This is a genomic window from Novosphingobium sp. AAP1, assembly GCF_001295765.1.
In the GTDB taxonomy this organism is placed as follows: Bacteria; Pseudomonadota; Alphaproteobacteria; order Sphingomonadales; family Sphingomonadaceae; genus Novosphingobium; species Novosphingobium capsulatum.
In genome coordinates this window covers 1-115,343 of sequence record NZ_LJHO01000004.1, presented here as the reverse complement: position 1 = coordinate 115,343, position 115,343 = coordinate 1, and the positions used below count along the sequence as shown (strand labels likewise).

The following is a 115,343-nucleotide window of genomic DNA, read 5'->3' as shown; positions in this document are numbered from 1 at the left end:
GGCCTGCCGTTCACCACGCTGCCCGAAGGCGTAGGGCCGGCGATCATGGCCGCCACGCAGCGGGTGCTGCGTCCGGGTGGGGCTTTCCTGGTCTATCAATACACGGCCCGCGCGCGGGCACTGATGAGCCGCTATTTCCACCGCATCGACAAGGGTTTCGAGCCGATCAACGTGCCGCCCTGCGTGATCTCGTGGGGCTGGAAAGACTGATCGCCCGGCGCGCCCTTTCCACAATGGAACGGGCGCGTTTCATTTTCTGAGTTACAGAAACGGGCGGGGCAGATCGGCAGTCAGCTGCCCGTGAATGCCAGCCAGCATGGCCACGAAATAGGTATAGCCCACCGAATAGAGCAGCGCGGAGATCGCTTCGTTGATCAGGCGCGCGCTTTCGTTTTCGGCGCCGAGCAGCTGCGTGGTGATCAGGCCCACCACCATCATCACCACGCTCATCGCCACCAGGAACACCACCATGGCCAGGCCCAGAAACGCCAGGATGCGCGCAGTATTGCCCCGCGTCAGTGCCACGCTGGCGCGGATCGCCATGATCGGGTTGTGGGTGCGCCCCACGCCCAGCACCGGGCCGACCATGATCGTGCGCAGCAGCGGATAGACCACTGCCGCCAGCCCGGCGCCAGCCGCCAGCGGCGCCGGCACGCGCAGGCCCAACAGCACGCCGCTGACCACCATCATCAGCAAGAGCGCGAAGAGGCCGATCAGCACTTGCGCCAGAAAATAGGCCGGCACTCGCGCCGCGCAGTTGCGCAGCGCCTGGCCCACCGTGGGCCGCGAGCGATCGAGCACGCAGACCAGCATGGTGATGAAACCGACGATCTGGAACAGCGAGAGCGGCAGCAGGTAGGGCAGGTTGCGCGTGTAATAATCCTGCATCACCTGCGCGAGCTGCTGCTGCGTCACCTGCGGGGGAATCACCGGCGGCGCGATGAACACCGCGCCGACCAGCAGCGGCAGCAGGAAAAACACCCCGGCAATCGCGATCAGCAGATCGGCATTGGCCGAAACGATGCGCGTGGCGCCCTGCCAGGCGGCCATGCTGTCCAATGGGGCGATCAACGGTTTGGTCACGTAGTATCCTCGGGGCTCGTTTCGGTTTGGTCCTAGCAAAGCCTGCGGCTCGGCGCACCTCCCTTCCCGGTGTCTTGCCCCCTTGCTTCGGGCGGCATTCGGGGCCAAGTCGCAAGGCATCATGACTGCGCCCGATACCATCGAGATCGTCCGTGAAACCGCCCCGGTGCCCTATCGCCCCGCGTTGGAGGCGATGGCCGCCCGCAACGCCGCGATCGCCGATGGCACGGCGTCGGACATGCTGTGGCTGCTGGAACATCCGCCGGTCTATACCGCCGGCACCAGCGCCGATCGGTCCGAATTGCTCGATCCCCGGTTCGAAGTGGTCGAGGCCGGGCGCGGTGGGCGCTATACCTATCACGGGCCGGGCCAGCGCATCGGCTATGTCATGCTCGATCTGCGCAAGCGCGCGCGCGACGTGCGCGGGTTTGTCCATGCCGTGGAAGGCTGGGTGATCGATACGCTGGGCGATTTCGGCGTCGAGGCCTGGCGCGCGGAAGGGCGCATCGGCATCTGGTGCGCCGGGGCCGATGGGCGCGAGGCCAAGATCGGCGCGATCGGCGTGCGCATTCGCCGCTGGGTGACGATGCACGGCTTTTCGGTGAATCTCTCGCCCGATCTCTCGCATTTCGGCGGGATCGTGCCGTGCGGGATCGAGGAGTTCGGCGTGACCAGCCTGAAAGACCTCGGCCGTTCGGTCAGCAGCGCGCAATGGGACGATGCGTTGCTGGCGCGCCTGCCGGCGTTCCTGTCCAAGCTCGACGTGCCATGCCCTCCGGTGGAGATGGAGCCATGAAGACCCTGCTTTCCCTATCGGCGGTCGCCCTGCTGCTTGCCCTGGGCGGGTGCCAGAAGGGCAGCGAACCGGAAAAGGGCGCGGCCAAGGCCGCCGGTGGCGAGGTTCTGCCCGGCAGTGTCAGCGATGCGATGATCGATCTTGATGGCGCTACCGGCACTCCGCCGTTGCAACCTGCGCCCAAGGCCAAGGCCAGCGGCGCTGCGCCACAGGCAGCATCGAGCGATGCGGCCGAAAGCCCCACGCCCGATGCTGCAGGGGCTGCAGGCGGCACAGCCGCGCCCGCAGCACCTGCCCCCGCTGCCCAGAGCCAGGCACCGGCGCAATAACGCGCCGATCCTGGCCGCTGGGTGATTGGCGCGTCAGACGGTTTCTTCGGCCAGCGTGGGATAGTCGGCATAGCCTTCGGGCACGGGGAAGTACCACGATTCGGGCACGTTGCGGTTGGGCGCCAGCGGGGCGTCCTTGGCGATGCGCGCGGGCAGGTCCGGGTTGGAAATGAACGGGCGGCCAAAGCTGATCGCATCGGCGCGGCCCGAGGCAATGTCGGACGCGGCAGACTGCGGAGTGTAATCGCTGTTGAGCACCAGCGGGCCGGTATAGATCTTGCGGATCAGGCCATCCTGCTGCGGCACGTCGGTGGCGCCAAAGGTGCCGTTCGGGCCGGGCTGGCGCAGTTCGACGAAGGCCGGCTTGAGCGTTTCGAGAACCTGGGCGGCCAGGCCGAACACGGCCTCGGGGTTGCTGTCATCCACCCCTTGCGAATCGCCGTTGGGCGAAAGGCGCACGCCGACGCGCTCTGCCCCCCACACGCCGATCAGGCGTTCCATCACTTCGCGCAGCAGGCGCACGCGGTTTTCCGGGCTGCCGCCATATTCGTCGGTGCGCAGGTTGGCCGAATCGCGCAGGAACTGGTCGATCAGATAGCCATTGGCGGCGTGCAGCTGCACCCCGTCAAACCCGGCCTTCTTGGCGTTTTCGGCCGCGCGGGCATAGTCATCGAGCAGGCGCGGCATTTCATCGAGGCGCAGCGGGCGCGCTTCGACCGCGTCCTTGCGGCCTTCGAAGGTATGGACATGGCCCGGCACGCGCGTGGCCGAGGCAGAGACCGGCGGCTGCCCGTCGTTGAGATCGGGATGGCTGACGCGGCCCATGTGCCACAGCTGCGCGACGATGCGCCCGCCGGCTTCGTGCACGGCTTCGGTCACCGGCTTCCACGCTTCGACCTGGGCGTCGGTCCACAGGCCGGGGGCATAGGGCCAGCCCAGGCCTTCACGGCTGATGCCGGTGGCTTCGGAAATGATCAGGCCGGCGCTGGCGCGCTGGCGATAATACGTGGCCATGATCGGCGTGGGCACTCCATCGCGCCCGGCGCGGCCGCGGGTGAGCGGGGCCATGAGAATGCGGTTCGGCGCATGGATCGCGCCCAGATCGATCGGCTGGAACAGCGCGGCGTGGTGGGGCTGGCTGGAAGTCTCGGTCATGCAGGCCTCTTGCTGGAAATGCATTATGGGTTTTTCTTTGCAACGTATATTGGCCGCGACCGTTCCGCCGCGCAAGGGGGCACGGGCAGGGCGGCGGCAGGTTTTCTTGAAACCGGCAAAGAAAAAGCCCGGAAGGCCATAAAGGCTCCCGGGCTTTCGCGGATCAGCAGGTCAAGGCGTGCGCCACATCGGCTCAATGCGCAGTTTAGGGCCGGCCAAGATCGCCCTGGCCCACAGTGCCGCTGGCCATCGCCAGCATGGCATCCAGGCTCTTCTTGGCGTCAAGTCGCAGGGTTTCCTCGATTTCCACCCGTGGCGTCAGATCGCGCAGCGCCAGGTAGAGCTTTTCCAGCGTGTTGAGCGCCATGTAGGGGCAGATATTGCAGTTGCAGTTGCCATCGGCACCGGGCGCACCGATGAATGTCTTGCCGGGCATGGCCAGTTGCATCTGGTGGATGATGTGCGGCTCGGTCGCCACGATCAGCGTGTCGCCCGGCATCGCCTTGGCATAGTTGAGGATGCCACTGGTCGAACCGACATAATCGGCATGATCGACGATGTGCGCCGGGCATTCCGGGTGCGCGGCGATCGGCGCATCGGGATGCTGCGCCTTGAGCTTGAGCAGCTCGGTTTCGCTGAACGCTTCGTGCACGATGCACACGCCCGGCCACAGCAGCATGTCGCGTCCGAACTTGCGGTTGAGATAGCCGCCCAGGTGCCGGTCCGGGCCGAAGATGATCTTCTGTTCGGGCGGGATCTTGGCCAGGATCGTTTCGGCGCTCGATGACGTCACGATCACGTCCGACAGGGCTTTCACCTCGGTCGAGCAGTTGATGTAGGTCAGCGCGATATGATCGGGATGCTGCGCGCGGAATGCGGCAAACTGATCGGGCGGGCAGGAATCTTCAAGGCTGCACCCGGCGTCCATGTCGGGCAGCACCACGATCTTTTCGGGGCTGAGGATCTTGGCGGTTTCGGCCATGAAGCGCACGCCGCAAAAGGCGATGACTTCAGCGTCGGTGGCTGCTGCCTTGCGCGACAGTTCCAGCGAATCGCCCACGAAATCGGCCAGGTCCTGGATTTCCGGCTTCTGGTAATAGTGCGCCAGGATCACGGCCTTGCGTTCGATGCGCAGGCGATCGATTTCCGCGCGCAGGTCAAGGCCTGACAAGTTGGTGGGCTGGGCCGTCATGGGATGCTCCTGCTTCCAGGCGATGCGGCACGCCCGGATTCCTTGGGCTGCGACTTAGGGGCGCGGGCGCGTGTTGCCAAGCCGGGATTGGGGAAATGCCCCTCCGTCAGGCCTGCGGCCTGCCACCTCCCCATCGGGGATGGGGAGGATCTTGCCGAGGGGCCTTAGCGGGCATCCCCATCGATCGTCACGTTGACGGTGACTTTGCCATAGCCGGCAACCTGCAGCGGAATGGCGAGGTTCTGGCGCACGGCATCCTTGGCGGCACTGCGGGCCAGGCCCATCAGCACGGGATTGGCGGCCTGGTTGGTGGCAAGCTGTTCGGCGAGGCGGGTGTTGTCGCGCGTCAGCTTGTCTTGCGCGGCGCGGCTGATCCACACGCCTTCGCGCAAGTATTGGGCGCGCGCCTCGTCCAGGTTGGGGCGGCTCAGCCGCAGGGGCGGCAGGCGCACCGACAGCGTCTGGCTAGTGGCATCCCACGCCATGCGATCGCGGTTCATCTGCGAAAGATCGATGGTGTAATCCACGCGCGCCGGGATTACCGCCACCTGCTTTGACTGCACCAGGCCGAACAGGCGGCTGTCGTCGCTCGACACCACCGGGGCCAGTTCGGCGCTAAACACCGTCAGGCTGTTCTGCCGCTCGAACGCCACCAGGCTGGTGGCCAGCGGGTCGCCGATGTCCTGTGGTTTCCACAGGAGCCAGGCAAACAGCCCGGCCAGCGCCAGTGCCGCCACGAACAGCAGCCAAGGCAGAGCGCTGCGCCGCGCCACCACTACCGTGGGCGCGGGTTGGGGAGAGTTCCCTGACAGGGGCGGGCTATTCAGCGTGCTGTCGTCCATTGTTCCCCCGAACGAACAACCCGGCCCTGGCGTTCCAGATCGAGCAGATGCGCCAATACCGAGCGGCCCGCGGCACCGGTCAGCCGCGGGTCCAGTCCCTTGTACATCTGTGCCACCATGGCGGGAATATTGTGCAGCCCGCCTTCCAGCACGCGCAGCACCTGCCGCTCGCGCTGGCGGCGATGGCCCAGCATGCCACGCACGAACTGGTGCGGATTGTCGATCGGATCACCGTGCGCGGGATAATAGACGCGGTCCTGCGGCCGATCGTACAGCTTTTGCAGCGAGGCCATGTAGGCGGCCATGTCGCCATCAGGCGGCGAGACCACGCTGGTTGACCAGCCCATGACATGATCGCCGGTGAACAGCGCGCCGCTTTCCACCAAGGCCAGGCACAGGTGGTTGCTGGTGTGGCCGGGCGTGGCCACGGCCTGCAGGGTCCAGCCATCGCCGCGCAGTTCCTCGCCATCGGCCAGCACGCGGGCCGGGCGATAGTCGGGGTCGAACGCCGCATCGGCGCGCGGGCCATCGTCGTCCAGGGCTAGCGGCGCGCAGCCGATGATCGGTGCGCCGGTCAATGCCGCCAATGGGCGCGAGGCGGGGCTGTGGTCGCGGTGGGTGTGGGTGCACACGATCGCGGCGATGCGGGCGCTGCCCACAGCCGCCACGATTGCCGCGACATGGCCTTCGCCGTTGGTATCGGCATGGCCCGCTGCGCCGGTCCCATCAGGGCCGGGATCGATCACGGCCACATCCTGGCCTGCGCCGACGATATAGGTCTGCGTGCCGGTGTAGGTGTACGGCGATGGATTGGGTGCCAGCACCCGCCGCACCAGCGGCTCCAGCTGGGCAGCCATGCCGGTGTTCCACGTGGAACGATCGGGAAGGGAGGAACTGGCCATGCCCCGTGCTATGGGGACGGCCGCCCCCATGCGCAAGGCACGACGTGGCGCGTCTGTTCAGCCCGCCTCGGCCAGCGCCAGGCCCAACCGCTCGCGCAGGTGGATCAGGGCCATAGGCAGCGGGTTGGTCAGGGGATCGTGCGGTGCGGCGTTGGCCACGCCTTGGCGCTGCCAGGCCTGTTCCAGCCGGGTGATGCGCTGATAAAGCCGTTCGCTCTCGTGCACCACCGCCTGTGCTGCCAGGGTCAGGTGGATGATGCAGGCCGGGTCGCTTGCCGGGAAATGGGCGATCAGGCGGCCGTGGCGGCGCAGTTGCAGCTCGGTCAGTTCGCCGGCGAACCAGGCGCGGTGGTTGAGCAGCCAGGCCAGGCAATGCATGATCCGCGTGGTGGTACGCAGCGCCTCGCAGCTCGCCTGGACATGCGCCAGGTCTTCGTTTGCGTCGAGGCTGCCGCCGGCCGGCGGTGCCGCATCGTTGGCCGGCTGGCGGCGCAAGGCCTCGAACGCATCGCGCGCGCGATCGGCCAGGGCCAGCGCCTCTGCGTAGAGCGCTTCGATGATGCGCGGATTGGCGCTGGGCGTGACGGGCATGGTGGCGATCGGAATGGGCGGCCTGCTGGGTACGACATGCCCGAGCGGATGCGCCGGCCATGGATCAAAACCGGCTTTAAGGCCGATCGCCCCGCCGGCTCAATGCCCCGGCAGTGGCCAAGTGCCACCGCTTTGCCGCTGTCTCGATACGGAACGCTTTGTACGGCAGGCGGAATCGGTAAATACGGTATGCAATCGTTTGAAATCAGGCGATAATATCAGGGATAAGATAGTCTTCGAGCATGCTGATCTGATCGCGCAGCAGCAATTTGCGCTTTTTCAGGCGCGCCACCTGCAGCTGGTCGGCCACGCCATTGGCGCTCAGCGCATCGATCGCCACGTCAAGGTCGCGATGCTCGAGCCGCAGCGCTTCGAGCCGCTTGCGCATTTCCTCTTCGGTCACACCAACCACTCCCCGAAACCGACCTTGCTACCCCAAGCTGCCACATCGCCTCCCATCTGCACCTGGCGTTGTTCAGGTTGCCGACTCACGCTGGCGACCACGCACCGGCCAACGGCGCGCGGGGCCGCTGGAAAACCCGTTGACCGTTGATGGTGCACATTTCGTCATCGCCCTCTACACATGAACGCGATGCCGGTGCGACCCGGCGCGGTTCCACTTGCAAGATACGGCGAATGTGGGAGCATGACAACGCACCGACTGTCAGCGACTCGCAGAACAGAAGCATCGGAGCCGCAGACACCGGAGCCAGCCGCGCGGGAATGTCTCTCGCACGGGTTTTGACCGGGCAGCGGCCTATCCCGGCCCGCGCCCCTCAGGAGGTCAACGCATGGAAACGACGCACATCAACGCCTTGCAGACAAAGCACGCCGGCCTGGAACGCCGGATTTCCGAGGAAATGGCACGGCCAGCCCCCGACGTGGCCCTGCTCATGCAGCTCAAGCGGCGCAAGTTGCGCATCAAGGAAGAACTGGCGCTGATTCACTGATCCCTTTGCGCCGGAACCAACCAACCAAGCGAACATAACCTGAAAACGATCAATACCCCTGGATTGTAACAGGCGTGAGCGGCCGATTGCGGCGGCCACGCCTGACAAACACGGCCGGTTCCCCCACGGGGACCGGCCTTTTGCCCAGAGCGCCGCTGGCGGCCGCGGCACAGTTGCATACGAATATTTCCGCAATGGCGGCAGGCCCCGTTTGCAAACGGCATGGGCTGCGCTAGGCCTTTGGTCATGTTGACTGCCGTCGCCTCTGCCCGCGCGATCCTCACCTCGCTGCACGAGGTCATGGCCTCGCGATCCGGCGCGCAGGCCAAGCTCAACCGCATCGTCGATGTAATCGGCGAAAACCTCAACAGCGAGGTCTGCTCGATCTATTTGCTGCGCGAGGGGATGCTGGAACTGTTCGCCACGCGCGGGCTGGAACAGGCGGCGGTTCACGTCACGCGGCTGGCCGTGGGCGAGGGCCTGGTCGGCACGATCGCCCAGAACATCGAGACGCTCAACCTGGCCGAGGCAGCCGCGCATCCCGACTTTGCCTTCCGCCCGGAAACCGGGGAAGAACGCTTCCACTCGTTTGCCGGCGTGCCGATCGTGCGCCGCCAGCGCGCCGTGGGCGTGGTGGCCGTGCAGCATGTCGATCCCCGCCGCTATGAAGAGGTGGAGATCGAGGCGCTGCAGACCGTCGCGATGGTCCTGGCCGAGCTGATCGCCAATGCCGAACTGATCGACGATGAAGACGTGGCCGGCGTGCCCGACCACCTGACCGGGCCCGATCGCCTCAAGGGCCAGACCCTGGTGAAGGGCCTGGCGGTGGGCCAGGCCGTGTTCCACCAGCCACGCGTGACGATCGAGCATGTCGTGGCCGAAGATACCGAGGCCGAGCGCCAGCGGGTCTATCGCGCGTTCGACAAGATGCGCGAGCAGATCGACCGCATGGCCAGCCAGGCCGAATTCGGCGTGGGCGGAGAGCATGAGGAGGTGCTCGAGACCTATCGCATGTTCGCCTATGACGAAGGCTGGAGCCGCCGCATCAACGAGGCGATCGATTCCGGCCTGACCGCCGAAGCCGCGATCGAGCGCGTGCAGCAGCGCACCCGCATGCGCATGCGCCAGATCGACGATCCCCTGCTGGCCGACCGGATGCACGATCTGGAAGACCTGTCGAACCGCCTGTTGCGGATCGTATCGGGGCAACTGGGCACCGCCGCCAGCCTGGGGCTGAAAGGCGATGCGATCCTGATCGCGCGCAACTTGGGCCCGGCCGAACTGCTGGAATACGATCGCCGCCGCTTGAAGGGGGTGATCCTGGAAGAAGGCTCGCTCACCGCGCACGTGGTGATCGTGGCGCGGGCCATGGGCATTCCCGTGGTCGGCCGCGTGCGCGCGCTGCGCGGCAAGGTGCGCGACGGCGATACCCTGCTGGTCGATGGCGATCAGGGCGTGATCGACGTGCGCCCGGCGCCCAGCCTGGTCGAGGCGTTCGAGGCGCGTTTTGCCAAGAATCGCGAGCGGCAGGCCCACTATGCCACGATGCGCGACGTGGAGCCGATCACGCGCGACGGGCAGCGCATCACGGTGATGATCAACGCCGGCCTGCGCGATGACATGCCGATGCTGCCGCTGACCGGTGCCGATGGCATTGGCCTGTTCCGCACCGAGTTCCAGTTCCTGGTCTCGGCAACGATGCCCCAGCGCGAGCGGCAGCAGCGGCTCTATCGCGACGTGCTCGATGCCGCCGGCGATCGCCCGGTGGTGTTCCGCACGGTGGATATCGGCGGGGACAAGGTCCTGCCCTACCTGCGCCACAACGATGGCGAAACCGAGGAAAACCCGGCGATGGGCTGGCGCGCGCTGCGCGTGGCGTTGGAACGCGACGGGCTGCTCAAGGTGCAGGCGCGCGCGTTGATCGAGGCGGCGGCCGGGCGCACGCTCAACGTGATGTTCCCGATGGTGACCGAACCGTGGGAATTCGATGCGGCCAAGGCCGTGTTCGAAAGCCAGGTGGCGTTCCTGCGCAAGCAGAAGAAAGTGCTGCCCGAGGCGATCCGCTATGGCGCCATGCTGGAAGTGCCGGCGCTGGCCGAATGCCTCGATATGCTGGCGCCGCGCCTGTCGTTCCTGTCGATCGGCACCAACGATCTCACGCAGTTCCTGTTTGCCGCCGATCGTGCCCACCCCAAGCTGGCCGAACGCTATGACTGGCTCAGCCCCGCGATCCTGCGCTTCCTGGCGCGGGTGGTGCGCGATGTGGCGCCCCATGGCACGGCCTTGACGGTGTGCGGCGAAATGGGCGGCCGGCGGCTGGAAGCCCTGGCGCTGCTGGGCCTGGGCATCACCCGCCTGTCGATCACGCCGGCCGCAGTTGGCCCGATCAAGGAACTGATCCGCACGATCGACCTGGGCGAAATTCGCAATGCCATGGCTGGCTGGCTGCGTGAGCCGCATGCCGACATGCGCAGCGTGGTGGCGCAGTGGGCCAGCGCGCAGGGCATCGATTGCGACTGATCGGGTTCGCATGACCGTTTTGGCCGGTTGCGCGCCGCAAAACGGTTGACTTTCGCGCAATTGCAACGATCCCCTTTTACCGGCTTTTCACCAAGCCACCGGGTTGCAAAACAAGCAGAGAAGACGGGAGCCGCGCCTTGGCCGACTCGATCGGGTCAGATTTTCATTCCCCCCAGCCGGACGCCGCCGCCCCGGCGGGCGTGGGCCCCACCTTGCGCGCCGCGCGCGAGGCGCAGGGCCTTTCGCTGAAAGATATTGCCGCGCGCACCCGCATCACCGCCCGCCATGTCGAGGCGCTGGAGGCCGGCGATTATGACAGCCTGCCCGGCCGCCCCTATGCCCTGGGCTTTGCGCGCAGCTATGCCAAGGCCGTGGGCCTGGACGAGGCGGCGATCGCCGAAGCGGTGCGGCGCGAGCTGAATGCGCGTGCGCCGGCGCCCGAAACCCGCGTGATCCACCAGTTCGAAGCGGGCGATCCGGCCAAGACGCCTTCGCGCCTGATCAGCTGGCTGGCCGGGCTGCTGGTGGTGGCGGTGCTGGGCCTGGGGCTGGTGTTCTGGCGCAGCTATTACTGGCCCTCGGCCGAGCTGCCGGCGCTGGTCGGCCCCGAACAGCCCAAGCCGGCCGTAGCCAAGCCGGCGTCGCAGCAGCCCAGCGCGCCAGCGCCGGCCACGCGGCCCAATGGCCCGGTGGTGTTCACCGCGCAGGAAGACCGCATCTGGGTCAAGTTCTATGACGGCAGCGGCAAGCAGCTGGTGCAAAAGCTGATGGCCAAGGGCGAAACCTATACCGTGCCCGATGGCGTGACCGATCCCAAGCTGTGGACCGGCCGGCCCGATGCGCTGACGATCACCATCGGCGGCCAGGCCGTGCCGCGCATTGCCGACAAGCAGGGCATCGTCAAGGACGTGGCGGTCAGCGGTCCGGCGCTGTGGGCGCGGGCCGATCATGCCGCCGCCCCGCCGCCAAGTGATCAGGCAGCCGATCAGGCCAGCGCCACGCCTGCTGCCGGCCCGGCCCACCGCCTGGTGCGGCGCACGGCGGCGCGCTCTGCCCCGGCGGGCGCGCCCGATGGCGGTGACGCTGCGGTGCAGCCGGCCGCGGCGCCAACGGTGGCCGCTACGGCGCCTGCCGTGGTGAACTGAGCGCGCGATTGGCGAAAGGCTTGGCGGGCAAAGGCGTGGGCGGGGCAAAGTCCTTGCAACAAGGCTCGACTTCGCGCGCGCGGTGCGGCACTTTGCGGCCATTGCACCACACGCCCTGAGACCGGACCCGAAACGCGCCGAACGGGCCGATGCATATAGCTTTTCAGGAACGGACATGCGCTGGGGGGCGGATGTTGCCGTGGGGCGGCAGATGATCGAGACGGGAGTTACCATGAAGACCTTGTTCCGCCGGGCCAGCCCCGCGTTGTTTTCCGCCCTGGGCATGGCCCTGGCCGTGGCGCCGGTGGTGCCACAGGTAGCGCATGCCCAGGCCGCTGGCGAAACCACCGAAGCCCGGCTGCGCCGGCTGGAGGCAGAAATCCGCGCCTTGCAGCGCAAGGTGTTTCCCGATGGCGCCGGCCGCGCCTTTGGTCCGGAAATCACGCCCACGGCGCCGGCCCCCACGCCGGCTGTGCCCACGGTGGCGACGACCCCGCTCACCGATGTGCTGTCCCGCCTCGATGCGGTGGAAGCGCAGCTGCGCCAGGTGACCGCCGCGACCGAGGAAAACCAGAACCACCTGAGCAAGCTGGACACCCGCGTGTCTGCCCTGGAAACCGCCGCGGCCCCGCCGGCGGCGGCAACCGATCCGGCTGGCGCCAATCCTTCGGGTATCACGCCCGCACCGGCTGCCGGCAGCGGCCTGGCGCCGCGCCCGGCCGCTGGCCCGGCACAGCCGCCGGCCAAGGCACCGGCCGCCACGCCCGCATCGGCCAAGGCCTCTGCCGACCGGGTGGCCGCCGTTGCCGCGATCGAGATGCCCTCGACCGGCGACAAGCAGGCCGATGAATATACTTATGGCTATCGGCTCTATGACGCCAAGTTCTATCCCGAGGCGCAGGTCCAGCTGAACAAGTTCGTGACGGCCTATCCCAAGGCCAAGCAGATCAGCCTGGCGCGCAACCTGCTGGGCCGCGCCTATCTCGAAGATGGCAAGCCCGGCACGGCGGCGCAGTGGTTCCTGCAGAACTACCTGGGCGACAAGAAGGGCGAACGTGCGCCCGACAGCCTGCTCTACCTGGGCGTGGCGATGACGCGCATCAACGATACCAAGCGGGCCTGCGGCGCCTTTGCCGAACTGCGCGATGCCTATCCCGACCAGATCGCCGGGCGCCTCAAGGGGCAATATGAAAACGCGATCAAAGGGGTGAAGTGCGATTGAGCCGGCGCCCGGCCCAATCCCCGAAGCCGCGCTGACCCGCTTTGCCGGGGACTGGGCCGCGCTGAACCTGCCGGAGACAGACCGGGTGGGCCTGGCGGTTTCCGGCGGGCCTGACAGCTGTGCCTTGCTGGTGTTGGCCGCTGCTCATGCGCCGGGGCAGATCGCCGTGGCCACCGTCGATCACGGCCTGCGCGCGCAGGCGGCGGATGAGGCGCGCGCGGTGGCGGCGCTGTGTGCTGATCTGTGCGTGCCGCATCACACCCTGCGCATCGATCTGGGCGGGGGCAGCGCGATCCAGGCCCGCGCCCGTGCCGCGCGCTACGCCGCGCTGGCCGGCTGGGCGCGGGGGCAGGGGCTCGCCGCGCTGGCCACTGCCCACCATATGGATGACCAGGCCGAAACGCTGACCATGCGCCTCAACCGTGGAGCGGGGGTGCGCGGGCTTGCCGGCATGCGCGCGCGGGCGGGCGTGGCGGGCGATCCCGCGCTGCCACTGCTGCGCCCGCTGCTTGGTTGGCGCCGGGCCGAACTGGCCGACGTGGTGGCAGCGGCGGGCGTTGTCGCGGCGGATGATCCCTCCAACCAGGACACCCGGTTTGAACGGGTGCGCGTGCGTTTTGGGTTGGCCGGCGCCGCGTGGCTGGACCCGGCTGGTTGGGCAGCCAGCGCGCAGCACCTGGCCCAAGCCGACGCCGCGCTGGACTGGGCGGCGCAGCGCCTGTTTGCACAGGGCTGGGATGATCAGCAGGGCCGCTTGGCCGTGCCGGATGGCATGCCGCAGGCACTGGCCCTGCGCGTGCTGGAGCTGGTGCTGCAGGCGATGGGGGCCACGCCTGTGCCGCGCGGCGCCGAACTGGCGCGCTGGCATGCCGCGCTAGCGGCGGGCCAAGTGGCCACGCTGGCCGGCTTGCGCGGGGAGGGCAAAGGGGCAACGTGGCACTTTTTGCGGGTGCCACCCCATCGCGCGGGGTGAAAAGCGCCGCTTTTGTGCCGTTATTGCCACCTTGGACAGCATGGGCACGATTCGGCAACTTGCCATTCAGCGGATCGCACCTACCTTCGCTGTCTGAAAGGATTGCGTGACGCCCATGAACGATGACCAGCCGCAGGGTAATCCCTGGATCAAGAGTCTACTGGTGTGGGGAGGGATCTTCCTTGCGCTATTGCTGGTGGTCTCGATGTTCGGGGCGCGCGGCGATGCTTCGGGCACGCAGATCGGCTACTCCGATTTCCGCGCCCGCGTGGCTGAAGGCGCCGTTCGCGACGTGCAGATCGGCGCGGACAAGATCACCGGCACCCTGAAGAACGACCAGACCTTCACCACCACCCCGGTGGATGGTGACAAGGATCTGCTGCCCAAGTTGTTGCAGGACAACAACGTGCCCTACACCGGCAAGGCGCAGGAAGAACCCAACATGCTGGTCTGGGTGCTGGCGCAGTCGCTGCCGTTCCTGCTGATCCTGGGCGTGGCGTTCTTCGCCCTGCGCCAGGTGCAGAAGGGTGGCGGTTCGGGCGCGATGGGCTTTGGCAAATCCAAGGCCAAGCTTTTGACCGAGCGTTCGGGCCGGGTGACGTTCGATGACGTTGCCGGCATCGACGAAGCGCGCGAGGAACTGCAGGAAATCGTGGAATTCCTGCGCGATCCCAGCCGCTTTTCCAAGCTCGGCGGGCAGATTCCCAAGGGCGCGCTGCTGGTCGGTTCGCCCGGCACCGGCAAGACCCTGCTGGCCCGCGCCATCGCGGGTGAAGCAGGCGTGCCGTTCTTCACCATTTCCGGTTCGGACTTTGTCGAAATGTTCGTGGGCGTCGGCGCCAGCCGCGTGCGCGACATGTTCGAGCAGGCCAAGAAGAATGCGCCGTGCATCGTCTTCATCGACGAAATCGACGCGGTCGGCCGCCATCGTGGCCACGGCCTGGGCAATTCCAATGACGAGCGCGAGCAGACGCTGAACCAGCTGCTGGTGGAAATGGATGGTTTCGAGGCCAACGAAGGCATCATCATCATCGCTGCCACCAACCGCCCCGACGTGCTCGATCCCGCGCTGCTGCGTCCCGGCCGGTTTGACCGACAGGTGGTGGTGCCGGTGCCCGATATCGAGGGCCGCGAAAAGATCCTGGGCGTGCACATGAAGAAGGTGCCGCTGGCACCCGACGTGAACCCCCGCGTGATCGCACGCGGCACCCCCGGCTTTTCGGGTGCGGACCTGGCCAACCTGGTCAACGAAGCCGCCCTGCTGGCCGCGCGCCGCAACAAGCGCCTGGTCGCCATGCAGGAATTCGAAGACGCCAAGGACAAGGTGATGATGGGCGCGGAACGCCGCTCCATGGTCATGACCGAAGACGAAAAGAAGATGACCGCCTATCACGAGGCCGGCCATGCCATCGTCTCGGTGTTCGAACCGGCGTCTGACCCGATCCACAAGGCGACGATCATCCCGCGCGGCCGCGCGCTGGGCATGGTCATGCGCCTGCCCGAGCGGGACAGCTATTCCTATCACCGCGACAAGATGCACGCGAACCTGTCGGTTTCGATGGGCGGGCGCGTGGCCGAAGAAATCATCTTTGGCCATGACAAGGTGTCGTCGGGCGCATCGGGCGACATCCAGTATGCCACGGGCCTGGCGCGTTCGATGGTGACCAAGTGGGGCATGTCGGAAAAGCTTGGGCCGCTGCAGTATGAAGACCAGCAGGAAGGCTATCTCGGCATGGGCGGTTCGGCCCGCATGATGGCCTCGGAAGAGACCAACAAGCTGATCGACAGCGAAATCCGTGCGCTGGTCGACCAGGGCTATGCCCGCGCGGTCGACATCCTGCGCGCCAATGAAGACAAGCTGCACGTGCTGGCCCAGGCGCTGCTGGAATATGAAACGCTGACCGGTGACGAGATCAAGATCCTCGTCGATGGCGGCCAGCTGGAACGCCCGGAAACCTTTGGTGGTCCGGCCCGGCCGATTGCAGCGCCCGGTGCCACGGTGCCGCGCGCCGGCCGCCGCTTCCTGGGCGGTGGCAGCAATGGCGGGCTGCAGCCGCAGGGCGCCTGACAGTCCGCTCCTTCGGCCTGGCGGGGCGTTGCGCTCCGCCAGCCCCTCCACCACCCGCTGCGCGGGCGGTCCCCCTCCCCATCAGTGATGGGGAGGATTTTTTTGGTCCTCTCCGCTTTGCGGGGAGGTGGCAGGCCGAAGGCCTGACGGAGGGGCCTGAACCTCGCCCCAACGCTCATCTGGAACCCAACCGGCGCGCGGGCCATTGTCACCTCGCATGCCCATCGATCTAGCCTGGATTCGCCCCGAGCCGCAGGGCATCTATCTGCCCCCCGCTGATGCGTGGATCGATCCAGCCCATGCGGTGCCGCAGGCCTTGGTCACCCATGGCCATTCTGACCACGCGCGGGGTGGCCATGGCCAGACCGTGGCCACGGCGGCGACACTGGCGATCATGGGCCTGCGCTATGGCGTGATGCCCGAAGGCGCGCAGAGTGTGGACTATGGCGAGACCATCGCGCTGCCCGGCGGCATCCGTGCCACGTTCGTGCCGGCAGGCCATGTGCTGGGATCGGCGCAGATCCTGCTGGAGCGCGACGGGCAGCGCGTGGTGGTGACCGGCGATTACAAGCGCAGCCCCGATCCAACGTGCGCCCCGTTCGAGCCGGTGCCGTGCGACGTGTTCATTACCGAGGCGACCTTTGGCCTGCCGGTGTTTCGCCACCCGCCGATCGCCGAGGAAATCGCGCGGCTGCGCGAAACGCAGGCGGCCCATCCGCAGCGCTGCGTGCTGGTGGGTGCCTATGCCCTGGGCAAGGCGCAGCGCCTGATCGCCGAACTGCGGCGCGCCGGGCACGATGCGCCAATCTTTCTGCATGGCGCGATGGAGCGGATGTGCGCGCTCTATCGCGAATGGGGCATCGATCTGGGCGAACTGCGCCCGGCCGCTGGCGTGGCCAAGGCGGAACTGGCCGGGCACATCGTGGTCTGCCCGCCATCGGCGCTCAACGACCGCTGGAGCCGGCGCCTGCCCGATCCGATCACCGCGATGGCCTCGGGCTGGATGCGGGTGCGGCAACGGGCGCGGCAGCGCAATGTCGAACTGCCGCTGGTGATTTCCGACCATGCCGATTGGGACGAACTGACCACGACGATTGCTGAGGTAAATCCGGCCGAAACCTGGATCACCCATGGCCGCGAGGAAGCGCTGCTGCGCTGGTGCGCGCTGCACCAGCGCAAGGCCCGCGCGCTGGCCATGGTCGGCTATGAAGATGAGGACGATTGAGCGATGGAACGCTTTGCCGCCCTGGTCGATGGCCTGGTCTATACCCGATCGCGCAATGGCAAGCTGGCGCTGTTGGCGCAGTATCTGCGCGACACGCCCGATCCCGATCGCGGCTGGGCCCTGGCGGCGCTGACCGATGGGCTGAATTTTCCAGCGGTGAAGGGTGGCACAATACGCGCGCTGCTCGATGCGCGGGTGGACGAGGTGCTGTGGCGCCTGTCGCGCGATTATGTGGGCGATACGGCGGAAACCGCCAGCCTGCTGTGGCCCGAACCGCAGACACCGCAGCTGCCCCCGCCCAGCGTGAGCGAAGCGGTGGAAGTTCTGGCCGGCGCCACCCGCGCCACGGCGGCGGAGCGGCTGGCCGGATTGCTCGACCGGCTCGATGCCAATGGCCGCTATGCCCTGCTCAAGCTGGCGACCGGGGCGATGCGCATCGGCCTGTCGACGCGGCTGGCCAAGGTGGCGTTTGCCCAGGCGTTTGGCGTGGATGTGGAGCAGGTGGAAGAGCTGTGGCACGGCCAGGCGCCGCCCTATGCCGATCTGTTTGCCTGGGCCGCCGATGGCGCGCCGCCGCCCGATGCGCAAAGCCTGCCGCTGTTCCGCCCGTTCATGCTGGCCCAACCGCTGGAAGATACGGTGGTGGACCTGGGCGCGTTTGCCGCCGAATGGAAATGGGACGGCATACGCGTGCAACTGGTGCATGTGGCTGGGCAAACCCGGCTCTATTCGCGCGGTGGCGATGATATTTCCGCCAGCTTCCCCGAATTGATCGGGGCCTTGCAGGTGCCGGCGGTGCTGGATGGGGAACTGCTGGTGCGCGGCAGCCACCAGGGCGGCGAAGCGGGCGGGGCGGCCAGCTTCAACGCGTTGCAACAGCGGCTGGGGCGCAAGAGCGTGAGCAAGGCCATGCTCGCCGATTATCCCGCGTTCGTGCGATTGTATGACGTGTTGCAGCTGCAGGGCGAAGACCTGCGGCCACTGGGCTGGGCCGCGCGGCGTGCCCGGCTGGAGGCGCTGATGCCGCAGCTCGATCCGCAGCGCTTTGATATTTCGGCGGTGATCGAGGCCGACAACCTGGACCAGCTGGCCGAAATTCGCGCCCGTGCACGCGATGACGCGATCGAGGGGGTGATGCTCAAGCGGCGCGACGCGCCCTATGTTTCCGGGCGCCGCGCCGGGCTGTGGTACAAGTGGAAGCGCGATCCGCTGCTGATCGATTGCGTGCTGATGTATGCCCAGCGCGGCAGCGGCAAGCGATCGTCTTTCTATTCCGATTTCACGTTCGGTTGCTGGGATGGCGATCCCGATGCGGGGGCCGATCTGCTGCCAGTGGGCAAGGCCTATTTCGGCTTTACCGACGAGGAACTGAAGTGGCTCGATCGCCATGTGCGGCAGCACACGGTCAACCGCTTTGGCCCGGTGCGCGAGGTTGATCGCCAGCTGGTGCTGGAGGTGGCGTTCGATTCGGTCCATGCCAGCAAGCGGCACAAATCGGGCCTGGCCATGCGTTTCCCGCGCATCCACCGCATCCGCAGCGACAAGCCCGCGCACGAGGCCGACCGGCTGGAAACCTTGCGGGCGATGGTGGTGGATTGATGCCGGTCAAGGTGGCTGGGGGCAGGGGCGGTTAGGGGCAAGCATCCCCTCCCTTGCGCGAAAGGCCTGCCATGGCAGCGACTGCCGAATCCGTTGAAACGCCATTTGCCCGCATCGGCGGCCACGCCACGCTGCGCGCGATCACCGAGCGGTTCTATGACCTCATGGAAAGCGACCCGACCTATGCCGCGCTGCGGGCGATGCATGCGCCTGATCTGGCACCGATGCGCGCATCCCTGCCCAGCTTCCTGGCAGGCTGGTGCGGTGGCCCGCGTGACTGGTGGAACGATAATCCCGGCAAGTGCATGATGTCGATGCACAAGCCGTTTCCGATCGACGCCACAACCGCCGGTCAGTGGGCCCAGGCGATGCGCCGCGCGATTGCCGAAGTGGCGCCGGCCGATGCCGAAGTGGCGCAGGCCATGGGCGATGTGCTGGAGCGCATGGCGCTGGGTATGGCGCGCGCATAAATTGGGCCACACGAAGCCACGAAGGCACGAAGAGAGCGGGTCTGTCCTTCTTCGTGCCTTCGTGGCTTCGTGTGAAAACAAAAAGGGCTACCGCGCGTCAGTCGCCCGCGACGCTCATGCCGTCGATGCGCAGGGTGGGCACGTCGATTCCGCGTTCGATCTTGAGATCGCTGGCCGGGATCATCGCGGCAAACATGGCCAACAGGTTGCCGGCTACGGTAAACTCCGCAATCGGGCCGACGATTTCGCCGTTGACGATGCGAAAGCCGGCAGCGCCGCGACTGTAATCGCCGGTCACGCCGTTGACGCCGCTGCCGATCAGTTCGGTGACATAGACGCCATCGGCAATATCGGCGATCAGTTGCGCGCGGGTGAGCGTGCCCGGCTCGATCACCACGTTGCCGGCGGTGACATGCGGCGCGCCCGATCCCCCGCGTGAGGCATGGCCGGTGGGCATGGCGCCCAGCTGGCGCGCGGCGGCACTGTCCATCAGCCAGCCGGTCAGGCGCCCGGCATCGACCAGCTTGCGCGGGGCGGTGGGCAGCCCTTCGCCATCGAACGGGCGCGAGCGCAGGCCACGGCGGCGCAGCGGATCGTCCGTGATGGTCACGCTGCTGTCAAAGATCTGGGCGCCGTCGTGGTCGAGCAGGAAGCTGGAACGGCGGGCGATCGACGAACCCGAGATGGCGCCGAGCAGATGGCCCACCAGCGAGCCACCCACCCGCGGATCGAACACCACCGGCATTGCGCCGCTTTTCACCCGGCCAGGGTTGAGCCGCGCCACGGCGCGTTCGCCCGCCTCGCGCCCGATCTGGCCGGGCGGGGGCAGGTCTGCGGCAAAGCGGGTGCTGGCCCAGGCATAGTCGCGCTGCAACGCGCCGCCTTCGCCGGCGATCACGCTGGCCGAAACCGAATGGCTGCTGGCGGCATAGGCACCGGCAAAGCCGTGGCTGGTGGCCAGTGCCACCACGCCGCGCCCGGTGCTGGCGCTGCCGCCCTCGCTGTTGGTCACGCCTTGGACGGCGCGCGCGGCGTCCTCGGCTTCCTCGGCCAGGCGGCGCAGCTCTTGCGGGGCGGGTTCGGCCGGATCGTCGAGGTCGAGATCGGGGAAGGGGCCGCGCGCGAGAAGATGTTCGTCGGCCAGGCCGGCCAAGCGATCGGCCGGTGCGGCGCGCGCCATGGCCACGGCGCGGCTGGCCAGTTCATCGAGCGCGGCATCGGCAAGGTCGGTCGATCCGATCGAGGCCGATGCGCCGCCGACGAACACGCGCAGGCCGATATGCTCGGATTCGGAGCGTTCCACGTCTTCCAGCGCGCCCAGGCGCACGCTCACGCTTTCCGCGCCGCTGGCGAGATAGACCGCATCGCCCGCCTCTGCGCCGGCGCGCCGGGCGCGTTCGATCAGGGCGTGGCAGCGTTCCTGGGCCTGGGTGGGGGTCAACATCGGGGGCGCACTCCAAACCTGAAACACCGGGGCCAGCCACACCGGGCTGGCGTGCGCTGCTCCTAGCCGCTGGGACGCGCAGCGGCAATCAGGGGGGCAATCAGGCGGCCATCAGTGGGCGAACAGCGCGATCAGCCCTTCGATCAGCACGGTCACCAGCAGCGGCAGCCCGATCGATACCGCCCACACCGTCAGCCGCGCGCGGTTGAGCGCGGTGGCGAGGGCCGGCGGATCATCGGCCAGGCGGGCGGCGGTGGCGTCCCAGCGCTTTTCCATGCGGCGATAGAGCGGGATGATCGCACCGACCAGCACGACCAGCGCGATCATCGGCAGCAGCGTGTTGTCGGCCTCTTCCAAAGCGCGCATCGTCAGGAAGATCTGCAGCGCGGTATAGACCATCAGGCCATAGGCAACCGCATTGCTGACCCGCTTGTGCGCGCTTTCCAGCCGGGCGGCGCGATCGGCCAAGCTCGGCTCCATGGCCATGAATGGCCTGTTCGCTGTCATGATCACCTCTCCCCCGGCATAACGCCACCAGCATAACACCATGGCCGTGCGCGCGGTGCAAGCGTGTCCACGCGGCCGTGCCATGCACCAATCGCGCCAATCCTGCCGCGTTGGGGTTTGCCGTGGCGCCGGTACGGGCTATGAGCAGGGAATGACTGGCTCTTCCTCCGCGCTCGCGTCTGAACCCGCCACCGGTGCCGCCGTGCCGATTCCCCAAGGGGGATTGGAAGTGGTGTCCATCGCCAAGTCTTACGACAAGCGGGCAGTGCTGACCGATATCTCGCTGTCGGTGGGCAAGGGGGAAGTGCTGGGCCTGCTTGGCCCCAACGGCGCGGGCAAGACCACCTGCTTCTATTCGATCATGGGCCTGGTGCGGCCGGATTCGGGCCGCATCCTGCTCGATGGCGTGGATATCACCAAGCTGCCGATGTATCGCCGCTCCGTGCTGGGGCTGGGCTATCTGCCGCAGGAAACCTCGATCTTTCGCGGCATGACGGTGGAACAGAACATCGCCACGGTGCTGGAACTGGTGGAGCCCGACAAGGCCACGCGCGCGGCCGAACTGGATCGGCTGCTTGACGAGTTTGGCCTTACGCGGCTGCGCGCCAGCCCGGCCATGGCGCTTTCGGGTGGGGAGCGGCGGCGCTGCGAAATCGCCCGCGCCCTGGCCGCGCGCCCGTCGATCGTCCTGCTCGACGAGCCGTTCGCCGGGATCGATCCGCTGTCGATCAGCGACATCCGCGATCTGGTCAAGGATCTCAAGAAGCGCGGCATCGGCGTGCTGATTACCGACCACAACGTGCGCGAAACGCTCGATATCGTCGATCGCGCCTGCATCATCTATGGCGGCCAGGTGCTGTTTGCCGGCAGCCCCGAGGCGCTGGTGGCTGATCCCAACGTGCGGCGGCTCTATCTGGGCGAGGGCTTTACGTTGTGAAGCCGCACGGCTTTCGCATTCTGTTTACCATGGGCGGCTGATACCCGCCGCCATGGCTCTTGGTCCACGCCTCGATATCCGCCAGTCGCAATCGCTGGTGATGACGCCGCAGCTGCAGCAGGCGATCAAGCTGCTGGCGCTGTCCAACCTTGAGGTGGAAACCTTTATCGGCGAGGCGCTGGACGCCAATCCCCTGCTGGAAATGGGCGATGCCGCGCCAGCAGCGGGCGGCGAGGAAGCACCGGGCGAAGACCTGCGGCGCACCCATCTCGAATCGAGCCCGGTGGACCAGCTGGTGGGCGAGGGTCGCGCTGCGGAGGACCGCCCGCTCGATATCGATTCGTCTGCGCTCGATCTTGATCGCGATACCGGCGATGGCGCCATGGCGCTGGCCGATCTGGCCAGCAGCGGGTTGCGCGAAGGGACGATCGGCGCCGACAGCGGCGGCAGTGGCAGCGGCGAAGGGCCGGATATCGACGAGCGCGGCGCGAGTGCTGCCTCGCTGGCCGAGCATCTCCATGGCCAGATCGGCGCCACGACATCGGATGCCCAGCTGCTGTTCGTGGGGCGCTGGCTGATCGATCAGCTGGACGAGACCGGCTACTTGCGCATGACTCTGCCCGAGGTGGCCGAGGCGCTGGGCCTGCCGCTGAGCCGGGTGGAAGCGGCACTGGCGCTGGTGCAGACGCTCGATCCGACCGGGGTGGGCGCGCGCACGCTGGGCGAATGCCTGGCGCTTCAGGCGCGCGAGGCCGATCGCTATGATCCCCTAATGGCGCGGCTGCTCGACAATCTCGATCTGCTGGGCCGGGGCGAACTGGCCCGGCTGCGCCGCCTGTGCGGCGTGGACGAGGAAGACTTTGCCGACATGCTGGCCGAATTGCGCGGTTATGATCCCAAGCCAGGCCTGCGCATCGGCAGTGGCCCGGCCGAGGCGATCAGCCCGGATATCCTGGTGCAGCCAGCGCGGGGCGAGGGCGATCCGGCCGACGATGCCGGAGCGGAGGTGCCCGGCTGGGCGATCAGCCTGAACCCTGCCACGCTGCCGCGCGTGCTGGTCAACCGCAGCTATTACGTGGAAATGCGCCGGTCTTGCGTGGACAAGACGGCCCGCGCCTGGCTGGGTGAGCGGCTGGCCGATGCCAACTGGCTGGTCAAGGCGCTGGACCAACGGCAGAAAACCATTCTCAAGGTAGCGGCCGAGATCGTGAAGCAGCAGGAAGGCTTCTTTCGCCACGGCGTGTCGCACCTGCGCCCGATGACGCTGCGCACCGTGGCCGAAGCGGTCAAGATGCACGAGAGCACGATCAGCCGCGTGACCTCGAACAAGTATCTGCACTGCCTGCGCGGCACGTTCGAACTGAAGTATTTCTTCACCTCGGGTGTGGCCGGCACCGATGGCGAGGGGGTTTCGGCCGAGGCGGTGAAAGCGGCGATCCGGCAGTTGATCGATGGCGAGGATCCCAAGGCGATCCTGTCGGACGATGCGCTGGTCGATCTGCTCAAAGCGCGCGGCTTTGACCTGGCGCGGCGCACGGTGGCCAAGTACCGCGAGGCGATCGGCCTGGGTAGCTCGGTCCAGCGGCGCCGGCAAAAGGCGCTGGCCGGGGTGCGTTGACCGCACCGGGCGGCGCGGGATAATGCGGCGCCGCACGGGTGCCGGGCCAAATCGGGCCGCCCTGGTGCGGCATGAGGGAAGATGTGATGAACGAAGCCGACCACAGTTCTGCCGCTGGCGGGCCTAAGCCCCCGGTATGGCGCGGTGTGGCGGTGGGCGTGCTGACGGTGGCGGCGATCATCGGCGGCGGCATCGGCATCTATCGCCTGGAGCGTCCGGCCGAACTGGCCGAGGCCGCCGGCCAGCCCGAGCGGCCGGAAGTGACCCCGGTGGTGCTAGACAGTGCAGTGCCCGCGCCGCTGCCCGATGCCAGTGCGCCTGCGGCCGACGCCTCGAACGCGGCGCCCGATGCCGAGCCGAGCCCGGAACCTTCGCCCGTGGTCGATGATACGATCACGCGGATGGAACAGCGCCTGAAGGACGAGCCCGAAGACGTGCAGGGCTGGCGCATGCTGGGCTGGGCCTATTTCCAGAACGCCCGCTACAAGGACGCGGCGCGTGCGCTGCGCAAGGCCACGGCGCTCGATCCTGATCATGCCGAAAGCTTTTCGTTCCTGGGCGAGGCGCTGGTCATGGCCTCGCGCCGCGAAGGGCAGATGCCGCGCGGGGCGCGAATCGCCTTTGACAAGGCCTTGGCGATCGATCCCAAGAATGCCCGCGCGCGCTATTTCAAGGCGCTGTCGCTCGATCTGGCCGGCCAGCACCGCCGTGCCCTGCGCGCATGGTTTGCGCAGCTGAGCGAAACGGCGCCCGACGCGCCCTATGCCAGCGATATCCGCAGCGTGATCCGCAGCGTGGGCAAGCGCCACCACATCGAGGTGGAAAAGCGGCTGGCGATTGCCGATGCCCAGGCCCGCCTGCCCAAGGTGGACAAGGACAAGACCAAGGAAAAGGGCAAGGCCAAGGATGCCGAGCGCCGCAAAGGCGCGCTGCCGGGGCCGGCCCATGCCGAGCTGAAAACCGCGTCGGGCGCGCAGACCGGCGGCGTGGACAGCGGCACGCGTGCGGCGATGGAGCGCGGCATGGTCGACGGGCTGGAAGCGCGGCTGGCGCGCAACCCCGGCAACGTGGATGGCTGGATCCTGTTGATTCGCAGCCGTGTGCAGCAGGACCGGCGCGATGACGCGGCCAAGGCGCTGGCCAAGGGGCTGGCGGCGTTCAAGACCCAGCCAGCCAATGCGCAAAAGCTGCGGGATGCCGCCGCGCGCCTGGGCATTGCCGCCGATTGAGCGCTTTCGCGCCGCGATCCTTGCCTGCCATTGCTGTTCTTCCCGATGGCGCATGGAAAAGCACGTTAACCGTGTGGGCTTACGATTGGTCTTCGCAAGCCTTGCCGTTGTCGCTTTGGGGGAAGCGGCGCGGTAAGGATTTGCGGGAATGCGACGAGGGCGGGGTTTGCAGCGATGATTGCTGGCAAATGGCTGCCGACACCGGACCTGTGCTTACGTTAAATTAACCTTTCATGTTCATAGGTCATATGGTTAATGATGGGCATGCGCCTCAGTAGGGGGCTGTGCCGGGGAATGGCAAGAAGGGGCTGATCCATGCGCGTGCTGCTGATCGAGGACGAGCCGGCAACGGCCAAGGCTATCGAATTGATGCTGACGGCCGAAGGGTTCAACGTCTATTCCACCGACCTGGGGGAAGAAGGCCTCGATCTCGGCAAGCTGTATGATTACGATATCATCCTGCTCGACCTGAACCTGCCCGACATGCACGGGTATGACGTGCTGAAAAAGCTGCGCGTCGCCAAGGTGCAGACGCCGGTGCTGATCCTTTCAGGCATTTCCGAAATGGATTCCAAGGTCCGCTCGTTCGGCTTCGGTGCCGATGACTATGTGACCAAGCCGTTCCATCGCGAAGAGCTGATCGCCCGCATCCACGCCGTGGTGCGCCGGTCCAAGGGCCATTCACAATCGGTCATCCGCACCGGCAAGCTTTCGGTCAATCTCGACGCCAAGACCGTGGAAGTGGACGCCGCGCGCGTGCATCTGACCGGCAAGGAATACGCGATGCTGGAACTGCTTTCGCTGCGCAAGGGCACCACGCTGACCAAGGAAATGTTCCTCAACCATCTCTATGGCGGGATGGACGAGCCGGAACTCAAGATCATCGACGTGTTCATCTGCAAGCTGCGCAAGAAGCTGGCCCATGCCTGCGGCGGCGAGAACTACATCGAAACCGTGTGGGGCCGCGGCTATGTGCTGCGCGATCCCGACGACATGACGGCCATCGAAGCGGCCTGATCCTCTTTTCCTGCGCACAATCCCGAAGCGGCCCGTTCCCACGACGGGCCGTTTTCGTTTGGTGTTTCACGTGTAACATTGGGTGTGCGGGCGAGCGTCGAGCGGATGAATTTACGGCCGTGCTGCCGGGCGGATGTGTCGTGTTTTGGTGGGAAGCGGACGTTAGCGATTTCAAGCTATGGCCTGTGGAATGAATGAAGCTGCTTCTTCTTCGTTTGCGTGGTCTCCGGGAGTGGGACCAGATCGAACAGCGCTTGATCGCATGGCCCAAGCCTTCCCAAAGCCTACAAAACCGATGGGTGAGGCATGGTTCATGGCACCCGAGCGGGAGATGTATCCGCAGTTGTTTGGCGACATAACTAAGCTGCAGGATGACGCGGTTACGAAGCCGCTTGAGGAGATTGCGTCTGGTTTGAGCAGTTTCGGCCTGCTCGCTGAGTGGGTCGAATGGTATCACTACCTCCTTCCACAACTTATTGTGCGTCGATGGAAAACGACCTTCTACCAGCCAGCTGAGACCCTGTTCACAGCCTTCATGATCCAGCATCCCTTTGTTGGGGGCACACCACCCTATCCAGACTTCTATGTCGACGCGCTCCACACCCTCGGCCGGTATGTCATGTCGCCGATCTTCTGGCCGGCAGGGAAGCTTGATGCGGTCAACTGCCTTTCCAAATGGACCGGTCCGAATGGGGTAGCGGGTTGGTCTTGGGCCGGCAGCTTGTTGTCTGCCTCACTGTTTTTCTCTGCAAGGTATCTGCCGGCGAGCGATGTAGAGAGCTGGTTTCAGTCTGCTGTAAGTATCTCCGACCGGTTATGGCAGCTTCAGATCATGACGTGGTTGAACGGAGCCTATCCAATCCTGACTGGTGAAATCGATCAACCTAGCGATTTCCCTGAGTTTGGCCCGTTGGGCGGCGGATGGGATTGGTCGCACGCCATAAATGGCGGTTCCGCAGGCGTCCCCTTCCTTCCACCAGAAAACTGCAAGGCTATCGTGGAGGTGGCGCGCGACCTGAAGGTTGAAGCACTGATCGAGGAGATCTGGACCGATCCGACGATGAGCGGCATTGCAGCCGAAGCAGCGGGAATACCGGCATACTTTCTAGAACTCTATCGGACCTAAAGCGTCTTTTGACATGGTCCGCAGGTGGTGAATGCCCACGATGCCCACTGGCATTTCAGGTTCAGCTATCAAATCCACTGGGGCAGGCACCTCCACGAACTGTCATACTATCTCTATGCGAAGATCAGCCGGGATCTTTCTGCGGAGTGGTAATGTCCACAAGTGGGCGCTTTCGGACATGCACACTATATCGCAATATTTGAGTTTGACCCAATCTGATTCGCGCAGAGGCGCGGAGGTTCCATTTTCTCTGCGCCTCCGCGCCTCTGCGCGAAATACTATTCTTCTTCTTGAATTCTGAAAATCTGCGATCAGTCCGCGGTCAAACCCCTAGCGGAACTTCTCCAGCAGCAGATACCAGCGCATGCCCAGCATCAGCAGCGGGTTGCCCAGCCAGTCGCCCAGCGGCACGCGCACCGGCTTGAGCGCGGCGAAAATGTCGAAGCGTTCCAGGGTGCCGGCGATGGCCTCGGCCATGACTTCGGCCACGACGTGGCTGGTGGCGACGCCGTGGCCGGAATAGCCTTGGGCATACCACACGTTATTGGCCAGCTTGCCCAGTTGCGGCGCGCGGTTGATGACGATGCCCATGGCGCAGGACCAGGCATGCTCGATCTTCACGCCCTTCAGCCGTGGAAACGTTGCCTCGATCGCCGGGCGCAATTCATCGGCGAACGAACGCGATTCGCGGCCGGAATAGTTGGCGCCGCCGCCAAACAGCAGGCGCCCATCGGCGGTGAGGCGATAGTAATCGAGCACGAAGCGGCAATCATAGACCGCCAGGTCGTGTGGATTGATCGCGCGCGCCGCATCGCCCAGCGGTTCGGTGGTGACGATCCCGCCCACCGCCGGAAAGATCAGCCCGCCCAGGCGCTTGCGTTCCAGCTTGTGATAGACATCGCCAGCGATCATCACCTGCGCGGCGCTGATGCTGCCCTGGGCGGTGACCACGCGGGGGCGCGGCCCGTGGACGATGTCGACAACCGGCGAGCCCTCGAACAGGCGCACGCCGAGCTGTGCAGCGGCCTTGGCCTCTCCCAGGCACAGCTTGAGCGGATGCAGGTGCATGTTGCGGCTGTTGAGCAGGCCGCCGCAATAGAGCGGGCTTTCGAGGTGGTCTCGCATGCCGGCCGCATCGAGCAGCACGACATCATCGCCCATGCCGCGCGCGCAGGCCTGGGCAAAGGTTTCTTCCAACTCGGCCATGTGCGAGTGCTTCATCGCGGCGTGGATGTGCCCGTTCTTGAGGTCACACGCGATGCCATAGCGGGCAACGCGCGCGGCGATCACGTCTTGCCCGTGCCAGCGCAGCCACCAGAGAAAATCGTCAAGTTCTGCGCCCAGGCGGCGTTTCCACTGCTTGCGCAGTTCGCCTTCGCCCGAAAGGCTGCCGGTTACCTGGCCGCCGTTGCGCCCGCTTTGGCCCCAGCCGATGCGGTTGGCTTCGACCAGGATCACCGACAGCCCGCGTTCGGCCAGTTCCAAGGCGGTGTTGACGCCGGTAAAGCCGCCACCGATCACCACGACATCGGCACTGTGATCACCTTGCAGCACCGGCCAGGCAGTATCGTCGCCCAGGCTGGCGGAATAGTAAGTGTGGGGGCGATCGATCAGCGGTGCGGTGGCCATGGCCGATCATTGCCAAGATCGATCACAGATCAAGCGAAACCGTGCGGTATGTGCGCCGGGCATTGACCGCAACGCGCGCCCCTGCCATCGGCTGCGCCCCATGACGGCACACAAATCCGGCGATCCGACCACGCTCAACCGCCTCTACGGCCGCGCCAAGGGCAAGCCCCTGCGCCAGGGCCAGCAGGCCCTGGTCGATACCCTGCTGCCCCGCATCGCGGTGCCGGCGCAAGGCCCGGTCACGGCCCAGGCGCTGTTCGGGCACGATTGCCCGCTGCATTTCGAGATCGGCTTTGGCGGCGGCGAGCACATGGCCTATCGCGCCGACCTGCTGCCCGACCACGGCTTTATCGGCGCCGAGCCGTTCCTGAACGGTGTGGCGCAGGCGCTGACCCATGTGGATGGCGACAATGGCGCCCATCCGCCGCTGGGCAATGTGCGCATCCACCACGGCGATGCGCTGGAAGTGCTGGAACGCGTGCCCGATGGCACGCTGTCGTTCCTCTATCTGCTGCATCCCGATCCCTGGCCCAAGGCGCGCCACGCCAAGCGGCGCATGATGAACGATGGCCCGGTCGATCTGTTCGCGCGCAAGCTCAAGCCGGGCGGCGAATTCCGCTTTGGCACCGACCATCCGATCTATCTGCGCCACGCGCTGATGGTGATGCGCCGCCACACCGACCAGTTCCGCTGGCAGGCGCAAACCGCGCAGGATTTCCAGCAGCGCCCCAGCGGCTGGCCCGAAACCCGCTATGCCGCCAAGGCCCGCGCCCAAGGCCATGAAATCTGGTATTTCCGGTACACCCGCAGCTGAGCCAGGGCGCTGCGGGCTTTGGTGCAGTTTGCCATAACCGGTGGGCGGGGCCCGTGCGCATGGGCTGATTAATGGCGCGCTAACTATCGAGGCGTAGCGTTTGCCCTATCGGCGGGACAGGGTGCGAACGGCACGGACCGCCGCATCGGAGCGCGCCATGTCTCACCACCAGACTGCCACCCAGCTGCTGAACGAACTGCGCGAATTTGCCAGTTTTCCGGCCGCGACCCAGCGCTATATCCGGCGCAGCCTGGATATCGGGCTGGGCCGGCGCGATGCTTTCCAGATCTGGGCGCGCACGGCGGCCGAGACCGCGGCGATCCGCACGCAATACGTGGTCTACCAGGATCTCAAGCCGCTGCGCACGATGCTGCCCGAAGGCCCGGCGGCCGAGGGCATCGAGCGGTTCATGGGGGCGCTGATCCGCCTGAGCGCGTTCGATCTGGGCCAGGACCGGCTCGACGGGTTTTCCGCCTATCGCTTTCTCTATGAGCGCCTGCTCGGCGCAGAGGTGCGGCCCTGGCTGCCGGCGGCGTTTTGCGGGGCGGCGGCGCTGCCGCAGATTCGCCCGCTGCGGCGCAAGGACCTGCTGCAATCGATCAGCGAGGCAGCGGCGACGGCGCCAGGCTGGTCCACCCGCGCCCCGACGTTCTATCCCGATTTCGTGCCGCTGGAAGAAGCGGCCTGAGCCACGGCCCGCGCGCGCTGCGCACTGGTGGCGGCGGTACCGGCCGAGGCCAGCACGATCAGGCCGATCGCCAACCATTGATCGGGGGTGAGCCGTTCGCCCAGCAAGGCCCAGCCGGTGAGCGCGGCAACCGCCGGCGCGGCGCTGAGCAGCATGCCAAAGACACCTGCGGGCAAGCGGCGCATTGCCTCGATCTCAAGCCCGTAAGGCAGCGCGCTGGACAAGATGGCGATGGCCAGGCCCATGGCCAGGGCATGGGGCATGAGCAGCGCCGGGCTGCCGCTCAGCAGCGCCAATATCGGCACGACGACCACGGCGGCCATGGCCATGCCCCAGGCCACCGCATCGGTGCCCAGTGCCGCCGCCACGTGCCGCCCGGTGACGATATAGCTGGCCCAGCACACCGCCGCGCCACCCGCCAACAGCAGCCCGCGCGGGTCCAGCGTCTGGCCAGGATGCCAGGGCAGCAACAGCGACAGGCCAGCTACCGCGCAGGCCAGCCACAGGAAGTCATGCGGGCGGCGCGAGGCAGCCAGCACGATGGCGAGCGGCCCCATGACCTCTACCCCCACGGCAATGCCGATCGGGATGTGCGAAAACGCCTGGTAGATCAGGACGTTCATGATCCCCAGGATCGCGCCATAGGCGGCCAGGCCCGGCCACAACGCGCGCGACACCGGGCGCCGCCACGGCCGCCGCCAGGCCAGCAGCACCAAGGCCGCCAGCGCCACGCGCAGCAGCGTGGCGCCACCCGCGCCGACCAGGGGAAACAGCTGCTTGGCAAAACCGGCGCCAAGGTTGCCCGAAACCTGCGCGGCCAGCGTGGCACAGGCACCGGCCAGCGTGGCACGGGAAGTGGTGCGAGACATCGGCTTCCCTTAGCGCCTGCGCGCCGGTCTGCCAGTCTTATCCTTTGTACAGCGCGTCCATCCGCGCGCCATAGCGTTCGCGAATCTTGTGGCGGCGGATCTTGAGCGAGGGGGTGAGTTCCTCGTTGGCGATGGCAAAGGGTTCGTCGGCCAGCGTGAACTGGCGCACCTTTTCGATCACCGACAGGTCGCGGTTCACCCGGTCCACCGCCTCGCGCATTGCGCTGCGGAAGGCGGGCAGATCGGCCAGCCGCGCCAGATCGTGGGGGGCATCGTTTTCCACCGACCACTGCATCGCCCATTCGGCATCGGGCACGATCAGGCCAACCACGTAGGGGCGCTTATCGCCCGATACCATGGCCTGGGCGATTTCGGGCTGCAGAGTGAGCATGCCCTCGATCTTTTGCGGAGAAACATTGTCGCCCTTGTCGTTGACGATCATGTCTTTCTTGCGATCGGTGATCTTGATGCGGCCCTGGGCATCGATGTGGCCGATATCGCCGGTGTGCAGCCAGCCATCCTGGATGGCGCGCGCGGTTTCGGCATCGTTGTGCCAATAGCCGTGCATCACCAGTTCGCCGCGCACCAGGATTTCACCATCGGGCGCGATGGCCACTTCCACGCCAGCGAGCGGCGGGCCGACGGTATCCATGCGAATGCCGGCGGCCGGGCGGTTGCAGGCGATCACCGGACCAGCCTCGGTCTGGCCATAGCCTTGCAGCATGGTCAGCCCCATGGCCTCGAAGAACAGCCCGACTTCAGGGTTGAGCGGCGCGCCGCCCGATACCAGCGCCTTGATCCGCCCGCCAAAGCGCGCCCGCACCTTGGGGCGCAAGGTGCGTTCGATCAGCAGGTTGAGCGGCCGATCGATCAGCCGCAGATGCCCGGTCTCTTCCTGGTGGGCAGCGATCGCCAGGGCGCGGTCCATCAGCCATGTCGCCACACGCCCCTGCTTTTCGATCTGCTTGATGATCCGGGCACGCAGCACTTCGAACAGGCGCGGCACCACCACCATGATCGTGGGGCGCACTTCCTCGATGTTGCTTGCGAGCTTTTCCAGGCTTTCGGCATAGGCAATGCGCGCGCCCACGCCGATCGGCAGCCATTGCCCGCCGGTGTGTTCATAGGCGTGGCTCAGGGGCAGGAACGAGAGGAACTGGTCATCGCCCAGGTGGAAATCCTCGGCCAGGACTTGGGCTGCGCCGGCCACGTTGGCGAGGATCGCACCATGGTGCTGGCGCACCCCGCGCGGGGCGCCGCCGGTTCCGCTGGTGTAGATGATGCAGGCCAGATCCTCGCGCCGGATCGCGGCAATCCGCTGGCTCACGGCCGCGCGGGCGGCGGCGGCATCGCCCTGCAGCAGGGTTTCCCAATCATGGAAATGCAGCGTGCCGGCCTGCTGCTGGCGCAGCGGTTCGATGCCGATCACATGCTCGGCGCAAGGCGCGTTGAGCGCGGCGGCAAGCAGCGGCTGGGCCAGCTTGGCATTCGATACGATGATCGCGCGCGCCCCGGAATTTTCCAGGATATGGAGGTGATCGCGCGCGGTATTGGTGGTGTAGGTGGGCACGGTGACCAGCCCGGCGGCCATGATCGCGATATCGGCAATGCACCATTCGGGGCGGTTTTCCGACACCAGCATGACCCGGTCACCGGGATTGAGGCCGAGGGCGCGCAGGGCCTGCGCCAGAAGGCAGACCTGATCGGCCACGCTGCGCCACGATTGCGCCACCCAGGTGCCCTGGCGTTTGGCCGAAAGGAACGGCGCATCGCCATGCTGCGCCGCGCGGGCCAGAAACAGGCTGACCAGGTTCGGCATTTCAGCCAGCTGTGCCACTTGCACGGCAGCTTGGTTTTCACCCACGGACACGCACACTCTCCCTGCTGGCCCGTATTCGGACCAGTTCCCAAAACGGATAGCTAGGCCGCGCGTTCCGTTACGGCAAGCGGGGTTTGCGGGCAGTCACCCGGCTGCCATGGGGCAGCTGGATGACCGCGGACTCACTGGGCGATGGCGGCGCCTTCGCTGCGCGGATCGGCCGCGCCCTGCCAGCGATCGCCCACGCGTTCGATCGCATTGGCCTTGAGCGGCATCTTGCATGCCTGGGTCTGGGCATGGCCCATCGCCACCAGCGTGGGGATCATCGCCTCAAGCCGGGTGCCCTGTTCGACGCAGACGCGGTCACCAGGCGCAAACAGCACGGGCAGGGCCAGCGCCTGCTGCGCGGTAAGGTGCCAATCGAGCACGCCGATCAGCGCGCGGATCACCTGGGCGGGGATCGTGGCGCCGCCTGCGGCCCCCACCACCAGGCGGATCTGGCCGTCAGGGCCGAACACCACGGTGGGCGACATCGAGCTGCGCGGCCGCTTGCCGCCTTCCACCCGGTTGGCGGTAGGCTGGCCATCGCGCAGCGGATCGAGGTTGAAATCGGTGAGTTCGTTGTTGAGGAAATAGCCACCGGCCATCAGCCCCGAACCAAACGCGCTTTCCACCGTGGAGGTATAGCTGGCGGCATTGCCCCAGCGATCCACCGTGACGAAATGCGAGGTGCCGAATTCGGGCTGCGGCTTGGCCGGAGCGAGCCGCGCAGTAACCCCGGCCGGAATCCCGGCGGAAACGTGGGGCAGTGCGGTCTGCGCCGAAATCAGCTGCGATCGCTGCGCCAGATAGGCCGGATCGACCAGGCCGGCCACCGGCACTTTGACGAAGTCGGGATCGGCCAGGTACTGATCACGGTCGGCATAGGCAAGGCGCTCGCTTTCTGCCAGCAGGTGCCAGGCCACCGGGCTGTCGGGCCCGAGCGCGGAAAGATCGAAGCGTTCGAGCTGGCCCAGCGTGGCCAGCACCGTGGTGGCGCCCGACGAGGGCGGCCCCATTGAGCAGATGCGATACTGGCGATAGCGGCCGCAGACCGCCGGGCGCGGCACGGCCTTGAACGCGGCGAGGTCTGCCGTGGTCATTGGCGCCGGGTTGACCGGGGCGGTGCCCACCTTGGTGGCGATAGCCTGGGCATTGCTGCCGGAATAGAACCAGTCGGCGCCATGGAGTGCCACCGCTTCCAGCGTATCGGCCAGCGCCGGGTTGCGCACGATCGCGCCCACCGGCAGCGGCTGGCCATCGGCGCCATAGAACAGCGCCTTTCCGGCGGGATCGAGGCCGGCGATATCGGGATTGTCGGCCAGGGCATGATAGAGGCGCGGGGTAATGGCAAAGCCATCGCGCGCGAGGCGGATCGCCGGGGCGAACAGCATGTGCCAGGCGAGCTTGCCATGTTCGGCATGGGCCAGCGCGGCCAGGCGCAGCGAGCCAGGCACACCCACGCTGCGCCCGCCGGGGCGCGCCTGGGGAAAGGCCATGGCCTGGCCATTCTTGAAGAACCACTGCGGCGTGGCGGCGGCAGGTGCCTTTTCCCGCCCGTCGACCGTATCGACCTGGCCGGCGGCATCGGCCATGATCAGGAAACCACCACCGCCGATGCCGGAACTTTGCGGTTCCACCACGGTCAGCGCCAGCATGGTGGCGAGCGCGGCATCGGTGGCCGAGCCACCCTGGCGCAGCATCTGCGCCCCGGCATCGGCCGCGCGCGGATCGGCCGCAGAAACCAGGCCCTGGCGGCCGACATCGGCCCCATCGGTGCGGCCCGGGGTGAGGGCGAGCGCGGGGGCCGGCGTGGTTGCCGTACCCGGTGTGGCGCCGGGCATGGTCTGGCAGGCGGCCAGGGCCAGCGTGGAAATAACCGCGAGGGAAGCGGTGGCAAGCGGGGAGAGGCTGCGCAAGGTCATGGCAGCAATGGCTATTGCGTCCCGACCGCCTCTGCAATGCTTGTCATGCCTTCGGCACGCACGCGGCGGGCCAGGCCGGTGATGATGTGCTGCGCCAGCCGGGGGCCATGATAGACCATGCCGCTGTAGATCTGGATCAGGCTGGCCCCGGCGCGGATGCGTTGCCAGGCATCTTCGGCACTGGCGATGCCGCCCACACCGATCAGCGGGATAGCCCCGCCAGTGGCGCTGCGGAACGCACGCAGCATTTCCAGCGCCAGCGGCGCGAGCGGCTTGCCGGATAGGCCGCCGGTTTCGCCGGCATGGGCCGAACGCAGGCTGGCCGGGCGAGTGATCGTGGTGTTGCTCACGATCAGGGCGTCGAGCCGCTTGTCCATCGCGATGCGGCAGATCGCATCGATATCGGACCGTTGCAGATCGGGCGCCAGCTTGAGGAAGATCGGCGTCTTGTGCGGCGCGCGCGCGGCGATCACCGCATCGAGCAGATCGCCCAGCGCACTTTCATCCTGCAACGCACGCAGGCCCGGCGTGTTGGGCGAGCTGATATTGACCGTGAGATAGGTGGCCAGTGGCGCCATGATCCGCGTCATTTCCGCGTAATCGGCCACGCGATCGACCGAATCCTTGTTGGCGCCGATATTGGCGCCCAGGATGCCGGGCTTGCCCAGGCGCTGGGTCAGGCGCCGGCTGACCACTTCGGCGCCGTGGTTGTTGAAGCCCATGCGGTTGATCACCGCTTCGTCCTCGACCAGGCGGAACAGGCGCGGGCGCGGGTTGCCGGCCTGGGGCCGCGGGGTGACCGTGCCGATTTCGACAAAGCCGAAATCCAGCCCGAACAGCGCGTCGGCCACTTCTGCGTTCTTGTCGAACCCTGGGGCCAGGCCGACCGGATTGGGGAACACGATCCCTGCCACGCGCTGCGCCAGCGCAGGCTCCGGCGCGGCGCGGCCGCCGGCCGGCGCCATGGCCAGGGCGCGCAGCGTCAGCGTGTGTGCGGTTTCTGCCGGCAAACGAAAAAGCAAAGGACGTGCAAGACGATAGAGCATTAACGGGCCATGCGTTGGGTGCGGTCGGGGAAGGGCTTCCTATTGCGGGCCGCGCGCGCGCCGCCAAGCCGCAAAACACGCTTGGCATGGTTTAGTGTCGTGAGGTGGGGCGAAAACTTTTCCGCTGTGGCGCGGATGCCACCGATTTTGTCGAATCCATACAATCAGGGAATCGACCTATCGCTTAGGTCCGCTTTGCGACCCGAAGGGCTCGGTGCAGTGATGTATCGGGTTCTCCACTTTACGGCGGCTTGGCCCTTGGCCCAGCCGCCGTTTTTTCATCCATTATCGAAGTATCGCTTTGTATTGCTTGACATGACAGTGGCTTGGATGGTCGCTGGCAGCCATGGGGCAATACGAAAGATCACAGTATCGGCAGCCGTTCCGGGTGCAGCGATGAACCATGCCACGGCGCCGCGGCACCCTGCGGGTATCGGCTTGCGTTCCTGGGGACGCACCGACACTGGCGGGGATAGCCTGACTCTTGATCACTGGCCCGCGCCGCCTGCCCTGGCGCCTTATATCGGCAGCTTTTTCCAGATATGCGGCGCCGATCCGCTGCAGGAAGACATGCTGCCGGCCGGCCCAGCCATGCTGGCGATATTCCTGCGCGGGGAAGGGCTGCTGCGGCTGCCCGGCGGCCTGGCCGATGCGAGCGCGCCGGCCAGCGTTATCACGCCACTGCGGGCCGCAGCGCGGATCGAGATTGCCGGGCCCTGGCACGTGTTCGGCGCGCTGCTGTCGCCGCTGGGCTGGGCGGCGCTGACTGGCGGCCTTTCCGCCTCGGAGCACGGCAACCGGCTGCGCGATGCGGGCGAACTGTTGGGCGGCGGGGTGCGCCGGCTGGCGGCAGACCTGTCCCAGGGGCACGGCGTTCGGCCCTTTACCCTGGTCGAACTGGTGGCACGCAGCGTGCCGGTACTGCAGGCGCGGCTGCATGCCCTGTCTGACGCGCACGTGCGCCTGGTGGAGGAGGTGCAGGCCTGGCTGGCCCGCGCGATGTCACCGGTGGTGGACGATCTCTATCGCGATGCGTGCTATTCCCCGCGCCAGCTGCAGCGCCTGGTCGATCGCTATTTCGGCCTGCCACCCAAGCAGCTGGCGCGGCAGCATCGCGCCCTGCGCGCCGCCGCGCTGCTGGCCGATCCCGCCACCACGCCGCAGCAGGCTGCCAGCGTGGCCGATCATTTCTATGACCAGTCGCACCTGATCCGCGAAGTGCGCCTGGTGACCGGGCGTACCCCGGCCCGCTTGGTCGAGCAGCGACTGCCCCTGCTGGATGCCATGCTGGGCCTGCATGCGCCGGCGGTGCGGCGGATCGGCGCGCTGGCGGGCGCTGCACCACCCACTACGCCGCCGTCCGCCACCCCGGCGTGATCCGGGCCAATTGGGCTGGGCGGGATCAGCCGGCCAGCGTGTGCGCGCCGATATCGGCCACGGTGCGTGCGCCGGTCAGCGCCATGGTCACGCGCATGTCACGCGCGATGAGATCGAGCAACTGGCCCACCCCCGCGCCACCGCGCGCCGCCAGGGCATAGATGAACGCGCGGCCCAGCATCACGGCATCGGCGCCGCTGGCCAGCATGCGCACCACGTCGAGCCCGGTGCGCACGCCCGAATCCGCCAGGATGCGCAGATCACCCTGCACCGCATCGGCAATGCGCGGCAGCGCCGCGACGGAAGACAGCGTGCCATCGAGCTGGCGCCCGCCATGGTTCGACACGACCAGGCCATCGGCACCAAACCGCACCGCATCGCGCGCGTCTTCCGGTTCGAGGATGCCTTTGACCACCATCGGCCCGTCCCAGAAGGCGCGGATCCATTCGAGATCCTTCCAGCCGATGCCGGGATCGAAATTGTTGCCGAGCCAGCCGATATAATCGCCCAGCGCCATGGGCTTGCCCATATAGGCCGAGACATTGCCGAGGTCGTGCGGCTTGCCGCGCAGGCCCACGTCCCAGGCCCAGGCGGGGTGGGTCATCGCCTGGATCATGCGCCGCAGCCCGGCGTAGGGGCCCGACATGCCCGAATGTGCATCGCGATAGCGCGAGCCGGGCAGCGGCATGTCGACCGTGAATACCAGGGTCTTGATGCCGGCGGCCTTGGCGCGTTCCAGCACGTTGCGCATGAAGCCGCGATCCTTGAGCACATAGAGCTGGAACCAGATCGGGCGCGGGCACTGGGCCTGTACTTCTTCGAGCGGGCAGACCGACACGGTGGAAAGCGTGAACGGCACGCCATGGGCAGCCGCGGCGCGCGCCGCCTGCACTTCACCGCGGCGGGCATACATGCCGGTCAATCCGACCGGCGCGAGCACGACCGGCAGGGCCATGTCCTCGCCAAACAGGGTGGTGGCAGTGGACAGCCCGCCCACGTCGCGCAGCACGTTCTGGCGGATGCTCAGCGCCTGGAGATCGGCCTCGTTCCGGCGCAGCGTGGTTTCCGCACCCGATCCGCCGTCGATATAATGAAACAGAAACGGCGGCAGGCGCCGCGCGGCCGCGCCACGGAAATCGGTGGGTGCGGAAATGATCATCTGCCTTGCTTCCTGCTGTGCCGTGTGCGGCGCGGCCGTTGCCGGCGGCCGTTCCTGGCGGCAGGCACTATCACGGCAGCGCCGCAATGGGGAGGGGGAGAACCTGCGGCGATGATCGATTGTGATTGCATGCAATCAAAAAGGGGCGCCGATGGCACCCCTTTCCGAAACCGCCCTTGCAGCCACGATCAAAGTTGAAAATCAGTGGCTTGCAGGTTGACGACACCATCCAGCCGGATCCAGAAATCCGACAGGCCATCGCCATTGGTATCACCCTGGACATAGGTGTTGCCGGCGGTCTGGATATAGCGCAACTCGCCCGCCACGTGATGGAATGCGCTGTTGCCGATCCAGGCAAAGGCATCATCGCCCACGGTATGGGTATTGGCATCCACCCCGATCAGCGAGATCAGGTCTTTCGAGCCGCGCGAGAAATCGGTGATGCGGTCGGCGGTGGAGGCCGTGTTGCCACCGAAATCGCCATCGCGGAAGATGAACTTGTCAGCCCCCGCGCCGCCGGTCAGCACATCGCGCCCGGCACCGCCGATGAGGCGATCGTTGCCCGCGCCGCCATCCAGCGTGTTGCGCCCGGCATTGCCGGTGATCACGTTGGCGCCGCTATTGCCGGTTACCACCAGGTTCTTGGTGCCGGTCAGCGTCACGTTGTCGACATCGGCGCCCATGGCGAAGCTGTGGTTGGAAGCCACGGTCACCACGTCGGCCAGGGCAAAGCCGATGCCGCCCAAGGCTTCATACTTGCTGGCATTGATGGTGATGCCGGTAGTGGCGTCAATCGCGGTGATGCCCGAACCGGCCAGCCCGGCCAGGGTATCAGCACTGAGCGCGGCGATCGCGGCGCCGGTGTCGACCAGCGTGATCGGGCCAGAGCCGATCAGCTGGATATTGCCGAGTTGCCCCGCCTGGGCTGCCGTGAGGCTGAAGCCGCCGCCCGAGACTTCCACGCTGTCGACCCCGTTGGCATCCATGGCCGCGAACACGGCCGGAGACAGCGTGGCGAGATCGGCGGCGCTGGCCGTGATCGTCACGTCGTCGGCCGCGGCAAGGTGCATCGTGCCCAGCGCGGTAAACTGGGCCAGCGACAGCACCAGCGCATCATCGCTGGCATCGATCGCGGTAATCCCCCGCCCGGCGAGCCAGGCCAGATCATAGGGCGAAAGGTTGGCGAGCGTCGCCCCGCTTTCGGCCAGGACCACGTCGCCGCCGGCAAAGGTGTAGTCGGCATAGCGATAGAGATCGGCCAGGCCGAGCGTGAGCGTGCCCTGGGTCACGGCGATGGCATCGATGCCATGCTGGCCCAGGATGGCGCGCGTTTCGGTGTCGAGGGCAAAGGCCTGCTGGGCAGTGAGATCGACCACGGCCAGGTCTTCACCCGCAACATACATGCCGCCCATGGCGCTCACTTGCGCCAGCGAGAGATGCACGCTGCCGTCAGTGGCATCGATCACGCCAACCCCGCGCGCGGCCAGTGCGGCCAGCCCTTCCGGCGAAAGCGCGGCGATATGCGCGCCGCTGTCCACCAGGCTGCGGACATCATAGCCCGCCAGAACCATCGACCCGAGCGCATCGTATTGCGCCACCGACAGGGCAAGCGGGCCGTTGACCTGGATGACATCCACGCCTTGCGTCGCCAGGGCGATCAGTTCCTGCGCGTCGTGTGCCGCCAGGGCGCTGCCGCTGACCGTGAGGCGCACGGTGACATCGGGATCGATCGCCAGGCCGCCCTGCGCCAGATGGTGCAGCGTGGCCAGATCGACATAGAGCGGCTCGCCCAGCGTGCCCACCATATCGACCCCGGCGGCAACCAGCGCGGCGATATCCTGGGCGCTGAGCGTGGCCAGGCTATCGCCGTTGAACCACAGCCTGACGGTGTCTGCGCCGGTCAATGCCACGGTGCCCAGTGCCAGGAATTGGCCATAGGACAAGGTGATCTGATCGTCGCTGGCATCGATCCGGGTGACCCCGCTATCGGCAAACGTGGCCAGCGTTTCTTCGCCCAGGTTGGCGATCGCCGTGCTGCTGTCGCGCACCACGACCGCGTCGCCATGGGCAAAGCCGATGCCGTCCTGCACCAGGCGCGACCAGCTATCGACGCCCACGGTGATCGCACCATCGGTGGCGTGGATCGTGGTGACGCCGCGCGCTGCCAGGTCATCGATCTGGGTGCGCGACAGGGCGGCCAGCGTTTCCGCGCTATCGGCCAGGGTCAGCACGTCGTCTGGTGCGATGCCCAGCGGGGCGATGGCGTGGAACTGCGCCAGCGACAGCGCCAGCACGTTGTCGGTGGCATCGATGCGGTCGAACCCGGCATCGGCCAAGGCCGCCAGTGCTTGCGGCGAGAGTGCCGCCAACGCGCTGCCGCTATCGGTGATCGTGGCGGTGCTGGCGGGGTTTATCGTCATGCCGGCGATGGCCTGGGCCTGGCTGACCGTGACGGCAAAGCCATGACCAGTGGCGGCAATGGCCGTAACGCCGGCGGCGCGCAGGGCGGCAATATCGCCCACCGACAGCGTGGCGAGATGCGCCCCGCTATCGACCAGGGTGGCGGGCAGATCGGCGGCAAAGACCATGCTGCCCAGCGCCAGGGCCTGTGCCACGGTCAACGCGGCACTCGCATCGGGCGTGCGCAGGATATCGATGCCCTGGCTGACGAGGTCGTGCAGTTGCGTGGGCGTCAGGGCCGAAAGCTGTCCCGCCGCGATGGCCAGCGTGACGCTGTCGCCCTGGGTCAGGGTGGCTGTGCCCAGCGCATCGAACTGCGCCTTGCTCAGCACCAGGGCATCGTTGGTGGCATCGATCCGGTCCACCCCGGCGGCGGCCAGGCCAGCCAGCGCCGTGGCGGAAAGGTTGGCCAGTGCATCGCCGGTATCGGCAAGGATCACCGTATCCCCGTCGGCAAAAGTGACGCTGCCGAGGGCCAGAGCCTGCGCCACGCTCACCGTCAGCGGGCCATCGCTCGCGTGGACCTGGTCAACGCCGATGGCAGCGAGCCACGACAGGGTTTCGGGGCTGAGCGCGGCAAGTGCCGTGGCGCTGTCGGCCAGGGTCACCGGCTGCCTGCCACCGACGGCGATCTCGGCCAGATGCAGGGCCTGCGTCTGCGCCAGATCGAGCACCAGCGCGCCGCTGCTGGCGCTGAGCGCGACTGCGCCAGTGGCATCGAGCAGCGCGATCGCGGTGGGCGACAGTGTGGCCAGGTGGTCTGCGCTGTCTTCAATGATGATCCCGCCGGACGACGTGGGGTAAGCGGACAGGGCAAGCGCCTGCGCCACGCTCAACGTGGGCATGGCCATACCCAGGTCGATCGCATCGATGCCATGGTCGGCCAAGGCGGCAATCTGCGCGGGCGAAAGGCTTTCCAGCGCGGACCCGGCAAGCGCCAGCGTCACTGTAGCGGCCGGGGCCATGACCATGCTGCCCAAGGCATCGAATTGTGCCTGGGTCGGCGTCAGCGTGCCGCCGGTGCTGGCCAGGATATCGACATGCATGCCGGCGAGGTGGGCTATGGCGGCGGCGTCGAGCGAGGCCAGCACGGCCGGGCTGAGAGTCAGCGTCACGCTGTCGCTGGCCGTCAGCGCCACGGTGCCATCGAGTGCCAGGAACTGGTCATAGCTGAGCGTCAGCGCATCGTCGGTGGCGTCGATCTGCCGCAGGCCGGCAATGCCCGCCTGGACCAGATAGGCCGGATCGAGTGCCGCCAGCGCCGCGCCGCTATCGGCCAGGACGATGCTGGCCGCGTCCACATCCACGCCATGGAGCGCATCGAACTGCGCCAGCGAAAAGGTGACTGCGCCCGGATCGGTGGCGGCGATATAGGCCACGCCCAGATCCTGCAGCCGGGCAATGTCAGCCAGCGAGAGGCTGGACAGGGCGGTGGCGCTGTCTTCCAGCACGATCTGGTCACCCGGCGTGAACGCGAGCGGCGCCAGCGCGCGGAACGTGCCGAGGCCAAGCACGATCTGATCATCGCTGGAATCGATCGCATCGACGCCTTGCGCCACCAGGGCGGCAACTCCGGCGGTATCGAGCGCGGCCAGGTGGACGCCGCTATCGACCAGGACCAGCGTGGCGGCCGGACCGACCGTGACCTGGCCCAGCGCGGCGAGTTGGGCCGGCGAAAGTGCCAGGACGTGGTCGGTCACGGCGATGGTATCGATGCCGTGCCCGGCGAGCGTGGCGAGCGCCGTGGCATCCAGCGCGGCCAGCGCGGCGCCGCTATCGGCCAGGGTCACGCTGTCACCCTCTGCCAGCACGACCTGGCCCAGCGCGGCCAGCTGATCGGTCGTGACGGTAAGCGTGCCCGTGGCCGATGCCAGGGTATCGATGCCCTGGCCGGCAAGGCTGGCCAGCATCGGCAGGCCGGCATCGTCCAGTTCGGCCTGCGTGGTCACCAGCGTTGCACTGGTGGCGCTGGCAATGTGCCCGCCATCGAGCGCGTTGAACTGCGCCCACGTCCATTCCAGCGCCCCTTGCGTGGCGCTGACCACACTCACGCCCTGGCCGGCCGCCTGCGCGATCTGGGTGGGGGAAAGCGCGTTGAGCACGCTGGCGTCATCGGCCAGGGTGAAGCCATGCTGCGTGGCAAAGGCCAGTCCCGCCGCAGCATCGAGCCGCGCCACGTCGAGCACCAGGGCATCGTCACTGACCATGACGATGACGCCATCCTTGGCCGAAAGCGTGGCCAGCTGCGCTGCCGTGAGAGCGGAAAGGGCCGCACCGTTGTCGTCGACGGTCAGCACTTCGTTGGCGGCCAGGCCGATCCCGGCCATGGCCACGGCGCTTGCCGCGTCGAGCGTGAAATGCCCTTCGACGCTGCCGACCGTGGTGACGCCCAGCGCGGCGAGGGTGGCCCATTGCGTGGGGCTCAACGCTTCCAGCGTGCTTTGCGCATCGTGCACGATCAGCGTGCTGTCCGGCGCCACCAAGGCGCCAGCGAGAGCCAACGCTTGCGTCGCATCCAGCTGCATCGCGCCGTCGCTGATAGCGATGCGGTCGACGCCCAGCGCCACCAGATCAGCGAGGGCCGTGGGCGAAAGGCCGCCAAGCGTTGCGCTGCTATCGCGCAGGGTGACGGTATCGGCGGCGGCCAGCGTCAGCCCGCCCAGCGCCTGCGCCTGGGCCACGCTCAGGGTCAGCTCATGATCGGTGGTGGCCAGGGCATCGACCCCGGCTGCGGCCAGATCGGCAAAGTCCTGCGCCGTAAGGGCGGCCAATTCGCTGCCGGTGGCCACCACGGTGACCAGGTCTGCAGCGGCGAGCGTGACGCCATGCAGCACCTGCGCCTGGGCCAGCGACAGGGTGAGCGCGTTGTCGGTGGTATCGATCGTGTCGATCCCTTGGGCCACCAGAGCGGCCAGCGCGGCGGCTGACAGGGCGGCAACATGGGTGCCGCTGTCGGCCAGGGTGAGCGTGTCAGTGGCAGAAATGGCCACGCTGGCCAGCGCGCCAAGCTGCGCCACGTTGAGATGCAGGGCATTGTCGGTGGCATCGATCGCGTCGATCCCGGCGGCGGCCAGCCCGGCCAGCGCCGTAGCAGACAGCGCAGCAATCGCCGCGCCGCCATCGGCCAGGGTGATGCTGTCGCTGCCGGTCAGCGCGATGGAGCCCAGCGCCTGCGCCTGGGCCACGGTCAGCGCCAGGGCATCGTCGGTGGCATCGATCACATCGATTCCGGTGGCGGCCAGCGCGGCGATCTCGCTTGCGGTGAGGGCGGCAAGGTTGGCCGCGCTATCGGCCAGCGTGATCGTATCGGCGGCGGCCAGAGTTACCACGCCCAGCGCCAGGGCCTGGTCGGCAGACAGGGTAAGCGCGCCATCGGTGGCGTGGACCGTATCGATGCCCAGCGCGGCCAGACCGGCAAGGTCAGCCGGGGTCAGTGCCGCGATATGGGCGGCCGTGTCGGCCAGGGTGATCGCGTCATCGGCGGCGAGTGCCAGGCTGCCCAGCGCCTGGACCTGCGCCACGCTCAGCGCCAGGGCATGGTCGGTGGTTGCCAGGGCATCCACCCCGGCGGCAGCGAGGGCGGTAAAATCCTGTGTGGTCAACGCCGCGAATTCGGCGCCGGTGGCCAGCACGGTGACCATGTCGGCGCCGGTAAGGGCCAGGTTGCCCAGTCCTTGGACCTGGGCCAGCGACAGGGTGAGCAAGTCATCGCGCGCGTCGATGGCGGTGAACCCGCGCGCGCTCAGATCGGCCAGGTCGGCCAGCGACAGCGCGGCGATATGCGCGCCGGTATCGACCAGCGTCAGTATGTCGCTGCCCGACAGGGTCGCGCCGGCGAGCGCCTGGGCCTGTGCGACGGTGAGCGCGAGGGCATCGTCGCTGGCGTCGATCGTGTCGATGCCGGCTGCGACCAGCGCCGCCAGCGCCGTTGCCGAAAGCGCCGCGATGCTGGCGCCGGTATCGGCCAGCGTCACGCTGTCGGATGGGGTCAGGGCGATGGTGCCAAGGGCCCCGGCCTGCGCGACAGACAGCGTAAGGCTGCCGCCCGTCGTGGCGATGCGATCGATCCCGGCAGTGGCCAGGGCCGCAATGTCGGCGGCAGAGAGCGCCGCGATATGCGCGCCGCTGTCGGCCAGCACGATGGTATCGCCGCCGTGCAGCGCCACGGCGCCCAGCGCTTGGGCCTGTGCCACGCTCAGCGCCAGAGTGCCGTCGGTGGGGTGGATCGTGTCGATCCCCAGCGCCGCCAAGCCAGCGATGGTCGCGGCGGAAAGCGCGGCAAGATGAGCGCCGGTATCGGCCAGGGTGACACTGTCAGCCTGGGTCAGGGCGATGGTGTCGAGCGCGTCGAGCTGTGCCACGGTCAGCGCCAGGGCATTGTCGGTGGCATCGATGCGGTCGATCCCCAGCTGCGCCAGATCGCCGATCGTGCCGGCCGCCAGCGTGGCCAGCGTGGCGCCGGTATCGGCCAGGGTGATCACGTCTGCCCCGGTCAGGGCGGTGCCGGCCTGGTCAACCGCCAGCGCCTGGTCCACATGCAGCGTCAGGACATCGTCGATGGCGTCGATCCGCGTCACGCCATGGAGGTAAAGGTCTTCCAGGCTCGTGCCGGTCAGGGCCGCGATCGCGGCGCCACTGTCGGCCAGAACCGCGCTGTGCCCGGTGAACCACAGGTTGCCGGCGACCACGGCCTGGGCCTGCGCCACGGAGAGCATCGGCTCGCCATCGCTGGGGCCGAGCAGATCCACGCCGGCCTGCGCCAGGGCGGCGATGGCAACCGGTGACAGGGCCTCGATCTCGGCAGCCGTCGCCTGGGCGATCACGGTGTTGCCCGGCGTCAGCGCCATGGTGCCCAAGGCGCCGATCTGCGCGAGCGAAAGGGTAAGCGCCCCATCGCTGGCATCGATCGCGTCGAACCCGGCCGTGGCCAGTTGCGCCAGTTCGGCCGGGGTCAGCGCGGCCAGGTTGCTGCCGGTATCGGCCAGGGTAATGCTGTCGCTGCCGGTCAGCGCCACGCTGCCCAGCGCCAGCGCCTGCTGCACCGTCAGGCTCAACGCGTTGTCGGTGGCGTCGATGCGGTCAATGCCGATGGCGCCCAGATTGGCGATGTCGGCGGCAGAGAGCGCGGCCAGCGCCGCGCCGCTGTCGGCCAGGGTAATCACGTCGCCACGCGCCAGTTCCACCGTGCCCAGACCCTGGACCTGCGCCACGGACAGGGTGAGGGCATTGTCGGTCGCGTCGATCTTGTCGATGCCGGCGTCGGCCAGCGCGGCAAAAGCACCGGCCGAGAGCGCGGCCAGGTTGCTGCCGCTGTCGGCCAGGGTGATCACGTCGCCCGCAACCAGCTCCACCGTGCCCAGCGCCTGATACTGCGCGACCGAAAGGGTGAGCACGTTGTCGGTGGCGTTGATCTTGTCAAAGCCCGAGGCGGCCAGGCCGGCAATCTGCGCCACGCTGAGGGCGCCGATGCTGGCACCCGTGCCCGATAGCGTGAGGACGTCGTTGGCGGCCACGGTCACGCTGCCCAGCGCCTGGTATTGCGCCAGGGTCAGCGACAGGACGTTGTTGGTTGCGTCAAGCTGGTCCACCCCGGCATCGGCCAGCGCGGCGATATCGCTGGGGGTGAGGGCGGAAAGCGCAGTGCCCGTGCCGGTCAGCGTTACGGTGTCGCTGCTGGTCAGGGCCACGGTGCCGAGCGCCTGGTACTGGGCGACGCTGAGGTTGAGCACGTTGTCGGTGGCGTCGATCCGGTCGATCCCGGCATCGGCCAGCGCGGCGATATCGCTGGCAGAAAGCGCGGCGATATTGGCGCCACTGTCAGCCAGGGTGATCACGTCGCCCGCGGCTAGCGTCACCACGCCCAGAGCCTGGTACTGGTCCACGGTCAGGCTCAGCACGTTGTCGGTGGCATTGATCTTGTCGATGCCGTTTGCCGCGAGGTTGCCAAAAGCGCTTGCCGACAGCGCCGCGATGGCAGCGCCGGTATCGGCCAGAGTGACGGTATCGGCCGCGGAATAGGGCGCATTGGCGTTGTAGGCCGACACGGTGACGTTGATATTCGCCATTTTCTTGACACCTCAAGGCGTTGAAAAGAACATGGCGTACCGCTGCCGCTTGCGCAAAAAGTGGCCGCCAGCTGTGTTGATCCGCCCGGCCAGGGCCAGGCGGCGCATATTCACGAGGTTCGGCGGCGGTTATGCAGAATCGGCTGAATCAACACAATATTGGCTGAAATCTGCTGATTGCTAAGTATATATACCAATACTGTGCGTCTTGTTCCGCTGAACGTCATGCGCGGAACGATATGCCGTGTTCACGGTGAATTTATTGTCGGAACAGCTTACGCACAATTACGCGGTAATGCCGTGAGCGGCGTCGGCGCAGCGCTGGCGCCACGCGCAGCGCGGGCCAAGAGGGCGATCAAGCATCAGATGTTGAGGGAAGTGGCGCACCCGACAGGATTCGAACCTGTGACCCCTGCCTTCGGAGGGCAGTACTCTATCCAGCTGAGCTACGGGTGCGTGAAGTGGCGCCCTAGCAGTGGCGGGCAGGGCATGCCAGCGGTTTTTGCCCAGCGGTTTTTGTAAGGCCCCTGGCCACGGCATCGGCACGGCGGAAAATTAGGAATCGGTTAACAATCCCGGCCTAGCCTTTCCGCCATGGAACACCCCCCATTCCAGTCCTTCCGCGCTGGCCAAAGCCTTGATTCAGCGCCGCGCGATCCCTTGCGCGAGCAGGCGCGGCAAACGGTGCAGGGCGGCCCGCCGCCGCTGTTGCCCGGCGGCGCATCGGATGTGCTGGGGGCCGATCGGCTGGCGGCGCGGGCACGGCTGGCGGGCATGTCGCCGCTCGATACGGTGTGGATGGCGCTGCACGAGGCGGCGCGGTCGGTGGCGGTGCTGGCGGGGCGTCCCCCTGAACCGCTGCGGCCCGACGTGCGCAACTTTCCCGCGATCATGCGGGCCACCGGCGGCTGGCGGGCCGACCAGGCGCGCGACGGAATCGAAGACCTGGCTGCCGTGCTGCAACCGGGCTTGCGCGCCCTGATCGCCGCCCAGGGCCGTGCGACGCCCGAGGCGCTGCGCCAGGCCGCCCAGGCGCTGTGGCAGGAATTCGAGGCCGCGCGTGCTGCGCTGCTCGATCTGATCCCCCCGCTCAATCTTCGGCCGCAACGCTAGGGTGTGTGGGGATTCAGCCCATGGCGGGCTGCGAACGGCCGCTTTTCGCGCTTCCGGTGCTCACGTACCGAAAGTACGCTGCGCTCCGGGTCGCGAAAATCAGCCATTCTCGCTCCACCCTGACCTGAATCCCCACACACCCTAGGTTGGATCACAGCGAACCTGGCGGGCTGCGGCTTTACCTGTTCGCATTATGTTCCTAATCTGGCGGCATGTCCGATTCGATTCTCGTTCCGCCCACCGCCCCCTCGCTGTCGCCCGATGCCTTGGCCGTGGCACGCGGCGTGGCGCGGCTGTTTGCCCGCAACGATATCTGGTGTCTGGCGGAAATGCCGCTGCGCAATGGCCGGCGGGCCGATCTGATGGGGATCGATGGCAAGGGGCGGGTGGTGATCGTGGAAATCAAGGTCAGCCGCGCCGATCTGCTGGGCGATAGCAAGTGGCCGGAATACCTCGATCATTGCGACCGGTTCTATTGGGGGCTGGCACCGCATCTTGATCGCGCCGTGCTCAACGATGCGGCGTTTCTGCCGCAGGCCTGCGGCATCATCGTGGCCGATGGCTATGATGCGGAAATCGTGCGGCCGGCGCCCAGCCTGCCGCTGGCCGCCGCGCGTCGCAAGGTAGAGGTGGAGCGCCTGGCCCGCACCGCCTTGCGCCGGCAGGTGGTGGCGGCCGATCCGACCTGCGCCACCTGGGGCATCGACCATTGAGCGGGGTTTAGCCGGCCGCGGCGGCGCGCAGCACTTTGGATACCAGCGCCTGGGAGACTGACAGCACCCGTGCGGTTTCGGTCTGGGTAAGGCCGCGTGCGGCGAGCGCCACGATCTGCGCATCGCGGGCGGCACGGGCCTGGGCACCGCTGCGCCCGCTGGTTGCTGGCAATGCGCTGGGCAATTGATCCGGTTGTTCGTCTGGCGCGTTGGTCAGCGTATCGAGCGCGAGGCCAGGGCCGACGATCTCGCGCGTGGCGGTGCGGCCGTCCGCGCCGCTCGTGGCCAGGCGGGCAAGGCCGGTGGTCTTGTCGATCGACAGGGTGCAGCGCGCCACGTCCGGCTCGGCCATGGCTTGGGCCAGCAGTGCCATGACGGCCCGCGTCAGGCCTTGATCAGCCGCCGCCTTTTCCGCGTTGCGCTTGCGCTTCTTGCCCATGCTCCATCCCCGTTGCCTGCGCTTGCCGTGATCGATGGTGTATTCGTGATATGAAAAATATCACAAACTGCCGCGACGGCAAGGTTCAGATGGTGAAATCCGCCGGCACGCTTTCGTCGCCCAGGCACAGATCATCAGCGTTGAGGGTAAGCGTCAGGCAGGCGCGCGTGCCGGGCATAGCCTCGCCGGGATGCACCGCCTCGTGTGCCAAGCGTGCCCCGCGCGAGCGGGTGAGCGCATCGATCAGCCGCGTGCCAAGGCCGGTGCCATGCACGGTGCCGTCGGGCGGCATGCCCCAGCCATCGTCTTCCACGCACAGCATCAGGCGCGCCTCGGCATCAGCCTGCTGCGTCAGGCGCAGGGTGACGCGCACCTCGCCTTCGGCATCGGCCGGATAAGCATATTTGCAGGCATTGCCGACCAGTTCGTTGGCGGCAAGGCCAATGGTGACGGCAAGGTCGGTTTTCAGCCGCGCGGGATCGGCATCGACCGTCACCGTGCGCGGCCGCTGGGCCGACCAGGCATCGCCCATGTCGCTGGCCAGAGCGGCGAGATAATCGTCGATCGCCACGAATTCGACGTCATTGGTCGTGTAAAGCCGCCGGTTGACCTGGGCGATCGTGGCAATGCGCTGGTGCGCGCGATAGAGCGCATCGCGCGCGGCCTCGTTGTCCACGCTGCGCGCCTGCATCGAGACGAACGCCATGACCATCTGGAGGTTGTTGGCAACGCGGTGGTTGACCTCGCGCAGCAGGGTTTCCAGCCGGGCGTTGCTGGCGCGCAGATCCTGTTCGGCGCGGTCGCGGGCCTGGCGCAGGGCGGTGGCTTCCAGCACCTGGGCAAAGCTTTGCGCCAGAAGATCGAAGAAATCGTCGCCCACTGCCTTGACGACATAGTCCTGCGCCCCGGCTTTCAGCGCGGCCACGGCGATGCGGCTCTCTTCCGAGCCGGTGACATAGACGATCGGCGGGCAATCGGGCAGGGCGCGCAGCCCTTCGAGCGTGGAGAGGCCGTCGCGACCCGGCATGTAATGGTCCACGGCTACCAGGTCGAAAGCCTGGCTTGCGGTCATGGCGATGCCTTCATCGCCGCTGGCCGCGGTGGTTACGTCATATCCCTTGCGCGCCAGCACACGTGCGACGAGGCGCCGCAGCCCCTCGTCGTCGTCGATATAGAGAATGCGCGCGGCGGGACGGATCAGACCTCCTCCGCACTCGGGATCTGGATCACCGACAGGAACAGGCCCAACTGACGGATCGCGTCGGCAAAGCTTTCATAGTTCACGGGCTTGGTGATGTAGACGTTGCAGCCCAGGTCATAGCAGCGCTGGATTTCCACCTTGTCATCGGTAGTGGTCAGCACGACCACCGGGGTGCGGCGCAGCGGGCCATCATCGCTCTTGATCCGGGCGAGGATGTCGATCCCGCTCATGTCCGGCAGGTTGAGATCGAGCAGGACCAGCGCCGGCCCGTTGTGGCTGGGGCCGTGCTCGCTATCGAGCAGGAACGACAGCGCCGAGGTGCCATCGACGAAGTGATGGATCGTGTTGGAAATGCCGGCGCGGCGGATGTTCTTCTCGATGAGACGGGCATGACCCTCGTCGTCCTCGATCATCACGATGTTGACGGGACGTTGATTAACCATTGGCTTCTGCGCCTTTCCATTCGATCGGCAGGTTGACGCGGAACGTGGCGCCCTTGCCCAGTTCCGAAACCACTTCGATCACGCCGCCAAGGCGATAGGCAAGCGCACGAACATGCGCAAGACCGATGCCTTCGCCCGGCTGGTCCTGCACGCCAGAGCGGCGGAAAAGGTCGAAAATGCGTTCATGATCACGCGGATCGATGCCGCGACCGTTGTCCGTCACCTCGATGATGGCGCGGCCGCGCACGGCCTTGCCGCTGATGTGGATTTCACCGGCGCGGCCGGGCTGAAGGTACTTCAGCGCGTTTTCCATCAGGTTGGACAGAATCTGTTCCAGCGCGGTGCGATCGCTGGTGAGCGCGGGCAGCGGCGCGATGGTCAGCGTGGTGCCGGTTTCGGTCAGGCGGTGCTGCATCGTATCGGCAATCGAGCGGACCAGCGCGGTGAGATCGAGCGTCTCGGGCGCCAGGGTGCGGCGCCCTTCGCGCGAGAGGCGCAGGATGGCATTGATCAGCCGGTCCATCTTCTGGGTGGAACTGCGGATGAAGCCGATCGCCTCGGGCAGGTCTTCCTCTACCGCGCGCAGCACATCGGCGGGCGAGGGCACCGCAGCGCCCGCCTGCGCCGGATCGTGCAGCGAGCGGGCGATCACGTCGGTCGCCGCTTCCAGTTCGGCGGTAAAGCCCATGACGTTGACCAGCGGAGAGCGCAGATCATGACTGACAATATAGGCAAAGCGCTGGATTTCGGCGTTGGCGCGCTGCAGCTCGGTGGTGCGCGAATCGACCAGGCGTTCCAGGTCGGTATTGAGCGCGCTCAGTTCCAGGCGCGAGGCGCGCAGATCGCGCAAGGTGCGGCGCACCAGCAGGATCGTGGCACTGGCCACTGTCAGGATCAGCAGCGCGATCGCCACCAGCACCATGTTGAACGTGCGCAGGCTTTGCGCCTGCAGCGATTCGCGCTGGCGCAGCAGGGCGCGCTCTTCATCGGCCATGGCGTCGGCCACCTGGCGGATTTCGCGAATATGGACGACGACGGGATCGTGGAAGAAATCGCTGCGCAGGGCGGCCTGCGCGCTTTGGCCCTTGCTGCGCTCCGTCCTTTCGGCCTTGACGTAATCGCTCAGCAATTGCCGCATCCGGCGGATGTTGGCGGCCTGCTCGGGATTGTCTGCGGTCTTGCTCTGGACCATGTCGAGATCGGCGAGCGCGCTGGCCAATGCCTCGTCGAACAGGCCATTGAACGCGGGGTCATCGCTCAGCAGGCGGCCGCGCCGGGCGGTTTCCATGCGCTCGGCCTTGCTGGCAAAGGCGCCGATGCGCGCTTGCACTTCCAGCGTATGAGCAACCCAGCGCTCGCTGTCGGTATTGCGTTGCTGCGTCCACAACGCCGCACCGAGCCCGGCGAGCAGGGCGGCAAAGCCGATGGTCAACAGTGTCAGGATGAAGCGGTTGACCCGGGTATCCCTGCCCAGCGCGGTCAGATTCGTCGATTGCATTGAAACCCTTCCCGCGCGGCACGATCGCAAATGGCGCCGCGCGCCCGCGGTTCAAATGCCAAGCGGGCCCGTTGGTTCCACCCGCATCCCCCGACAATGGCATTTTTGCGCCGGGGCGAGCGCGGCAAGGCTGTGGCGATGCGCGGGTTGGGCATGAAAAAGGGTGCAGGCCGCGTGGCCCACACCCCTTTTTCAAGCCATCGGCGCTGCCGCTGGATCAGACCACGCGGCGCACCTTGTTGCGGTGCTGGCCGGTCGTGGCCGGGCCGCGCGGGCGGAACCGGCGCTTGGCAGCCGCTTCGCCACCGGCGTCGTGCCGGGCGGCATCGCTGCGCGGGGCATCGCTGCGACGGCGATCCTGGCCCGTGCGGTCTGCGCTGCGCGGCGCGTCGCTGCGGGGTGCGTCGCTGCGGCGCGTGTCGTCACGGCGGGGCTCGCCGCGATTGTCGGCGCGAGGGGCGTCCTGGCGCGGGCCACCATCACGGCGACCATCGCGGCGTCCGCCGTCCTGGCGGCCACCGTCGCTGCGCCCGCCATCGCGACGACCACCACCGGCGCGGCCGCGCGGCTGGTCGCGGCGCATGTCGGTGTCTTCGGCCGCGCGACGCACGGGTGCGGGCAGGCGTGCCGCATCGGCCAGGAAGTTTTCCGGCAGCGGCATGACATCGGGCTTCACCTTGGTGAGGCGTTCGATATCGCGCAGGTAGGGCTTTTCATCAGGCGCGCAGAAGCTGATCGCCACGCCATCGGCGCCGGCGCGCGCGGTGCGGCCAATGCGGTGCACGTATTGTTCGGGCACGTTGGGCAGTTCGAAGTTGAACACGTGGCTCACCCCCGAAACGTCGATCCCGCGTGCGGCAATGTCGGTTGCCACCAGCACCGGGCACGAACCCTGGCGGAACGCTTCCAGCGCGGCTGTGCGCTGCGCCTGGCTCTTGTTGCCATGGATGGCGCGGGCATCGATGCCGGCGGCCGAAAGATTGCGCGCCACGCGATCGGCACCATGCTTGGTGCGGGTGAACACGATGCCGCGATCGAGCTGCTTTTCCGCCAGCAGGCGGCGGATCGTCAGCGACAGCAGCGCCTGCTTTTCCGGCTGGTTGAGGAAGCTGACGAACTGTTCGACGCGTTCGGCCGTGGTCGATTGCGGGGCCACTTCCACGCGCACCGGGTTCTTGATGAACTGCTTGCCCAGGTCTTCGATCGACTTGGGCATGGTGGCGGAAAAGAACAGGCTCTGGCGCTTGGCCGGCAGCAGGTTGGCGACGCGCTTGAGCGCATGGATGAAGCCCAGGTCCATCATCTGGTCGGCTTCGTCGAGCACGAAGATTTCAGTGCGGCCGATGGTCAGCGCGCGGTTGTCGATCAGGTCGAGCAGGCGGCCTGGCGTGGCCACCAGGATATCGACGCCCGGCACCAGGCGGCGGGCCTGCTTGCCGATGGGAATGCCACCGAACACGCAATCGACCGTCAGGCGCAGGTTCTTGGCATAGCCCTTCATGTTGTCGGCGATCTGGGCGGCCAGTTCGCGGGTCGGCGAAAGCACCAGCATGCGGCACGACGCCGGCTTGCGCGGCTGCGGATCGGCGGCCAGGCGGTGCAGCGAGGGCAGCGCGAACGCGGCGGTCTTGCCGGTGCCGGTCTGCGCGATGCCGAGAAGATCGCGCCCTTCGAGCAGCGCGGGAATCGACTGGCGCTGGATCGGGGTGGGATCGGTGTAGCCCTTGGTTTCAAGCGCGCGGAGAATCGGCTCGGCAAGGCCAAGGTCAGAAAAATAGGACATGGAGTTCCAATGCTTTGCAATGCCTCCCATGGCCGGCCACGACAATGCGCGACAGGCCCGATGGGTGCAGGGTCGAACGTGCGACCCCTTGCGTGATAAAGGGAGGCGGGTGGGGCACGATGCGCGCAGCCGGGGCGGATCGTTTCCGTAGGGACGGTCGATCTCACGCTTGCCCGGGCCTCTGTCACCTACCGCGGGATCGCGGCGGGCGCATCGCACCTGCTGGCGCCTCCCTTAGGGGCAATGGCCCCGATACGCAAGGAAATTGCGCTGCGCTGCACCCGGGCCTAGGGCGTGGCATGGATTCTTCCGGCCCATCCGCCATGCCCGCCAGCCCCTGCACGGGGGTGTGCAGCATCGCGCCCGATAGCGGCCTGTGCCGTGGCTGTGCCCGCACCATGGCCGAAATCACCGCATGGTACCGCGCGGGAGCGGAAGAAAAGCATGCAATCCTGGCACGTTGTGAAAAACGCCTTGCCACCGGCCACGTGGCACCCTAACCGATCGGCCACGTCACTTGGGGAGTAGCCACCGCGCGTCGCGCGCGGCGCCCAGCGTCAACATGCTTGGTCGAGAGATCATGGCGCGGGCAGAGGCAGGCCGGACACGGCCCGCTGCGGGCAAGACCAAATGGCAGCTGTGTGATTCGCTCGGCCGGGCGGAAGCACGCGCTGTCGTTTGTCTTCGTCTCGCCCGGCCCGGAACGTATCACCCATGGCACCCTTGTTCGAAGCCTTCAGCACCTCCGCCGCCGTGGTCGCGCTGGCCGAAATCGGCGACAAGACCCAGCTTCTCGCCATTGTCCTGGCCACGCGGTTCAAGCGGCCAGTGCCGATCGTGCTGGGCATCCTCGCTGCCACGCTGGTCAACCATTTCCTCGCCGCCCTGGTCGGCATGGTCGCGGCCGACCTGCTCGATGGCCTGTGGTTCCGCTATGCCATTGCGGGCGGCTTCATCGCCATGGGCCTGTGGACCCTGGTGCCCGACAAGCTCGATGACGAGGACGACGCGGCGCGGCCGGCGCGCTTTGGCGCGTTCCTGACCACGGTGGTGGCGTTCTTCCTGGTGGAAATGGGCGACAAGACCCAGGTGGCGACCATCGCGCTGGGCGCGCGGTTCCACGATGCCGTGGCGGTCACGGCCGGCACGACGCTGGGCATGATGCTGGCCAATGTGCCGGCGGTGTTCCTGGGCAATGCCCTGATCGCGCGCGTGCCGATGAACCTGGTGCGCATGGTTGCCGCCGCGCTGTTCATCGTGATCGGCAGCTGGCTGCTGGCGCAGACGGCTGGTCTGGTTTGAGGGTTGGGGCGCTGCGTTGGCGCCCTTCGACAGGCTCAGGGCGAACGGGGGGGGGGCATTACCCCCCGGAACCGTTCGGGCTGAGCTTGTCGAAGCCCTTGTCGCGCGCAGCCGTTAAAACTGCGTGCGCAGCCCGTCGATCACGAATTGCGCCGCAAGCGCGGCGAGCAGCACGCCGAGCAGGCGGGTAACCACCGCCTCTACCTGTTCGCCCAGCACGCGGATGATCGGGCGGGCGGCCACCAGCGCAACAAAGCTGAGCACCATGACGACGCCCAGCGCGGCGAGCACCACTGCGGTTTCCTCGGTGCCGTGGGCGCGCGCGGTCAGCAGCATGATCGAGGCGATCGAGCCCGGCCCGGCCAGCATCGGCATGGCCATGGGAAAGACCGAGACGTCTTCCACGTGGGGCTGGGCATTGCGCACCTTTTCCGCGCGTTCCTCGCGCCGTTCGGTGCGCTTTTCGAACACCATGTCGAGTGCGATCAGGAACAGCATGATGCCGCCGGCGATGCGAAAGCTGGCGAGTTCGATGTGCAGCGCGCCGAGCAGGGCTTCGCCGAACAGGGCAAAGACCACCAGGATGCCGGTGGCGATCACGCAGGCGCGCAGCGCCATCTGCGTGGCTTGGCGCGCGCTGGCATGGGTGGTCAGCCCGGCATAGATCGGCGCGCAGCCGGGCGGATCGATCACCAGAAACAGCGTGGTGAAGGCGGACAGGAACAGTTGCAGCATGTCAGCCACCTTGGCGCTGGTCGGGGGCGGCGTCCAGATGGACAATGTCGGCCATCACGCCGTCTTTCCACTGCCAGGCGCGAAACGCGCGGCTGCCATCGGGCCGCACGGTGGATCGCCAGGCCAGGGTGCCATCGTTGGATTGCGCGGTCTGACTGTCGGACCCGGCGGGCGCGTCGTCAGCGGGAATCGCGCCAGCCAGGGGGCGCTGCACGATGGGCGCGTTCTTGGCGGGCTTGGGCGCAGGGCGATCGTCTGCGCCGGCTGGCATCGGCCGGGCCGGGCAATCGGCCACCAGGCCGATCAGGAATTCGGGCGCATCGGGCAGGCTGGCGGCCGTGCCCTCCAGCGACAGGCGCCATTGGTAGTTGCCCTTCTTGGCGTGGCGCTGCCACACCGTGGCATACCAGCCGCCGGTTCCGGTGGCGGTTTTCCAGCGGCCACGGGTGATGCCAAAGCTGCCGTCGCAGGCGATCCACGCGGCATCGGGCTGATGCGGGTGGCCCGGCATGGCATCCTTGCGGCGCAGCAGGGGATCGGCTGCCTGGCGTGGCGGCAGGATAAGCTCGGCCCCTTCGGCCATGCTGGTGGCCAGTCCCTCGCGCGGGCCCTTGGCCTGCATGGCCTGGGCCGTAGCGATATCGGCGCCGATCAGCGCGCTGGGATTGGCGATCATCCGCACGCGTCCGCCGGCCGGCTGGGCCAGGGCGGGGGCGGCAAGGCAGAAGGCAAGCGCAAGGGCGATGCCGGGGGCACGAAACAGCATGCCCCCGGTTCTATCGGATGCCGGCCCGGGGGCCAAGCAAGCACTTGGCAATGAAACGTTCCGCCAAGAACCGTGATCAGATCGCGTCAGGCGCCAGGGCCAGGCCGGCGTGGCGATAGGCCGCCACCAGCGTGTTGCGCAGCAGCACGGCAATGGTCATCGGGCCGACGCCGCCGGGCACCGGCGTGATCGCGCCCGCCACCGCAGCGGCTTCGTCATAGGCAACATCGCCGACCAGGCGCGTCTTGCCTTCCACGGCACCGGCCACGCGGTTGATGCCCACGTCGATCACCGTGGCGCCAGGCTTGATCCAGTCACCCCGGATCATTTCCGGGCGGCCAACGGCGGCCACGACGATATCGGCGCGGCGCACCACATCGGGCAGATTGCGGGTGCGGCTGTGCGCCACGGTCACCGTGCAGCTTTGCGCCAGCAGCAGCTGGGCCATCGGCTTGCCCACAATGTTGGAGCGGCCAATGACCACGGCATCGAGCCCGGACAGATCGCCCAACCGGTCTTGCAGCAGCATCAGGCAGCCCAGCGGCGTGCACGGCACGAAGCCGGCCTGGCCCACCGCCAGCCGCCCGGCATTGGTGACGTGAAAGCCATCCACGTCCTTGTCGGGGTTGATCGTGGCGATCACCTTCTGCTCGTCAAGATGGCGGGGCAGCGGCAACTGCACCAGGATGCCATCGACGGCGGGATCGGCGTTGAGCTGTTCGACCAGGGCCAGCAGCGTGGCTTCGTCGGTATCGGCGGGCAGCTTGTGTTCGAAGCTGGCCATGCCGGCTTCCACCGTGCTCTTGCCCTTGGAGCGGACATAGACCTGGCTGGCCGGGTCTTCGCCCACCAGCACCACGGCGAGGCCCGCCTGGCGCCCGGTGGCCTGCGTGAATTCGGCCGCCAGCGTGGCGATGCGCGCGCGCAGGTCGGCCGCAAAGGCCTTTCCGTCGATAACGTTGGCAGTCATGAAATCAGTACCCCGAGGCGGCCAGGCCATTGAGCAGGATCGACAGCAGGCGCAGCAGCACGATCAGCACCATTGGCGAAAAATCGATGCCACCGGTGTTCGGCATGAAGCGGCGGATCGGCGCCAGCAGCGGATCGAGAATGGCATTGAGCGCGCGCCAGATCGCGACGACCGCGTTGTTGCTGGTGTTGATCACGTTGAAGCTGATCAGCAGGCTCATCACGAACTGCACGATCACGACCATGCTGACAACGCTGATCAGGTAATCGATCATCTGGACAAGGGTATAGAGCAGCACGGGCGGCGTTCCTTATGGCGGCAGCGGTGCTGCGCTTTAGCCCAGGCTTGGCCCCAAGGGCAATCGGGTGAACGCCGCCCTTTTGCGCAAGATTTCGTTGGGTCTTGGCCCGCTCAGGGCGTCAAGGTGGTGCTGTCGATGTGCCAGCGCAGCTGCTCGGCGGTGGCGCCCGGCACATCGTTGACCCGGCGCAGCACCACTTCGCCGGTCAGGCGGCGGGCGCCGTCGATGATCGTGACCGGGGCGGTGTAATAGATTGATCCGGCCGCGCCTTCGGACTGACCGGGATCGATCGTCACGCGCGGTTGCACCAGCTTGCCCCAGCGGGCGGTGAATGCCTTGGTGTCGAGCCCGCTGCTCTTGCCGTGATCGCCCCAGAACGCGCGAACCGAGGCCCAGTCGCGCGCTTCCACCGCCGTGCCCCAGGCGGCCAGTACCTTGCCGGGATCACGCCGGGCGTTGAGCGCTGCTGCATAGGCCGGATTGGGGGCGGGATCGGCTGCGGCTGCGTCAGTCGCGGCAGGCTTTGACGCGGCATCGGGCGCGCTGTCTTCGCTCGGCAGGTCAGAAGGCGCCACGATCCAGGCCGGCGGCGTGGTCTCGGCGCTGTCGGGCGTGCTGGCAGAGGCTTGCGGTGCGGGATCAGGCCGCCGGTCACATCCCGCAAGGTTGATGACGATGGCAGAGGCGAGGGCGGTGGCCATGCAGGAACGGATCATGCCCCTAACCACGCTTGGCATCGGCTTTCGTTCCATTGGCCGTCAGTCGCGCTCGCTGCTGCCCACGCTGTGTCAGCGGTGGATCAGGGTGCCAGCGCCGCGCGCGGTGAAGATTTCGAGCAGCATGGCATGGGGCACCCGGCCATCGAGCACCACCGCTGCCTCGCACCCGGCCTCCACCGCGTGGACGCAGGTTTCCAGCTTGGGAATCATGCCGCCGCTGATCGTGCCATCGCGCGTCAGCCCGGCAATGTCGTGCGGGGTCAGGTCGGTCAGCAGGCGCTTGTCCTTATCGAGCACACCCGGCACGTCGGTCAGCAGGAACAACCGCGAGGCGCCGAGCTTGGCCGCGATCGCGCCAGCCATGGTATCGGCGTTGATGTTGTAGGTGTGCCCGTCCTTGCCCACGCCGATCGGCGCGATGACCGGGATGAAGCCGGCCGCGCTGGCGGTGTGGATGATGGTGGGATCGATCTCGGTCGGTTCGCCGACAAAGCCCAGATCGACCACGCGCTCGATATTGCTTTCCGGATCCTTGGTCGTGCGTTCCACCTTGGTGGCGGTGACCAGGCCGGCGTCCTTGCCGGAAATCCCCAGCGCCTTGCCCCCGGCTGCCGCGATCCAGCTGACCAGTTCCTTGTTGATCTTGCCCGACAAGACCATCTCGGCCACTTCGGCCGTGGCGGCATCGGTCACGCGCAGGCCATCGATGAAGTGCGATTCCACGCCCAGCTTCTTGAGCATCGCGCCGATCTGCGGGCCGCCGCCATGCACCACCACCGGATTCACGCCCACGGCCTTGAGCAGCACGATGTCCTCGGCAAAATCGCGCGCGGCATCGGGATCGCCCATGGCGTGGCCGCCATACTTCACCACAAAGGTCTTGCCGGCATAACGCTGCAGATAGGGCAGCGCCTCGGTCAGCGTTTCCGCCTTGGCGAGCATGCTGGTGCGATAGGAGTCGGTCTGATCGATGTTCGTGGCCATGATGGCGGCGCCTTAGCCGTCTTCGACCGAATTTGCAGTGGTTATTTGCGCCGTGAAGATTTGTGTCAGGCGCGATCGAGCCGGCGGCCCAGCCGCACCGCCAGCCAGATCAGCGGCGGCACCATCAGCGTGGACAGCAGCAGCTTGGCGCCCAGCTGCCCGGTCATCAGCGCGCCGATCGGCAGCTGGTGTCCATCAGCGCCCTTTTCGCCCCAGAACGACAGCGTGATGAACAGCACGGTATCGGCCACCTGGCTGAGCAGGCTGGCGAGCCAGGCGCGCAGCAGCAGCCGCTGCCCCTGGCCGCCGCCGATGCGGGCAAAGACATGCACGTTGAGTGTTTGCGACACGCCATAGGAAATCAGCCCCGCCAGCTGCATCCGCGCGCCCTGGCCCAGCACCGTGGCAAAGGCTTCCTGTCCCTGCCAGAACGGCGCGGGCGGCACGGCGTGGATCACCAGGGTCAGCAGCACCATCGAGACGATCAGCGGGATGAAACCCAGCCGCACCAGCGTGGTCGCGGCCTTCTGGCCATAGAGTTCGGCCGTGGTGCTGGACAACACAACCAGCAGCAGAAAGCAGAAAATGCCCGATTCCACCGCCAGATTGCCCACCACGGGCCAGGTGCCCAGGCTTGCGATCTTGGCCCCCAGCACGCCGGCAAGAACCACTAACCCGCCGTAAAGCAGGGAAAATACGAACAGTGCGCGGGGCAGGGAGACGGTCTGCGGCGCGGATGAAGGCATCTTTTCCATCGGTGGCCTCTATCCTGATTTTGACGCGGCGCCAAATATGGTTAGGAACGAAACCGTCTAAATCCCCCGTACGTGGAGTTGGCGATCCCGCCATGCGCATTCTTTCCAGTCTTGGCGGCATGGCGCTGCTGTTTGCCATCGCATTCCTGCTCTCCTCCAACCGCCGCGCCATTCGCTGGCGGGTGGTGCTGCCAGCCTTTGCCCTGCAGGCGGGCCTGGCCGCGCTGGTCCTGAGCTTTCCGCCGGGCAAGGCGGCGTTGCAGGGGGCGGCCAGCGCAGTGCAGCAGTTGCTGTCCTATTCGCGCGCCGGGGTGGAATTCGTGTTCGGCGATCTCGCCCGGCCCGAACTGGGCGGCAAGAGCGTGGCGATCGCCGTGCTGCCGCCAATCGTGTTCTTCGCCGCGCTGATCTCCATCCTCTATTACCTGGGCATCATGCCGCTGGTGATCCGCTGGATCGGTGGCGCACTGGAAAAGGTGACCGGCATCAGCCGCGTGGAATCGCTGTGCGCGGCGGCCAACATCTTTGTCGGACAAAGCGAATCGCCCTTGGTGATCCGCCCTTATCTCGCTGCGCTCTCGCCCAGCCAGGTGTTCACGGTGATGAGCGTGGGCATGGCCGGCGTGGCCGGCACGATCCTGGCCGCCTATGCCGGGCTGGGCGTGCGGGTGGATTACCTGGTCGCGGCGGCGTTCATGTCGGCACCGGGTGGGGTGTTCATGGGCAAGCTGATCATGCCCGACGTGCCCCCGCTGCACGATGCCGTTGATGCCGACGCCAACGCCGCGCTGACCAATCCGCACATCAAGCCTTCGCTGGAAGAGGCGCCGGAAGAGCAGCGCCCGGCCAACCTGATCATGGCCGCCGCGCAAGGCGCGCAGACCGGGGTGAAGCTGGCCGTGGCGGTGGGCGCGATGCTGCTGGCGTTCGTGGCGCTGATCGCGCTGGCCAATGGCATGCTGGGCTGGGCCGGCGGCTTCTTCGGCCATCCCGGCCTGACCTTCCAGCAAATCCTCGCGCCGATCTTTGCGCCGGTGTTCCTGCTTTTGGGCGCGCCCAACTGGGCCGAGGCAATGCAGGCCGGCGGCCTGTTTGGCACCAAGATCGTGCTCAACGAATTCGTCGGCTTCATCGATCTGCAAGAGGCCAAGGGCCTTTCCGATCACACGATCGCGATCGTCACTTTCGCGCTGTGCGGCTTTGCCAATTTCTCCTCGATCGCCATCCAGATGGCGGTGACCGGCGGCCTGGCACCCAACCAGCGCCCGGTAATCGCGCGGCTGGGCATCAAGGCGCTGTGCGCCGGCGCGCTGTCCAACCTGATGAGCGCGGCACTGGCGGGGCTGTTTCTGTCGCTTTGACATCAAGCTCCTCCGTCGGCCTTGCGGCCGCCACCTCCCCATCGCTGATGGGGAGGACCTGAAGATCCTCCCTGCCGAAGGCGGGGAGGGGGACCGCCGCGCAAGCGGTGGTGGAGGGGCTATGCGTTTGCCTCGCGCTTGAGTTCATAAAGCAGATCGAGCGCGGCGCGGGGGGAGAGCGCATCGATATCCAGCGCGTTGAGCTTGTCGCGCAAGGCATCGACCTTGTCCTCGGCCGCCTCGATCGCCGCGGCAAACAGGGGCAGGTCGTCAAGGCCCGCAGCCAGGCCGCCGGTGGCGGCGCGGCCCTTTTCCAGCTTGTCGAGCACGCTGCGCGCGCGCTTGACCACGGGTTCGGGCACGCCGGCCAGGCGCGCGACGGCCAGGCCATAGGACTTGTCGGCCGGGCCTTGCGTCACTTCGTGCAGCAGGACCAGATCGCCTTTCCACTCGCGCGCGCGCACATGGTGCAGCGAGAGCGCCGGGCAGGTTTCCGCCAGGCGCTGCATCTCGTGGTAATGGGTGGCGAACAGGCAGCGGCTGCGGTTGGTTTCGTGCACCGCCTCGGCCACGGCCCAGGCCAGGGCCAGGCCATCATAGGTTGACGTGCCGCGCCCCACTTCATCGAGGATGACGAAGCTGCGCGGGCCGGCCTGTTGCAGGATCGCGGCGGTTTCGACCATTTCGACCATGAACGTGGAGCGCCCGCGCGCCAGGTTGTCGCTGGCGCCGACACGGCTGAACAGCCGGTCGACCAGGCCTACCGTGGCATCAAGCGCGGGGACATAGCTGCCGGCCTGGGCCAGCAGGACGATCAAGGCGTTCTGGCGCAGGAAGGTGGACTTGCCGCCCATGTTCGGCCCGCCGACCAGCCACAGCCGGTCCGCCTCGGCCAGTTGGCAATCGTTGGCCACGAACCGCTCGCCCGCCTTGGCCAGCGCGGCTTCCACCACCGGGTGGCGGCCGCCGGTGATTGCCAGCACCGGTTCTTCCACCACCTGCGGCAGGCACCAGCCGCCCTCGCCGGCGCGCTCGGCATGGCTGGCGGCCACGTCGATGCGGGCCAGCGCGGCGGCGGTGGCGGCAATGCCCTCGCGCGCGGCGACGGCCTGGGCGATCAGGTCTTCGAAATGGGCTTCCTCGGCGGCCAGGGCATGGCCGCCGGCCTCGGCGATGCGGCTGGCTTCCTCGTGCAGGGCCAGCGCATTGAAACGCACCGCGCCGGCCATGGTCTGGCGATGCGTAAAGCCGGAATCGGGCGCCATCAGCCGGTCGGCATGGCGCGCGGGCACTTCGATGAAATAGCCCAGCACGCCGTTGTGGCGGATCTTCAAGGCGGCAACGCCGGTCTCGTCGCGGTACTTGGCTTCCAGCGCGGCGATGGCGCGGCGCGAATTGCCGGCTGCGGCGCGCAGTTCGTCGAGCCCGGCATCATAGCCTTCGGCGATGAACCCACCCTGGCTGCGCTCGGTGGGCGGGGTGGGCACCAGGGCGCGGGTATAGAGATCGACCAGCGCGCCATGGCCGGCCAGATGCGGCAACAGCGCGGCGATCAGGGCCGGGCGATCGGCGCGCGCCGAAAGGCTGTCGTGCAGGTGCCGCGCCTGGGCCAGGCCATCGCGCAACTGGCCCAGATCGCGCGGCGAACCGCGCCCGGCGACGACGCGGCCCAGCGCGCGGCCGAGATCGGGCACAGTGCGCAAGGTGGCGCGCAGATCGGCCCGCAGCAGCGGATCATCGACCAGCCACTGCACCGTTTCCAGGCGGGCGCGGATCTGCGCCAGATCGAGCAGCGGCGCGGCGAGGTCTTCGGCGAGCAGGCGCGCGCCGGCACCGGTGACGCAGCGATCGATCGCCTCGGCCAGGCTGCCCTTGCGCGTGCCGCTGGCCGACACCAGCACTTCCAGACTGGCGCGCGTCGCCTCGTCCATCGCCATGTGCGCATCGGCCCCGCGCGCCACCGGCGGCAGCAGCAGCGGCAGGCGCCCGCGCCCGACATGGTCGAGATAGGCGATCAGCCCGCCCGCCGCCGCCAGCATGGCGCGGCCGAACATGCCAAAGCCATCGAGCGTGGCGACACCGTGCAGTTCTTTGAGGCGCGCTTCGCCCGCTGCGCTGTCAAACGTGCGGCCTTCGCGCGGCACGGCATCGAGCGGGGCATCGGCCCAGCCATCGGGGGCAACGATCTCGCGCGCACCGAGGCGGGCGAGCGCGGCGCCGAGCCGATCGGGCGTGCATTCCTCCAGCTCCATCCGCCCGGTGGAAATATCGCACGAGGCGAGGCCGACGCTGTCGCGCAGCGGGCAGAGCGCGGCCAGGACATTGGATTCGCGCGGGTTGAGCAGCGCTTCCTCGGTCAGGGTGCCGGCGGTGACGAAGCGCACGATGTCGCGCGCCACCAAGGCCTTGGAGCCACCGCGCTTCTTGGCCTCTTCCGGGCTTTCCACCTGCTCGGCAATGGCCACGCGGCAACCGGCGCGGATCAGCCGGGCAAGATAGCTTTCCGCCGAATGGACCGGCACGCCGCACATCGGGATCGGCGCGCCGCCATGCTCCCCCCGGCTGGTCAGCGCGATATCGAGGATCTGCGCGGCCTGGCGGGCATCATCGAAGAACAGCTCGAAGAAATCGCCCATGCGATAGAACAGCAGGCAATCGGGCGCCTGGTCCTTGAGCGCCAGATATTGCGCCATCATCGGGGTTGGGGCGGGGGTGGACATCGCGCTATCGCTAGCCCAGGCGGCGCGCATTCTCAAACCCGCAGGCGGGCCTTATGAACAGGCCGGATAGGCCGGCAGGGCGGCCTGCGGGTGTCACGGCTCCCCATGGCGGCATCGGCGTGATAAGGGCAGGCGCTCCACGCCCAGTATCCATCCCTGTTTCCACCCCAGCCCGACGCAGCGCAAAAGAGGCCTGATGCAAGTTTCCCCCAAGCGGTTCCGGTTTCTGCTCGATTGGCGCGGCGGGGGTCTGCCCTGGCTTTCAACGCCGGCGATCATCCTGGGCGTGCTGCTGATCTGCTTTCCGTTCGTGCTGGTCGATGTGCCGCCGCTGATCGACGTGCCGGGACACATGGGTGCCGCCGCGATCGAGGCGGCTGGGCCGGATAGCCCGCTGGGCAAGTATCTGGGCTGGAAGTGGGTGTTCACGCTCAACATCGGCGGCGACGTGCTGATGAAAGTGCTGGGCGGCTGGCTGGGGGTGCTGGCAGCCGGGTGGTGGAGCACGGTGCTGGCCACGGGCCTGTTTGCCGGCGGCTGCCTGGCCACGGTGCGGGTGGCCAATGCCCGCGGCGGCCATGGCGCGCCCTGGGCGCTGATGTGGGTGTTCAGCTTTCCGCTGCTGACCGGGTTCCTCAACTATATCCTGGGCACCGGCCTGTCGCTGTGCGCCTTTGCCGCGGCGATGGCGCTGGAGGACCGCCCGCGTGACCGCGCCGGCCTGCTCGTGGTGGCCCAGCCGCTGGCGATGCTGTGCCATGCCATCGGCGGGCTGCTGCTGGCGGTGATGGTGGGCGCCAATGCCTTTGGCCGCGAACTGGACAACCTGCCGGCCGGTTGGTGGCGCCCGTCGCGCTGGCGCACGGTGATCGCCACGCACGATTGGAAGGCCGCCGCCGGGCGCCTCATCGTGCTGTGCTGGCCGCTGCTCGCCACGGTGCTGACCATCGTCTTGTGGAAGCTGTTCTCGCCCGAACCAGCGCGCAGCCTCAATGCCTGGCGCTGGGAACAGAAGGGCGTGTTCCTGGGCATCACCTTGCGCGACCAGTCGTTTGCGCTCGACGTGATCACCACGGCCGCCGCCTATATCCTGCTGCTCGGCGGGTTCTGGCTGGGCGGGCGGTGGAACTGGCAGCGCGGCCTGCCGGGGCTGTGCGTGCTGATCCTCTATGTGATCATCCCGAGCGATATCAACGGCAGCGCCTTTGTCGACGTGCGCCTGCTGCCCCCGGCGATGATGCTGTTGCTGGGCCTGCAGGACTGGAGCGGCGCGCGCCCGCGCGTGGCCCGCGCCGTGGCCTATGCCGGGCTGGTTCTGCTTGGCCTGCGCACGGTGGTCACGGCGGCCAGCTTCGTCGATTATGCCGATGACTATCGCCAGCAGCTATCCGCGCTCGAACATATCGAGCCGGGCGCCCGCATCCTCACGTTCGTGGAACATTCCTGCCTGGAGGAAGCGTGGCGCAACACCCGGCGCGATCACCTCGCCAGCCTGGCTAGCGTCTATCGCCAGGCCTGGGTGAACGACAACTGGGCCGTACCCGGTCTGCACATGGTCGTGCCGCGGTTCCGCCCGGCGCGCAATTTCGCGGCCGATCCGTCGGAATTCGTGTGGTCGCGGCGCTGCGCCAGCGGGCGGCTGCGCTCGATCGACTCGGCCCTGCGCTTTGCCCCGGTGGAACGGGTCGATTACGTCTGGCTGATCGATACCGGCCTGCCGCGCAACCCCGATCCACGCCTGCGCCTGGTGTGGCAGCAGGGGCGCAGCCTGCTGTTTGCCGTGCGGCCGCTGGGCCTGCCCAAATGGCAGGCGCGCGATTTGTAAGGGATCATTTCGTGCGCGCTCAAGCCTTCCCTAGCGCATTCGAATGTGCAAGGGGGCAAGACGAGTTTCCAGTCTGCCGGGAGTGCGCGAATGTCCGAGGAAAGCAACGTCCGTTTCACCGAACGCGAAGCGCTTTTCTATCACAACACGATCCGGCCTGGCAAAATCGAGATCATCGCCTCCAAGCCGATGGCCACGCAGCGCGATCTCAGCCTGGCCTATTCGCCCGGCGTGGCCGTGCCGGTGCTGGCCATCGCGGACAATCCCGCCACGGCCTATGACTATACCGCCAAGGGCAACCTGGTGGCGGTGATTTCCAACGGCACCGCCATCCTGGGCTTGGGCAATCTGGGTGCCTTGGCGTCGAAGCCGGTGATGGAAGGCAAGGCGGTGCTGTTCAAGCGCTTTGCCGATGTCGACTCGATCGACATCGAACTCGCCACCGAAGACCCCGAAGCCTTTATCGAGGCCGTCGCCCTGATGGAGCCCAGCTTTGGCGGGATCAACCTGGAAGACATCAAGGCTCCGGAATGCTTCATCATCGAGCAGGCCCTGCGCGAGCGGCTGAAGATTCCGGTGATGCACGATGACCAGCACGGAACCGCGATCATCACCGCCGCCGGCCTGCTCAATGCCTGCCACCTGACCGGCCGCGCGATGTCCGAGGTCAAGGTCGTGGTCAACGGCGCGGGCGCGGCGGCGATTGCCTGCACCGAACTGATCAAGGCCATGGGCGTGCGCCACGACAACGTGATCATGTGCGACCGCACGGGCACGATCTATCGCGGCCGTACCGACAGCATGGACCAGTGGAAGAGCGCCCACGCGGTCGATACCCCGGCCCGCACGCTGGAAGAGGCGCTCGATGGCGCCGACATTTTCCTGGGCCTGTCGGCGGCCGATGCGCTCAAGCCCGAATGGGTCAAGAAGATGGCGCCGCAGCCGATCATCTTCGCGATGGCCAACCCCGATCCCGAAATCAATCCCGACGCGGCCAAGGCCGTGCGCCCGGATTGCGTGATCGCCACCGGCCGTTCCGACTATCCCAACCAGGTCAACAACGTCCTGGGTTTCCCGTACATTTTCCGCGGCGCGCTGGATGTGCAGGCTACCGCGATCAACGAGGAAATGAAGATCGCCGCGGCTTCTGCGATCGCCGAACTGGCGCGCGAGCCCGTGCCCGAGGAAGTGGCTGCCGCCTATGGCAAGAACCACCAGTTCGGTCTGGACTACATCATCCCCGCCCCGTTCGATCCGCGCCTGATGGAGCGGGTTTCCTCGGCCGTGGCCAAGGCGGCGATGGAAACCGGCGTGGCGCGCAAGGCGATCGAGGATTTCGAAGCCTATCGCGAAAGCCTCAAGGCGCGGCTCAACCCGACGACCTCGGTGCTCACCAACGTCTATGCCAGCGTCAAGCAGAACCCCAAGCGGGTGGTCTTTGCCGAGGCCGAGCAGGAAGTGGTGCTGCGCGCCGCGATCCAGTTCCGCGATTTCGGCTATGGCACGCCGGTGCTGGTCGGCCGCACCCAGGGCGTGCTCGACAAGCTGTCGGAACTGGGCGTGTCCAACCCGTCCAGCTTTGAAATCCACAACTCCAATGTCTCGCCGCTGGTGGAAGACATGGTGGCTTACCTCTATCCGCGCCTGCAGCGCCGGGGCTTCCTGGAACGCGACGTGCGCCGCATGGTCAACAACGATCGCAACGTGTTCGCCGCGCTGCTGCTGGCGCTGGGCCATGGCGATGCGATGATTTCGGGCACCACCCGCCCGTTTGCGCAGACCATGAAGGAAATTCGCCGCGTGCTGGGGCCCAAGCCCGGGCACCTGCCGTTCGGCGTGCACCTGATGGTGGGCAAGAACCGCACGGTGTTCCTGGCCGATACCACGGTCAACGAGCGCCCCAATGCCGAGGAACTGGCCGATATCGCCATCGAGACGGCCGCCGTTGCCCGCCGCATGGGCCACGAACCGCGCGTGGCGTTCCTTTCCTATTCCACGTTCGGCAATCCCTATGGCAAGTGGCTCGATGCACTGCGCGATGCGGTCGCGATCCTCGATGAACGCCAGCCGGGCTTTGAATACGAAGGCGAAATGGCGCCTGATGCCGCGCTCAACCCGCGCATCATGCAGACCTATCCGTTCTGCCGCCTGTCTGGCCCGGCCAACGTGCTGATCATGCCGGGTCTGCAATCGGCCAATATCTCGGCCAAGCTGCTGCGCGAGCTGGGCGGCAACGCCATGATCGGCCCGATGCTGCTCAACATGGAAAAGCCGGTGCAGATCGCCCCGATGACGGCAACCGCACCCGACCTGCTGACCCTGGCGGTGCTGGCTGCGGCAGGCATCACCGCCTGACAGGGCTGAAGACAAAAAAGGGGGCGCAGGCCATGCGGTCTGCGCCCCCTTTTTTGTGCAAGTTTGATCCGATCAGATCAGCCCGGCGAGCGGGCTCGACGGATCGGCATAGCGGCGCGTGGCCATGCGGCCGGCAAGATAGGCATCGCGCCCGGCCTCGACTGCGGCCTTCATCGCACGGGCCATGCGGATCGGGTCTTTGGCCTCGGCAATGGCGGTGTTCATCAGCACGCCGGTGCAGCCCAGTTCCATCGCCACGGCGGCATCGCTGGCCGTGCCCACGCCGGCATCGACCAGCACCGGCACCTTGGCCCCTTCCACGATCAGGCGGATCATCACCTTGTTCTGGATGCCCAGGCCCGAGCCGATCGGCGCGCCCAGCGGCATGATCGCCACCGCGCCGGCTTCTTCCAGCTGGCGCGCGGCGATCGGGTCATCGGCGCAATAGACCATCGGCAGGAAGCCTTCCCTGGCCAGCACTTCGGTGGCGCGCAGGGTTTCACGCATATCGGGATAGAGCGTGCGCGCCTCGCCCAGCACTTCCAGCTTGACCAAGTCCCAGCCGCCCGCCTCGCGCGCCAGGCGCAGGGTGCGGATGGCGTCTTCGGCGGTAAAGCAGCCGGCAGTGTTGGGCAGATAGGTGACCTGGCGCGGATCGATATAGTCGGTCAGCATCGGCGCCTTGGGGTCCGACACATTAACGCGGCGCACCGCGACGGTGACGATTTCCGCGCCCGAGGCCGCCAGCGCGGCCGCGTTCTGGGCAAAATCCTTGTACTTGCCGGTGCCCACGATCAGGCGCGAGCGGAACGTGCGGCCGGCCACGGTCCAGGTATCGTCTGAGGCCGCGCCATCGCCATCGCCGCCACCCACGAAATGCACGATCTCCAGCACGTCGCCATCGGCAAGCGGCACCTGCGTCAGGGTGGAGCGTGGCACGATATCGCCATTGCGCTCCACGGCCACCTTGGCCGGATCGAGGTCCAGGGTGCGCACCAGATCGGCAATCGTGCCGGGAGCAGCGCGGCGCGGTTCGCCGTTGAGCGTGAGCGACAGGGTCGAGCTTTGCGGGTTCGTGGCCATGGCTGCGTGCTTTAACGAGGGCACGGCATGGTGCAAGGCTTCAGCAGGCATTCCGCCGCATGTTGACCACATGGGCAGAGGCCACCAGCAGCACGCCGGCGATGGTCAGCACCGATTCCGCCGCGCCATGGCCGACCATCACCGCCGCCGTCATCAGCGCCAGCCCGGCCAGGCCCAGCGCCAACGGCAGGCGGTGGCCGTGGCGCAGCGCGCCCATGCCAATCGTGGCGGCACTGATCACGATCGCCAGGACCAGGCCGATGTGATGGATTTCGGGGTTGAGCAGCACTCCGCCGCCCAGGCCCAGCACGCCAACCAGGAACAGCCCGGCCAGGCAGTGAATCATGCACAGCCCCGAGAGGATCACGCCGAAACGGTCGAGCCGGCTGCGCAGGGTGAGGAGTGCCTGGTTCATGGCGCGCATATATGTAATGTTGTATCATGATTCAAGCGTTTTGACGGAAGGCCATTGGGGCCGCACGGGAAGGACCGTTGGCGACGGGGTGCAAAACCGCGCTTCCCCCAAATGCCACTTGCGCGGCCTGGCGCAAGGCGCGAGAGAACGGCCCATGATGGCTTCCCGCACTGCTTCGCCTGCATCGGCGCCCCATGCTTCTGCCACGCCGCGCGCGCCTGCCACTCAGGCGGTTCCGACGCAGGGCCTTGTGCGCTGGCTGGCCGTGGTGGCCGCGATGATCGTGGCGATCGTGGTGGTGGGCGGGATTACCCGGCTGACCGAATCGGGCGTGTCGATCACCGAATGGAACGTGGTGTCGGGCGCCTTGCCGCCTCTGACTCAGGCGCAGTGGCAGGCCGAATTCGATGCCTATCGCCAGACCCCGCAATATATCCTGGTCAATGGCCCGGCGGGCATGACGCTGGCGACCTACAAGTTCATCTTCTTCTGGGAATGGGTGCACCGCCTCTTGGCGCGCACCATCGGCCTGGCGTTTGCCGCGCCGCTCGCGTGGTTCTGGCTGCGCGGCAAGATTCCGGCCGGCTATGCGCCGCGGCTGCTTGCGCTGCTGGCGCTGGGCGCGTTGCAGGGCGCGGTGGGCTGGTGGATGGTCAAGTCCGGCATCGTCCACGATGTGAAGGTCAGCCACTATCGCCTGGCGACCCACCTGGGCGTGGCGCTGTTCACCCTGGCCGGGATCGTGTGGACCATGCTCGACCTGCGCGCTCTGGCGCGGGGAGAGGCGCGGGCGCGGTTGACGGGGCTGGGTACGCTCGCGCTGGGCATGCTGGCGCTGCAGCTGGTTTATGGCGCGTTCCTGGCGGGCTTGCGCGCGGGCGTCGTCGCGGGCGCAGGGTGGTTTTCGTGGGATGCCTGGCCATTGATGCAGGGCAGCTTCTTTCCTGCCGGCGTGGAATGGGCGCGCGGCGCCTGGGCCACGCTGACCGGCGATCCCTATCTCGTGCATTTCTTCCACCGCTGGTGGGCCTGGGCCGTGGTGGCCGTGCTGGTGGTCATGGCGCGCCGGCTGCGCCGGGCAGGGCAGCGCCGGGCTTCCATCGCCATTCACAGCGCCTTTGGCACGCAAGTGCTGCTGGGCATCGCCACGGTCTATAGCGGGGTTTCGCTGTGGTTGGCGGTGCTGCACCAGCTGTGCGGCGCGATCCTGCTGATCTGCACGGTGTGGGGAGCGCATGCCCTGGGCCGGGTCAAAAACGCGGCCTGATCAGCGCATTTTTGGGAGAGGTATTATTTTACCTCTCCGCAAAGGCCCGGTTTGCTTGACTCTTGGGGCGCTTTGCAACAAAGGCGCGGTTCTTCACCCCGTTTGTGCCAAGTCCGGCACGCGATGGGGTAACCCATCATCCAGGGAACCGAACAGCCATGAAGGCTCTCAGCAAGGTCACCCGGTCGATCAAGCCGGCCGAGGTGGAAAAGAACTGGCATCTTATTGATGCCGAAGGCCTGGTGGTCGGCCGCCTCGCCGTCATCATCGCCAACCGTTTGCGCGGCAAGCACAAGCCCAGCTTCACGCCCCACGTCGATTGCGGCGATCACGTTGTCGTGATCAACGCCGACAAGGTGCGCCTGACGGGCAACAAGCTCAAGGCCAAGACCTATTACAAGCACACCGGCTATGCCGGCGGCATCAAGGAAGTCACCGCGGACAAGGTCCTGGGTGGTCGCTTCCCCGAGCGCGTGCTGGAAAAGGCTGTTGAGCGCATGATCCCCCGTGGTCCGCTCGGCCGCGCCCAGATGCGTGCGCTGCACCTCTATGCCGGTACTGAACACCCGCATGGTGGCACCCAGCCGGTGGCGCTCGACGTCGCCTCGATGAACCGCAAGAACAAGGTGGGTGCCTGATCATGGCCGATAACGACACCGTCTCGAGCCTGGCCGACCTCAAGAACCTGACGTCTGCCGCTCCCGCTCCTGCTGCTGCCGAAGCGCCCGCCGCCGAAGGCGACGCGCCGGTTGCGCCTGCTGCTCCCACCGCCCCGCTGCGCGATCGCGAAGTCGACGCCTTCGGCCGTTCCTATGCCACCGGCCGCCGCAAGGATGCCGTGGCCCGCGTGTGGCTCAAGCCCGGCAGCGGCAAGATCGTGGTCAACGGCCGCGACCAGGAAGTGTACTTCGCCCGTCCGACCCTGCGCCTGGTGATCAACCAGCCGTTCCAGGTTTCTGACCGCGAAGGCCAGTACGACATCATCGCCACCGTCAAGGGCGGCGGTCTGTCGGGCCAGGCTGGCGCCGTGAAGCACGGCATCGCCCAGGCTCTCTCGAAGTTCGAACCCGCGCTGCGCGGCGCCGTCAAGGCCGCCGGCTTCCTCACCCGCGACAGCCGCGTGGTGGAGCGCAAGAAGTACGGCCGCGCCAAGGCACGCCGCAGCTTCCAGTTCTCGAAGCGCTAATCGCTTCGACAACGACTACATCAAGGGCTGGCCTTCGGGCCGGCCCTTTTTGTTTGCGAGTACCGCACAGGTCAGGATGCTGCCGCGTCCGCATCGGCCGGGCTGCGCAGCGAGGCGAGCAGGACGGCCAGTTCGCTCTGGCGGGTCACGCCGGTCTTGGCGAAGACGTGCTTGAGCTGGGTGCGCACGGTGGCGGGCGAGGCGGCGTGGCGCTGGGCGATATCTGTGGGGGACAGGCCCTGGGCCACCGCGCGGGCGACGCGGGCTTCGGCCGGGGTCAGGTCGAACAGCGCGCGGATTAGGTCGGCGCCGGGTACGCTGGGATTGCCGGCACTGGCCAGGATGATCACCGCGCCCGCGCTGTCAAAGGCATCGTGGCCAGCCCCGCGCAGCGGCACGAGGTGCAGGGCATGGCGGGCCAGGCCGGCCGCGTCGCGCAAGGGCAGCGAGGCACCGCCGGGGTTGCCGCTGCCGGCCTGCAATCCCATGATCGCGGCGCGCAATTGGCTGTCGCATGCAGGGTGCATGGCGCGCAGAGCGCCGGCGCGCTGGGTCAGCAGGTGGTCCATCGCCTGGGTGAAAAGGGCGTTCATCGCCTCGATCCGGCCAACCGGATCGATCACGGCTGCGGCCACGCTCACCAGTTCCAGCGCACCGACCGCGGCCGACAGGCGCTGCATCCGCAGTTGCGCGCTCAGCGCCAGGGCGCGGGCGAGGTGCGGCCGCAGGCTGTCGAGCTGGCGCGCCGCCGTGCGCGAGGCGGCATGGCTGGAAAAGCCTTCCACTGCCAGGATCAGGCCATCGTCCCCCGCGCCCTGAACCAGCGTTGCCGCGCCGGCGTCGGCACGGTGCGGCGTGAGGAATTGCGCATAGATTGGCAGCGTCGCCAGTTCTTGCGCGGTGTGCAGGTCGCTGTCGGTCAGGAAGCCGGGATGCGCGCCGCGTTCCATCAGGCGGCCCACGCGCGTGTTGTGGGCGTTGAAGCCCTGCTCCATGAACGCCTCGGTCATGGCGCGCACGCCATCGGTGGAGGTGATCGCCATGCCTTGCGGGCCGATGCGGATCAGGTTGCTGCCTTGTGCGCCCAATCGCTCGGCCAAGGACTGCAATACCGCCAGCCAGCGTTCGGGCACGGCCGCCGCTTCATAGATATCGCCGATCAGCCCCGCATCGAACATGCCCGCCAAATCACCTGCCCGCCGTTCCCCACGGTAAGGTTAGCGCAGATTGTGACAGGAAAACAGCCGGCCTGATCAGAGCTGCCGCTTTTCGAGATAGGCGCGGAAGGCCGCGATGCTGTCGGGCACGTTGGCCCGGCCAAAGCCGATACGGAACCGGTCGGTGGGGACGGGGCCCAGTTCGGAATGATAGATGCCCGAAGGCAGCAACAGCACGCCGGCCTGGGTCACCAGGTCTTCGCAGAACGCGTCCACCGTACCCGGTCCGCGCCAGCGCGGATAGCCCACGCAGCCGCCATCCGATCGCGTCCATTCGAACAGGTGCGGATAATCGGCAAAGAACGCATCGAGTAGTGCAAGGTTGGCGAGCACCAGGGCGTTGTTGCGCCCAACGATGCGCTCGCCTGCACGCAGGGCGATGATGCCCAGCGCTTCGCTCGGCGCAGAGTTGCAGATCGACAGGTAGTGCTTCATCCGCTCCATGCGCGAGAGCAGTTCCTGGTCCTGGCAGGCGATCCAGCCGATGCGCAGCCCCGGCAGGCCATAGGCCTTGGACAGCACATTGAGCGACAGGCCGCGCTCATAGATATCGGCCACTTGCGGCAGGTGCCGCGCCGGGTCGGGGCCGAGCAGGCGATAGACCTCGTCGCTGAAGAGCCAGATGCCGTGGCGGCGGCACAGCGCCACCAGCCCATCGAGCGTGGCGCGATCGGGGATGCAGCCGGTGGGATTGTGCGGAAAATTGATCGACACCAGCCGCGTATTGGGGCGGATGGCGGCGGCCACGCGATCGAGATCGAGCCGCCAGCCCTGGTCGGGATTGAGCGGGACCCCGGTGACGGCGCAAAGCGAGAGCGGCACGGTTTCGGCGGCCTGGTAATTGGGCGTGATGACGATGGCGTGATCGTCAGCCCCCAGCAGTACGTGGTTGGCCACATAGATGCCTTCTTCCGCGCCGGCAAAGCACAGCACGTTGTCGGGCGTCATGGTGTCATAGGTGCGGGCGATTTCCGCGCGCAGCACCGGTGCGCCGAACGTCTGGGTATAGCCCAGCCATTGCGCATCGAAGGCGGCGGCATCGGCCGGATCGGCCAGCGCCAGCAGCTCGCGCACCGTCATGCTTTGCGCATCGGATGCGGTCAGATGGTGGCGGGCGGCAAATTCCCAGTGCGAGAAATAGGCCTCTAGGCGGAAATCGGGCAGGTTCATGCGCGCGCTCAATTGCCCAGGGCCACAACGCCGCCGGTCGAGCCAAAGCCACCAGCCCCGCGCGCGGTATCGTCCAGTTCGCCCACCTCGAGCCAGGTGCCACGCACCACCGGCGCCAGCACCAGTTGCGCCACGCGATCGCCGCGCTGGATCGAAAAGCTTTCGCTGCCGTGGTTGATCAGGATGACCTTGAGTTCGCCGCGATAGTCGCTGTCGATGGTGCCGGGGGCATTGGGCACGGAAATGCCGTGCTTGAGCGCCAGCCCAGAACGCGGCCGCACCTGGATTTCAAACCCGTACGGGATCGCCAGGGCCAGGCCCGTGGCCACGGCATGGCGGGCGCCCGGCGCCAGGTCCAGATCCTCGGCCGCAACCACGTCCATCCCGGCAGCACCATCGGTGGCATAGGCAGGCAGGGGCAGCCCCTCGCCATGCGGCAGGCGCTTGAACATGATGGGGACCGGGCTTGAATGCGATGAGACGGTCATGCGGGTGTTCCGTTGGCAAGGGTGTGGGCGATGCGGGCGACGATGGCCTCGGCCACGGCGTCCTTGGGCATTTCGGGCAGGCTGTCCACGCCCTCGGCATCGATGATGTGGACGGTGTTGGCCGTCCCGCCCATGACGTCGCCCGAAACGTCGTTGGCCACGATCCAGTCTGCCCCCTTGCGCGCGCGCTTGGCCACGGCGTGGGCAATGACATCGTTGGTTTCGGCGGCAAAGCCCACCACCAGCGCGGGCCGGCGCGGATCGCGGCACAGCGTGGCGAGGATATCGGGGTTTTCCACCAGGGCGAGCGGCGGCGGGGTGCCGCTGCCATCCTTCTTGAGCTTGTGCGCCGGGGCATCGGCGGTGCGCCAATCGGCCACGGCCGCCACCATCACCGCCACGTCTGCAGGAAGGGCTGCGTTGACCGCCGCGGCCATCTCGCGCGCGGTTTCCACGTCCACGCGATCAACGCCCGCTGGCGTGGGCAGCGTGACCGGCCCGGCCACCAGCGTCACGCGCGCGCCGGCCTGCGCGGCGGCGGCGGCAATGGCAAAGCCCTGCCGCCCGCTCGATCGGTTGGCAATATAGCGCACCGGATCGATCGGTTCGTGGGTGGGGCCGGCGGTGACCAGAACATGGCGCCCGGCTAGCGGGCCAGGGGTGGGTGCGGCGCACGGGCTGGCGCTGTCGGACAACGCGCCTTGTATCGCCGCCCAGATCGCCTCGGGTTCGGGCAGGCGGCCGGGGCCGAATTCGCCGCAGGCCATCGCGCCGACATCGGGTTCCACCACGCTCACGCCCGCTGCGCGCAAGGTGGCGACATTGCGCACGGTGGCGGCATGCTGCCACATGCGCACGTTCATCGCCGGCACTGCCAGCACCGGCTTGTCGGTGGCGAGCAGCAGCGTGGTGGCAAGATCGTCGGCAATGCCGGCGGCCATGCGCGCCAGCAGATCGGCCGTGGCCGGGCACACCACCACCAGGTCTGCCTGCCGCGACAGCTGGATATGGCCCATTTCCACTTCGTTCTTCAGATCCCACAGCGTGGTGTGCACGGGGTTTTCGCTGAGCGCGGCCAGCGTCATCGCGGTCACGAAATGGGCGCCGCCCTCGGTCAGCACGCAGGTGACATCGCCCCCGCCCTTGCGGATCAGGCGGACGAGTTCGCAGGCCTTGTAGGCGGCAATGCCGCCTCCGACGATCAGCAGGATGCGGGGAGAGGGCGTGGGCGCGATCATGACGCGGCTTGTGCCGCCTTGGCGGTGCGGGCGCAAGGTTTCCTACCGTGATGGCTGGAAAACGGCGGATTTGCGTCGTTCATTTTCTTTGCAAGCTGTCCGAAAGTTTGTCAGACTTGCGACAAATAGAACAGGGCGTTGGAGAGACTCGATGCGTGTGGTGCTGACCGCGCTCGTGCTGCTGGCCGGGCTGGTGGATCTGATCATTGTCGGCTCTTCGCTGCTGACGCCGCATGATGGCGCCGAATTGGCGCGCGCGGCGCATGGTCTTTCGATCATCCGCGCGCATTGCACTTCGTTCTTCAGCGTGGCCGCCGTGGCGATGATCGCCGGCGCGCTGTGGCGCAACGGCGATCTGCTGCTGGTGCCCACGTTCATCTTCATCGGCGCCCTGGCCGAACGGCTGGTCAACCTCGTCGCCTTCGGCACCTATGCCAACTGGCTGCTGCCGATGGTGCTGGACGTGGCGCATATTGCCCTGCTGCTGGGCGCGCGGCACGCATTCCGCCAGGCTGATGAAGACGCGGTGCCTGCACCTGCCCCCGCGCCGCATCACGCCAACCTGGCCTGAACCGCGATGCCGATCCGCTTTGCCCTGACGGCGCTGGTATTCCTGCTCGGCCTGTTCGATGTCTTCATGGCCGCCTCGTTCCTGTTCACGCCCCACGCCGGTGCGGCGATCCTGGGTGTGAGCGCGGCGGTTCCGGCCGGCTGGGCCACGATCCGCGCCGATTTCACCGCGTTTTTCGGCGTGGCGGCGCTGTGCATGATGGTTGGCGCCTGGCGCCGCAACGGCGACCTGCTGCTGGTGCCGGGCCTGCTGTTTGGCGTGGCGCTGCTTGGCCGGGCGCTCGATCTGGCGCTGGTTGGCGCCTATCCGGGATGGGCCCAGCCGATGGCGGTGGAAGCCTTGCACGTCATCGTGCTGGGCGCGGCCTGGCGCATCCTGCCGCACCACCGCGTGGGGGAATTGGCAGGGTAGGGCGCTTTTCGCCCTTCGACAGGCTCAGGGCGAACGAAGCCAGAGTGCAAGGAACTGTCTCCGATCCCCGTTCGGGCTGAGCTTGTCGAAGCCCGCCAGCGCTACGCCCGAGCCGCCTTGCCACTCCATCGCCCCGCCCAGCGCAGCACCGCCTTTTGCGCCGGTCGTTCGATCCAGCGGTGCGAGGCAAAACCGGCGGCGACCGCGGCCACCAGGAAGAAGATCAGGAATGCCGGTTGCTGCGCGATCGCGCGGCTGCCCAGCGTGGCATCGATCAGCAGTACCAGCGCCACCTGCATCGGGAAATGCCACAGGTAGATGCCATAGGACGCCTCGCCCCACTGCCGGCCAAAGGCGAGCAGGTCGCGCTTGTCGGCCAGGTCGATCGCCAGCGTGGCAAACAGCACGGCAAACGTGCCCGCCAGGATCGTGGCGTCTTCGGCGTGGTAGCGGGTGGTGGCGATCCAGGCGGCGGCAACGCAGGCCACTGCGCTGCCCAGCAGCACCGGCACCGGCAGCCACCCCCTGAGCGCGGCAGCATAGACCGCCACGCCCATGAAGAAATAGCCGATGCAGGTCAGCACCGGCTCGTCGGGCCAGCCCAGGAAGAACAGGCGCAGGACGATCACGGCCACCGGCAACGACACCAGCAAGGGCGCGCGGCGCATCGCCGGCAGCAGCACCCAGAACGCCGCATAAGCGAGGATTTCGGTGGAAAGCGACCAGCTTGGCCCGTTGAACGATTGGTTGTGCTGCCAACCCCAATAGTGCGCCAAGGGGATCGAGAGCAGGAAATGCTTCCAGTCCTGCTCGTGATAGATGAACGCCGTGCCGTTGATGTGGGTGTAGATCGCCTGCAACCCGGCCACGATCACCAGCGTCAAGAGGTGCAGCGGCCAGAGCCGCGCCACGCGAGCCAGCCAGAACCGCTGCATTGCCGTGCTGTCGGCAAAATAGACATGGGCAAAGACAAAGCCCGAGACCGCCCAGAAATACTGCACCGCCATGTGGCCATAATCGAACAGCCAGCGCAGCGGGTGATAGAGCGGGATCATCGCGGCGCGGTTGACGTGAAAGCCATAGCCGACCGGCGGCACGAAGAAATGCTGGTAATGCCAGAACAGCACGAAGAACGCGGCAATCACGCGTGACAGGTCAAGCGCGTTGAAATGGCGCTTGGCCAGCCGCAGCCCGGGCAACGGTGCCGGGCGCGGTGCAGGACCGGCAGCCGCGTTCACGGATGGCGATGCCAATCATCGGCCGGCGGTGGCGGCGGCATGTCGTGCGGATGGGGCGGATGCGGATGGTGCCAGGCCTGAAGCCCCAGCACTGCCGCTGCACCCAAGGCTGCGGCCAGGACCAGCCCGGCCCAGCCACCCGATCCGCCTTGCGCCTGGCCATCGCGGCGCTTGCGCTCCCACATCAGGTCGACATGGGGCAGGGGTGGGGCTTCGGGCGCACCGCCCTTGGGCGGGAAGCGTTCCTCGATGCGGCGGATCAGGGCGGGCACGCGCAGCAGCGTGGCGGCATCATCCTGCACGCGCTGGGCGATCGCGGCTTCCGGCCCCAGTTCGTCGCGGATCCAGTTGCGCACGAATGGCGCTGCCGTTTCCCACATATTGATATCGGGATCGAGCTGCTGCGCGATCCCTTCGACCATCACCATGGTCTTTTGCAGCAGCAGCAGGTGCGGCTGGGTCTGCATGTCGAAATCGCGGGTGATGGCAAACAGCCCGTCGAGCATCTGGCCAACCGAAAGGTCTTTCACCGGGCGGCCGCGCATCGGCTCGCCCACCGCGCGCAGCGCCGTGGCAAACTCGTCCACCGAGTGATAGCTCGGCACGTATTGCGCCTCGAAATGGATTTCGGCCACGCGCTTGTAGTCGCCCGTGGTCAGGCCATAGAGAATTTCGGCCAGCCATTGCCGCGCCTGGCGATCGATCCGGCCCATGATGCCGAAATCGATCGCGGTGATCGTGCCATCGGCCTCCACGAACAGGTTGCCCTGGTGCATGTCGGCATGGAAATAGCCGCCGCTGATTGCCTGGGTCAGGAAGGCCAGCACCAGGCGGCTGGCCATTTCCTTGCGATCGTGGCCGGCGGCATCGATGGCGTCGAGATTGCTGATCTTGACGCCATCGATCCAGTCCAGCGTCATCACGCGGCCATTGGTGCGGTCCCAATCGATGCCGGGCACACGATAGCCAGGAAAGGCGTGCATGGCATCGGCCAGTTCCGACGCGCTGGCCGCCTCGCGGCGCAAGTCCACCTCGCGCGCGGTCCAGCGCTTGAAATTGGCGATGATCAGGCGCGGGCGCAGGCGCCCGGCCTCGCCGCCCAGCGCTTCCAGATGCGCAGCGGCCCATTCATAGGTCTCGATATCGCGGGCCAGCTTTTCGCGCACGCCGGGGCGCAGCACCTTGACCGCCACCTTGCGCCCGTCGGCCGTCCACGCCTGGTGGACCTGCGCGATGGAGGCGGCGCCGACCGGTTCTTCGTCAAAGCGCGAAAACAGGCTTTCCAGCGGCCGCTCGAAACTCGTTTCGATCTCGCGCCGGATCAGCGCGAAATCGACCGGGGGCAGCTTGTCCTGCAGGGCGAGCAGGTTGCGCGCCGCTTCCTCGCCCACCAGGTCGGGCCGGGTGGCCAGCGTTTGCCCCAGCTTGATCGCCGCCGGGCCGATCGCGCGAAAGGCACCGGCATAATCGGGCACCACCGGCTGGAGCGTGCCGAACCGGGCGATGCGGCACAGCCGGCGCACCGGCGCCGGGGTGTTGGGGCTTTCTTCCAGCAGGCGCAACGCGCCGTGGCGCGCCAGGATGCGGCCCCAGCCCAGCAGGCGGCGGATGTGGGTGGCAGGACGGGTCACGGCAAAGGCGCTCGCTTAGACTTTCCAGCCAGAGTGGATTGCCACCAGGCCGCCCAGGATCGGCTCCACCTTGGTGTGGCGGAACCCGGCGGCTTTGATCATGCCCTCGAATTCACCCATCTTGGGAAAGCGGCGGATCGATTCGATCAGATAGCGATAGGATTCGGCGTCGCCGGCAATGGCCTGGCCGATCTTGGGCACCAGCTTGTGCGAATAGGCATCATAGACTTCGGCAAAGCCGGGCCACTGCGTGGTGGAAAATTCCAGGCAGAAGAACCGCCCGCCGAACTTGAGCACGCGGTGCGCCTCGGCCAGGGCCTGGTCGATGCGGGTGACGTTGCGGATGCCGAACGCGATCGTATAGGCATCGAAGAAACGATCGCCGAACGAGAGTTCCTCGGCATTCTGGCGCGACCATACCAGGCCGTCGATGCCGCGCTCCATCGCTCGCTCGATGCCTACGTCGAGCATGTCCTGGTTGATGTCGGAAACCGTGATCGCGGCGCCCTCGCGCGCCATGCGAAAGGCGATGTCGCCGGTGCCGCCGGCCATGTCGAGGATCTGCTCGCCTTCGCGCGGTTTCACGCGGGCCACGAAGCGGTCCTTCCACACGCGGTGCATGCCGACGGACATGGCATCGTTCATCACGTCGTACTTTTTGGCGACGCTGGAAAACACCGCACCGACGCGGGCGGTCTTTTCCTCAGGGGTGACGTCCTCGTAACCGAAGGACACGCTATCCGGGCTGGTCATGGTTCAGGGCCTTTAAAGGGGAATTGCCGCAGGCGCAAAGCATGATAGCAGGAGCGCACGATGCCCGAACTACCAGAGGTTGAAACCACCGTTCGCGGGCTGGCGAGCATTCTTGCCGGTGAGACGATTTCCCGCGTATCCGTGCGCCGCGCCGATCTGCGCCGTCCGTTTCCGCCAGACCTGGCGCAGGCGCTGACCGGTGCGCGCGTCAGCGGCCTGTCGCGGCGCGCCAAATATGGCCTGATCCACACCGACCGCGCGCGCACCATGGTGTTTCACCTCGGCATGTCGGGGCGGTGGCGAATCGACCCTGACGAGATCGGCAAGCACGATCACCTGGTGCTCGAAACCGGCAACGGGCATGTCCTCGCGCTCAACGATGCGCGGCGTTTCGGCTCGGTTGACCTGGTGGACGACGACGCGCTCGATGCCTGGGCGCCGTTTGCCGCGCTGGGCCCCGAGCCGCTAGGGCCGGGGCTCACGCCGCAGCACCTGGCCCGCGCCTTTGCCGGCCGCATCGCCGCGATCAAGCTCATGCTGCTTGACCAGCGGATCGTCGCCGGGCTCGGCAACATCTATGTGTGCGAGGCGCTGCATCGTGCGCGCATCCATCCCGAGCGCGAGGCCGGGACGGTCACGCTACCCGCGCTCAAGCGGCTGGTGCCGGAAATCCGCGCCGTGCTGGAAGAATCGATTGCGGCGGGCGGATCTACCCTGCGCGATTATGCCCGGCCCGATGGCGAACTGGGCTACTTCGCCAAGGATTTCCTCGTCTATGGCCGCGAGGGCGATCCATGCGGCTGTGGCCGGCCAGTGGCGCGCGTGGTGCAGGGCGGCCGATCGACGTTTTTTTGCAGCGTGTGTCAAAAGTAACATTGCCGAGGTCGATTTCTCTTTAGCGGCTCGTCTGTTACACCACGCCTTCGGGTCAAAACAGGTTGGGTTGCCTTGGTCGGATCGCTGTCTCATCGTATCCTTTTGCTGTGTGCGGCGCTGGCCGGGCTGATCATGATTCTGGCCGGCGCCCTGCTGGCCGTGACGGTGCAGATGCACAACAACCTGGGCTGGCTCGATCACTCGTCGCGCGTGCTGCGCACGGCCAACCATGCGCTGGGCAGCCTGCGCGTGGCCGAATCCGGCCAGCGCGGCTTTACCCTGACGCACAACCCCGATTTCGCCCGCGCGGTTGGCCCGGCCCTGGCGGCGGCAAGGCGCGACAGTGCGGAACTGGTCACCCTGACGACCGACAACGGCGAACAGAACGAGCGGGCGCGCCAGTTGCAGGTGCTGGTCAATGGCCGCGCCGATACGCTGGAGGCGACCGCCAACCTGGCGCGCCGCGGCGCGTTCGACCAGGCGCGCGCGGCGACAGCGGCCGGGCGCGGGCTGGAACTGATGCAACTGGTCGATGCCAAAGTGAACGACCTGCTGCTCGACGAGCGGGCGCTGGCGGGCGATCGCATGGCGGCGGTGGAACAATTGCTGCGCGTCACGCGCTGGCTGGTCATTCTCGGCACGCCGTTGACGCTGCTGATGCTGGCGCTGGTGGCGCGCTCGCTGATCCTGCGCATCCGCCGCCCGGTGGGCGCGATGCTGGCGGTGATGGGCGATCTTGGCGCCGGGCAGCGCCACGCGCGCATTTCCGGCGAAATGGGTTCGCGCGAGTTCGAGCGGCTGGCCAGTGGCTACAACGCTATGGCCGATGAACTGCAACGCGCGGTGGCCAACCAGGCCGAAGCGGCCGAAAACCTTCGGGCGGCCAATGCCGCGCTCAGCCACAATGCCGATACCCTGCGCGAACGGGGCGAGGTGATCGAGATCCTCGGCGGCATGGCGCATCGCATGCAGGCCGCGCGCACCGACGATGAACTCGCCGCGATCATCCGCGTGTTCGTGCCACGCGTGCTGCCGCAGATTCCCGGCGCGCTGTTCGTGCACAACAATTCGCGCAACTTGCTGGTGCCCACGGCCACCTGGGGCGGGCTGGAATCGGAGCAGACCGGCTTTGCCCCCGAAGAATGCTGGGCGCTGCGGCGCGGGCAAAGCCATTATGTGGACGAGCCCGGCTCTGACATCGTGTGCCCGCATGTCGGCGCCGGGGCCGATCACTACCACTGCGAACCGCTCCTGGCCGGTGGCGAGGTGATCGGGGTGCTCTATCTCAAAGGCACGATCGGCACCGAAAACCGCTTTCGCCTGGCAGTGTTGAGCGAGAACATCGCCTCGGCCCTGGTCAACCACCGCCTGCAGCGCGGGCTGCGCGAACAGACCATCCGCGATCCGCTGACCGGGCTGTTCAATCGCCGCTACCTGGAAGAAACGCTGGCCCTGGAAATGGCCCGCGCCTCCCGCTCGGGCGCGCCACTGACCGTGGTGATGTGCGATATCGACCACTTCAAGCGCTTCAACGACGAATTCGGCCACGATGCCGGTGACCAGGTGCTGCAGACCGTAGCCGCCGAACTGCGCCGCCGCTTCCGCGATGGCGACGTGGTCTGCCGCTTTGGCGGCGAGGAGTTTGTGGTGATCGCGCCGGCGACGGACGCCAACGTGCTGTCCGCCAGGGTGGAAGAAGTGCGCCAGGCGATCAGCCTGCTGACCGTGCGCCAGGGCGAACGTGCCCTCGGTTCGGTCACCATGTCGTTCGGCCTCGCCACCTGGGCGCCCGGCATGGACCGCGAAGGCGTGGCCCTGCTCAAGGCCGCCGATGCCGCACTCTACGCCGCCAAGCGCGACGGCCGCAACCGCCTGGTGATCGACCCGCAAGCCTTGGCGGCCTGAGGCATCGGCCTGCTGCACAGATGGCGCAGAGCCACGGCGTGGTGATTGGTTTTGGACTGATTTGGGAGGGTAGCGGGAATCCAACGGAAAGAAATTAAATGCTTATAATCAGCATTTTAGTGAAAACGGTATTTCGTGTAGTCCCCCAATTAGAACCCGGGAATCGTTGGCTGTGATTGGACTGCCATGGACTGGAATGGGTGGTGATTCGTTGTCCAGCGTTGCCGCAATGTTGATGACATCTAAGCGATGGCGGCACGCCGTCTGGCCCTTATCCGGTCTTCTGAGGGGATGCTGCGCCCTGCAAACTGTCCTGCCGGACAGACTATATGCCATTCCGAACGACGAGGTCTGGGACACTCCGGTCGTTCCAACGCGGTGACCTAAATATCCGCGGTTCTCAGAATGGTGCAAGCCGAACGCCAGTTCGCAAGGGGACTTAAGCGAGCAGAACTATCCAAGCCGTGGCCTTGGAGGCTCAGACTCTAGATCGGAACAATTCACCGTCGCAGCAAACGCTGTTTCTGGCAGGGACGGCTCGAAATTGTCATGACTATTTCAATAGATGGACCTCAATAGCTCGTACTATGCTCGAGAATCCCTTCCCTTGCGAGTACAGCAATGATCGGCCGCCACGATGCTCGCGAATGAAATCCGTAGCTGCGTGCTTTGCCGATAACCAGGTCATCACAAAGAGATCGGAATTCTCCGCAAGCGCGCGCAGCCGGGGGCTACCGCCGTGATCGGCATTTGTATCGACCGTTACTGACGGCGAGATCTCCTCCAGCACAGCCTTGGCTTGCCGGCTTGAGGATTCCGTCAGCGAATAGATGGCGATGCGCAAGCCATCCAGGCGGCTAGCCAAGCCATCATCCACGGGCTCAACATCGGTTGCCGGTGTTACCGGTAGCGACCAGCCGAGTTCGCTCGACAACAATCTGACCGCGATCCGCTGAATGCGGGTAAGGCGGCCAAAGATTGGAACGATGCGCGCAAGAATGCGATGTAGGAACGTCTCGCGGGCACTCGCATCGGGCGTGGCGGCGTTCATGAAACCCTCGACGAACTCCAGAACCCAATAGATCATATCGACGCCAAAGCCGTCACCTGCGATCTCGTCGATATCTGCAATCAGGTCGCGATAGGTCTTTGGGTCAACACCCGAGGCCAGAAGCCCATTAACCAACACTTGGCTCGACTCGTAAATGGTTGTTCCGCGCGCACTTCCGAGCGCAAAGAGAGTCAATATCCCACTATAGACCGGCGACAGAGCAGGTCTTGGGAATTCGTGGTCCCTCTGCAGCCAGGCGACCAAATAGGGCAAGGCCTGAGTAGTTCGACTAGCGGCAAGCTCATCGCCTTGTACCTTTTCGAGTGCCGCGACAAGGGCACGCACCGCGACTGGATCACCCGTCGATGCGCCGATCTCCCACTCATCCTTGCCGCGCCGCGCAATATCGAGTGCGTTGGCGAAGGCTGGATCCCCGGCGCGATCAAGCCAGGCCGTCCATGATGTCGGCGGCGCGATATTCGCCAACTCATCGGTCGCCTGCACGATCGGTCGGAACGGCATCGTCTCACGCAGCAACGCCAATTCCTCAGGACTGAGCCGTGACATTGCTGCCATTGCATCGGCAAGGAGGTCTATGCTGTCGACCGCATCAGCTTGTACCAGCGCTTCACGCGCGGCATCGATCGGGGTAACAACCTCGCCCCCTTGAGGCGCGAGCGGCGGTTGGGCCGGCAACAGGTCTGCGATCCAGCCCAAGTCCCGCACCCGGTCGGCAAGGATGGCGAGCAGGTCTATGCGATCGGGATCTGAGAGTGTTTGCAGACCGAGGAGCCGCCATCCACCTACCCGCAACCCTACCGTTGCAGCGGCGAGACTCATCGACTGGACAAAGGACTGGACCGAACTCTCGAACGCAGCACGCGTTTCAGCCACATTCCCAGCGTCGAATGGTCCAGCAATATGGGTTTGATACAGTGCTTCCAGGAGGATCGCGGAGATCGCCGGCGTCCTGCGGGCGGCGCAGAGGCTCGGGAATTGGGGGAGGTCAACGATTGTCGCCCAGTCCTCAAAGACGGCGAGCAGTTGTACTTCGAGAAACTTGACGTTGAGTGCGTCGAGACGGAGTTCGCTGCGAAGGCGGTCAAGAATGCCGGTGGCCGCATCGCGGCCCCCGACATTGAGATAATCCTGGAACCGCGCAAGCAGCCAAGAGGTCGGGACCGGGGCCGAGCGCTGCAAGTCGGGCGCGCGCGCTAGCGTTTCGCGCGCGCGAGCGAGCGCGCGCAAGGCCGCAACGCGTGCGCGATTGTCGGCCGGCAAGCGCATGATCGCGGTGACAGCGGGCGCGGCAAGTTGAAGTCGGGCGCCAATCGGATCGACAGCCGCGAACGGCTCTGGCACGCCTTCAAACCCGGTGAGCGTCGGTCCGGCGAACGCCAGCAGGACGGGCTTGAGCCGCCGCCAGTCGGACATGGTCGGCGCCGCAACATCAATCTGCATCGATCCGGCACTGTCGATTACAGGAACGAGCGCACCGGGAAATGTCTCCGAGATCACCGATTGGGTCACGTCCGCGCATAATGCCGCGAGTTCATTGCTCGCGCTCGCGCATGGTTGGAGCGCGACGAGATCTGCCAGCACGGCCCGCGCCGCGTCAAGGTTCGGGCCGATCATGCCATCTGGCTTTCCCAGCGCGATTCAAGCTCGATCGATTGCTCGGCGACCGCCGCCGGGTCGGTCCGAAGTACGAGATGTTCGCCGTTAATCGAAACGCCGTTGAGCGTGAGATTCATTGAGCCGCTCAAGAAGTAGTCGGCACCGAGCAGGCCCTTGGCGTGGAAACTCTTCTCCACGGTCCATTTGATCTGATCGCCGTAGCGCGCCTTGAGCGTCTGAAGGCGAGCGATGAAATAATCATTGTGGCCGTCGACGCGGATCACCAGCCGAAGTTCGACGCCGCGGGCGAGTAGAGCACGGAGCACCTGCGACAAGCGGATCGGCGCCGCCGGCCAATCCGGCTCGAGCGCTGCGAACTCGCGCGCAGAATTGTCGATGATCTCGACATCGCTGATCCAGGCGAAGAACAGCCACAGCTTCGGGCTGGGATGGATGAGTTCGGCGACGAACAGGCTTTGAAACAGGTCGCGGACTGCCCGCGACTGTGTCGGGCCATGGAGGTCGCGTGACGGATAGAGCATCAGACCTGCTCCCTCAGGGTCAGCGTCGCGAGAATCCGGCCATCGGCGCGTTCGACCCGCTCGATGGCGGGGAAGAACTGAAGCACACCGACGCTGACAGGGGTCGCCGAGAGGCGAACGAGGACGGCGCGGAACAGCCGGGCCTCGCCCGCATCCGCAATGAGCCGTGCCGTACCCTGGGCCTCAAACGCGGATGCTAGCAGGATCTCCCAATTGGGATTGTTGAAGGCGATCGTCGCGATCGCCCGGCTTAGCAGCAGATTGCGGACGACAGCGGGGTCGGTCGAACGCGTCTGCCGGAACGGATGGTAGGACTGTAGAACGCGCTGACGCACTTCATTCGCGCGCGGCCAGAGCAAGCTCGTGATTGCCGACAGGACCGTAACATGCGCGACGGCGGCCGCCGGTAGTGTCGCCGCGAGGAATGCCCGAACGGCGCTCGAAAGTGGGGCGTCGCGGCTCGCGATATAGGCATATTCGCGTAGGCCGATGGCAATGCCGAAACGGTCCTGCGTCGCATCCCAATGCGTTTGCAGGTCGAGCAGCAATCGATCGAGTTGGGGACCCGAGCCGGCGCGCAGCAGGCGATTGTTGAGCGAAACCGACAGCGCATGGCTCAGATCGATCCCACCGCGCTGCGCGAGCGTGTGTGAGAGCGTCCGCCACAGGATCGCTCGCTCACCATGCGAGTTCGTCGCACGCAGTTGCGTAACCTGTTCCCTGACCTCGGCATGGTCGATGGCGAGGGTTAGGATCTCACGCAAACTGCCATCGACCAACTCCAAGTCGCTGGGCGCAAGCGCCGCGTCGAGCGCGGAGAAGAATAGGCGCGGTTCGGAGGCAAAACGGTCGGCAAAGGCTTCGAGGACACCGCCGCCGCCAAGTGTCGTCTCGCTGATCCAGATACTTGCGACATCGGACGTTGCATCATCGCGGATATCGACGAGGAGGGTGTCAACGGTGGCCTGTCGCGGTGCCGCCGCGATGCACGCTTGGAGCATCGCCTCGCCGAGTGTTTCGAGGATCAGGCGACGAAGCCAAGTGCCGAACATCGCGGGATCGACCGCGACTAGTTGCGCGGCAAGCGCGCGCAACCTGTCCCGGACGACCGGACGACCGAGTTGCTGGAGCAGCGCCTGCTGCAAGCGCCCTCCTCCGCCTGCCGCACCGGCGCCAGCAGGTCCGCCGGCGGGATGCCCGCCATTTCCATCCGCATCATCGGCGGTATCGGCATCTTCGGTATCGTCGCTGTCGGGCAGCGTCGGCGCCATCGCGCCGAACACATCGTCCATGACAGCACCGAACACGCTCTCGATCCGGTTTTTGTCAAACAGGTCAGCGATCGTCTCGGCAAGTGGGCGATCGTTGGTCGCGGCATCGGCAAGCAATGCCGACAATAGGAACTGGACCAGCCATTCGCGCTGAAATTGGTTTAAGTCGTCCGGCAGTTCCGGGTCCAACCGGATCAGGTCACGAACGTAAGCGAGTTTGCTCGCCGCGAGGACATCGGGGGGCAAGCGATCACCGCTCAGCATGTCGGCATGCGGCAACGCGAGATCGAGGCGGAACCCGTCGACCTCGAGTTCGAAGCCGACCGCAGCGGGTCGATTATCATCGCTGGTGAAGGTCAGCGTGACGGGAAAATCGGCCTGTAACGTTCGGACATTCGCCTGCGCCGTCCCGGCGAAGCGCCGGACACTCACACTCGAGTGGAACCGGTGCAGATGGAAGTCGATGGCGCGGACATATTGGCGCCATTCCGACCGCGTGGGGACCGGCACGCCGAGAGCATCACCATTGGCGACGATGTCGGATTGCCAGACGAGTTGTGCGTTGCTGCTCGGCAGCGCCTCGGTGCGAGCGGCACGTTCGAGGCGTACGGTCCACGGTCGGAAGACGAGGAGCGGCGTTCCGCCGACATGATCATTGAGGCTGCCGGTAAAGCTGCCGACGAACTCATGTTCGGGCGCGTAGTCGCTGATCCGACGATCCTGCTCGGGAAACGCTGGATCGACCGGAATCCAGTGCGACAGTGCGCCGCGCTCATAGGCGAAGCGGCGGGTCACGCGACCTGGCACGAATTGATTGAGCGCCTGGAGGATCGGCATCTGTTCGACTCGCTCCTCGTGATTGACCGTCGCGGGCGGGATGATGACCCGCACTTCCGGCAAGCTCAGGTCGCTGAACAGGTTGCGCGGGACGAAATCGGGCAGTGGATGGTGATCGATCTGCAGATCAAGCGTCGCACCGGCATGTGGGGTCGCGAGTTGCCAGCCGCGGAACAGCCGCCGGACCAACGTGGGCACCGCCTCGAGCAGAAGCGAGCGCGGCGCTTCCCAGAGCAATGTTTCGGCCGCCGGTCGATCGATCCCGAGCGCTCCCATCAGATAGCTGCGCAGATCGTCGATGGTGGCGGCGTCGCCTTGCACCAACTGGGTCAGCTTAGCGCGGGTCCGATCGAGAACGGCACGCTCAGCGGGACTCGCCTGCGGCAGCGGGCGGCTGAGGAGGTTCCATTGCCAGGCCTTCTCATAGCCCACGGTGGTCGTTGCCAGCCAATCGAACAACGCGAAGACAGCCTGAATCTTCATCACATATGGATTGCGGATCGGGAGATATTGCGGCTCGAGCGAGGGATCGAACAGATGCTCGAACGCCTGGTAGAAAGCGCGGTCCCGGCCATAGTCGGACAGGACAGTGAGCGTGATCGGGCGCATCGCGCGATCGCGGCCGGCGCGTCCCTTGCGCTGCAGGAACGACGCCATACTGCGCGGCGCCTTGTGCTGGATGACCGCGCCGACGAGCGGGTCGTTGAACCCGACCTCAAGCGCAGCAGTCGCAACCACAATATTGGCCGATTGATTGACTCCGGCGTCCTGTGAGGTGGTCCGCCCGACGACCAGGCGGTGATCGAGCGGATGGCCGATGTCCTCGCAGATCCGCCAGCGCTGGCCCTCGACATCGCGAACCGCGGCATCGGGCCCGGCCCGGCGGATGTTCGCAAGGGGCATGCGCGCCGCGTCGGGTCGACCGAAAATCGTGAATGCCTCGGCGTCGCGCAGATCGTCGTAGAGGCGGTTGGTGACGTCGAGGTCATCGGTGAAAAGAAAGGCGCGCCGGCCAAAGGCGCCTGATACGTTGGTCGCGCCGGGCGGATCGAGCAACCGAGGCAGCAGCATCGAGGTCTGGATCGTCGTAGAGAGCAGCGACGTGCGTGAGGCCGGGTCGCCACGTAGCAGGATTTGGTATTCGGCGCCCTGTTCCTCGTACTCCTCGAGCGTCGGCGTGATTTCGACGACGTCATCCAGGGCCGCGCCGGTCAGATCAGAAAAGAAGCGCGCCGCATCGCCGAGCGTGGCGGAGAGACCGACCCAAGAGATCGGTGCCGCCAGTAAATGCCGCCATCGCCGCAAGGTCAGCGCGGCTTGCGCGCCGGTTCCACCCTCATAAGTGTGCACTTCGTCGAGCAGCGCCAGCAATGGCTTGCGCCCAAGCGGGAGACCGATGCCGAACAGGCCGCGCATCCAGTGATCGGACAGGCGCTGGTTCAGAATCTCGGTCGTGGTGAACAGGATGTCGGGCGGAACGCGCTGCAACCGGGTCCGGGTCAGCACGATCTGCTCGTCGCCGATCATTTGGCCGCAGCCGGGTTGAACACAGGCCAGCCGCTCGGTGGTGGCGGCGATGTCAGCGCCGCGCCAGACAAGCTCGTCGTCGCAGCGCGGACAACGCATCCAGGGGCAAACAAAGTCCTCGCCGCGCCGAACCCAACTCTTATCGATCAATTCCTGCCGGGTTGCACGGGTCGGTGTTTTGCCGAACAAGGCACCGATGATCAGCGGTCGGCGCCCGTGCGCGGCAAGCGTCTGATCAATCGTCCGCGCCATGCGGAACGCTTCGGCGAACTGGTCCTTGAGCAGCTCAATTCGCGGGTAGATCGCGATCGCTTTAACCCAATGATCGGCGTCGATCGATTCACCAATGCGGATCATTCCGGGCAGGTAGAAAGCGATGGTCTTGCCACTTCCGGTGCCAGCGGTGACGATCGTGCCGCCATCGTCGGTCGCGGCTGACAGACGCAGCGCCGCGCGCTCCTGAAAGCCGGCAAGCTTCATTCCGTCGCGCGAGGTCAGCGTCCGCCAGAGGTCCTCACGCAGTTGTGACCCGCCCAGCACCGACGCATGCTCGATGAGGATATCGGCGGGCAAACGCCGTCGCTCGGGAAAGCGCCGCGGCCGGCAGTCCACCCGAAAGTCGGCGACGAGCGACGGAGCACCCTGCCAGGGCTTGTTGGGGAAGAGTTGCCGGTTGGCAGCCAGCAGCCGCATCATCTCGGCAAAGCGCGACCGGATACGAACGTCGCCGCCGACGCTCGCCATCTCAAAGATCAGCTTGGCATCGATCAGTTCCTCGACGAGATCCTGCCCGTCAGCGCCATTTACTCCTGCCGCCGCGCAAACCTGATCGCCGAGATCGAAGGCTTCATCCTCGCTCAGAGCGCCATCGGTGAACCCCCATTCGAGGGAGCGCATCTCAATCGCCTCGATGCGGTCGAGCACCGCGAGGGCATGGTTAGACACGGGCATGATCGTGCCTACCTCAGCTTGATGCGGAACGCGCCGAGCAAGTTGCGGCTTTCGAGCCACGTCTGCACTTCGGACGTATAAGCGCTTAAAAGGGCCTCGCTATTCGCTGCGGCGCGAATGAAGGCGACAGCGTTTGACGGGATATCGGACGCCGCAAGTGTATTCCATGCCGACTCGTGCTGGCAGACAAGCGTGTCGAGACTGGCGATCGCCGCCTTGGGGTCCGCAGGCAAGCTGGCCCCAAAGGTCACTACCTCGCTTCGGATCTGCCGTATCTTTGCGACGCTCACCCGAAACTGCGGCACCTGCCCGAGCGCACTCAAGACGTCATCGGCGCCAAAGGCGGCGCGCTTATCGACATAGGTTTTCCACGCAGCGGTCGCCGCCTTATGCCCCGCGCTGGCGATACTGTTGAGGCGGTCAGTAAAGGCGTGCTTGATGTCGAACGGCGGGTCGTTGATCTTAGCTGGATCCTCCTTGATCGCTTCGCGCAACGTGCGTGCCTTGTCGGCATAGCCGAGGCCGTTGCTTGGCTCGAAATCGACCCGAACACCGGCATCCGCAAGGGCGGTCAGCGTCTCGCGAAGCCTCGCCATAAGCAGCGAAGCGTTCTCGAACTGCTTCGCGCGCGTACCGAATTGTTCGGCTTCGGCGGCGCTATTCCTGAGCTTCTGGTAGTTGTTGATCTTGGTTGCCAGCGTGGCGGCGCGGTCAAGCAGCATCGGCTTGCTCCCCGTCAATCGTCGCCATCGCGATCAAATCGGCTTCGATCGCGGTAAGCGCTGTATCGATCTGATCGAGACTGGCCGCCACTGCGCCGTGCTTGGCGTCGAGACTCTGAATGGTCGCTCCGATATTGTCATCAACGGTATCGAGAAAGGCCTGCGCCGCGGCGACTAGAGCGGTCCCCGCATCGACCGCGCCGCGCCGGCCTCGACCAAAATGAGGAAGCGCGGCAACCGCATCGCGTTCGCTGCCAAGCGCCCGTGCGGCTGCCAGTGCGTCATCGAAATATACGGTCCTGAAGCGGTCGAGCGCGTCGGTCAAAACGCGTCCCGTGGTGCTGGTGCCGATACCGGCGTCAGCCACGGCCTGCTGCGCTGCATCGAGCGTCGTTACGATAGATGCGCGCGTAGCAGTCGCGCCGAACGCGTCTCGCATCGAATTGAGCCAGGATTTGCGGACCGCCATCTCGGAGTTCGCTGCCGTGGGGAGCGCGTCCCTCGTCTCGCGATAGAGTTTGGCGGGCTCTTGTGTCTCACCATCGGGGGGCTGAAGACGCAACTGCCATTTGGCCTGACGAAATTCACGGATGGGCCCGAGGATACGGCCCGGATTGAGCATTGCACCGGCTCGGCCGCCCTTCATGCTCGACATTTGGGATTGCGCGATTCCCACCAGCTTTTCGCGTTGTCTTGTCAGCTTGTCGTACAGTGACTTCATTTCGGGTGCCGTGCTCGCGCACTCGCTTGCCCATTGTGCGCTGAATGCTGCGTCGATCATGTCGGCAATCTTCGCGTCGGGCTTGATCTTGCCGCCGATCGCCGCGCCGATGCAGAGGAGTTCGACCGCTGCCGCCGCCTGGTTCCACTGCGGCGTAGGCTGGCAGATGTCGCGCAATTGCGCCTCGACATCCTTCGCCCAGATCTCGACGCAATCGAGGAACGCGGCGAGCATCTTTTCGCCGTTGGGGAATTCCCAGCGGAACTGATCCTTGCTGGCGCGCAACAACCCTTGAAGAGCCGCTGCCGCCGTTTCGGGCTGCACAAGAGTGCCCGGGATAACTAGCTTGACCTGCAGGTCGGTGCGCACCTGCGTCGTTTGGCGATCGAAGCTGATGCTCGCTGTTTGGAACGCCTTACCGGTTCGACCGACGAAACTCGCCTTGGCCAGCCCGACCATGTCCCAATCGATGGCATTGGAGACGGCCGAATAGACCAGCAATCTGAGATTGTTTGCAATGGATTGGTCCAGCCCCTGCCCGCCGATCCATTGTTCGATAAGCAGGTCTTCCTTGCTGGCAACGTTACGCTGCGGGGCTTCAAGCGTCGGCGTGTCGGCCGTTGGCCGGTTCGGCTTCGCCGCGTCGGCGCCCGGAATCTCGGGAACCTCGAATGCTGCGCGAACGCGCTCGTCGAGATTGGCGATCGTGCCGGTGCCATCATAGAGTTCGAGAAAGGATGCCCAGCGCTGGTAATTCTGCGGATTGCGATTGCGCAGTTCGGCTTGAGCGACGGCAGGGAGGGCTGTGATGCCGCCGAGCTTTTCGAGAAGCTTGAACGGCGGAAATGTGCCGGTCGCAATTTCGGGGCCGAAATTGTCGAGCACCTCGACGAGCAGGTCGTTCTGAAGGACGCGGGGGTTGAGCCGTTCCGGCATCGAAGTATCGGCACGCGACGCGGCGTTCCACAAGGCGTCGGAGGTAAATGGATAGAGGCCATAGCCGTCGACCTCACCGAACACGGCGTGGCATTCGGTTTGATGGATGCACATGTCGCACTTGGAGCGCGGGCTTTCGCCCGGTGCCGCAGTGTCGCTCCACTGGGCGATGCCGTCCCGACCAAGCCGTACGGCGTTGAGATAGCGCGCGGTGAACTGGCTGAGCGAAGCCTTAGTGATCGATCGGCCCTCGGCCCGGCCAGCGGACCGATCCATATCGACTATATGGGTCGTACGCATATAGGCAGTCTCGGCCACGCTCTGGAAAAAGCCAGTGGTGACCGCGATCGCCGTTCGCATCTTGCACTGGCGCTCGTCGCCCTGCGAGGTGATTGTCTGCAGTAGCGCGCGGTCGATGCCTTGAAGGCGCGCGAATTCCTCCACGAGAAGGACGAGTTCCTGGCCCCGCGATTTGAGGTAGGTGCGCAAACGGGTCATCAACTCTTCGACCCGGTCGCCAGAGAAACTCAAGGTTCGCGCTACGGCGCGATCAAGATTGCGGTTGATGATCCGGATCGCGAGCGGAAGGTGTACTGCGGGGTCGAGTTCGATGAGGTCGATGGCGTCTCGTGCGAGGCGCGAGGCATGTGCGAAGTCCATGCCGCCAAGCGGCAAGTCACTCTCGACGAAGACGCGGCGTTGATCGGGACGATCCTTCGCGTTGGACGGCGCAAAGATGTGGTCGACGATTTCGGCGATGACGGTGTTGTCGCCGAGGAAATGCGCTTTGCGCATATGCGGATCTTGGAACAGATCGGGCAGGCTGCTCGCAAGCCCCTCCTCGATCTCTTCGGCGTCCGTCGGCAGGACCTCCTCGCGGATCACCTGCGCGAGATCGTTGAGCAATTGCTGCTTCTGGTCTGCCCGGCTTTGCGTTCCGTCGCCCGCCGATTGCAGCGTTTCGAGGAAACTCGCCTGCTGCTCGGCAGGCAATTCGGCGATGATCATCTTGACGATGTTGCGCAGCGACGTGCCCGACTTGCGCACTACCAGGACGACCCTCTCCTTGGTCGGCTTGATGTTGAGCCGCATCCAGTGAACGAGATGCGACTTACCCGAGCCCGTTTCGCCAAGGATGGCCGCCAGTGCATGCGGCCGGTCCTCACGCAGAAAATCTGCGAGAAAGGCCAGCGGCGTCATGTCCGCCCACGAGGCCTCACCGATATCTTGGAACGACTTGCCAACCTGCGGGCTGACCTTGAGGTCCCAGTCGCTGTGCACCGCGCGGAAAAGGCTATCGCTGATATGCTCGGCGAATGGATTGATCACCTGGCGAACGGCACCGGGATCCCAGCAGAGAAAATTGCGCATCATGCCGCCTCTCGCAGCGCGATACGGCTCACGCGACCTTCGCGCGAGCCGAAATCGAGAATACGGCCGGGTGCGTCGGCGACGGTCGTCATAGTCAGGCGCTGGCGGTCGGCAAGCCGCTGCAGCGCAAGACTAGTGGTGATCGAGAGACGCTTGTCGCCGTTCGCCACCGGTGTGAGCCGCATGGCTTCATAGTCTTGACGAACACTGCCGGTCTCAAAGACCGGAAAGATCGCTGCCAACCGCGTCATGAATTGCTCAATCGGTAGGTCGTTGCCCTCGGAGAAGATGGCGGGGAGCGCGCTTTCGATTGCCTTGACCGGATCGGGGATCACCCGGCGCGAGGTGACGTCCTCGGCATCGCTGCCACCCCCGACGATGGTGGCGAAGCCGAGATAACGCGCCCAATACAGGAAGTTCTGGTAGCGATTGAGCGAGGTCAATTCGGTCTTCGATGCCTGATCCCCGATCTGCGCTTTTAGATTGTTTTGCGGCGCCTCGGAAAAATTCATCGGCCGCAGCGGGCTGGAACTCAGAAACCAGGACAAGGCGACCATGAAGCCGGCTTGCTGTGTTTCGGCTGCGCGCGTCGGATCGAACAAGGTGCGTCGCATGAAAGCCAAGAAGAACGTCTCGCTGCCCTTGCCCTTTTTTCCGCCGCCGCGCGCGTCGGCGGTCAGCCGCACCTTGTCCTCAACCTCTTCGACCAGACCAATGCGCCTTGCTTCGGCAAGCGTGTTGCTGAATAGCGTCGTGGTCGGCTCGCCATCATCGTCGCCGCCACGTCCACTGAGTGACGGCGGCGTGGCCCAGGCCTCGATCCTATCTTTGACTTCACCATTCTCGCTATCGAACAAGGCGGCATAGATCGCGAACAATCGACTCGGAACGGCTTGGGCAGTTGTAACTATACTCATTGGGCTACTCTTGCATTAAACTCGTCGAGCGTCAGCGTCCGACCGCCAAACACGTCTTTCAATCTGTGTCCATCTGGGGCGAGCTGATCAATTGGGGCTAGGAAGATCCGAGGATTATCAGGCCGCGGCGCGAGGTTCTGCGGCTCAAGCGTTTGTCGGTCGCCGACCATGACAAGTTCGGGGCCACGCGGAAGGCGCGATGAAGCAAGCGAGGACAGGTCGCTGACGAAGAATGCCAACTTCTCCGCAAATTTCAGAACCCGGCCCATGTCGAACGGCTGCGGGCCGAGCATGATCAACTTTGCGAGACGGGCGTGCGCTAGGCGCTGCAGGGTGTCACCAAGCCGGCGCGACGCGTTGCGTGCGAGGTCATTGGGATCGTAGCTGACCAAAAGCCGAAGATCGCGGTCGAGAAGATTGGCGACCAGCGGATCGAGGGGCTCGGTCCACGGGCCGCGCGGTTCGCCAACTGCTACGCTGTTGAGACGACAAGCCTCGTCAGATCGGCACCGGCTGCAGCGACTGCAAGTCCGTCCAACCCGGTTCGCACCGTACAAATCTTCCAGGATCGCGGCTGGACAGCGATCGTCGCGTAGATATTCGCGCATAAGGTCGAGATTGCGTTTGGCGGCAATCCAACCGGCACGGCGCACGGGTTCGACGCGCGACTGCCATAGCGCCAGGTCGAGATGATGATCGTCAACGATCTCGATCTCGAGCCAGTCTCCCTCCAATTCGATCCGCGGGAAGGGTGTGCCGAGCAGCCGCAGAATGCCGGCACGCGCCATCAGGGCGACCGTGCGCAAGTTCCAGTCGGTATTGGCATCGCCGAACATGTCGATGTCGCGTTCGTCGGTTCCGGGTCGACCGTCGATCCGCACGGCGAAGCGTCCGTTTCCAAGGCTGGTCTTTCGCGCGAACATCGCAGACCAGCGATGATAGCCGCGATCAATGCTAATGACTTGTTGACCGTTAATGCGCTCAGCGATCCCCATGTCTTTGTCTGTCGGCACAATCAGCGAAAGCGCAGCTTTGCCGTCGCGTCCGCCGCGCCCGACCTCTTGGTAGAAGCGATCGAGCGTCTCTGGAACACAGGCATGGACAACGCTGCGGGCATGCCCGTAATCGATGCCAAGCCCGAACGCGGAAGTTCCGACGACGATATCGAGTGCGCCATCACGCCACTGGCCGACAATCTCCTCTCGCTCGCCGCGTCCGGTCTTGCCGTGGAGTTTGCGAACCCGGCGAAACCCCGCGTCGATCAGCCGCGCATACCAAGCGTTGGCGGCCGCAACCTCGGTAACATAAAGCACCGCCGGTCGAGGCACGTGGTGAAGCGCCTCCAGGACTTGGGCAGTTCGGCTGGCCTCGTCGGTTGATTGCGCAATCCAATAGTCCGGTTCGGGCCGCAACTGCACCGCCGCCAGGCTTTCGAAATTGCTTTCGGCGCCGAACAGAGAGCGCAAAGTTTCGAGTGAGGAGTCGGTGAGCGTCGCCGACAACATGATGGTGCGAAGCGCTTGGCCGGGCGGTGCCGCTGACAGCAGTTCGCGCCGCAAGCCGCTCAATTCCTGGAACTCGGTCCGAAAGCCCGTTCCCCATTGGTCGACGAGATGGGCTTCGTCGATCACCAGCGCGCGCAACAGACCTGCCTCGGCCGCGCGCCGCAACGGGTCGCGCAGACGGCTGCATGCGGCTTCAGGCGACGCGAAGCACAGGCCTTGGGTGCCGTCGGAGATCCGTTCGGCGATAATATTGTTCTGGGCGTCGTTGCCACCCTGGAAAGCGAGCGGGCGCGACAGGCCGCAAACATCGACCGCTTCCTGTTCGTGATTGACCCCAAGGGCGACGGTAGGGACGATCACCAGGGTTACGCCGCGGTTTTCCGCTTGGTCCGCGCCGACGAAGCCGACTGCCTGGGCCAGCTGGAAGATCATGCTCTTGCCCTCGCCGGTAGGCAGAGCAACGACGAGGCTTCCGCCGGCGGGGGTCGAGAGCGCTGCACGTACGGCAGCGCGCTGTCCGCGGCTGCGATAGGAGGTTCGACCGACAGCGGCGAGCAATGGATCGCCGTCACAACCCGCTCTGTTAAACTCACGGCGGATTGCCTCGGACGCAGCAAGGGTCTCGACGCCGTCGCCGGGAGCCACGAGCCATGCCGGCTTCCATGGCTGGAGCGTCACGAGTCGCGCTTCGCCAGCGGAAGTGTTGTGTAGCCCGACCGCATCCCATTTGGTGAACCCGTCGAAGCGTGGGTGCGACACAAGGACAGCTGGGGACACCATGGCGCCGCGGCGGACATGCTCATAGGTCATGGCTTGCCGGAGCAACACGGCCAGATCGAGTGCGCTCGCCTGGCGCCCCGGGTCGACCAGCGCTTTGCGCAAACGCTCGACCGCGGGTGACCGGGCTTGCCAGTCCGCCTCGCTATCAGTGCGGATGAGCAATTGGCTCAGGGCGGCAAAGGCGTCGTGGCCATCGAGGTCAATCATGAGCGGACCTCGTGAGCGGCCCACCCAGGATGAAACATCCCATGGCGTCGAGCCGGATGGCGGGTGATGCGATGCTGGGCAGGATTGACTCGATTAGAGCGATATCCTCGCGTGCCATCGAGTCGCCGGCCGATTGGCGGCGCTGCAGCCGATTTCGGCGCCGCTGTAGATCGCTTGCCGCCAGTGTCGTCGCCGCGGTGATCGCATCGAGCACGGCGGGCTGCTCAGACAAGGTTTGCCGCGCGCCGTTCCGCACGCGACGGCACACGGCCGGAAACACAGCGGGGTCGATATAGTCGGCGAGGATATGCGGCCGGCTTCCAAGATTGATGTCAGCGCTCAGGCCTTTGCCATGCCCGTTATACGGCTTGGACAGGACGCCGAGTAGCGCAGGATCGAGGACCATCTCACCATTGATGTCGATAAACAGGGCCTGCTCGATTTGCGCAAAATAGCGCTGTGCGCGGCGTAACGCGGCAAGTTCGGCGCGCGAGGGCGCGAGCAGATCGGCGATGTCGAGACCGGGCTCGATCGTGAAGCAGAGCTTGAATCCGATCCAGGCGTCGCCAAGCCAGTCCGCGACCGGCCGATAAGTGACGAACGCGGTTCCGCGATCGTCCCAGCGCGTGAAGCGCGCCAGCACGTCGACGAGCGGCGTACCCGGGCGCAGCAAGGTCACGGCGGTCCGGCGTGTCGCGATCCGGCGCTTCCAGCTCAGCGGCTGGCTGTCGTCGAGTTCCAATTGCTGTTGCCACGGCAAGCGCGGGATCAAGGTCTGCTTGGTTATTCCGAGCTTGAACGGATCTCCCTCGGGCCAGGCGTAGGGCTGCTTCTGGAGTTGCAGTGTGTCGATCAGCCATTGATCGACGCCAGCCTCAAGCGCCGCCTCATCAGCTTCGGCGTCATCCAGAGTCTGGATGAACGCCTCGACCGGTTCCTCTGCAAGCGCGATCCGATCGAGGGCATATTGTTCGTCCTGAGACTTTCGTTCGTCGGCGATCTGGCATTTGATTTCCTCGGCCAGCGCGATTAGCGCATTCGGCCCGCTCATCAGCAGGGTGTCGAGCGCGCGGGTCTCGAAATCATCTAGCAGAAATTGCACATCGCTGATCGAGCGGTGGAAAATCGACAGGCCGTCGGCGAGCAAGACCTGCCAGGCTGCAAAGGGGCTTTCGTCTTCGTCCGAAGGCAAGAGGATCCGGTGACGGATGATCCCCTGTCGCCGGCCATAGCGGTCGAGGCGGCCAATGCGCTGCTCGATCCGGGCAGCGCTCAGCGGCAGGTCGAGATGCACGATGGCATCGGAGAAGCTGAGATTGAGACCTTCTTCGGCCGTCCGGTCGCCTATGAGAACCGCAGCATCGGGCGCTTGTGCGAACGCTGTGACGCTGCCCTCCTTGTCATCGCCCGCGTCACCTGCCGAGACAAGTAGAAAGCATTGTGTGTCGCCGAGCGCTTCCTCCAGCGCTCGATGAAACGCGGTTGCCAGAGCCTCAGCCGTCGCGAACACAACGATCTTGGGCTGATCGACGTCGGCCTGCAGCGTCTTGATCAGCCTCCGCACGCTTTCGACCATTGTTTTGATGCGGTCGGCATCGTCGTAGTCCTGGGCTTGCTCGCGCAGCGCGTCGAGGATTTCCGCCTCTCCAGCGAAGATCGGCATGACACCAGCCAGCCAAGCGCGAAGGGCGTCGGCGCCTTCTGACACCGCGCCGAGAAGGTCGCGGTAGCGTGCTGCGAGACGCGGGACCCCTGGATCGCCATCGACTAGCGAGTCGACCGCAGCCGCCCGCCAGTCTTCAAGCGTACCAAGCAGCACCGCCAGGTTGTCGCTCGGATCGCCTTCGATGCGCACATGGGCCATGGCGCCGCCATCAGGTCCGCGAGGTCGAAACTCCCATCCCTGAGCATCAGCGCGACGCGAGCGGATCAGGCGCTGGTGAATGCGGTAGCTGTCGGCGATATGCTCTTTGAGCGCGCCGCACAGGTTGAAGAGGCGCTCGGGCGCCTTGCGCGTTGCCTCAATCAACTGAGGCGCCAGATCTTGCACTACGGGATCGTCAGGAAAGCTACGGATTAGTTCAGCGCCGCGCTGGCGCAGCACAATGCCTGATGCGTCCGGGGCGAGACTGAGGAGCAAGCGGCCGATCGTCCGGCGCTGTTCGAGCTTCAGGCGAAACCCGTCAAGATCGTCGAGCGGATGGGTCAGCGGATCGAGCAAGTTGAGCAGTGCCAGGAACCGAGCCTCTTCGCCAAGAGGCGGCGTGGCGGACAGCAGCAACAATACGGGCACGTCTCGGGCTAACTCGCACAACCGAGCCGCCGATGCTGAAAGTGGGCCGTCCTGGAGTCCAACCAAATGATGCGCTTCGTCGACCACCAGAACATCGGGTGTTCGCGCGACCCGCGCGAGGTCGGCATGCGAGCAACATTCGAAGGGCTCGTCGAACTGGTCGAGGCGGAGTTTTTCGGAAAGTTCGCGTCGCCACTGCCCACACAACGCCGACGGGGTCGCGATCAGCACCTCGGTGTCGGGATTGTCAATCAGATGCTGGCGGATGATCAGCCCGGCCTCGATGGTCTTGCCCAGCCCGACCTCGTCGGCGAGGAGATAGCGCTGGATCGGATCGCTGAGCACGCGGCGCACCGCTGCGACCTGGTGCGGCACGAAGTCGATCCCGGCCGAGAGCAGCGACGTCAGACCTTGAGCCGCACTGGTCAGCGACCGCAGCGGCGTTAGCGCGGCTTGCCGGCGGTCGTGCAGATACTGGCTTTCGGCGGCGCTGGCCGCGAGCATTTCGGCTGGATCCTCGGGCATATTCCACGGCCGGACGAATAGGTCGATCTCGCTGAAATCCTTTTGCTGCCCGTTAGGGAATCGGACCTCATAAGTGACGAGGCCATTTTCCTGCTGGAGATAGTCGCTAATGCGCCCAACTCGCGTGCGCTCTTCGTCGACGACATAGGCCCGGGTTTGCGGGCTCAGATAGGCGCGAGCGACCGTGCCGACCTCGCACTCAATTTCTTCGCTGCGTTGGATCGAGTGAAAGATCGATATGACACAGCGGCCATCGGCCGCAGATTGCAGCTTTCCGACGCCCTTCTGTCCGGGCAATTCGACGAGCATTCCCTTGAACAGACCCGCATCCCCTTGGGCGATTCCCCTCAATCGCACCATGTGGGTCATCTTACTGACAAAGATTTGAGGACCAACCAAAAACGGAAAGCGTTATTCGGCCAAATTGGCGGGATGTTCTTGCCGGCCCTCTACGCGCATCTCGCAGGCAGGACATCGTCAGAGCCCGCGAAAGGCGCGCAAGCCGAAAGCCAACTAGTTTAGAGCGAATACAACTCGAATCCCATTTGGCGGGCAGGCGTGTGCCATCCGACATCAACTACCGGTGATCGCCCTCCGCTCGGCAAGCACGATATCTGGCACTTCTGCGAAGCTGGCTATGGTATAATCGGGACCAACCTTTCCCACCGCGGGCAGCCAGCGCGGCTGAAAGCCACCCGGGAAATAAATCGTCTCAAGCCCGGCAGCCTTCGCGGGTGCGATGTCTCGGTCGAGTTGATCGCCAACCATGAATGCCTCGCGCGTGCCGGTGAGGCGGAGAATGCGGCGATAAAGATCCGGTCGTTTTGCACCTTCGACGATTCGTGTGAAGTGCGTGTCGAGACCAAGACGCTTCGCAGTGCGCTCGACCTTCGCTCGCGCGGCCTCGGTTATGATCAAGACGTTGCACCCGGCCGCCTCGAGCGCAAGCAGGCCAGCTTCCACCCCAGGCCGTATGGCCGGAGCGTGCCCGAGATCGCTGAAATAGGCAGCTTCAATCACGCCCATCACGTCCTCGGCGATCCGCTCCTTTCCCGATCCGACCAAGGCAAGACGCGCTGCGCGCGCGACATCTTCACCGTGCAGTGCGTCGGCGAGGGCGGCGATGAGCAGCCGTGGCGGATAGCGAAGGCCAGCATGATGATGCTCGGCGATCCGCTGGTCCGCTGCACGCACGAACGCGAGCCTGTCCTCTGCTACTGATTGCCGACCGGCTGCTGATTCGACGGCTGCGAGCAAATGCAACTGCGCCGCCGCGAAGACACCGTCGGTGTCCCAAAGCGTGTTGTCGGCGTCGAGAAAGACGGTGGCAGGAGCTTGGCGGCGGGTTTCCATCACCTGCTTCCCTGCACGTGTACACGAACATGGGTCGAGGTCGGGTGCCCTGTGGCCTTACTGTCTGAGCCGTCAGTGCGGGCCGGCAGTTGGATCAGGTCAACATCGGCTGCGACTGGCTTTTCCGGCCACAGCAGTTTGACTTGGGTCGGAACGGCTGGCTGCTTGGCAACATAGGCCTGAATGAGCGTGATAAGAATCACGAACAGTAGCAAGCATCGCAATGCCCATGCGAGCAGACTTTGAGCGGGGCCGAGATAGCGTAATTTGTCGGCGGTCTTGGCAGCGACCAAATAGGACTCCATCACGTAATTTTTGAAATATTCTTCTTTTAGTTGGGGGCGTATAACGGGGCCGCCCTGTCCGACCTCAACGAACGACTTGGCCCAACCCTCGGGCGACACGCCGATCATCTCGCGAAAGAACAAAAAGGAGCGGGTCTGCCCCGCCTGGCGCTTGGCGGTCGCTTCCTTCGAATACTTGAACCGGGTGCGCGTCGCGTGGAATGTGACCAACGCGCCGGCGACTGCGGCAAGCACGAACAATACGAAGGTAAGGTAGGCCCCGATCAGCACCAACCGCCAGCCAGTAGCGAGGCGGTCGATAAGCTCGAGCGGATAGCTGGCGCTGAAGCTCGCGAACAAAGCGCCCGACAAGGCGCTGAGAAAGGTCGTAACGGTGAGCAGGCGGGTCGCCTTCTGGTCCTGATATTCGGTCTGCGCCTTCACTTCGGTAAGCGAGGCCTTAGCTAGGTTGATCGCGTCGTCGAGCGACAGTTCGGGTGCGGTCATCTTCTGCAGAGCAGCCTTGGCGTCGGCCTGAATCTTGGCAAGCTGCTCCTTGCTGGGTTCGTCTTGCGCAACGATCTGTTCCAGTACTGCCTTGGCGGCATCGATCTCGGCGACATCGCCAGCCTTAATCGGACCAGTCCAATCCTTCATCGCCGTGGCCATGTCGGCAAGGATGTCATCAGACTTGAGACTGGCAATGATGCGCTTGTCGGGCTCTGGTAATTGCCAGTTGGCCGCCCAGTCTCGCACAGCCGCGGGCAGTCGTGGAAAGGTGAGGAGATCGCGAAGTGCTGCCTTGGTATTTGTCGGGAAGCTGTGATGTTTGGTGTTTAGGCGAGGATAGAAGTCGACGCTCGCGTTGAAAAGCGATTGCAGCACTGCACGCGGCCACCACAGCCCCGCGTTTGTCTTGAGCTTTACACTGTCCTGTCGTGATTGCTCCGCATCCGAAGTCAGCGTTACCGTCGCGTTGGGGGTGGGCGCTGCGGTCTCGTTCATGCCGGTTCCCCCTGACGATAGGCGTGGAACCCGCGGGCGCGAAGCTCGCAGGCAGGACAGGTTCCGCAGCCGTAACCCCAGTCACGACGTGTGCCCCGCTCGCCGCGGTAGCAGGTGTGGCTGTGCTCGACGATGAGATCGACCAACGTGTCTCCGCCCAATTGATGGGCCAGCGCCCAGGTCGCTGCCTTGTCCAGCCACATGAGCGGAGTATGCAGCACGAAATTCTGCGCCATGCCGAGATTGAGCGCGACCTGGAGCGCCTTAATCGCGTCGTCGCGGCAATCAGGATAGCCGGAGAAATCGGTCTCACACATGCCGCCGACGATGTGCCGGAGTCCGCGCCGATAGGCGAGCGTCGCCGCGAAAGTGAGGAACAGGATGTTCCGTCCGGGCACGAAGGTGTTTGGAATTCCGTTCGCGTTCATTTCGATCGCGACATCGCGGGTTAGCGCCGTATCGGAGACTTCACCGAGCGTCGCCAAGCCAAGGCTGTGGTCCGCGCCGAGACGTCCGGCCCATCCCGGCTTAATCTCGCCGATGAGTTTTAGGATTGCACCGCGGCTTTCGAGTTCGACTGCATGGCGTTGGCCGTAATTGAACGCCAATGTCTCGACCGTATCGAAACGATCGAGAGCCCAGGCGAGACACGTTGCCGAATCCTGTCCTCCGGAGAGGAGGACAAGTGCGCGGGTTTCGTTCATGCGTCGACTTCTTTGGGGCCATAGTAGAAGCAGGCGTCGCCGCTGCTGTCACGGTAGACGCTGACCCTGAACAGATTATCGACCGCGGGCGAGAGCCGGTTCCAGATCCAGCGGCTGAGATTCTCCATGGTCGCGGCCCCCAGATCGTTGATCTCGTCGAGGAAGCGGTGGTCGAGCGCGTCACGCGCATCGTCGATGGTCCGTTCGAGGAACCCCAGGTCGATCACCATGCCGCTGACCGGATCGGGGCGGCCGCGCACGGTCACCTCGGCGCGATAACTATGGCCATGGATGCGCCGGCTCGACTCCGTGCCGATCAACCGGTCCAGAGTGTGGGCGGCGTCGAAGCGAAACTGCTTGCTGAGCTCGAACATCAGCGCATTCCGATCATCTTGTGCGACTGGTGCGACAGGCGCCAGCGCGGGTTGTCGGTGCAATATGTAATCGCCGCCTCGAGATTGGCGGCAGCGGTCGGCAAGTCCATCTGCTGCAGGAAGAAATGGTTAAACGCGAGATGTCGGAACCCGGCGGGCGCGACTTGCGTGCCGTTGGTATCGACCCCGATCTCGAAGTCGCGGGCGTGGAGCACGGCGACCAGCGCATCATCGACCTGTAGCAGAGGCTCGCCTTCGGTTAGCACGACATAGCGATTGGCGGAGGATCCTCGCCACTCGGCGGCGATCGCATCCGCCAGGGCATCAGCATCGGCGCAACGCCCGCCCCCGGTGCCGTCCATGCTGACGAAATCGGAACCGCAGAAGGTGCTCGCCGAGGTCGCGCGATCGCCCTCGCGGCCCGACCAAAGGTTGCAGTCCGCATAACGGCAGAAGACGGCGGCGGGGCCCATTTGCGCGCCTTCCCCATGCAGGGTCTTGAAGATATCCTTGATCGCGTAGCTCATGCCGTCCCCGCTTGGGGTTCGAGGGGGTGTTTGGGCGCGGCCTTGCGGCGCTTGCGCTGGTCGGCCTTCACAATGGCGATCAGATAGTGTTTGAGCAGGGCGATATCGCGATTGACGTTCTGGAGGCTGTTCCAGCGGCGGATTTCACCCGACAATTCCCATTCCCCACTAGTCCAGGCGGTCTTGTGCTTCAAACATTCGAGTCCTTCGCGGAAATCCTCGACGCTGCGCGCTTCGGAGCGTTGGGCGAGAACTTCCATGACATCGCCCATCGCCTGGATGCCGGCGCCATGCAGCAGCCGCGAGGTGGCGGGCTTCTGGCCGTGCCAAGCTTCGGGCCAGACCTTCTTCACCGCCTCGAAAAAATTGGAGACGAGCCGAACGCAGCGCTCCACGCCCTTGGGTGAGCGGATCATCTCACGCATGACGCCATTGGTAAGCGATTCCATGATGATCCGCTGCATCACCGTATCGGCGATGATCCCCTCGGGGCAGGTGTGTTGCTTGATATAGCCCTTGAGCGCGGTGTTCTCAAAATTGAGGCGCGCGGTGAGATCGGATGCCACCGAGCGGCGACTGAGGCGTGGCGGCAGATTGTCGACCGTCGGTAGCAGTTCGTAGATCATCGATTTGGGCAGCGGCTTGGTGTTGTTGATCAGCACGAACTGTCGGCGAAGTTCGGCTTCGTCGCGACAGATCAGCGCGGACACGAAAATTTGGAAGTCGCGGTCGACCTCCGCCAAAGCCGACAGGCGCTGCTGCCCATCAACGACCAGGCCGGGGATCCCGCTGCTAATGTCGATCGACAGCCGAATGACACCGCCGCCAGCATCTTCAACGGTGACGTGATCTGTGAACGCGACGACGATCGGATTGGGAAGCACCGAATTGGGATGTTCGAGATAGTCGCGGATCTCGCGGATGTGGGCTGCGACCTGTGGCCGCTGGAACCCCCTGAGTTCGCCTTGCGCGTCGCGTCCGATCCGCTCGATTGAGGCGAACCGGAGGACGTCGGCAGCCGTTGCCGCGAAGCTGAGCACCTGGTGCTCACTGCTCTGCTGCGCACAGACGGCGAGGTAGGTCATTGGGGTTGACGGCACGCTTCAAATCCAGTCGTTCTATATGGTCGTGGTAGACCGCAAGATTGTGCATCCCGCGGCGTTTATTGCGGTTGCTGCCGCGAAAGATAATCACGTCGATCGCGGCGTCCTGGCAAATCTTGCAGGGACATTGTTTCCAGGGACGCTCGGCCAATGTGACCCGGTAGCGCTGAGCGAGTCGGGCCAGCGCGGTGCTGTTCCTGCAGTCTTCGTAGGGCTTTTCCTCGACCAGCGGCGCGCTGTAGACGAGGACATTGTGTAGGGTTTCTTCCAGGTCGGCCGCGCCGCGATCGAACGCGCGCAATGAATTCAGCGCGAGCGCTTCCAGCCGAACCAGTTCCTCGGCCCGGAACATTCCTTTTTTGACGCCGCGCTGGAGCTTGGGATTCTCGATAGCCTGCGGCACCCGGATCGAGGTAAAATAGCGTAGCCCCAGGCCCTCGCCGGGAAGATAATAGTTCTGCTTGGCGTCCTTAAACGCGCGGATCAGTGGCGAGGTGGTGTCGAAGCTGGCGATGTCATAGCCGTGAAAGCTGTCGATATCGTCGGCCTTGGCGAAGCCCAGAATATGCAAGCGCGTCGAGGCCGGCACCACGTCGCGGATCGCCTCAAGCACCAGCTTGATCTCGGGAGACTTTAAGGGAACCATGCCGCCGATTGCGAGATAGTCATAGCCCATCGTCACGAGTCGCCGCGCAGCCTCGGCCATGCTGCCCGGCGACCAGCCTTGAACGACGCCCAAAGGCGTAAAGCTCGCATCAATCGACTGCGCTTCGCGGCGGAAGGCGTTGGCGTTCTCAAGCGTGATCTCGAAGCGAACCTTAGCGTCGTCGGTGCCGCCGCTCATCCCTTGTCCGGTCGGGTCGAAATCGAAGATAATGTGATCGACTGAGCAGCCATGGGTGAAGCCGCATTCGTCGTAGAACTCGGCCATTTCCCCTGCCGAATAAGGCGGACGCTCTTCCTGAACATAGGTGAACGCGCCGCAATCACCGAAGATATCGAGATGCGCAAACTCGGGTTTGTCCAGCCGCAAGAACTTGCGCGCGCCGACCAGATGAAACCGACGCGCCTGGCTGGCGGTATATTTGCCCTTCACGCGGTGGTCGCCGACGATGCCGCGCGACACTAGCACGCCGTCATAGGGCGCGTAGCCCAGGATTTCGTGCGGATAGGCGTCGTCCCAATAGGGCTGACGCTCAGCCGGACTGCGGTCGCCAATGAAATCAAAGGCCGGATCAACATAGTCGAGGCTATCCGCGAAAATGAACTTCATGGGGCAGCACGCGCCAAGTCGCGCTCGACATGCATCAGATGGTCGCTGAGCTTGTTGATGTGCTGCGAGGTTGACTGGATCTCGTTCCAGACTAGCCCCAAGCCCTCCCAGGTGCCGCTCGTCCAGCAGCAATGCGGGGCCAAGCGCTGTAGGGTCGCGCGCACGGCGGCAGCCTTGTCAGCGGCTGCATCGGCGCGGAGCATCACCGTATCCATCAGCGCGCCCATCGCGCGAATGCCAGCCGAATGCATGAGCCTGCTTTCGGTCGGAGGCCTGCCCCAGGCATCGGGGAAAGTGTCGCGTACCGCTGTCCAGTAAAGCAGCATCACGCCATACATGGCTTCGGTGTTGTTGCCGTCACCGTTATGCTTATATTGACCGAGCGCGCCCGCAGGCGTCTTCAAGCTCGCCTTCATCGTCTCGATTAGCGCGCTGTCGGTGACGATGCCGGCGCGGTCCTTAGCATCGGACTCGCGCTTAATCAGATTGAAAAAGGGCGACTTCGGGTCGGTGTTGAGTGCTTCGCATAAGGTGCTCGGCAATTGTTTGGCTGCAAGGTTGCGCGGCAGCAGCACGCTCACTTCGGGCAGCAGTTCATTGATCAGGCCGGTCGGCAGCTTGCGTGCTTTATTGACGAGGATGAACTGCTCCCGCTGGATTGCGAGTTCGTCGGAAACAAACCCGATCACTGGCACAGCGATGGAGGGATCCTTGGCCGCACCCAGGGCCAATGAACGCTGCTGACCGTCGACGATCCACGCTGCTCGATGGCCTTCGGGATAAAGTGGGATCTTGAGCGTACCGGTTTCACCGACCTCACAGGCCCGGTCGGGCGAGCGGCCTCGTGAACGGGCAAACTCGACCTCGGGCGACATGGCGAGGATGATTGCGTTAGGGAATAGCACGGGGCCGCTGTCAAGAAATGCTGTGATGTCCTTGACATGGTCGCGGATTTCGCGACGCTGGAAGCCCTTGAGTTCGTGTTCGTCGCGACGGATACGGCTGATATCGGCGATGCGATTGATATCGGACCCGTATAGGAAGAAGGCGAACACGCCGGTCCCATCTCCCTGTTCCGAGCGAACCGCGCGGACTTTGAGATGCTCCCGCGCGGTCATGCCCGCTCCTTGCGCACCTGGCGCGCAAGATTGGCGAGGCGCCCCTGCTCGCAAGCTACACCCAGATCGTCGCGCAAACGCCGCAATAGACGCGCAGTGCTGCCGCGCTCGACGTCCCAATGCTTCCGGACCAAGGCAAGCACGGCGTCATCATCGAGCCGTTGGCGGTCGAACCGCGCCGCAAACCGCCAGCCGGTCAGCGCGGAACCGACCGCAGCGCAATGATCGCCGACAGAGCGACGGTCTCCCGCAACGTGTATATACTTGGCGAAATGATGCAGTGCCCTCCCGGCAAAGTCGCCGCGTGTCCCGCGCACGGGGCTGTCGGGACCATCGAGTCGGTCGTCATAGGGCATAACCAACGGCCGCAACGCCGGCGCCACACGGTCGAGCGGTGCACGTGTAAACAACCGCACCCTTGCCAGTATGGCCGCCGGTAATGCGCACAAATCGTCCGTAACCATCTCAATATAGGTGTCGGACAGCGCCGCGCAGATCAGGCCGTTGGTCACCGACACGGCCTTCTGAAACGACTGAGAAAAAGGCGAAGCGGCTCCCAGCGCTTGCCACCAATCAGTGATCGAAAAGTCGCCAGTGACGCGCGACGCGATGCTATCAGGCGCATTGATCAGCACAGTGCAGGAATAGGGCGGCACCCGCGCATCGGCGGAAACAAGGCCGAGCCCGGCTGAGACTACCATCAGTCGCGCGTCGAGCAGCTCGGCAGCAAGCGCCGCTTCCCGAAAGGATCGGCCACCGTAGATCGTTCGCGCCGGAAACACATCGTCGGCCGCAGCTAGCCGGCACACCCAATCGACCGCAAGATCGTCGATTGGTGCCTGTGGAAGCGCGGACACATGGAGATTGTCGCTGACCGGTTTGCGCTTGCGATTCGTACAGGTGGTGATCACGAGTGTCACAAACTACAAGCTCCTCATCGGCGTTCACACCTGCATTAATCCATAACGACAGCCCGAGGATTTTGCTACATTTAATGTAAAAAATTGTATCGACCTTCTCGCCAGTAATGGCGTTCTTCGGCTTCACGCAGCGCGATGTATAGCGCAGCACGCGCTAGATGATCGGCGAACTGCTGTTTGCGCTGCCCAAGCTTGATGCGCGTTTTGGAAAGTGCGAACCGGCGACGCGAAATGGCAATGTTGGGTCCCCACAGGGCGCGGCATAGACTGAATCCGGGCAGCATTCCCTTGGTTATGAGTAATAGCATAGACGATTACGTTCGGTCATATCCGGCAAGGGGGCAGCACTTCAAAGATCGAGATTAGGGCGCGAAGCTGGCACACCGGTTCAGCGTCGGTGGAGTCAGCTATATCGACATGTGCCCCTGGAATGAGACATTCCGGTTCGTCCGCAATCTCGCGCGTTCCGGGACAAACTTCTCCAATGGCGACGAAGGTGTGCTCAGGCTGATTGGCCATCCTGAGCCGACGAGTTAGCGGTCAGTCCACCGCATCCACCTTGAGGACTTACCTCCGGACGGGCTTCCGTAAGGGCAATCAAGGGGCGATATCCCCGTCCCAAGCGCAAACCAGCCCTGGCCAGTCGCTATGAAGCGGAACGAAGGTGAAGCGTGGCGGACGCGACGCCCGTCTGCCCCCCCGCCGCGATCTGCGGTTGCTATCGCGGCCATTAGGTCATCTACAAGGCGATCTTCCGCCGCAATCCTGGCAGTCGTTGTGCCGGAGGTGAGCGTCTCGCGCTGCTCATCCCCGATTTCGGCCACGACTGCCGTCAGCAAAGCCCGCAGCAGGATAGGATGGATTGTCATAGCCCCCGCCCTTCGCGACCAGCGGCAATCAGCCGCTTCAGGCTCTCGAAGGGAATAAGCGTCATGCCCCCGACCTTGACGATCTCGATGCTGCCTTCGGCAATAAGCTCGTAGAGCTTCGAACGGCCGATGCCGGTGAGGCGGCACGCCTCGGGAATTCGGACCGTCAGCGGCTCGGCTCGGGAATTCGGACCGTCAGCGGCTCGGCTCTGTAGGGCTCGGGCTTGGCCTGCCCGAAGGGAATGCTCATGGCTCGTTCTCCTGGCTGCTGGATGGGGCAGCATTGGCCTTCGGCCTGGTCCTTCGTGCAGCCAGTTCGCCTGCCGTCCGGACGAACTGGTCGTAGCGGCGCTGGCCCAAACGCTGCGTCTCGGCATCGAAGGCGGGATGATGCGCGGTCAGCGTCAACTGGTGCCGCACTAACAGACCCAGCACTTCGGTCAGGTAATCGAGCCGCGGCTCGAGCCGCTCGACGGCCCGCACTTGCCGGGAAAGCGCCTTGCCAAACTGCGCGCCTGCCTGCTGGTCATCCTGGCGCTCAAACCATGCGCCGAGCGCCTCGCTCAGGATCGTCGTCTTCGACACCCCTGGCTCTGCTGCCATAGCGTCGAGCCGCGCCGAGAGATGGTCGGGCAGGTAGAACTGGTGGCGGGTCTTGCGCGTCTGCATGCCGGCGATGATGCGCGGCGCATGGACTTGGCAACAGAGCCTCTCCGGTATCCTGAGGGTGCTGTGGCAGCTCAGCCGATCTGCGGTCCCGAACGCTGCCGTCCGAAGGTCCAATCGATGCCGCCGCCGCGCTCGATGGTCCCGGTGACTTGACGGCCCAGTTGCTTCTCCAGAACCGGCCGCCACGGGACCAGCGTGAACTCGCGTGACTTGGCGATCACGGCGAACTTCTCGCCGCCCACGTTGACAGCGTGGCGGTAAGTGCCCTCGACATGGTAGCCCTGCTGCGGCGTGAACTGCAGTCCAAGCTCCTGCGAGAGCTGGGCACCGACACGGTTCACTTCGCGCTGGCGAAGCATCGCCAGCAAGTTGGCCCGGTAGCGGATCGTATCCCCCTCCTGCACCGCCAGGCCCTGCTCAATCAGCCATTGCCGCCGCTGCTGCAGCGATTGGCCGATCGTGGCGCCGACGCGGCCCTGCAGCCGCTCAGGGTTGGTCGCAACGCACTGGCGGTCGAGCCAGGTCTCGCCATCGTGATGAACCAGCTGTTCGAGCGGCCGGTCGGTCAGCACTGCGATGGTGACTGGCCGCCGCAGGGCTTGCCGCTCTTCATGGCGCAGCGCTTCGCCGAGGTAATCGGGGCCGACCGTCCATGTGCCGTTGGGATCACGCTGTATTGCCGCGCCATCACGGCGCAGCGCCTCGAGGCGGCGTACGTGGGCCTGGGCAAAGCGATCGGTAGCCGAAGGGTCATGCGCCAGATGAAGGTCCACGCTGTAACGCCCGCTGTTCGCACCGGCGACTTCGGTGATGGCCCTGTCGGCCGTCCGCACCTCCACCGGTGTCGGCGACACCCGGACCAGCCGATCCTTCATCGCCCCATCCGCCAGGTCCTGGCCGAGATCGACGAAGTGCGCGCGCCCGTCGGTTGCTTCGACGATCAGGTAATGACGATCGCCATGCTCGTCGGCGAGGCCACGGTCGAGCACGCGACCAACGATGGCTTCGCGCTCGGCGGGGACATAGACTGCGTAGTCCTGCGGCAGCACCTCGGGATGGCTGCGCAGCCGCTCGTGCATGGTGGCGATAATGTCGCCCCGCTTGCCCATGGCCCGCAGCGTCGCCTCCAGGTCGTCATTAAGGCGGTAGAGGCCTTTGCCTTCCTTCTTGGCAAGGCCCATCGCCTGCAGCGTGCCCAGACGTGCGGCGCGCAAGGCTTGCTCGGCTGGATCGGCATGCCAGGCCGAAGCCAGCCCCTGTCCGTCGAGATCGCGCAGCAGGCGTCGGTCGATCCGGGTGAAGCGCTCCTGTGTGACCTCGCGCGCGTTGGCGGTGGCGATCTCCTGCTCAGTCCGGGGACCAAGATCGCGGCTGACGATTTCCGCAGCGCGCCCGGCCAAGCCATGGCTGATGTAGTCGCGGGCGATGACGAGGTTGTTGCCCTGATCGTCGACGCCACGCACGACAATATGGGTGTGGGGATGGCCGGTATTGAAGTGATCGACCGCTACCCATTCGAGGCGGGTGCCAAGGTCCTTTTCCATCTGTTCCATCAGCCGCCGGGTCACCGGCTTCAGGTCGGCATATTGCTCGCCGTCCTCAGGGGCGACAATAAAGCGGAACTGGTGGCGATCCCCCGCCCCGCGTTCGAGGAAGGCCTTGCCGTCGGCGTGGTCGCTGTCACGGCCGTACAGAGTGCCGCGTTCGCCTTCGCGCGTCGTGCCATCGCGCTGCAGGTAGGCCAGGTGGGCGCTTGCCGCTTTCATCCCCTTGCCGGCCAACTTCACGTAGCGGGCTTTCACCACCACCCGGCGGGCACTCGCGCCGCCGTGGCGCGGTGCACCGGCAAGCATCCGTCCGGCAGCGACGCCGCGCCCGGTCCGGGTGCCAGTGAAGCGGGGCTTGGCCTGACCCTTCGCCAGGCGTGAGCCACCGGCCTGGTTGACCGCCCGGCGCAGGTCATGGCGCATGGGGCGTTCTTTGCCGATATGACCCAGCCACACCTCGAACCCGTCGTCCATTGCCGCTTCCTCGATGGTGGAAATTCCTGGCGGAACCAGCAATCAGGGGTGACGCGCGCGAGGCTGCAAGGGCCTCCACCTTTGTCTCGCGGCAAGTGCCTGCAACAACACGCTTTCTTGGCCCTGCATCTCGCAATCGGAGGCAATCCCATGGCGCAAGTCCAGCCTATCTCCAGTAAAAATGACGTGCAGACAACAGCTTAGCCCCCACCGCGAGATGGGGGCCTTTATCTTGCGTCGGTTCCTTTTCCTGCCGATCTGCCCCCAGGACCCCTTCCTCCATCATCGCCGACATTCGCGATATTCGCCATATGTTCCATTTGGGCCTGAAGGCATAAGCTGCGATGAACGGCCGGTCTATGGCCATCCGGATCGAAGCCAAGGCAGGGTATCACCTGTAATTGTCGGGGGCATCGAGACGGTCCCCGGCGTCCCGGCATGCAGAATTGCCAACGGGTTTTCGCTGGCCTTTTCCGGTGGAATGTAGGTCCAGGGCAGCTAGATTCCGGGAGGACTACCTGCCGTTTTGGCGTCGTGAGCGAGGGTGCGGCGATGGCCAAGATCACCCGCCATGCGCTGGGCGAAGCACTCGATTTGAAAGGGAAATTTGGCCGGATCACGGTGGCTTGCGACGCGCAGACGCTGCAGTCGCAAGCCCGTGCAGAGGAAGCCGACGTGCAGCAGATGACGCTCGATATCGACGTGCGTGCGAGACTTTAGTGCGTGATTTTGGGGTAGCTGTCGCTGAGCCAATCGAGGAAGCGCGGGGGCCACCGCTTCCTACTAGACGCGGGTCAGCCTGCTTCGCGGACTTCCGAGGCGAGCAGCGCCAGTCGCTCCTGGCAGACGTCCTGGACGAGTTGGCCGAGCTTCTCGACCCGCTCCGCAAGCCACAGCAAATCCTCTTTCGAGATGCGGTAGTGCTTGGAGTAGCGCGCCTTCACGTAAGCGTCTTTCAGCTTCTCGAACAATGCCCGTTCGCGGCGGGTATCGCGAGGCCAAGCATCGACCAGACGCATGTCCAAACCCTCGGCTTGCGTGCGCAGAAAGGCGAGATTGTGGTTGTGTGGCGTTTATGCCGAGCGTCA

At 65.8% G+C, this 115,343-nt stretch carries 93 protein-coding genes, 1 tRNA gene and 1 pseudogene (1 of these 95 running past the window's edge); 35 read left to right on the top strand and 60 right to left on the bottom strand.

What is annotated here, in order from left to right:
* Positions 1-210: the end of a class I SAM-dependent methyltransferase gene (locus IP65_RS10215; RefSeq protein WP_022676447.1), read on the top strand. Its footprint begins 417 nt before the window's first position; 210 of the gene's 627 nt are visible here — the last part of the coding sequence; its start codon lies beyond the left edge, outside the window; it ends in the stop codon at positions 208-210.
* Positions 211-261: 51 nt separating this feature from the next.
* Here the strand turns inward: IP65_RS10215 and IP65_RS10210 are convergent, their stop codons facing one another.
* On the bottom strand, positions 262-1,083 hold the full coding sequence (locus IP65_RS10210) for a hypothetical protein (RefSeq protein ID WP_133726781.1): 822 nt from the start codon (positions 1,081-1,083) through the stop codon (positions 262-264).
* A 121-nt stretch (positions 1,084-1,204) separates the two neighbouring features.
* Between IP65_RS10210 and lipB the strand changes: the two genes are divergently transcribed.
* A complete protein-coding gene (lipB, locus tag IP65_RS10205) occupies positions 1,205-1,879 on the top strand; it encodes a lipoyl(octanoyl) transferase LipB (RefSeq protein ID WP_022676445.1) in 675 nt (224 codons plus the stop codon).
* Positions 1,876-2,208 (top strand): hypothetical protein, encoded by a 333-nt coding sequence (locus IP65_RS10200; RefSeq protein WP_054131648.1) that lies wholly within the window; start codon positions 1,876-1,878, stop codon positions 2,206-2,208. Before lipB ends, IP65_RS10200 begins: the two co-directional genes overlap by 4 nt.
* 33 nt (positions 2,209-2,241) lie before the next feature.
* Here IP65_RS10200 and IP65_RS10195 read toward each other — a convergent pair whose 3' ends face one another.
* From IP65_RS10195 to IP65_RS10170, 6 genes are all read right to left on the bottom strand, one after another.
* Positions 2,242-3,363 carry an alkene reductase gene (locus IP65_RS10195; RefSeq protein WP_054131647.1) on the bottom strand — a complete coding sequence of 374 codons (1,122 nt, stop codon included), beginning with the start codon at positions 3,361-3,363 and terminating at the stop codon, positions 2,242-2,244.
* A gap of 205 nt (positions 3,364-3,568) precedes the next feature.
* The gene (nadA, locus tag IP65_RS10190) at positions 3,569-4,555 is read right to left on the bottom strand and encodes a quinolinate synthase NadA (RefSeq protein ID WP_022676443.1); all 987 of its coding nucleotides are present in this window, start codon (positions 4,553-4,555) and stop codon (positions 3,569-3,571) included.
* Positions 4,556-4,719: 164 nt separating this feature from the next.
* A complete protein-coding gene (locus IP65_RS10185; protein ID WP_054131646.1) occupies positions 4,720-5,397 on the bottom strand; it encodes a DUF4230 domain-containing protein in 678 nt (225 codons plus the stop codon).
* A complete protein-coding gene (locus IP65_RS10180) occupies positions 5,379-6,299 on the bottom strand; it encodes an MBL fold metallo-hydrolase (protein WP_054131645.1) in 921 nt (306 codons plus the stop codon). The genes IP65_RS10185 and IP65_RS10180 overlap by 19 nt, the downstream gene beginning before the upstream one ends.
* A 57-nt stretch (positions 6,300-6,356) precedes the next feature.
* Complete coding sequence (locus tag IP65_RS10175; protein WP_054131644.1) at positions 6,357-6,890, bottom strand: DUF1465 family protein; 534 nt, start codon at positions 6,888-6,890, stop codon at positions 6,357-6,359.
* Between the two features lie 205 nt (positions 6,891-7,095).
* The gene (locus IP65_RS10170; protein ID WP_022676439.1) at positions 7,096-7,293 is read right to left on the bottom strand and encodes a YdcH family protein; all 198 of its coding nucleotides are present in this window, start codon (positions 7,291-7,293) and stop codon (positions 7,096-7,098) included.
* 388 nt (positions 7,294-7,681) lie between these two features.
* Here IP65_RS10170 and IP65_RS20850 point away from each other — a divergent pair, with 388 nt between their 5' ends.
* From IP65_RS20850 to IP65_RS10130, 9 genes are all read left to right on the top strand, one after another.
* Positions 7,682-7,840: a YdcH family protein gene (locus IP65_RS20850; protein WP_022676438.1), complete on the top strand. Its 159-nt coding sequence runs from the start codon at positions 7,682-7,684 to the stop codon at positions 7,838-7,840.
* Positions 7,841-8,086: 246 nt separating this feature from the next.
* Positions 8,087-10,360 carry a phosphoenolpyruvate--protein phosphotransferase gene (gene ptsP / locus IP65_RS10165; RefSeq protein ID WP_231627644.1) on the top strand — a complete coding sequence of 758 codons (2,274 nt, stop codon included), beginning with the start codon at positions 8,087-8,089 and terminating at the stop codon, positions 10,358-10,360.
* Between the two features lie 137 nt (positions 10,361-10,497).
* Positions 10,498-11,505, top strand: coding sequence for a RodZ domain-containing protein (locus tag IP65_RS10160; RefSeq protein ID WP_216643505.1), 1,008 nt, complete (start codon positions 10,498-10,500; stop codon positions 11,503-11,505).
* Between the two features lie 175 nt (positions 11,506-11,680).
* A complete protein-coding gene (locus IP65_RS10155; protein WP_231627643.1) occupies positions 11,681-12,727 on the top strand; it encodes a tol-pal system YbgF family protein in 1,047 nt (348 codons plus the stop codon).
* 85 nt (positions 12,728-12,812) lie between these two features.
* On the top strand, positions 12,813-13,700 hold the full coding sequence (tilS, locus tag IP65_RS10150; protein ID WP_369801263.1) for a tRNA lysidine(34) synthetase TilS: 888 nt from the start codon (positions 12,813-12,815) through the stop codon (positions 13,698-13,700).
* Between the two features lie 115 nt (positions 13,701-13,815).
* Positions 13,816-15,768 (top strand): ATP-dependent zinc metalloprotease FtsH, encoded by a 1,953-nt coding sequence (ftsH, locus tag IP65_RS10145; RefSeq protein WP_022677261.1) that lies wholly within the window; start codon positions 13,816-13,818, stop codon positions 15,766-15,768.
* Between the two features lie 217 nt (positions 15,769-15,985).
* Positions 15,986-16,993 (top strand): ligase-associated DNA damage response exonuclease, encoded by a 1,008-nt coding sequence (locus tag IP65_RS10140; protein WP_054131640.1) that lies wholly within the window; start codon positions 15,986-15,988, stop codon positions 16,991-16,993.
* 3 nt (positions 16,994-16,996) lie between these two features.
* The gene (locus IP65_RS10135) at positions 16,997-18,592 is read left to right on the top strand and encodes a cisplatin damage response ATP-dependent DNA ligase (protein WP_054131639.1); all 1,596 of its coding nucleotides are present in this window, start codon (positions 16,997-16,999) and stop codon (positions 18,590-18,592) included.
* Positions 18,593-18,663: 71 nt separating this feature from the next.
* Positions 18,664-19,062, top strand: a complete 399-nt coding sequence (locus IP65_RS10130; protein ID WP_054131638.1) for a group II truncated hemoglobin — start codon at positions 18,664-18,666, stop codon at positions 19,060-19,062.
* 97 nt (positions 19,063-19,159) lie between these two features.
* On the opposite strand, the gene IP65_RS10125 is transcribed toward IP65_RS10130, so the two are convergent.
* Both IP65_RS10125 and IP65_RS10120 read right to left on the bottom strand, forming a co-directional pair.
* Positions 19,160-20,506 carry a TldD/PmbA family protein gene (locus IP65_RS10125; protein ID WP_054131637.1) on the bottom strand — a complete coding sequence of 449 codons (1,347 nt, stop codon included), beginning with the start codon at positions 20,504-20,506 and terminating at the stop codon, positions 19,160-19,162.
* A 111-nt stretch (positions 20,507-20,617) separates the two neighbouring features.
* A complete protein-coding gene (locus IP65_RS10120) occupies positions 20,618-21,013 on the bottom strand; it encodes a hypothetical protein (RefSeq protein WP_148291681.1) in 396 nt (131 codons plus the stop codon).
* A gap of 151 nt (positions 21,014-21,164) precedes the next feature.
* On the opposite strand from IP65_RS10120, the gene lptB reads away from it, so the two are divergent.
* From lptB to IP65_RS10095, 5 genes are all read left to right on the top strand, one after another.
* Entirely contained in the window at positions 21,165-21,950 is a 786-nt protein-coding gene (lptB, locus tag IP65_RS10115) for an LPS export ABC transporter ATP-binding protein (RefSeq protein WP_022675897.1), read from the top strand.
* 52 nt (positions 21,951-22,002) lie between these two features.
* On the top strand, positions 22,003-23,568 hold the full coding sequence (gene rpoN / locus IP65_RS10110; RefSeq protein WP_054131635.1) for an RNA polymerase factor sigma-54: 1,566 nt from the start codon (positions 22,003-22,005) through the stop codon (positions 23,566-23,568).
* 86 nt (positions 23,569-23,654) lie between these two features.
* Complete coding sequence (locus IP65_RS10105) at positions 23,655-24,797, top strand: tetratricopeptide repeat protein (RefSeq protein ID WP_054131634.1); 1,143 nt, start codon at positions 23,655-23,657, stop codon at positions 24,795-24,797.
* 315 nt (positions 24,798-25,112) lie between these two features.
* On the top strand, positions 25,113-25,814 hold the full coding sequence (gene ctrA, locus IP65_RS10100) for a response regulator transcription factor CtrA (protein ID WP_022675302.1): 702 nt from the start codon (positions 25,113-25,115) through the stop codon (positions 25,812-25,814).
* A 190-nt stretch (positions 25,815-26,004) separates the two neighbouring features.
* A complete protein-coding gene (locus tag IP65_RS10095; protein ID WP_168352052.1) occupies positions 26,005-26,940 on the top strand; it encodes a hypothetical protein in 936 nt (311 codons plus the stop codon).
* A 330-nt stretch (positions 26,941-27,270) separates the two neighbouring features.
* Here the strand turns inward: IP65_RS10095 and IP65_RS10090 are convergent, their stop codons facing one another.
* Positions 27,271-28,569 carry an FAD-binding oxidoreductase gene (locus IP65_RS10090; RefSeq protein WP_054131632.1) on the bottom strand — a complete coding sequence of 433 codons (1,299 nt, stop codon included), beginning with the start codon at positions 28,567-28,569 and terminating at the stop codon, positions 27,271-27,273.
* A gap of 100 nt (positions 28,570-28,669) precedes the next feature.
* Here IP65_RS10090 and IP65_RS10085 point away from each other — a divergent pair, with 100 nt between their 5' ends.
* Both IP65_RS10085 and IP65_RS10080 read left to right on the top strand, forming a co-directional pair.
* Entirely contained in the window at positions 28,670-29,383 is a 714-nt protein-coding gene (locus IP65_RS10085) for a tRNA (guanosine(46)-N(7))-methyltransferase TrmB (RefSeq protein ID WP_054131631.1), read from the top strand.
* Positions 29,384-29,540: 157 nt separating this feature from the next.
* Entirely contained in the window at positions 29,541-30,071 is a 531-nt protein-coding gene (locus IP65_RS10080) for a hypothetical protein (protein WP_054131630.1), read from the top strand.
* Here IP65_RS10080 and IP65_RS10075 read toward each other — a convergent pair.
* The 4 genes from IP65_RS10075 to IP65_RS10060 all read right to left on the bottom strand — a co-directional run bounded on the left by IP65_RS10075 (position 30,035) and on the right by IP65_RS10060 (position 35,769).
* Complete coding sequence (locus IP65_RS10075; RefSeq protein ID WP_054131629.1) at positions 30,035-30,940, bottom strand: DMT family transporter; 906 nt, start codon at positions 30,938-30,940, stop codon at positions 30,035-30,037. The genes IP65_RS10080 and IP65_RS10075 overlap by 37 nt on opposite strands.
* 37 nt (positions 30,941-30,977) lie before the next feature.
* The gene (locus IP65_RS10070) at positions 30,978-32,759 is read right to left on the bottom strand and encodes a long-chain fatty acid--CoA ligase (protein ID WP_156306553.1); all 1,782 of its coding nucleotides are present in this window, start codon (positions 32,757-32,759) and stop codon (positions 30,978-30,980) included.
* A 182-nt stretch (positions 32,760-32,941) separates the two neighbouring features.
* Positions 32,942-34,723, bottom strand: coding sequence for a gamma-glutamyltransferase (gene ggt, locus IP65_RS10065; RefSeq protein ID WP_054131628.1), 1,782 nt, complete (start codon positions 34,721-34,723; stop codon positions 32,942-32,944).
* Between the two features lie 11 nt (positions 34,724-34,734).
* A complete protein-coding gene (locus IP65_RS10060; protein ID WP_022677612.1) occupies positions 34,735-35,769 on the bottom strand; it encodes a quinone-dependent dihydroorotate dehydrogenase in 1,035 nt (344 codons plus the stop codon).
* A gap of 438 nt (positions 35,770-36,207) precedes the next feature.
* Between IP65_RS10060 and IP65_RS10055 the strand changes: the two genes are divergently transcribed.
* Entirely contained in the window at positions 36,208-37,146 is a 939-nt protein-coding gene (locus IP65_RS10055; protein WP_171797474.1) for a helix-turn-helix domain-containing protein, read from the top strand.
* A 25-nt stretch (positions 37,147-37,171) separates the two neighbouring features.
* On the opposite strand, the gene lldD is transcribed toward IP65_RS10055, so the two are convergent.
* From lldD to IP65_RS10040, 3 genes are all read right to left on the bottom strand, one after another.
* Entirely contained in the window at positions 37,172-38,305 is a 1,134-nt protein-coding gene (gene lldD, locus IP65_RS10050) for an FMN-dependent L-lactate dehydrogenase LldD (RefSeq protein ID WP_054131626.1), read from the bottom strand.
* A gap of 188 nt (positions 38,306-38,493) precedes the next feature.
* The gene (locus IP65_RS10045) at positions 38,494-46,830 is read right to left on the bottom strand and encodes a hypothetical protein (protein WP_054131625.1); all 8,337 of its coding nucleotides are present in this window, start codon (positions 46,828-46,830) and stop codon (positions 38,494-38,496) included.
* A 379-nt stretch (positions 46,831-47,209) separates the two neighbouring features.
* A tRNA-Arg gene (locus IP65_RS10040) sits at positions 47,210-47,286 on the bottom strand.
* A 138-nt stretch (positions 47,287-47,424) separates the two neighbouring features.
* Between IP65_RS10040 and IP65_RS22170 the strand changes: the two genes are divergently transcribed.
* Both IP65_RS22170 and IP65_RS10030 read left to right on the top strand, forming a co-directional pair.
* Positions 47,425-47,943 carry a hypothetical protein gene (locus IP65_RS22170; RefSeq protein WP_082350073.1) on the top strand — a complete coding sequence of 173 codons (519 nt, stop codon included), beginning with the start codon at positions 47,425-47,427 and terminating at the stop codon, positions 47,941-47,943.
* Between the two features lie 212 nt (positions 47,944-48,155).
* Entirely contained in the window at positions 48,156-48,656 is a 501-nt protein-coding gene (locus IP65_RS10030; RefSeq protein WP_054131624.1) for an MmcB family DNA repair protein, read from the top strand.
* A gap of 7 nt (positions 48,657-48,663) precedes the next feature.
* Here IP65_RS10030 and IP65_RS10025 read toward each other — a convergent pair whose 3' ends face one another.
* The 5 genes from IP65_RS10025 to IP65_RS10005 all read right to left on the bottom strand — a co-directional run bounded on the left by IP65_RS10025 (position 48,664) and on the right by IP65_RS10005 (position 54,020).
* Entirely contained in the window at positions 48,664-49,095 is a 432-nt protein-coding gene (locus IP65_RS10025; RefSeq protein ID WP_054131623.1) for a hypothetical protein, read from the bottom strand.
* 85 nt (positions 49,096-49,180) lie between these two features.
* Entirely contained in the window at positions 49,181-50,266 is a 1,086-nt protein-coding gene (locus IP65_RS10020; RefSeq protein ID WP_255352196.1) for a sensor histidine kinase, read from the bottom strand.
* Positions 50,267-50,292: 26 nt separating this feature from the next.
* Positions 50,293-50,739: a response regulator gene (locus IP65_RS10015; RefSeq protein ID WP_054131621.1), complete on the bottom strand. Its 447-nt coding sequence runs from the start codon at positions 50,737-50,739 to the stop codon at positions 50,293-50,295.
* Positions 50,732-52,237 carry an ATP-binding protein gene (locus tag IP65_RS10010; RefSeq protein WP_054131620.1) on the bottom strand — a complete coding sequence of 502 codons (1,506 nt, stop codon included), beginning with the start codon at positions 52,235-52,237 and terminating at the stop codon, positions 50,732-50,734. The genes IP65_RS10015 and IP65_RS10010 overlap by 8 nt, the downstream gene beginning before the upstream one ends.
* 217 nt (positions 52,238-52,454) lie before the next feature.
* On the bottom strand, positions 52,455-54,020 hold the full coding sequence (locus tag IP65_RS10005) for a DEAD/DEAH box helicase (RefSeq protein ID WP_054131619.1): 1,566 nt from the start codon (positions 54,018-54,020) through the stop codon (positions 52,455-52,457).
* Positions 54,021-54,064: 44 nt separating this feature from the next.
* Between IP65_RS10005 and IP65_RS22210 the strand changes: the two genes are divergently transcribed.
* Both IP65_RS22210 and IP65_RS09995 read left to right on the top strand, forming a co-directional pair.
* Positions 54,065-54,520, top strand: a complete 456-nt coding sequence (locus tag IP65_RS22210) for a DUF1289 domain-containing protein (protein WP_369801256.1) — start codon at positions 54,065-54,067, stop codon at positions 54,518-54,520.
* A gap of 214 nt (positions 54,521-54,734) precedes the next feature.
* Positions 54,735-55,322, top strand: a complete 588-nt coding sequence (locus IP65_RS09995) for a TMEM165/GDT1 family protein (RefSeq protein ID WP_054131617.1) — start codon at positions 54,735-54,737, stop codon at positions 55,320-55,322.
* Positions 55,323-55,436: 114 nt separating this feature from the next.
* Here the strand turns inward: IP65_RS09995 and IP65_RS09990 are convergent, their stop codons facing one another.
* The 7 genes from IP65_RS09990 to IP65_RS09960 all read right to left on the bottom strand — a co-directional run bounded on the left by IP65_RS09990 (position 55,437) and on the right by IP65_RS09960 (position 60,543).
* Positions 55,437-56,057: a MarC family protein gene (locus IP65_RS09990; protein ID WP_028657678.1), complete on the bottom strand. Its 621-nt coding sequence runs from the start codon at positions 56,055-56,057 to the stop codon at positions 55,437-55,439.
* A 1-nt stretch (position 56,058) separates the two neighbouring features.
* Positions 56,059-56,823 carry a hypothetical protein gene (locus tag IP65_RS09985; RefSeq protein ID WP_054131616.1) on the bottom strand — a complete coding sequence of 255 codons (765 nt, stop codon included), beginning with the start codon at positions 56,821-56,823 and terminating at the stop codon, positions 56,059-56,061.
* A 76-nt stretch (positions 56,824-56,899) separates the two neighbouring features.
* Complete coding sequence (gene folD, locus IP65_RS09980; protein ID WP_054131615.1) at positions 56,900-57,793, bottom strand: bifunctional methylenetetrahydrofolate dehydrogenase/methenyltetrahydrofolate cyclohydrolase FolD; 894 nt, start codon at positions 57,791-57,793, stop codon at positions 56,900-56,902.
* Positions 57,794-57,797: 4 nt separating this feature from the next.
* Positions 57,798-58,091, bottom strand: a complete 294-nt coding sequence (locus IP65_RS09975) for a YggT family protein (protein ID WP_022675599.1) — start codon at positions 58,089-58,091, stop codon at positions 57,798-57,800.
* A 113-nt stretch (positions 58,092-58,204) separates the two neighbouring features.
* On the bottom strand, positions 58,205-58,795 hold the full coding sequence (locus tag IP65_RS09970; RefSeq protein ID WP_054131614.1) for a hypothetical protein: 591 nt from the start codon (positions 58,793-58,795) through the stop codon (positions 58,205-58,207).
* A gap of 87 nt (positions 58,796-58,882) precedes the next feature.
* On the bottom strand, positions 58,883-59,797 hold the full coding sequence (gene argB, locus IP65_RS09965) for an acetylglutamate kinase (RefSeq protein WP_022675597.1): 915 nt from the start codon (positions 59,795-59,797) through the stop codon (positions 58,883-58,885).
* A gap of 65 nt (positions 59,798-59,862) precedes the next feature.
* Positions 59,863-60,543, bottom strand: a complete 681-nt coding sequence (locus IP65_RS09960; protein WP_054131843.1) for a queuosine precursor transporter — start codon at positions 60,541-60,543, stop codon at positions 59,863-59,865.
* A gap of 101 nt (positions 60,544-60,644) precedes the next feature.
* Between IP65_RS09960 and IP65_RS09955 the strand changes: the two genes are divergently transcribed.
* Entirely contained in the window at positions 60,645-61,913 is a 1,269-nt protein-coding gene (locus tag IP65_RS09955) for a NupC/NupG family nucleoside CNT transporter (protein ID WP_054131613.1), read from the top strand.
* 119 nt (positions 61,914-62,032) lie between these two features.
* On the opposite strand, the gene mutS is transcribed toward IP65_RS09955, so the two are convergent.
* Entirely contained in the window at positions 62,033-64,609 is a 2,577-nt protein-coding gene (mutS, locus tag IP65_RS09950) for a DNA mismatch repair protein MutS (protein WP_054131612.1), read from the bottom strand.
* Between the two features lie 220 nt (positions 64,610-64,829).
* On the opposite strand from mutS, the gene IP65_RS09945 reads away from it, so the two are divergent.
* Both IP65_RS09945 and IP65_RS09940 read left to right on the top strand, forming a co-directional pair.
* On the top strand, positions 64,830-66,458 hold the full coding sequence (locus IP65_RS09945; RefSeq protein WP_022675326.1) for a hypothetical protein: 1,629 nt from the start codon (positions 64,830-64,832) through the stop codon (positions 66,456-66,458).
* 90 nt (positions 66,459-66,548) lie between these two features.
* Entirely contained in the window at positions 66,549-68,813 is a 2,265-nt protein-coding gene (locus IP65_RS09940) for an NADP-dependent malic enzyme (protein WP_054131611.1), read from the top strand.
* A 72-nt stretch (positions 68,814-68,885) separates the two neighbouring features.
* On the opposite strand, the gene thiS is transcribed toward IP65_RS09940, so the two are convergent.
* Positions 68,886-69,896 carry a sulfur carrier protein ThiS gene (thiS, locus tag IP65_RS09935; RefSeq protein WP_082350072.1) on the bottom strand — a complete coding sequence of 337 codons (1,011 nt, stop codon included), beginning with the start codon at positions 69,894-69,896 and terminating at the stop codon, positions 68,886-68,888.
* Between the two features lie 40 nt (positions 69,897-69,936).
* Positions 69,937-70,311 carry a MerC domain-containing protein gene (locus tag IP65_RS09930; protein ID WP_022675323.1) on the bottom strand — a complete coding sequence of 125 codons (375 nt, stop codon included), beginning with the start codon at positions 70,309-70,311 and terminating at the stop codon, positions 69,937-69,939.
* A gap of 157 nt (positions 70,312-70,468) precedes the next feature.
* On the opposite strand from IP65_RS09930, the gene IP65_RS09925 reads away from it, so the two are divergent.
* The 3 genes from IP65_RS09925 to rpsI all read left to right on the top strand — a co-directional run bounded on the left by IP65_RS09925 (position 70,469) and on the right by rpsI (position 72,764).
* Complete coding sequence (locus IP65_RS09925) at positions 70,469-71,578, top strand: COX15/CtaA family protein (RefSeq protein WP_082350099.1); 1,110 nt, start codon at positions 70,469-70,471, stop codon at positions 71,576-71,578.
* A 158-nt stretch (positions 71,579-71,736) separates the two neighbouring features.
* Positions 71,737-72,216: a 50S ribosomal protein L13 gene (gene rplM, locus IP65_RS09920; RefSeq protein ID WP_022675321.1), complete on the top strand. Its 480-nt coding sequence runs from the start codon at positions 71,737-71,739 to the stop codon at positions 72,214-72,216.
* Between the two features lie 2 nt (positions 72,217-72,218).
* The gene (rpsI, locus tag IP65_RS09915; protein ID WP_022675320.1) at positions 72,219-72,764 is read left to right on the top strand and encodes a 30S ribosomal protein S9; all 546 of its coding nucleotides are present in this window, start codon (positions 72,219-72,221) and stop codon (positions 72,762-72,764) included.
* A gap of 71 nt (positions 72,765-72,835) precedes the next feature.
* On the opposite strand, the gene IP65_RS09910 is transcribed toward rpsI, so the two are convergent.
* The 4 genes from IP65_RS09910 to coaBC form a co-directional block, all read right to left on the bottom strand.
* Positions 72,836-73,942 (bottom strand): helix-turn-helix transcriptional regulator, encoded by a 1,107-nt coding sequence (locus tag IP65_RS09910; RefSeq protein ID WP_054131610.1) that lies wholly within the window; start codon positions 73,940-73,942, stop codon positions 72,836-72,838.
* 75 nt (positions 73,943-74,017) lie between these two features.
* Positions 74,018-75,151 (bottom strand): pyridoxal phosphate-dependent aminotransferase, encoded by a 1,134-nt coding sequence (locus tag IP65_RS09905; protein ID WP_054131840.1) that lies wholly within the window; start codon positions 75,149-75,151, stop codon positions 74,018-74,020.
* 8 nt (positions 75,152-75,159) lie between these two features.
* Positions 75,160-75,603: a dUTP diphosphatase gene (dut, locus tag IP65_RS09900; protein WP_231627640.1), complete on the bottom strand. Its 444-nt coding sequence runs from the start codon at positions 75,601-75,603 to the stop codon at positions 75,160-75,162.
* A 32-nt stretch (positions 75,604-75,635) separates the two neighbouring features.
* Positions 75,636-76,877, bottom strand: a complete 1,242-nt coding sequence (gene coaBC / locus IP65_RS09895; RefSeq protein ID WP_054131608.1) for a bifunctional phosphopantothenoylcysteine decarboxylase/phosphopantothenate--cysteine ligase CoaBC — start codon at positions 76,875-76,877, stop codon at positions 75,636-75,638.
* Between the two features lie 151 nt (positions 76,878-77,028).
* On the opposite strand from coaBC, the gene IP65_RS09890 reads away from it, so the two are divergent.
* Positions 77,029-77,448 carry a hypothetical protein gene (locus tag IP65_RS09890; RefSeq protein ID WP_054131607.1) on the top strand — a complete coding sequence of 140 codons (420 nt, stop codon included), beginning with the start codon at positions 77,029-77,031 and terminating at the stop codon, positions 77,446-77,448.
* A 6-nt stretch (positions 77,449-77,454) separates the two neighbouring features.
* Positions 77,455-77,859 (top strand): hypothetical protein, encoded by a 405-nt coding sequence (locus tag IP65_RS09885; protein ID WP_211183227.1) that lies wholly within the window; start codon positions 77,455-77,457, stop codon positions 77,857-77,859.
* Between the two features lie 101 nt (positions 77,860-77,960).
* Here the strand turns inward: IP65_RS09885 and IP65_RS09880 are convergent, their stop codons facing one another.
* Genes IP65_RS09880 through IP65_RS09870 form a run of 3 tightly spaced genes read right to left on the bottom strand, consistent with a single transcriptional unit; the run spans position 77,961 to position 81,481 of the window.
* On the bottom strand, positions 77,961-79,058 hold the full coding sequence (locus IP65_RS09880) for an acyltransferase (RefSeq protein WP_231627639.1): 1,098 nt from the start codon (positions 79,056-79,058) through the stop codon (positions 77,961-77,963).
* Between the two features lie 35 nt (positions 79,059-79,093).
* A complete protein-coding gene (gene ubiB / locus IP65_RS09875) occupies positions 79,094-80,728 on the bottom strand; it encodes a 2-polyprenylphenol 6-hydroxylase (protein WP_082350071.1) in 1,635 nt (544 codons plus the stop codon).
* A 15-nt stretch (positions 80,729-80,743) separates the two neighbouring features.
* Positions 80,744-81,481: a class I SAM-dependent methyltransferase gene (locus IP65_RS09870; protein WP_054131605.1), complete on the bottom strand. Its 738-nt coding sequence runs from the start codon at positions 81,479-81,481 to the stop codon at positions 80,744-80,746.
* 60 nt (positions 81,482-81,541) lie between these two features.
* On the opposite strand from IP65_RS09870, the gene mutM reads away from it, so the two are divergent.
* Together mutM and IP65_RS09860 are read left to right on the top strand one after the other, a co-directional pair.
* Positions 81,542-82,354 (top strand): bifunctional DNA-formamidopyrimidine glycosylase/DNA-(apurinic or apyrimidinic site) lyase, encoded by an 813-nt coding sequence (mutM, locus tag IP65_RS09865; protein ID WP_054131604.1) that lies wholly within the window; start codon positions 81,542-81,544, stop codon positions 82,352-82,354.
* A gap of 135 nt (positions 82,355-82,489) precedes the next feature.
* Complete coding sequence (locus IP65_RS09860) at positions 82,490-84,262, top strand: diguanylate cyclase (RefSeq protein WP_197279246.1); 1,773 nt, start codon at positions 82,490-82,492, stop codon at positions 84,260-84,262.
* Positions 84,263-84,815: 553 nt separating this feature from the next.
* Here the strand turns inward: IP65_RS09860 and dpdD are convergent.
* The 20 genes from dpdD to rlxS form a co-directional block, all read right to left on the bottom strand.
* Positions 84,816-86,948 (bottom strand): protein DpdD, encoded by a 2,133-nt coding sequence (gene dpdD / locus IP65_RS09855; RefSeq protein ID WP_054131603.1) that lies wholly within the window; start codon positions 86,946-86,948, stop codon positions 84,816-84,818.
* Positions 86,945-87,472 (bottom strand): phospholipase D-like domain-containing protein DpdK, encoded by a 528-nt coding sequence (dpdK, locus tag IP65_RS09850; protein WP_054131602.1) that lies wholly within the window; start codon positions 87,470-87,472, stop codon positions 86,945-86,947. The genes dpdD and dpdK overlap by 4 nt, the downstream gene beginning before the upstream one ends.
* Entirely contained in the window at positions 87,472-92,052 is a 4,581-nt protein-coding gene (gene dpdJ / locus IP65_RS09845; protein WP_197279245.1) for a protein DpdJ, read from the bottom strand. Before dpdJ ends, dpdK begins: the two co-directional genes overlap by 1 nt.
* 14 nt (positions 92,053-92,066) lie before the next feature.
* Complete coding sequence (locus IP65_RS09840) at positions 92,067-92,780, bottom strand: hypothetical protein (RefSeq protein ID WP_054131600.1); 714 nt, start codon at positions 92,778-92,780, stop codon at positions 92,067-92,069.
* The gene (dpdH, locus tag IP65_RS09835) at positions 92,770-95,811 is read right to left on the bottom strand and encodes a protein DpdH (RefSeq protein WP_054131599.1); all 3,042 of its coding nucleotides are present in this window, start codon (positions 95,809-95,811) and stop codon (positions 92,770-92,772) included. The genes IP65_RS09840 and dpdH overlap by 11 nt, the downstream gene beginning before the upstream one ends.
* Positions 95,808-96,686 carry a protein DpdG gene (dpdG, locus tag IP65_RS09830; RefSeq protein WP_054131598.1) on the bottom strand — a complete coding sequence of 293 codons (879 nt, stop codon included), beginning with the start codon at positions 96,684-96,686 and terminating at the stop codon, positions 95,808-95,810. Before dpdG ends, dpdH begins: the two co-directional genes overlap by 4 nt.
* Before the next feature lie 35 nt (positions 96,687-96,721).
* Positions 96,722-99,217 carry a protein DpdF gene (dpdF, locus tag IP65_RS09825; protein ID WP_054131597.1) on the bottom strand — a complete coding sequence of 832 codons (2,496 nt, stop codon included), beginning with the start codon at positions 99,215-99,217 and terminating at the stop codon, positions 96,722-96,724.
* Positions 99,210-102,404: a protein DpdE gene (gene dpdE, locus IP65_RS09820; RefSeq protein WP_082350069.1), complete on the bottom strand. Its 3,195-nt coding sequence runs from the start codon at positions 102,402-102,404 to the stop codon at positions 99,210-99,212. Before dpdE ends, dpdF begins: the two co-directional genes overlap by 8 nt.
* 204 nt (positions 102,405-102,608) lie before the next feature.
* On the bottom strand, positions 102,609-103,388 hold the full coding sequence (locus IP65_RS09810; RefSeq protein ID WP_054131594.1) for an HAD family hydrolase: 780 nt from the start codon (positions 103,386-103,388) through the stop codon (positions 102,609-102,611).
* Positions 103,388-104,677 (bottom strand): hypothetical protein, encoded by a 1,290-nt coding sequence (locus tag IP65_RS09805; RefSeq protein ID WP_156306519.1) that lies wholly within the window; start codon positions 104,675-104,677, stop codon positions 103,388-103,390. Before IP65_RS09805 ends, IP65_RS09810 begins: the two co-directional genes overlap by 1 nt.
* Positions 104,674-105,381 (bottom strand): 7-cyano-7-deazaguanine synthase QueC, encoded by a 708-nt coding sequence (gene queC, locus IP65_RS09800; RefSeq protein WP_054131592.1) that lies wholly within the window; start codon positions 105,379-105,381, stop codon positions 104,674-104,676. The genes IP65_RS09805 and queC overlap by 4 nt, the downstream gene beginning before the upstream one ends.
* Positions 105,378-105,755 carry a 6-carboxytetrahydropterin synthase gene (locus tag IP65_RS09795; protein ID WP_054131591.1) on the bottom strand — a complete coding sequence of 126 codons (378 nt, stop codon included), beginning with the start codon at positions 105,753-105,755 and terminating at the stop codon, positions 105,378-105,380. The genes queC and IP65_RS09795 overlap by 4 nt, the downstream gene beginning before the upstream one ends.
* On the bottom strand, positions 105,755-106,282 hold the full coding sequence (locus IP65_RS09790) for a 7-carboxy-7-deazaguanine synthase (protein ID WP_054131590.1): 528 nt from the start codon (positions 106,280-106,282) through the stop codon (positions 105,755-105,757). Before IP65_RS09790 ends, IP65_RS09795 begins: the two co-directional genes overlap by 1 nt.
* Entirely contained in the window at positions 106,279-107,367 is a 1,089-nt protein-coding gene (gene dbpB, locus IP65_RS09785; RefSeq protein WP_054131589.1) for a DGQHR domain-containing protein DpdB, read from the bottom strand. The genes IP65_RS09790 and dbpB (IP65_RS09785) overlap by 4 nt, the downstream gene beginning before the upstream one ends.
* Positions 107,330-108,658: a tRNA-guanine transglycosylase DpdA gene (gene dpdA, locus IP65_RS09780; protein WP_054131588.1), complete on the bottom strand. Its 1,329-nt coding sequence runs from the start codon at positions 108,656-108,658 to the stop codon at positions 107,330-107,332. The genes dbpB (IP65_RS09785) and dpdA overlap by 38 nt, the downstream gene beginning before the upstream one ends.
* Positions 108,655-109,776 (bottom strand): DGQHR domain-containing protein DpdB, encoded by a 1,122-nt coding sequence (dbpB, locus tag IP65_RS09775; RefSeq protein ID WP_054131587.1) that lies wholly within the window; start codon positions 109,774-109,776, stop codon positions 108,655-108,657. Before dbpB (IP65_RS09775) ends, dpdA begins: the two co-directional genes overlap by 4 nt.
* The gene (locus IP65_RS09770; protein ID WP_156306517.1) at positions 109,773-110,696 is read right to left on the bottom strand and encodes a hypothetical protein; all 924 of its coding nucleotides are present in this window, start codon (positions 110,694-110,696) and stop codon (positions 109,773-109,775) included. Before IP65_RS09770 ends, dbpB (IP65_RS09775) begins: the two co-directional genes overlap by 4 nt.
* Before the next feature lie 865 nt (positions 110,697-111,561).
* Positions 111,562-111,849, bottom strand: coding sequence for a helix-turn-helix domain-containing protein (locus tag IP65_RS22205; RefSeq protein ID WP_082350068.1), 288 nt, complete (start codon positions 111,847-111,849; stop codon positions 111,562-111,564).
* The gene (locus tag IP65_RS09760; RefSeq protein ID WP_054131584.1) at positions 111,812-112,234 is read right to left on the bottom strand and encodes a hypothetical protein; all 423 of its coding nucleotides are present in this window, start codon (positions 112,232-112,234) and stop codon (positions 111,812-111,814) included. Before IP65_RS09760 ends, IP65_RS22205 begins: the two co-directional genes overlap by 38 nt.
* Positions 112,235-112,305: 71 nt before the next feature.
* Entirely contained in the window at positions 112,306-114,255 is a 1,950-nt protein-coding gene (rlxS, locus tag IP65_RS09755) for a relaxase/mobilization nuclease RlxS (RefSeq protein WP_054131583.1), read from the bottom strand.
* A gap of 552 nt (positions 114,256-114,807) precedes the next feature.
* Between rlxS and IP65_RS09750 the strand changes: the two genes are divergently transcribed.
* Positions 114,808-114,975 (top strand): hypothetical protein, encoded by a 168-nt coding sequence (locus IP65_RS09750; protein ID WP_156306515.1) that lies wholly within the window; start codon positions 114,808-114,810, stop codon positions 114,973-114,975.
* A gap of 74 nt (positions 114,976-115,049) precedes the next feature.
* Here the strand turns inward: IP65_RS09750 and IP65_RS09745 are convergent.
* Positions 115,050-115,328, bottom strand: a pseudogene (locus IP65_RS09745) (nucleotidyltransferase); the annotation flags it as partial.
* Positions 115,329-115,343: the final 15 nt, after the last annotated feature.

Coding starts and splice junctions, on each gene's coding strand:
- lipB (WP_022676445.1), top strand. CDS start 1,205: ATGACTGCGCCCGATACCATCGAGATCGTCCGTGAAACCGCCCCGGTG.
- IP65_RS10200 (WP_054131648.1), top strand. CDS start 1,876: ATGAAGACCCTGCTTTCCCTATCGGCGGTCGCCCTGCTGCTTGCCCTG.
- IP65_RS10195 (WP_054131647.1), bottom strand. CDS start 3,363: ATGACCGAGACTTCCAGCCAGCCCCACCACGCCGCGCTGTTCCAGCCG.
- nadA (WP_022676443.1), bottom strand. CDS start 4,555: ATGACGGCCCAGCCCACCAACTTGTCAGGCCTTGACCTGCGCGCGGAA.
- IP65_RS10185 (WP_054131646.1), bottom strand. CDS start 5,397: ATGGACGACAGCACGCTGAATAGCCCGCCCCTGTCAGGGAACTCTCCC.
- IP65_RS10180 (WP_054131645.1), bottom strand. CDS start 6,299: ATGGCCAGTTCCTCCCTTCCCGATCGTTCCACGTGGAACACCGGCATG.
- IP65_RS10175 (WP_054131644.1), bottom strand. CDS start 6,890: ATGCCCGTCACGCCCAGCGCCAATCCGCGCATCATCGAAGCGCTCTAC.
- IP65_RS20850 (WP_022676438.1), top strand. CDS start 7,682: ATGGAAACGACGCACATCAACGCCTTGCAGACAAAGCACGCCGGCCTG.
- ptsP (WP_231627644.1), top strand. CDS start 8,087: ATGTTGACTGCCGTCGCCTCTGCCCGCGCGATCCTCACCTCGCTGCAC.
- IP65_RS10155 (WP_231627643.1), top strand. CDS start 11,681: ATGCGCTGGGGGGCGGATGTTGCCGTGGGGCGGCAGATGATCGAGACG.
- ftsH (WP_022677261.1), top strand. CDS start 13,816: ATGAACGATGACCAGCCGCAGGGTAATCCCTGGATCAAGAGTCTACTG.
- IP65_RS10140 (WP_054131640.1), top strand. CDS start 15,986: ATGCCCATCGATCTAGCCTGGATTCGCCCCGAGCCGCAGGGCATCTAT.
- IP65_RS10135 (WP_054131639.1), top strand. CDS start 16,997: ATGGAACGCTTTGCCGCCCTGGTCGATGGCCTGGTCTATACCCGATCG.
- IP65_RS10130 (WP_054131638.1), top strand. CDS start 18,664: ATGGCAGCGACTGCCGAATCCGTTGAAACGCCATTTGCCCGCATCGGC.
- IP65_RS10125 (WP_054131637.1), bottom strand. CDS start 20,506: ATGTTGACCCCCACCCAGGCCCAGGAACGCTGCCACGCCCTGATCGAA.
- IP65_RS10120 (WP_148291681.1), bottom strand. CDS start 21,013: ATGACAGCGAACAGGCCATTCATGGCCATGGAGCCGAGCTTGGCCGAT.
- lptB (WP_022675897.1), top strand. CDS start 21,165: ATGACTGGCTCTTCCTCCGCGCTCGCGTCTGAACCCGCCACCGGTGCC.
- rpoN (WP_054131635.1), top strand. CDS start 22,003: ATGGCTCTTGGTCCACGCCTCGATATCCGCCAGTCGCAATCGCTGGTG.
- IP65_RS10105 (WP_054131634.1), top strand. CDS start 23,655: ATGAACGAAGCCGACCACAGTTCTGCCGCTGGCGGGCCTAAGCCCCCG.
- ctrA (WP_022675302.1), top strand. CDS start 25,113: ATGCGCGTGCTGCTGATCGAGGACGAGCCGGCAACGGCCAAGGCTATC.
- IP65_RS10095 (WP_168352052.1), top strand. CDS start 26,005: ATGAATGAAGCTGCTTCTTCTTCGTTTGCGTGGTCTCCGGGAGTGGGA.
- IP65_RS10090 (WP_054131632.1), bottom strand. CDS start 28,569: ATGGCCACCGCACCGCTGATCGATCGCCCCCACACTTACTATTCCGCC.
- IP65_RS10085 (WP_054131631.1), top strand. CDS start 28,670: ATGACGGCACACAAATCCGGCGATCCGACCACGCTCAACCGCCTCTAC.
- IP65_RS10080 (WP_054131630.1), top strand. CDS start 29,541: ATGTCTCACCACCAGACTGCCACCCAGCTGCTGAACGAACTGCGCGAA.
- IP65_RS10075 (WP_054131629.1), bottom strand. CDS start 30,940: ATGTCTCGCACCACTTCCCGTGCCACGCTGGCCGGTGCCTGTGCCACG.
- IP65_RS10070 (WP_156306553.1), bottom strand. CDS start 32,759: ATGCCGAACCTGGTCAGCCTGTTTCTGGCCCGCGCGGCGCAGCATGGC.
- ggt (WP_054131628.1), bottom strand. CDS start 34,723: ATGACCTTGCGCAGCCTCTCCCCGCTTGCCACCGCTTCCCTCGCGGTT.
- IP65_RS10060 (WP_022677612.1), bottom strand. CDS start 35,769: ATGCTCTATCGTCTTGCACGTCCTTTGCTTTTTCGTTTGCCGGCAGAA.
- lldD (WP_054131626.1), bottom strand. CDS start 38,305: ATGATCATTTCCGCACCCACCGATTTCCGTGGCGCGGCCGCGCGGCGC.
- IP65_RS10045 (WP_054131625.1), bottom strand. CDS start 46,830: ATGGCGAATATCAACGTCACCGTGTCGGCCTACAACGCCAATGCGCCC.
- IP65_RS22170 (WP_082350073.1), top strand. CDS start 47,425: ATGGAACACCCCCCATTCCAGTCCTTCCGCGCTGGCCAAAGCCTTGAT.
- IP65_RS10030 (WP_054131624.1), top strand. CDS start 48,156: ATGTCCGATTCGATTCTCGTTCCGCCCACCGCCCCCTCGCTGTCGCCC.
- IP65_RS10025 (WP_054131623.1), bottom strand. CDS start 49,095: ATGGGCAAGAAGCGCAAGCGCAACGCGGAAAAGGCGGCGGCTGATCAA.
- IP65_RS10015 (WP_054131621.1), bottom strand. CDS start 50,739: ATGGTTAATCAACGTCCCGTCAACATCGTGATGATCGAGGACGACGAG.
- IP65_RS10010 (WP_054131620.1), bottom strand. CDS start 52,237: ATGCAATCGACGAATCTGACCGCGCTGGGCAGGGATACCCGGGTCAAC.
- IP65_RS10005 (WP_054131619.1), bottom strand. CDS start 54,020: ATGTCCTATTTTTCTGACCTTGGCCTTGCCGAGCCGATTCTCCGCGCG.
- IP65_RS22210 (WP_369801256.1), top strand. CDS start 54,065: ATGCGCGACAGGCCCGATGGGTGCAGGGTCGAACGTGCGACCCCTTGC.
- IP65_RS09995 (WP_054131617.1), top strand. CDS start 54,735: ATGGCACCCTTGTTCGAAGCCTTCAGCACCTCCGCCGCCGTGGTCGCG.
- IP65_RS09990 (WP_028657678.1), bottom strand. CDS start 56,057: ATGCTGCAACTGTTCCTGTCCGCCTTCACCACGCTGTTTCTGGTGATC.
- IP65_RS09985 (WP_054131616.1), bottom strand. CDS start 56,823: ATGCTGTTTCGTGCCCCCGGCATCGCCCTTGCGCTTGCCTTCTGCCTT.
- folD (WP_054131615.1), bottom strand. CDS start 57,793: ATGACTGCCAACGTTATCGACGGAAAGGCCTTTGCGGCCGACCTGCGC.
- IP65_RS09970 (WP_054131614.1), bottom strand. CDS start 58,795: ATGGCCACCGCCCTCGCCTCTGCCATCGTCATCAACCTTGCGGGATGT.
- argB (WP_022675597.1), bottom strand. CDS start 59,797: ATGGCCACGAACATCGATCAGACCGACTCCTATCGCACCAGCATGCTC.
- IP65_RS09960 (WP_054131843.1), bottom strand. CDS start 60,543: ATGCCTTCATCCGCGCCGCAGACCGTCTCCCTGCCCCGCGCACTGTTC.
- IP65_RS09955 (WP_054131613.1), top strand. CDS start 60,645: ATGCGCATTCTTTCCAGTCTTGGCGGCATGGCGCTGCTGTTTGCCATC.
- mutS (WP_054131612.1), bottom strand. CDS start 64,609: ATGATGGCGCAATATCTGGCGCTCAAGGACCAGGCGCCCGATTGCCTG.
- IP65_RS09945 (WP_022675326.1), top strand. CDS start 64,830: ATGCAAGTTTCCCCCAAGCGGTTCCGGTTTCTGCTCGATTGGCGCGGC.
- IP65_RS09940 (WP_054131611.1), top strand. CDS start 66,549: ATGTCCGAGGAAAGCAACGTCCGTTTCACCGAACGCGAAGCGCTTTTC.
- thiS (WP_082350072.1), bottom strand. CDS start 69,896: ATGGCCACGAACCCGCAAAGCTCGACCCTGTCGCTCACGCTCAACGGC.
- IP65_RS09930 (WP_022675323.1), bottom strand. CDS start 70,311: ATGAACCAGGCACTCCTCACCCTGCGCAGCCGGCTCGACCGTTTCGGC.
- IP65_RS09925 (WP_082350099.1), top strand. CDS start 70,469: ATGGCTTCCCGCACTGCTTCGCCTGCATCGGCGCCCCATGCTTCTGCC.
- rplM (WP_022675321.1), top strand. CDS start 71,737: ATGAAGGCTCTCAGCAAGGTCACCCGGTCGATCAAGCCGGCCGAGGTG.
- rpsI (WP_022675320.1), top strand. CDS start 72,219: ATGGCCGATAACGACACCGTCTCGAGCCTGGCCGACCTCAAGAACCTG.
- IP65_RS09910 (WP_054131610.1), bottom strand. CDS start 73,942: ATGTTCGATGCGGGGCTGATCGGCGATATCTATGAAGCGGCGGCCGTG.
- IP65_RS09905 (WP_054131840.1), bottom strand. CDS start 75,151: ATGAACCTGCCCGATTTCCGCCTAGAGGCCTATTTCTCGCACTGGGAA.
- dut (WP_231627640.1), bottom strand. CDS start 75,603: ATGTTCAAGCGCCTGCCGCATGGCGAGGGGCTGCCCCTGCCTGCCTAT.
- coaBC (WP_054131608.1), bottom strand. CDS start 76,877: ATGATCGCGCCCACGCCCTCTCCCCGCATCCTGCTGATCGTCGGAGGC.
- IP65_RS09890 (WP_054131607.1), top strand. CDS start 77,029: ATGCGTGTGGTGCTGACCGCGCTCGTGCTGCTGGCCGGGCTGGTGGAT.
- IP65_RS09885 (WP_211183227.1), top strand. CDS start 77,455: ATGCCGATCCGCTTTGCCCTGACGGCGCTGGTATTCCTGCTCGGCCTG.
- IP65_RS09870 (WP_054131605.1), bottom strand. CDS start 81,481: ATGACCAGCCCGGATAGCGTGTCCTTCGGTTACGAGGACGTCACCCCT.
- mutM (WP_054131604.1), top strand. CDS start 81,542: ATGCCCGAACTACCAGAGGTTGAAACCACCGTTCGCGGGCTGGCGAGC.
- IP65_RS09860 (WP_197279246.1), top strand. CDS start 82,490: ATGATTCTGGCCGGCGCCCTGCTGGCCGTGACGGTGCAGATGCACAAC.
- dpdD (WP_054131603.1), bottom strand. CDS start 86,948: ATGATCGGCCCGAACCTTGACGCGGCGCGGGCCGTGCTGGCAGATCTC.
- dpdK (WP_054131602.1), bottom strand. CDS start 87,472: ATGCTCTATCCGTCACGCGACCTCCATGGCCCGACACAGTCGCGGGCA.
- IP65_RS09840 (WP_054131600.1), bottom strand. CDS start 92,780: ATGCTGCTTGACCGCGCCGCCACGCTGGCAACCAAGATCAACAACTAC.
- dpdH (WP_054131599.1), bottom strand. CDS start 95,811: ATGATGCGCAATTTTCTCTGCTGGGATCCCGGTGCCGTTCGCCAGGTG.
- dpdF (WP_054131597.1), bottom strand. CDS start 99,217: ATGATTGACCTCGATGGCCACGACGCCTTTGCCGCCCTGAGCCAATTG.
- dpdE (WP_082350069.1), bottom strand. CDS start 102,404: ATGACCCACATGGTGCGATTGAGGGGAATCGCCCAAGGGGATGCGGGT.
- IP65_RS09810 (WP_054131594.1), bottom strand. CDS start 103,388: ATGGAAACCCGCCGCCAAGCTCCTGCCACCGTCTTTCTCGACGCCGAC.
- IP65_RS09805 (WP_156306519.1), bottom strand. CDS start 104,677: ATGAACGAGACCGCAGCGCCCACCCCCAACGCGACGGTAACGCTGACT.
- queC (WP_054131592.1), bottom strand. CDS start 105,381: ATGAACGAAACCCGCGCACTTGTCCTCCTCTCCGGAGGACAGGATTCG.
- IP65_RS09795 (WP_054131591.1), bottom strand. CDS start 105,755: ATGTTCGAGCTCAGCAAGCAGTTTCGCTTCGACGCCGCCCACACTCTG.
- IP65_RS09790 (WP_054131590.1), bottom strand. CDS start 106,282: ATGAGCTACGCGATCAAGGATATCTTCAAGACCCTGCATGGGGAAGGC.
- dbpB (WP_054131589.1), bottom strand. CDS start 107,367: ATGACCTACCTCGCCGTCTGTGCGCAGCAGAGCAGTGAGCACCAGGTG.
- dpdA (WP_054131588.1), bottom strand. CDS start 108,658: ATGAAGTTCATTTTCGCGGATAGCCTCGACTATGTTGATCCGGCCTTT.
- dbpB (WP_054131587.1), bottom strand. CDS start 109,776: ATGACCGCGCGGGAGCATCTCAAAGTCCGCGCGGTTCGCTCGGAACAG.
- IP65_RS22205 (WP_082350068.1), bottom strand. CDS start 111,849: ATGCTGCCCCATCCAGCAGCCAGGAGAACGAGCCATGAGCATTCCCTT.
- IP65_RS09760 (WP_054131584.1), bottom strand. CDS start 112,234: ATGCAGACGCGCAAGACCCGCCACCAGTTCTACCTGCCCGACCATCTC.
- rlxS (WP_054131583.1), bottom strand. CDS start 114,255: ATGGACGACGGGTTCGAGGTGTGGCTGGGTCATATCGGCAAAGAACGC.
- IP65_RS09750 (WP_156306515.1), top strand. CDS start 114,808: ATGGCCAAGATCACCCGCCATGCGCTGGGCGAAGCACTCGATTTGAAA.